Origin of the sequence: Tropicimonas aquimaris (assembly GCF_042676185.1) — a bacterium.
In the GTDB taxonomy this organism is placed as follows: domain Bacteria; phylum Pseudomonadota; class Alphaproteobacteria; order Rhodobacterales; family Rhodobacteraceae; genus Tropicimonas; species Tropicimonas aquimaris.
In genome coordinates this window covers 55221-163462 of sequence record NZ_JBHTJT010000051.1, presented here as the reverse complement: position 1 = coordinate 163462, position 108242 = coordinate 55221, and the positions used below count along the sequence as shown (strand labels likewise).

114 protein-coding genes, 1 pseudogene and 1 riboswitch (2 of these 116 cut by a window edge) are annotated in these 108242 nt (G+C 66.4%); of the genes and pseudogenes, 63 read left to right on the top strand and 52 right to left on the bottom strand.

From position 1 onward, the window contains the following. Both ACFQ2S_RS21905 and ACFQ2S_RS21900 read left to right on the top strand, forming a co-directional pair. On the top strand, nt 1–109 hold the end of the coding sequence (locus ACFQ2S_RS21905; RefSeq protein ID WP_386078036.1) for an EVE domain-containing protein. It extends 311 nt beyond the left edge of the window; 109 of the gene's 420 nt are visible here — the last part of the coding sequence; the start codon falls outside the window, past its left edge; its stop codon occupies nt 107–109. Nucleotides 110–124: 15 nt separating this feature from the next. Next, nucleotides 125–508: a DUF1761 domain-containing protein gene (locus ACFQ2S_RS21900; protein ID WP_386078034.1), complete on the top strand. Its 384-nt coding sequence runs from the start codon at nt 125–127 to the stop codon at nt 506–508. A gap of 412 nt (nt 509–920) precedes the next feature. On the opposite strand, the gene ACFQ2S_RS21895 is transcribed toward ACFQ2S_RS21900, so the two are convergent. Continuing rightward, nucleotides 921–1262, bottom strand: a complete 342-nt coding sequence (locus tag ACFQ2S_RS21895) for a DUF2853 family protein (protein WP_386078031.1) — start codon at nt 1260–1262, stop codon at nt 921–923. A gap of 107 nt (nt 1263–1369) precedes the next feature. After that, nucleotides 1370–1837, bottom strand: coding sequence for a MarR family winged helix-turn-helix transcriptional regulator (locus tag ACFQ2S_RS21890; protein ID WP_386078028.1), 468 nt, complete (start codon nt 1835–1837; stop codon nt 1370–1372). Nucleotides 1838–1949: 112 nt separating this feature from the next. Here ACFQ2S_RS21890 and ACFQ2S_RS21885 point away from each other — a divergent pair, with 112 nt between their 5' ends. After that, a complete protein-coding gene (locus ACFQ2S_RS21885; RefSeq protein ID WP_386078026.1) occupies nt 1950–2375 on the top strand; it encodes an organic hydroperoxide resistance protein in 426 nt (141 codons plus the stop codon). A gap of 57 nt (nt 2376–2432) precedes the next feature. Here the strand turns inward: ACFQ2S_RS21885 and lysM are convergent, their stop codons facing one another. Both lysM and ahcY read right to left on the bottom strand, forming a co-directional pair. Next, nucleotides 2433–2858 (bottom strand): peptidoglycan-binding protein LysM, encoded by a 426-nt coding sequence (gene lysM / locus ACFQ2S_RS21880; RefSeq protein ID WP_386078024.1) that lies wholly within the window; start codon nt 2856–2858, stop codon nt 2433–2435. A 206-nt stretch (nt 2859–3064) separates the two neighbouring features. Then, nucleotides 3065–4459 (bottom strand): adenosylhomocysteinase, encoded by a 1395-nt coding sequence (ahcY, locus tag ACFQ2S_RS21875; protein WP_386078021.1) that lies wholly within the window; start codon nt 4457–4459, stop codon nt 3065–3067. A gap of 143 nt (nt 4460–4602) precedes the next feature. Between ahcY and ACFQ2S_RS21870 the strand changes: the two genes are divergently transcribed. After that, entirely contained in the window at nt 4603–5166 is a 564-nt protein-coding gene (locus tag ACFQ2S_RS21870; RefSeq protein WP_386078369.1) for an HD domain-containing protein, read from the top strand. A gap of 30 nt (nt 5167–5196) precedes the next feature. On the opposite strand, the gene ACFQ2S_RS21865 is transcribed toward ACFQ2S_RS21870, so the two are convergent. From ACFQ2S_RS21865 to ACFQ2S_RS21850, 4 genes are all read right to left on the bottom strand, one after another. Continuing rightward, nucleotides 5197–5538: a hypothetical protein gene (locus tag ACFQ2S_RS21865; RefSeq protein WP_386078019.1), complete on the bottom strand. Its 342-nt coding sequence runs from the start codon at nt 5536–5538 to the stop codon at nt 5197–5199. 198 nt (nt 5539–5736) lie between these two features. Continuing rightward, on the bottom strand, nt 5737–6138 hold the full coding sequence (locus tag ACFQ2S_RS21860; protein WP_386078016.1) for a hypothetical protein: 402 nt from the start codon (nt 6136–6138) through the stop codon (nt 5737–5739). Between the two features lie 5 nt (nt 6139–6143). After that, nucleotides 6144–6698: an ActR/PrrA/RegA family redox response regulator transcription factor gene (locus tag ACFQ2S_RS21855; protein ID WP_386078013.1), complete on the bottom strand. Its 555-nt coding sequence runs from the start codon at nt 6696–6698 to the stop codon at nt 6144–6146. Nucleotides 6699–6803: 105 nt separating this feature from the next. After that, nucleotides 6804–7433: an SCO family protein gene (locus tag ACFQ2S_RS21850; RefSeq protein WP_386078010.1), complete on the bottom strand. Its 630-nt coding sequence runs from the start codon at nt 7431–7433 to the stop codon at nt 6804–6806. Nucleotides 7434–7526: 93 nt separating this feature from the next. Here ACFQ2S_RS21850 and regB point away from each other — a divergent pair, with 93 nt between their 5' ends. From regB to hslV, 9 genes are all read left to right on the top strand, one after another. Further along, a complete protein-coding gene (regB, locus tag ACFQ2S_RS21845) occupies nt 7527–8927 on the top strand; it encodes a sensor histidine kinase RegB (protein WP_386078007.1) in 1401 nt (466 codons plus the stop codon). Between the two features lie 81 nt (nt 8928–9008). Next, a complete protein-coding gene (locus ACFQ2S_RS21840) occupies nt 9009–10601 on the top strand; it encodes a PAS-domain containing protein (protein ID WP_386078005.1) in 1593 nt (530 codons plus the stop codon). 54 nt (nt 10602–10655) lie between these two features. Then, nucleotides 10656–11171, top strand: coding sequence for a tRNA (adenosine(37)-N6)-threonylcarbamoyltransferase complex ATPase subunit type 1 TsaE (gene tsaE / locus ACFQ2S_RS21835; RefSeq protein WP_386078002.1), 516 nt, complete (start codon nt 10656–10658; stop codon nt 11169–11171). Next, nucleotides 11168–12190 (top strand): aminoglycoside phosphotransferase family protein, encoded by a 1023-nt coding sequence (locus ACFQ2S_RS21830; RefSeq protein ID WP_386077999.1) that lies wholly within the window; start codon nt 11168–11170, stop codon nt 12188–12190. The genes tsaE and ACFQ2S_RS21830 overlap by 4 nt, the downstream gene beginning before the upstream one ends. Then, nucleotides 12166–12864, top strand: a complete 699-nt coding sequence (locus tag ACFQ2S_RS21825; RefSeq protein ID WP_386077996.1) for a nucleotidyltransferase family protein — start codon at nt 12166–12168, stop codon at nt 12862–12864. The genes ACFQ2S_RS21830 and ACFQ2S_RS21825 overlap by 25 nt, the downstream gene beginning before the upstream one ends. Next, complete coding sequence (gene addB, locus ACFQ2S_RS21820; RefSeq protein WP_386077993.1) at nt 12857–15841, top strand: double-strand break repair protein AddB; 2985 nt, start codon at nt 12857–12859, stop codon at nt 15839–15841. The genes ACFQ2S_RS21825 and addB overlap by 8 nt, the downstream gene beginning before the upstream one ends. Beyond that, nucleotides 15838–19236 carry a double-strand break repair helicase AddA gene (addA, locus tag ACFQ2S_RS21815; RefSeq protein WP_386077990.1) on the top strand — a complete coding sequence of 1133 codons (3399 nt, stop codon included), beginning with the start codon at nt 15838–15840 and terminating at the stop codon, nt 19234–19236. Before addB ends, addA begins: the two co-directional genes overlap by 4 nt. Before the next feature lie 59 nt (nt 19237–19295). Continuing rightward, nucleotides 19296–19616 (top strand): thioredoxin, encoded by a 321-nt coding sequence (gene trxA / locus ACFQ2S_RS21810; protein ID WP_386077988.1) that lies wholly within the window; start codon nt 19296–19298, stop codon nt 19614–19616. Between the two features lie 160 nt (nt 19617–19776). Further along, nucleotides 19777–20334, top strand: a complete 558-nt coding sequence (gene hslV, locus ACFQ2S_RS21805) for an ATP-dependent protease subunit HslV (RefSeq protein ID WP_386077985.1) — start codon at nt 19777–19779, stop codon at nt 20332–20334. A gap of 13 nt (nt 20335–20347) precedes the next feature. Here hslV and ACFQ2S_RS21800 read toward each other — a convergent pair. Continuing rightward, a pseudogene (locus ACFQ2S_RS21800) lies at nt 20348–21244 on the bottom strand (LysR family transcriptional regulator). A gap of 115 nt (nt 21245–21359) precedes the next feature. Between ACFQ2S_RS21800 and ACFQ2S_RS21795 the strand changes: the two are divergent. The 4 genes from ACFQ2S_RS21795 to ACFQ2S_RS21780 all read left to right on the top strand — a co-directional run bounded on the left by ACFQ2S_RS21795 (nt 21360) and on the right by ACFQ2S_RS21780 (nt 23480). After that, nucleotides 21360–21860, top strand: coding sequence for a lactoylglutathione lyase family protein (locus ACFQ2S_RS21795; protein WP_386077982.1), 501 nt, complete (start codon nt 21360–21362; stop codon nt 21858–21860). Nucleotides 21861–21984: 124 nt separating this feature from the next. Continuing rightward, a complete protein-coding gene (locus ACFQ2S_RS21790; protein ID WP_089234609.1) occupies nt 21985–22155 on the top strand; it encodes a DUF1328 domain-containing protein in 171 nt (56 codons plus the stop codon). Between the two features lie 114 nt (nt 22156–22269). Next, a complete protein-coding gene (locus ACFQ2S_RS21785; RefSeq protein WP_386077979.1) occupies nt 22270–22767 on the top strand; it encodes a Dps family protein in 498 nt (165 codons plus the stop codon). Between the two features lie 173 nt (nt 22768–22940). Continuing rightward, nucleotides 22941–23480: an NADPH-dependent FMN reductase gene (locus tag ACFQ2S_RS21780; RefSeq protein ID WP_386077977.1), complete on the top strand. Its 540-nt coding sequence runs from the start codon at nt 22941–22943 to the stop codon at nt 23478–23480. A gap of 56 nt (nt 23481–23536) precedes the next feature. Here ACFQ2S_RS21780 and ACFQ2S_RS21775 read toward each other — a convergent pair whose 3' ends face one another. Beyond that, the gene (locus ACFQ2S_RS21775; protein ID WP_386078366.1) at nt 23537–24319 is read right to left on the bottom strand and encodes a response regulator; all 783 of its coding nucleotides are present in this window, start codon (nt 24317–24319) and stop codon (nt 23537–23539) included. Nucleotides 24320–24461: 142 nt separating this feature from the next. Here ACFQ2S_RS21775 and ACFQ2S_RS21770 point away from each other — a divergent pair, with 142 nt between their 5' ends. The 3 genes from ACFQ2S_RS21770 to ACFQ2S_RS21760 are packed head-to-tail and all read left to right on the top strand — an operon-like array spanning nt 24462 to nt 26988. After that, nucleotides 24462–24659 (top strand): NepR family anti-sigma factor, encoded by a 198-nt coding sequence (locus ACFQ2S_RS21770; RefSeq protein WP_386077974.1) that lies wholly within the window; start codon nt 24462–24464, stop codon nt 24657–24659. Next, nucleotides 24656–25213 (top strand): RNA polymerase sigma factor, encoded by a 558-nt coding sequence (locus tag ACFQ2S_RS21765; protein ID WP_386077972.1) that lies wholly within the window; start codon nt 24656–24658, stop codon nt 25211–25213. The genes ACFQ2S_RS21770 and ACFQ2S_RS21765 overlap by 4 nt, the downstream gene beginning before the upstream one ends. Then, nucleotides 25210–26988, top strand: a complete 1779-nt coding sequence (locus ACFQ2S_RS21760) for a sensor histidine kinase (RefSeq protein ID WP_386077970.1) — start codon at nt 25210–25212, stop codon at nt 26986–26988. Before ACFQ2S_RS21765 ends, ACFQ2S_RS21760 begins: the two co-directional genes overlap by 4 nt. A gap of 24 nt (nt 26989–27012) precedes the next feature. On the opposite strand, the gene ACFQ2S_RS21755 is transcribed toward ACFQ2S_RS21760, so the two are convergent. Beyond that, the gene (locus tag ACFQ2S_RS21755) at nt 27013–28092 is read right to left on the bottom strand and encodes an AI-2E family transporter (protein ID WP_386077967.1); all 1080 of its coding nucleotides are present in this window, start codon (nt 28090–28092) and stop codon (nt 27013–27015) included. On the opposite strand from ACFQ2S_RS21755, the gene ACFQ2S_RS21750 reads away from it, so the two are divergent. Both ACFQ2S_RS21750 and ACFQ2S_RS21745 read left to right on the top strand, forming a co-directional pair. Then, the gene (locus ACFQ2S_RS21750; protein ID WP_386077964.1) at nt 28044–29312 is read left to right on the top strand and encodes an amidoligase family protein; all 1269 of its coding nucleotides are present in this window, start codon (nt 28044–28046) and stop codon (nt 29310–29312) included. The two genes, ACFQ2S_RS21755 and ACFQ2S_RS21750, sit on opposite strands and share 49 nt — an antisense overlap. Further along, nucleotides 29312–30055, top strand: coding sequence for a gamma-glutamyl-gamma-aminobutyrate hydrolase family protein (locus ACFQ2S_RS21745; protein ID WP_386077961.1), 744 nt, complete (start codon nt 29312–29314; stop codon nt 30053–30055). The genes ACFQ2S_RS21750 and ACFQ2S_RS21745 overlap by 1 nt, the downstream gene beginning before the upstream one ends. 126 nt (nt 30056–30181) lie before the next feature. Here ACFQ2S_RS21745 and ACFQ2S_RS21740 read toward each other — a convergent pair whose 3' ends face one another. The 9 genes from ACFQ2S_RS21740 to ACFQ2S_RS21700 all read right to left on the bottom strand — a co-directional run bounded on the left by ACFQ2S_RS21740 (nt 30182) and on the right by ACFQ2S_RS21700 (nt 38769). Beyond that, nucleotides 30182–31405, bottom strand: a complete 1224-nt coding sequence (locus tag ACFQ2S_RS21740; protein ID WP_386077959.1) for a DUF3500 domain-containing protein — start codon at nt 31403–31405, stop codon at nt 30182–30184. Nucleotides 31406–31498: 93 nt separating this feature from the next. Beyond that, on the bottom strand, nt 31499–32425 hold the full coding sequence (locus ACFQ2S_RS21735) for a PRC-barrel domain-containing protein (RefSeq protein WP_386077956.1): 927 nt from the start codon (nt 32423–32425) through the stop codon (nt 31499–31501). A 144-nt stretch (nt 32426–32569) separates the two neighbouring features. Continuing rightward, complete coding sequence (locus tag ACFQ2S_RS21730; protein WP_386077954.1) at nt 32570–33796, bottom strand: DUF2254 domain-containing protein; 1227 nt, start codon at nt 33794–33796, stop codon at nt 32570–32572. Between the two features lie 219 nt (nt 33797–34015). Next, nucleotides 34016–34183 carry a hypothetical protein gene (locus ACFQ2S_RS21725; protein ID WP_386077952.1) on the bottom strand — a complete coding sequence of 56 codons (168 nt, stop codon included), beginning with the start codon at nt 34181–34183 and terminating at the stop codon, nt 34016–34018. Then, entirely contained in the window at nt 34180–34635 is a 456-nt protein-coding gene (locus ACFQ2S_RS21720) for a hypothetical protein (protein WP_386077950.1), read from the bottom strand. Before ACFQ2S_RS21720 ends, ACFQ2S_RS21725 begins: the two co-directional genes overlap by 4 nt. After that, nucleotides 34625–35869 carry an agmatinase family protein gene (locus ACFQ2S_RS21715; protein ID WP_217898338.1) on the bottom strand — a complete coding sequence of 415 codons (1245 nt, stop codon included), beginning with the start codon at nt 35867–35869 and terminating at the stop codon, nt 34625–34627. Before ACFQ2S_RS21715 ends, ACFQ2S_RS21720 begins: the two co-directional genes overlap by 11 nt. After that, nucleotides 35850–36617, bottom strand: a complete 768-nt coding sequence (locus ACFQ2S_RS21710) for an ABC transporter ATP-binding protein (protein WP_386077947.1) — start codon at nt 36615–36617, stop codon at nt 35850–35852. Before ACFQ2S_RS21710 ends, ACFQ2S_RS21715 begins: the two co-directional genes overlap by 20 nt. 220 nt (nt 36618–36837) lie before the next feature. Continuing rightward, on the bottom strand, nt 36838–37650 hold the full coding sequence (locus ACFQ2S_RS21705) for an ABC transporter permease (RefSeq protein ID WP_386077944.1): 813 nt from the start codon (nt 37648–37650) through the stop codon (nt 36838–36840). A gap of 63 nt (nt 37651–37713) precedes the next feature. Further along, nucleotides 37714–38769 carry a putative urea ABC transporter substrate-binding protein gene (locus ACFQ2S_RS21700; RefSeq protein ID WP_386077941.1) on the bottom strand — a complete coding sequence of 352 codons (1056 nt, stop codon included), beginning with the start codon at nt 38767–38769 and terminating at the stop codon, nt 37714–37716. Between the two features lie 89 nt (nt 38770–38858). Further along, nucleotides 38859–38972: riboswitch (guanidine-I (ykkC/yxkD leader) on the bottom strand. 265 nt (nt 38973–39237) lie between these two features. Between ACFQ2S_RS21700 and ACFQ2S_RS21695 the strand changes: the two genes are divergently transcribed. The 4 genes from ACFQ2S_RS21695 (at nt 39238) to ggpS (ending at nt 43137) form a co-directional block, all read left to right on the top strand. Continuing rightward, nucleotides 39238–39429 (top strand): PLD nuclease N-terminal domain-containing protein, encoded by a 192-nt coding sequence (locus tag ACFQ2S_RS21695; protein WP_386077939.1) that lies wholly within the window; start codon nt 39238–39240, stop codon nt 39427–39429. A 146-nt stretch (nt 39430–39575) separates the two neighbouring features. Next, nucleotides 39576–40682 (top strand): NAD(P)H-dependent glycerol-3-phosphate dehydrogenase, encoded by a 1107-nt coding sequence (locus ACFQ2S_RS21690; protein WP_386077936.1) that lies wholly within the window; start codon nt 39576–39578, stop codon nt 40680–40682. 52 nt (nt 40683–40734) lie between these two features. Next, entirely contained in the window at nt 40735–41544 is an 810-nt protein-coding gene (locus ACFQ2S_RS21685; protein ID WP_386077933.1) for an HAD family hydrolase, read from the top strand. A gap of 48 nt (nt 41545–41592) precedes the next feature. After that, on the top strand, nt 41593–43137 hold the full coding sequence (gene ggpS / locus ACFQ2S_RS21680) for a glucosylglycerol-phosphate synthase (protein WP_386077930.1): 1545 nt from the start codon (nt 41593–41595) through the stop codon (nt 43135–43137). Between the two features lie 154 nt (nt 43138–43291). On the opposite strand, the gene ACFQ2S_RS21675 is transcribed toward ggpS, so the two are convergent. The 5 genes from ACFQ2S_RS21675 to ACFQ2S_RS21655 form a co-directional block, all read right to left on the bottom strand. Continuing rightward, nucleotides 43292–44671: a mechanosensitive ion channel domain-containing protein gene (locus ACFQ2S_RS21675; RefSeq protein WP_386077927.1), complete on the bottom strand. Its 1380-nt coding sequence runs from the start codon at nt 44669–44671 to the stop codon at nt 43292–43294. After that, the gene (locus tag ACFQ2S_RS21670) at nt 44671–44982 is read right to left on the bottom strand and encodes a DUF883 family protein (protein ID WP_386077925.1); all 312 of its coding nucleotides are present in this window, start codon (nt 44980–44982) and stop codon (nt 44671–44673) included. The genes ACFQ2S_RS21675 and ACFQ2S_RS21670 overlap by 1 nt, the downstream gene beginning before the upstream one ends. 62 nt (nt 44983–45044) lie before the next feature. Next, on the bottom strand, nt 45045–45824 hold the full coding sequence (locus tag ACFQ2S_RS21665; protein WP_386077923.1) for a hypothetical protein: 780 nt from the start codon (nt 45822–45824) through the stop codon (nt 45045–45047). Next, complete coding sequence (locus ACFQ2S_RS21660) at nt 45817–46215, bottom strand: phage holin family protein (RefSeq protein ID WP_089234632.1); 399 nt, start codon at nt 46213–46215, stop codon at nt 45817–45819. The genes ACFQ2S_RS21665 and ACFQ2S_RS21660 overlap by 8 nt, the downstream gene beginning before the upstream one ends. Nucleotides 46216–46218: 3 nt before the next feature. Next, nucleotides 46219–46728, bottom strand: a complete 510-nt coding sequence (locus tag ACFQ2S_RS21655) for a hypothetical protein (protein WP_386077921.1) — start codon at nt 46726–46728, stop codon at nt 46219–46221. Between the two features lie 114 nt (nt 46729–46842). Here ACFQ2S_RS21655 and ACFQ2S_RS21650 point away from each other — a divergent pair, with 114 nt between their 5' ends. Then, complete coding sequence (locus ACFQ2S_RS21650) at nt 46843–47832, top strand: YihY/virulence factor BrkB family protein (RefSeq protein WP_386077919.1); 990 nt, start codon at nt 46843–46845, stop codon at nt 47830–47832. An 84-nt stretch (nt 47833–47916) separates the two neighbouring features. Here ACFQ2S_RS21650 and ACFQ2S_RS21645 read toward each other — a convergent pair whose 3' ends face one another. Beyond that, nucleotides 47917–48864: a DNA topoisomerase IB gene (locus ACFQ2S_RS21645; RefSeq protein WP_386077917.1), complete on the bottom strand. Its 948-nt coding sequence runs from the start codon at nt 48862–48864 to the stop codon at nt 47917–47919. 165 nt (nt 48865–49029) lie between these two features. Between ACFQ2S_RS21645 and ACFQ2S_RS21640 the strand changes: the two genes are divergently transcribed. Beyond that, the gene (locus tag ACFQ2S_RS21640) at nt 49030–49545 is read left to right on the top strand and encodes a pyridoxamine 5'-phosphate oxidase family protein (protein WP_386077914.1); all 516 of its coding nucleotides are present in this window, start codon (nt 49030–49032) and stop codon (nt 49543–49545) included. A gap of 95 nt (nt 49546–49640) precedes the next feature. Here the strand turns inward: ACFQ2S_RS21640 and ACFQ2S_RS21635 are convergent, their stop codons facing one another. Both ACFQ2S_RS21635 and ACFQ2S_RS21630 read right to left on the bottom strand, forming a co-directional pair. Further along, on the bottom strand, nt 49641–50528 hold the full coding sequence (locus ACFQ2S_RS21635) for an alpha/beta fold hydrolase (protein WP_386077911.1): 888 nt from the start codon (nt 50526–50528) through the stop codon (nt 49641–49643). Nucleotide 50529: 1 nt separating this feature from the next. Beyond that, entirely contained in the window at nt 50530–50880 is a 351-nt protein-coding gene (locus ACFQ2S_RS21630; protein ID WP_386077908.1) for a DUF3140 domain-containing protein, read from the bottom strand. 422 nt (nt 50881–51302) lie between these two features. On the opposite strand from ACFQ2S_RS21630, the gene ACFQ2S_RS21625 reads away from it, so the two are divergent. Together ACFQ2S_RS21625 and ACFQ2S_RS21620 are read left to right on the top strand one after the other, a co-directional pair. Continuing rightward, on the top strand, nt 51303–53363 hold the full coding sequence (locus tag ACFQ2S_RS21625) for a catalase (protein WP_386077906.1): 2061 nt from the start codon (nt 51303–51305) through the stop codon (nt 53361–53363). 164 nt (nt 53364–53527) lie between these two features. Beyond that, nucleotides 53528–54043 carry a DUF305 domain-containing protein gene (locus ACFQ2S_RS21620; protein ID WP_449369421.1) on the top strand — a complete coding sequence of 172 codons (516 nt, stop codon included), beginning with the start codon at nt 53528–53530 and terminating at the stop codon, nt 54041–54043. Between the two features lie 194 nt (nt 54044–54237). Here ACFQ2S_RS21620 and ACFQ2S_RS21615 read toward each other — a convergent pair whose 3' ends face one another. Then, on the bottom strand, nt 54238–54435 hold the full coding sequence (locus ACFQ2S_RS21615; RefSeq protein WP_386077903.1) for a CsbD family protein: 198 nt from the start codon (nt 54433–54435) through the stop codon (nt 54238–54240). Between the two features lie 206 nt (nt 54436–54641). Here ACFQ2S_RS21615 and ACFQ2S_RS21610 point away from each other — a divergent pair, with 206 nt between their 5' ends. Both ACFQ2S_RS21610 and ACFQ2S_RS21605 read left to right on the top strand, forming a co-directional pair. Further along, entirely contained in the window at nt 54642–55304 is a 663-nt protein-coding gene (locus tag ACFQ2S_RS21610) for a potassium channel family protein (protein WP_386077900.1), read from the top strand. A gap of 31 nt (nt 55305–55335) precedes the next feature. Then, nucleotides 55336–56637, top strand: coding sequence for a TrkH family potassium uptake protein (locus ACFQ2S_RS21605; protein WP_386077898.1), 1302 nt, complete (start codon nt 55336–55338; stop codon nt 56635–56637). Between the two features lie 6 nt (nt 56638–56643). Here ACFQ2S_RS21605 and ACFQ2S_RS21600 read toward each other — a convergent pair whose 3' ends face one another. From ACFQ2S_RS21600 to ACFQ2S_RS21590, 3 genes are all read right to left on the bottom strand, one after another. Then, the gene (locus ACFQ2S_RS21600) at nt 56644–57759 is read right to left on the bottom strand and encodes a THUMP domain-containing class I SAM-dependent RNA methyltransferase (protein WP_386077896.1); all 1116 of its coding nucleotides are present in this window, start codon (nt 57757–57759) and stop codon (nt 56644–56646) included. A 57-nt stretch (nt 57760–57816) separates the two neighbouring features. Continuing rightward, entirely contained in the window at nt 57817–57981 is a 165-nt protein-coding gene (locus tag ACFQ2S_RS21595; protein WP_386077893.1) for a hypothetical protein, read from the bottom strand. Nucleotides 57982–58074: 93 nt separating this feature from the next. Continuing rightward, nucleotides 58075–58872 carry a glycoside hydrolase family 25 protein gene (locus tag ACFQ2S_RS21590; RefSeq protein ID WP_386077890.1) on the bottom strand — a complete coding sequence of 266 codons (798 nt, stop codon included), beginning with the start codon at nt 58870–58872 and terminating at the stop codon, nt 58075–58077. Between the two features lie 190 nt (nt 58873–59062). Here ACFQ2S_RS21590 and hslU point away from each other — a divergent pair, with 190 nt between their 5' ends. After that, on the top strand, nt 59063–60370 hold the full coding sequence (gene hslU, locus ACFQ2S_RS21585; protein ID WP_386077888.1) for an ATP-dependent protease ATPase subunit HslU: 1308 nt from the start codon (nt 59063–59065) through the stop codon (nt 60368–60370). A 120-nt stretch (nt 60371–60490) separates the two neighbouring features. Beyond that, nucleotides 60491–61738, top strand: a complete 1248-nt coding sequence (locus tag ACFQ2S_RS21580) for an MFS transporter (protein ID WP_386077885.1) — start codon at nt 60491–60493, stop codon at nt 61736–61738. On the opposite strand, the gene ACFQ2S_RS21575 is transcribed toward ACFQ2S_RS21580, so the two are convergent. Genes ACFQ2S_RS21575 through ACFQ2S_RS21565 form a run of 3 tightly spaced genes read right to left on the bottom strand, consistent with a single transcriptional unit; the run spans nt 61700 to nt 63970 of the window. Next, nucleotides 61700–62314, bottom strand: a complete 615-nt coding sequence (locus tag ACFQ2S_RS21575; RefSeq protein WP_386077882.1) for a Smr/MutS family protein — start codon at nt 62312–62314, stop codon at nt 61700–61702. The genes ACFQ2S_RS21580 and ACFQ2S_RS21575 overlap by 39 nt on opposite strands. Before the next feature lie 10 nt (nt 62315–62324). Next, a complete protein-coding gene (mltA, locus tag ACFQ2S_RS21570; RefSeq protein WP_386077881.1) occupies nt 62325–63305 on the bottom strand; it encodes a murein transglycosylase A in 981 nt (326 codons plus the stop codon). Continuing rightward, nucleotides 63302–63970, bottom strand: coding sequence for a Tim44/TimA family putative adaptor protein (locus ACFQ2S_RS21565; protein ID WP_386077878.1), 669 nt, complete (start codon nt 63968–63970; stop codon nt 63302–63304). Before ACFQ2S_RS21565 ends, mltA begins: the two co-directional genes overlap by 4 nt. Before the next feature lie 105 nt (nt 63971–64075). Between ACFQ2S_RS21565 and ACFQ2S_RS21560 the strand changes: the two genes are divergently transcribed. Continuing rightward, nucleotides 64076–64561, top strand: a complete 486-nt coding sequence (locus ACFQ2S_RS21560; protein ID WP_386077876.1) for an FxsA family protein — start codon at nt 64076–64078, stop codon at nt 64559–64561. Between the two features lie 62 nt (nt 64562–64623). Then, entirely contained in the window at nt 64624–65148 is a 525-nt protein-coding gene (secB, locus tag ACFQ2S_RS21555; protein WP_386077873.1) for a protein-export chaperone SecB, read from the top strand. Between the two features lie 96 nt (nt 65149–65244). Here the strand turns inward: secB and dnaQ are convergent, their stop codons facing one another. From dnaQ to ACFQ2S_RS21535, 4 genes are read right to left on the bottom strand one after another with little or no spacing between them, the layout of a single operon-like run. Continuing rightward, complete coding sequence (gene dnaQ / locus ACFQ2S_RS21550) at nt 65245–65937, bottom strand: DNA polymerase III subunit epsilon (protein WP_386077871.1); 693 nt, start codon at nt 65935–65937, stop codon at nt 65245–65247. Beyond that, nucleotides 65930–66523 carry a dephospho-CoA kinase gene (gene coaE / locus ACFQ2S_RS21545; RefSeq protein WP_386077869.1) on the bottom strand — a complete coding sequence of 198 codons (594 nt, stop codon included), beginning with the start codon at nt 66521–66523 and terminating at the stop codon, nt 65930–65932. Before coaE ends, dnaQ begins: the two co-directional genes overlap by 8 nt. Further along, nucleotides 66520–67353 (bottom strand): shikimate dehydrogenase, encoded by an 834-nt coding sequence (locus ACFQ2S_RS21540; protein ID WP_386077867.1) that lies wholly within the window; start codon nt 67351–67353, stop codon nt 66520–66522. The genes coaE and ACFQ2S_RS21540 overlap by 4 nt, the downstream gene beginning before the upstream one ends. Continuing rightward, nucleotides 67350–67961, bottom strand: a complete 612-nt coding sequence (locus ACFQ2S_RS21535) for a Maf family protein (RefSeq protein ID WP_386077865.1) — start codon at nt 67959–67961, stop codon at nt 67350–67352. The genes ACFQ2S_RS21540 and ACFQ2S_RS21535 overlap by 4 nt, the downstream gene beginning before the upstream one ends. Nucleotides 67962–68372: 411 nt before the next feature. Between ACFQ2S_RS21535 and hemJ the strand changes: the two genes are divergently transcribed. The 7 genes from hemJ to ACFQ2S_RS21500 all read left to right on the top strand — a co-directional run bounded on the left by hemJ (nt 68373) and on the right by ACFQ2S_RS21500 (nt 75782). Further along, nucleotides 68373–68825: a protoporphyrinogen oxidase HemJ gene (hemJ, locus tag ACFQ2S_RS21530; protein ID WP_386077863.1), complete on the top strand. Its 453-nt coding sequence runs from the start codon at nt 68373–68375 to the stop codon at nt 68823–68825. A 141-nt stretch (nt 68826–68966) separates the two neighbouring features. Continuing rightward, entirely contained in the window at nt 68967–70238 is a 1272-nt protein-coding gene (gene rho / locus ACFQ2S_RS21525) for a transcription termination factor Rho (protein ID WP_386077862.1), read from the top strand. Nucleotides 70239–70263: 25 nt separating this feature from the next. Beyond that, nucleotides 70264–71544 carry a tRNA uridine-5-carboxymethylaminomethyl(34) synthesis GTPase MnmE gene (gene mnmE, locus ACFQ2S_RS21520; RefSeq protein ID WP_386077860.1) on the top strand — a complete coding sequence of 427 codons (1281 nt, stop codon included), beginning with the start codon at nt 70264–70266 and terminating at the stop codon, nt 71542–71544. A 2-nt stretch (nt 71545–71546) separates the two neighbouring features. Continuing rightward, nucleotides 71547–73418, top strand: coding sequence for a tRNA uridine-5-carboxymethylaminomethyl(34) synthesis enzyme MnmG (gene mnmG, locus ACFQ2S_RS21515; protein ID WP_386077858.1), 1872 nt, complete (start codon nt 71547–71549; stop codon nt 73416–73418). Continuing rightward, a complete protein-coding gene (gene rsmG, locus ACFQ2S_RS21510) occupies nt 73411–74043 on the top strand; it encodes a 16S rRNA (guanine(527)-N(7))-methyltransferase RsmG (RefSeq protein ID WP_386077855.1) in 633 nt (210 codons plus the stop codon). Before mnmG ends, rsmG begins: the two co-directional genes overlap by 8 nt. After that, the gene (locus ACFQ2S_RS21505) at nt 74036–74845 is read left to right on the top strand and encodes a ParA family protein (RefSeq protein ID WP_386077852.1); all 810 of its coding nucleotides are present in this window, start codon (nt 74036–74038) and stop codon (nt 74843–74845) included. The genes rsmG and ACFQ2S_RS21505 overlap by 8 nt, the downstream gene beginning before the upstream one ends. A 10-nt stretch (nt 74846–74855) precedes the next feature. Next, nucleotides 74856–75782: a ParB/RepB/Spo0J family partition protein gene (locus tag ACFQ2S_RS21500; RefSeq protein WP_386077849.1), complete on the top strand. Its 927-nt coding sequence runs from the start codon at nt 74856–74858 to the stop codon at nt 75780–75782. On the opposite strand, the gene ACFQ2S_RS21495 is transcribed toward ACFQ2S_RS21500, so the two are convergent. The 4 genes from ACFQ2S_RS21495 to rph are packed head-to-tail and all read right to left on the bottom strand — an operon-like array spanning nt 75751 to nt 78609. Beyond that, a complete protein-coding gene (locus ACFQ2S_RS21495; protein WP_386077846.1) occupies nt 75751–76110 on the bottom strand; it encodes a YbaN family protein in 360 nt (119 codons plus the stop codon). The two genes, ACFQ2S_RS21500 and ACFQ2S_RS21495, sit on opposite strands and share 32 nt — an antisense overlap. 4 nt (nt 76111–76114) lie before the next feature. Next, nucleotides 76115–77284 (bottom strand): radical SAM family heme chaperone HemW, encoded by a 1170-nt coding sequence (hemW, locus tag ACFQ2S_RS21490; protein ID WP_386077844.1) that lies wholly within the window; start codon nt 77282–77284, stop codon nt 76115–76117. Continuing rightward, a complete protein-coding gene (gene rdgB, locus ACFQ2S_RS21485) occupies nt 77281–77892 on the bottom strand; it encodes an RdgB/HAM1 family non-canonical purine NTP pyrophosphatase (protein WP_386077841.1) in 612 nt (203 codons plus the stop codon). Before rdgB ends, hemW begins: the two co-directional genes overlap by 4 nt. A 3-nt stretch (nt 77893–77895) precedes the next feature. Next, nucleotides 77896–78609 (bottom strand): ribonuclease PH, encoded by a 714-nt coding sequence (gene rph / locus ACFQ2S_RS21480; RefSeq protein WP_089234667.1) that lies wholly within the window; start codon nt 78607–78609, stop codon nt 77896–77898. Nucleotides 78610–78741: 132 nt separating this feature from the next. Between rph and hrcA the strand changes: the two genes are divergently transcribed. Both hrcA and ACFQ2S_RS21470 read left to right on the top strand, forming a co-directional pair. Then, entirely contained in the window at nt 78742–79806 is a 1065-nt protein-coding gene (gene hrcA, locus ACFQ2S_RS21475; RefSeq protein ID WP_386077838.1) for a heat-inducible transcriptional repressor HrcA, read from the top strand. 9 nt (nt 79807–79815) lie between these two features. Further along, entirely contained in the window at nt 79816–80394 is a 579-nt protein-coding gene (locus ACFQ2S_RS21470; protein WP_386077835.1) for a nucleotide exchange factor GrpE, read from the top strand. A gap of 63 nt (nt 80395–80457) precedes the next feature. Here ACFQ2S_RS21470 and mutS read toward each other — a convergent pair whose 3' ends face one another. Beyond that, nucleotides 80458–83085 (bottom strand): DNA mismatch repair protein MutS, encoded by a 2628-nt coding sequence (gene mutS / locus ACFQ2S_RS21465; protein ID WP_386078360.1) that lies wholly within the window; start codon nt 83083–83085, stop codon nt 80458–80460. Between the two features lie 185 nt (nt 83086–83270). Between mutS and ACFQ2S_RS21460 the strand changes: the two genes are divergently transcribed. Both ACFQ2S_RS21460 and ACFQ2S_RS21455 read left to right on the top strand, forming a co-directional pair. Beyond that, on the top strand, nt 83271–85526 hold the full coding sequence (locus ACFQ2S_RS21460; RefSeq protein WP_386077832.1) for an NADP-dependent malic enzyme: 2256 nt from the start codon (nt 83271–83273) through the stop codon (nt 85524–85526). Between the two features lie 4 nt (nt 85527–85530). Next, the gene (locus tag ACFQ2S_RS21455) at nt 85531–86424 is read left to right on the top strand and encodes a ribokinase (protein WP_386077830.1); all 894 of its coding nucleotides are present in this window, start codon (nt 85531–85533) and stop codon (nt 86422–86424) included. A gap of 119 nt (nt 86425–86543) precedes the next feature. On the opposite strand, the gene msrA is transcribed toward ACFQ2S_RS21455, so the two are convergent. Continuing rightward, a complete protein-coding gene (gene msrA / locus ACFQ2S_RS21450; protein ID WP_386077827.1) occupies nt 86544–87206 on the bottom strand; it encodes a peptide-methionine (S)-S-oxide reductase MsrA in 663 nt (220 codons plus the stop codon). Between the two features lie 226 nt (nt 87207–87432). On the opposite strand from msrA, the gene ACFQ2S_RS21445 reads away from it, so the two are divergent. Further along, nucleotides 87433–88140, top strand: coding sequence for a sulfotransferase-like domain-containing protein (locus ACFQ2S_RS21445; RefSeq protein WP_386077824.1), 708 nt, complete (start codon nt 87433–87435; stop codon nt 88138–88140). 15 nt (nt 88141–88155) lie between these two features. Here the strand turns inward: ACFQ2S_RS21445 and ACFQ2S_RS21440 are convergent, their stop codons facing one another. After that, entirely contained in the window at nt 88156–88443 is a 288-nt protein-coding gene (locus tag ACFQ2S_RS21440; RefSeq protein WP_386077821.1) for an SCP2 sterol-binding domain-containing protein, read from the bottom strand. A 114-nt stretch (nt 88444–88557) separates the two neighbouring features. Continuing rightward, nucleotides 88558–89781 (bottom strand): argininosuccinate synthase, encoded by a 1224-nt coding sequence (locus tag ACFQ2S_RS21435; protein ID WP_386077818.1) that lies wholly within the window; start codon nt 89779–89781, stop codon nt 88558–88560. Nucleotides 89782–89890: 109 nt separating this feature from the next. Here ACFQ2S_RS21435 and ilvA point away from each other — a divergent pair, with 109 nt between their 5' ends. Then, entirely contained in the window at nt 89891–91135 is a 1245-nt protein-coding gene (gene ilvA / locus ACFQ2S_RS21430) for a threonine ammonia-lyase IlvA (protein ID WP_386077816.1), read from the top strand. 25 nt (nt 91136–91160) lie between these two features. Here ilvA and ACFQ2S_RS21425 read toward each other — a convergent pair whose 3' ends face one another. After that, nucleotides 91161–91493, bottom strand: a complete 333-nt coding sequence (locus tag ACFQ2S_RS21425; RefSeq protein WP_386077814.1) for an Hpt domain-containing protein — start codon at nt 91491–91493, stop codon at nt 91161–91163. A gap of 213 nt (nt 91494–91706) precedes the next feature. Here ACFQ2S_RS21425 and ACFQ2S_RS21420 point away from each other — a divergent pair, with 213 nt between their 5' ends. Continuing rightward, complete coding sequence (locus ACFQ2S_RS21420) at nt 91707–92954, top strand: PP2C family protein-serine/threonine phosphatase (protein ID WP_386077811.1); 1248 nt, start codon at nt 91707–91709, stop codon at nt 92952–92954. A gap of 21 nt (nt 92955–92975) precedes the next feature. Here the strand turns inward: ACFQ2S_RS21420 and ACFQ2S_RS21415 are convergent, their stop codons facing one another. Next, nucleotides 92976–93410 carry an NUDIX hydrolase gene (locus tag ACFQ2S_RS21415; RefSeq protein ID WP_386077809.1) on the bottom strand — a complete coding sequence of 145 codons (435 nt, stop codon included), beginning with the start codon at nt 93408–93410 and terminating at the stop codon, nt 92976–92978. A 77-nt stretch (nt 93411–93487) separates the two neighbouring features. Here ACFQ2S_RS21415 and hslO point away from each other — a divergent pair, with 77 nt between their 5' ends. The 10 genes from hslO (at nt 93488) to ACFQ2S_RS21365 (ending at nt 103851) form a co-directional block, all read left to right on the top strand. After that, nucleotides 93488–94483, top strand: coding sequence for an Hsp33 family molecular chaperone HslO (gene hslO / locus ACFQ2S_RS21410; protein ID WP_386077807.1), 996 nt, complete (start codon nt 93488–93490; stop codon nt 94481–94483). Continuing rightward, a complete protein-coding gene (locus ACFQ2S_RS21405) occupies nt 94470–95075 on the top strand; it encodes a CoA pyrophosphatase (protein WP_386077805.1) in 606 nt (201 codons plus the stop codon). The genes hslO and ACFQ2S_RS21405 overlap by 14 nt, the downstream gene beginning before the upstream one ends. Further along, nucleotides 95075–96223 (top strand): CCA tRNA nucleotidyltransferase, encoded by a 1149-nt coding sequence (locus tag ACFQ2S_RS21400; RefSeq protein WP_386077802.1) that lies wholly within the window; start codon nt 95075–95077, stop codon nt 96221–96223. Before ACFQ2S_RS21405 ends, ACFQ2S_RS21400 begins: the two co-directional genes overlap by 1 nt. Nucleotides 96224–96268: 45 nt before the next feature. After that, nucleotides 96269–96865: a LysE family translocator gene (locus ACFQ2S_RS21395; RefSeq protein ID WP_089234684.1), complete on the top strand. Its 597-nt coding sequence runs from the start codon at nt 96269–96271 to the stop codon at nt 96863–96865. Further along, on the top strand, nt 96858–97451 hold the full coding sequence (locus tag ACFQ2S_RS21390; RefSeq protein WP_386077799.1) for a LysE family translocator: 594 nt from the start codon (nt 96858–96860) through the stop codon (nt 97449–97451). Before ACFQ2S_RS21395 ends, ACFQ2S_RS21390 begins: the two co-directional genes overlap by 8 nt. A gap of 50 nt (nt 97452–97501) precedes the next feature. Beyond that, the gene (locus tag ACFQ2S_RS21385; RefSeq protein WP_386077796.1) at nt 97502–99355 is read left to right on the top strand and encodes an ABC transporter ATP-binding protein; all 1854 of its coding nucleotides are present in this window, start codon (nt 97502–97504) and stop codon (nt 99353–99355) included. Continuing rightward, the gene (locus ACFQ2S_RS21380) at nt 99352–101199 is read left to right on the top strand and encodes an ABC transporter ATP-binding protein (protein ID WP_386077793.1); all 1848 of its coding nucleotides are present in this window, start codon (nt 99352–99354) and stop codon (nt 101197–101199) included. The genes ACFQ2S_RS21385 and ACFQ2S_RS21380 overlap by 4 nt, the downstream gene beginning before the upstream one ends. Continuing rightward, a complete protein-coding gene (locus ACFQ2S_RS21375; protein WP_386077790.1) occupies nt 101196–102425 on the top strand; it encodes a class I SAM-dependent RNA methyltransferase in 1230 nt (409 codons plus the stop codon). The genes ACFQ2S_RS21380 and ACFQ2S_RS21375 overlap by 4 nt, the downstream gene beginning before the upstream one ends. A gap of 27 nt (nt 102426–102452) precedes the next feature. Then, nucleotides 102453–103271 (top strand): ion transporter, encoded by an 819-nt coding sequence (locus tag ACFQ2S_RS21370; protein ID WP_386077788.1) that lies wholly within the window; start codon nt 102453–102455, stop codon nt 103269–103271. Nucleotides 103272–103353: 82 nt separating this feature from the next. Then, on the top strand, nt 103354–103851 hold the full coding sequence (locus ACFQ2S_RS21365) for a L,D-transpeptidase family protein (protein ID WP_386077786.1): 498 nt from the start codon (nt 103354–103356) through the stop codon (nt 103849–103851). Between the two features lie 51 nt (nt 103852–103902). Here ACFQ2S_RS21365 and ACFQ2S_RS21360 read toward each other — a convergent pair whose 3' ends face one another. Next, nucleotides 103903–104397, bottom strand: a complete 495-nt coding sequence (locus ACFQ2S_RS21360) for a CAP domain-containing protein (RefSeq protein ID WP_386077784.1) — start codon at nt 104395–104397, stop codon at nt 103903–103905. Between the two features lie 160 nt (nt 104398–104557). Between ACFQ2S_RS21360 and ACFQ2S_RS21355 the strand changes: the two genes are divergently transcribed. Both ACFQ2S_RS21355 and ACFQ2S_RS21350 read left to right on the top strand, forming a co-directional pair. Beyond that, nucleotides 104558–105154: a L,D-transpeptidase gene (locus ACFQ2S_RS21355; protein ID WP_386077781.1), complete on the top strand. Its 597-nt coding sequence runs from the start codon at nt 104558–104560 to the stop codon at nt 105152–105154. A gap of 141 nt (nt 105155–105295) precedes the next feature. Then, nucleotides 105296–105481, top strand: coding sequence for a hypothetical protein (locus tag ACFQ2S_RS21350; RefSeq protein WP_089234690.1), 186 nt, complete (start codon nt 105296–105298; stop codon nt 105479–105481). 136 nt (nt 105482–105617) lie between these two features. On the opposite strand, the gene hemH is transcribed toward ACFQ2S_RS21350, so the two are convergent. Together hemH and ACFQ2S_RS21340 are read right to left on the bottom strand one after the other, a co-directional pair. After that, nucleotides 105618–106652, bottom strand: coding sequence for a ferrochelatase (hemH, locus tag ACFQ2S_RS21345; protein ID WP_386077778.1), 1035 nt, complete (start codon nt 106650–106652; stop codon nt 105618–105620). A 58-nt stretch (nt 106653–106710) separates the two neighbouring features. Then, complete coding sequence (locus ACFQ2S_RS21340) at nt 106711–107568, bottom strand: methyltransferase domain-containing protein (RefSeq protein WP_386077775.1); 858 nt, start codon at nt 107566–107568, stop codon at nt 106711–106713. On the opposite strand from ACFQ2S_RS21340, the gene ACFQ2S_RS21335 reads away from it, so the two are divergent. After that, nucleotides 107567–108242, top strand: partial view of a ComF family protein gene (locus tag ACFQ2S_RS21335; protein ID WP_386077773.1) — the 5' portion only. The gene runs 92 nt beyond the window's last position; only the first 676 of its 768 coding nucleotides appear in the window; it begins with the start codon at nt 107567–107569; its stop codon lies beyond the right edge, outside the window. The genes ACFQ2S_RS21340 and ACFQ2S_RS21335 overlap by 2 nt on opposite strands.

Sequence of the window (108242 nt, the reverse complement as noted above, 5' to 3'; positions counted from 1 at the left end):
TCCCGAACTGGCCGAGATGGCGTTGGTGAAGAACACGCGCCTTTCCGTGCAGCCGGTGACCGAGGCAGAGTGGAAGATCGTGTGCGACATGGGCGGCACCGCGCCCTGACCTGAGGAGACGACCATGGGAATTCTCGCCGTTCTGATCGCCGCCGCGGTCGCCTGGATCTTTGGTGCGCTGTGGTACAGCGTTATGTCGCAGCGTTGGCTCGATGCCGCCGGGCTGGACGAAGAAAATATAGACCGGGCGAATCCGGTTCCCTATGTTCTTAGCTTCCTCTGCGCGGTTCTGGTGGCGGGCATGACCCGCCATATTCTCGTCAGCTCTGGTGTGACGGGGTTTGGCGGCGGACTGGTGTCCGGTCTCGGGCTGGGGCTCTTCATCGCCTGCCCGTGGATCGCCACGAACTACCTTTTCGCGCAACGTCAACCCGCGCTCATCGTGATTGACGGGATTTACGCGGCCGTCGGCTGTGCGCTCATCGGCGGCGTGCTCGGGCTGTTCTGATCGGAGGGCTGCGCGGGACGCGCGATCAGCCGGAGGCTCTGTGCCGATCTATGGTGTGCCCGGGAACAGGCTCTGCGCCATTCAAGGCCTTGCTCTTCACGCGCCCAATCCAACATTCGAATGCTCCTGCCAATTCCCTTCCATCGCAAGATGGTCTGAGCCCCCTGGTGGCAGCCATTCCAGCAAGATCGGACATTGCGCCGGTGTCCAAAGCAGCACACACTAAAACGTGAATGGAGGGCCCCACCCCGGAACCCTCCATTGCCCCACGTGCCCTAGTCGCACCACACGTGTGTCTGAGAAACTCCGGGGCCTTCCTAGCCCGCAAGCCCATGACTAACCGAGCATCCGATTCCCTGCAAATGCCAAGTACCTGGCATTTGAGGATAATCCGGTAGTTCTCCGGAGAGGGTCAGCCGTAGACGGCTTCCTTCCCGAAATGCCTGGTGAGAAGGTAGTAGACCACGGCGCGATACTTGTTGCGCTCGGACTTTCCGTAGATCTCGACCACCTTGTTGATCCCGTCCATCAGTTCCGGGCCGTCCGCAAGGCCGAGCTTCTTGATCAGGAAGTTCGCCTTCACCGTCTCGAGTTCGCTCTCCTGGCTGCTGGCCACGGTCTCTGCATCGGCGTTGTAGATGGACGGCCCGCAGCCGATGACCACCTTGGTCAGAAGGTCCATGTCGGGTTCGACACCGCATTTTCCACGAAGATCCTCGGCGTATTTCTGGATCAGCTCGTCACGCTTGCTCATTGGCTCTCCCCTGCAACGTGTTGGCGATTGTCCCGCGCCTTGTTGGAATGACGCGAACGTGCGCGTCACGTTACCTCGCATCCCCCGATAAACAAGGAAAAACCTGCCTATTCCGGGTCATCGGATGTGGGCGCAGCCCTGAGCTGGCGGGTCATGTCCCGGATTTTCCGGTTCAACTCCACCACCTCCTCGAGGGAGAGGCCCGTCGCGGCAAAGGCGCAGCGTGTCGCCTCCGCGAGGTCACCACAGGTGCGCCGGCCGTCCGCCGTGAGCGCGATCCTGACCTGGCGCTCATCTTCCGGATCACGCCGGCGCGTCACCAGCCCTGCCGCCTCCATCCGCTTCAACAGCGGGGTGAGCGTTGAGCTTTCGAGGTCGAGCTGGCGTCCGATCTCGCCGACCGACAGGCCATCCTTCTCATTCAGCACCACGAGGACGAGATACTGCGGATAGGTCAGCCCCAGCCTATCCAGATGTGGCTTGTAGGTCCGGTTCATCGCGTGGTTCGCCGAGTAGATTGCGAAGCACAGCAGGTCGGACAGTTCGAGGCTCTGGGTGTCGGTGGCTTGGGTCATGTGTCTTCCAGCGAGAATGTAAGATAATAATTATCGCGCGATCTTTTATCAAGCGATTGACATTCTGCGGCCGGACAATAGCTGTTCGGAAAAAGATCAAAGGAGCCTCCCCATGCCGATCAAGACCCTCTACGAAACGAAAGCCACCGCCACCGGAGGCCGCGACGGCCGCGCGACCTCGTCGGACGGTGAACTCGACGTCGCCCTGACATCTCCGAAGGCGCTCGGCGGCCCGGGCGGTTCGGGCACGAACCCCGAGCAGCTCTTCGCAGCCGGCTATGCCGCCTGCTTCCTGAGCGCCCTGAAATACCAGGCCAACCTGAAAAAGATCGACGTCTCGGATGATGCGTCCATTAAAGCCACCGTCGGCATCGGCCCGGGCGACGGAGAAGGTTTCGCGCTCGAAGTGGCGCTCGAGATCTCCCTGCCGGGGCTCCAGCGCGATGTGGCCGAGGCGCTGGTGCAGAAGGCGCACACCGTCTGCCCCTATTCCAACGCCACCCGCGGCAACATCGACGTTACGCTGTCCATAGCCTGATGGCGGCATCCGGCGCCCCACCACCCGGGCGGGGCGCCATTTCCCTCGGACCCGGAGTCAAGCGGCAGGAATACGCAGCACTTGGCCCGGATAGATCTTGTCGGGGTCGGAGAGCATAGGCCGGTTGGCCTCGAAAATCTCCATATAGCGGCTCCCGCTGCCGAGCGCCTTCTCGGCCACGGCCCAGAGCGTGTCGCCCTCCTCTACTGTGTGGAGGATCGGGTCGTCACCGCCCGTCTGGTCCTCGACGGTCGCAACCCCCTGCACGTTGCCGACGGCGACGATCATCTTTTCCTTCGTTTCCTGGTCCGCGGCTTTGCCGGACAGGGTGACCTTGTCGCCCTCGACCGCGATCTCGACGCCTTTCGCGTCAAGACCAAGATCCTCAACTTCCTTCTTGAGAGCTTCGGCCGGCGGCGCTTCCGAAGCCTCGGCTGCGCCGAGGTTCTTTCCCTTGCCCCTCAAAAAACTGAACAAACCCATTTTGACCTCCGTTTGTTTAAGCGGTACCGAATCTTCCCGCCCCCATCTCGATCAACGACCACCTTATCCTCGGATTCCCGCTGCGAAACATTATTGTCGAGCTGCCTATCGGCGGAGTCCCGCAAACAGGAGGCTCGCAGGCGCTGACATGAAAAGGCCGCCGGGGATCACTCCCCAGCGGCCTGCAGGGCGGGTTTGCCGACGGGTCAGTAGCGGTAATGCTCGGGCTTGAAAGGGCCTTCGACGGTCACGCCGATATACTCGGCCTGCTCCGGCGACAGCTCCGACAGGCGGACGCCGATCCGGTCGAGGTGCAGGCGCGCGACCTTCTCGTCGAGATGCTTGGGCAGGATGTAGACCTCGTTGGCATAGCTATCGCCGTTCTGCCACAGCTCCATCTGCGCCAGCACCTGGTTGGTGAACGACGCAGACATCACGAAGGACGGGTGGCCGGTGGCGTTGCCGAGGTTCAGCAGGCGTCCTTCGCTGAGCAGGATCATCCGGTTGCCATTGGGCATGGTGATCATGTCCACCTGGTCCTTGATGTTCGTCCACTTCATGTTCTTGAGCGCGGCGACCTGGATCTCGTTGTCGAAGTGGCCGATGTTGCCGACGATGGCCATGTCCTTCATCTCGCGCATGTGCTCGAGCCGGATCACGTCCTTGTTGCCGGTGGTGGTGATGAAGATGTCGGCGGTGGCCACCGCGTCTTCCAGGCGGACCACCTCGAAGCCGTCCATCGCGGCCTGAAGCGCGCAGATCGGATCGATCTCGGTCACCTTCACACGGGCGCCGGCGCCGCGCAGGGAGGCGGCCGAGCCCTTGCCCACATCGCCATAGCCACAGACCACGGCGGTCTTGCCGGCCATCATCGTATCGGTGGCGCGGCGGATGCCGTCGACCAGCGATTCCTTGCAGCCATACTTGTTGTCGAACTTCGACTTGGTAACGCTGTCGTTGACATTGATCGCCGGGAAGGGAAGCAGCTCCTTCTTCATCAGCTCATAGAGCCGGTGCACGCCGGTCGTCGTCTCCTCGGAGACGCCGCGGATCATATGGCGCTGACGCACGAACCAGCCCGGGGTCTCGGCGATGCGCTTGCGGATCTGGGCGTAGAGTGCGACCTCCTCGTCCGATTTCGGCACCGCGATCAGGTCTTCCTCGCCTTCCTCGACGCGTGCGCCGAGCAGGATGTAAAGCGTGGCGTCGCCGCCATCGTCGAGGATCAGGTTGGCGCCGCCCTCGGGGAAGTGAAAGATCCGGTCGGTGTAGGACCAGTATTCCTCAAGCGTTTCACCCTTGATGGCAAAAACCGGCGTGCCGCCCGCGGCGATCGCGGCGGCGGCGTGGTCCTGGGTGGAGAAGATATTGCAAGAGGCCCAGCGGACGTCTGCACCGAGCGCCACGAGGGTCTCGATCAGCACCGCCGTCTGGATCGTCATGTGCAGCGAGCCGGCGATCCTTGCGCCCTTCAGCGGCTGCGCTGCGCCGAATTCCTCCCGCAGAGCCATCAGCCCCGGCATTTCCGTTTCGGCAATGTCCAGTTCCTTGCGACCGAAGTCGGCAAGGGCAATGTCCTTTACGATATAGTCCTGCGACACGATCGGCTCCTTCAAAGGTCTTTCAAGAGGTGGATTTCCGTTGCGCGGTGACGTAGCACCGCGGATGCATTCCGGCAAGGACAGGCACTGGAAAAGAATCGGAGGGAAAGCGGGTGGCAAAACCGGTACGCGCCTGGCAACGCATGCTCTCGGGGCGGCGGCTCGACCTGCTCGACCCGACCCCGGTCGACATCGAAATCGAGGATATCGCCCACGGCCTCGCCTTCGTCGCGCGCTGGAATGGCCAGACCAAGGGGGATTTCGCCTATTCCGTCGCCGAGCATTCACTGCTGGTCGAAGAGATCTTCGGGCGGATACAGCCCGGCGCGCCGACGAAATGGCGCCTCGCGGCGCTACTGCACGATGCGCCGGAGTACGTGATCGGCGACATGATTTCTCCCGTGAAGGCGGCGGTCGGCCCAAACTACGGCGCATTGGACGAGCGGCTGACCGCGGCGATCCACCTGCGTTTCGGTCTGCCCGCCCAGATCCCGGCAACGGTGAAGAAACAGATCAAGAAGGCCGACAAGGTGAGCGCCTGGCTGGAGGCCACGCAGATCGCGGGCTTCTCCGTGGCGGAATCCAACCGGTTCTTCGGCAAGCCGAAATCCGAGCTGATCGACGGGCTGACTCTTCACCTGCGCCCCCCGGTCGAGGTGCGCGAGGCCTTCACGCTTCGTCATGCCACGCTGTTACAGGGGCTGTGACAGGAAGGTGCGTCTGGCGCCGCGGCTGCGTCAGCCGCAGGCTTTCGTCACTGCGCTGGCCTGGTTGGGACTGTGGCAGAGGCAGGTAGAGCCTTTCCAGTTGTTGTTGTTTGAACCACCCGATTTGTCTGCTTCACAGCAGGCGATCAGAGTGTTCGCGTAACTAACGATGAGGTTCTTGTCCTCAACGGTCGGCGCGTTGTTCTGGTAGATGCTGTCAAGCCTGTTCAAGGCGTCGAGCGCCGGGTTGTTATAGTTGCAGGCCTTGCGATCCTTGTTGGACGGGAAGGAGTCCGCGCTCTGCGCCGTCACGGGCAGGGCGGCGGCGATCATCCCAGTCAAGGTCAACATCATCAGTGTCGTGCGGGCCATTACAGCCATCATGCGCCTTTCGAATCTAGCGGTCTTCGCCATGCCGGGGTCGCGGCAGGCAGCGGGCTTTCGCACCGCTCCGCGAGGGGTTCAAGCGGAATGCGAGCTCACGCCGGCAATCGTGATCTACGGGCGATTTGCGACTGTTTTCGGGATGCGGTCAGGACAAGACTTGGGCATCGCCGCGGCAGGATCAGGTCAGGCCCCGCAGGTCCGGCCCGAGGATGCGTCGCTGGTCTGCCAGCCGACGAGCGCCGGCAGGTCGTAGGGCTGGGGCGCGAAGAAGAGCGTGGTGCCGTCCGGCCAGCGCGCGGCCCTGAGCCCGGGACAGGCCGGCCCGACGGAGGAGGCACGGCTCCCCATCAGCTTGGCCATCGCGGCAACAGCGCCCGGTTCGGCGCGGCCGAAATCGATCTCTTGCCCCGTGGTGCCGGCGCGGATGCGGTCGGCCGCGAAAACCGGATCAGCGACCTTCACCACCGGGCCGCCGCCCGTCGCGCTGGCGGGAGTATCAGGCCCCTGCGGCGCGCCGCAGGCCGCCAGGACGACACAACCGGCCACGAGGGCCGGCCGGTAGAGGCGGTTGCGCAGGCCCGGCACGGGCGTCAGCGCGGGCTGCGCTTGGCGAGGATGCGCTGGAGCGTCCGGCGGTGCATGTTGAGCCGCCGCGCCGTCTCGGAAACGTTCCGATCGCAGAGCTCATAAACCCGCTGGATGTGTTCCCACCGCACCCGGTCCGCCGACATCGGATTGTCCGGTGGCGGCGGCAGGTTGTCACCATTGGCCAGCAGGGCTGCCGTCACGTCGTTGGCGTCCGCCGGCTTGGAGAGGTAGTCGGTTGCGCCGATCTTGACCGCGGCGACCGCCGTGGCGATGGCGCCATATCCGGTCAGCACAACCACGCGGGCGTCCGGACGCTTCTCGCGGATCGTCTCGACCACGTCGAGGCCGTTGCCGTCCTCGAGCCGCAGATCGACGACCGCATAGGCCGGGGGACGCGCTGTCGCAACGGCCTTGCCGGCCGCCACGGATTGCGCCATTTCGGGCTGGAAGCCACGTTTCTCCATAGCCCGCGCCAGACGGCGCAGGAAGGGCTCGTCGTCATCGACGATCAGAAGCGACCTGTCTTCCCCGATATCCTGCAATTCTCGCTCCGCCACGGGCGTCCTCCGGAAAAATCCACTCGGTTTCGACGGAGCCTAGTGTCACTGCGCCGCAGCGTCAAACGGTTGCGTTGCGGCATTGCCTTCCGCGCAACACCCGGATCAGAGCTTCTCCAGGAAGCACTGCACCTGGTCGGCGAGCTGGTCGCCCGTCAACTCCCGGCGGAAGAAGCTGAGATAGCCGGTTTCGGGCACCACCAGGTAGGTGAAGGTCGAGTGATCGATCAGGTAATACTCGTCCTCGGGGTCACGGATGTTGAAATAGGTCCGGTAGGCCTTGGACGCGGCCCGGATCTGCTCTTCCGAGCCGGTCAGCCCGAGCATGTCGGGGTGCAGGTTCTCGGTAAAATCTGCCATCGTCTGCGCGTCGTCGCGGCCCCAGTCGACGGAGACGAAGACCGGCTGAACGTCGAAGCCGCGCTCCGCGAGGATGTCAACGGCCTCCGCGTTGCGGACCGTGTCGAGCGGGCAGACATCAGGGCAGTAGGTGTAGCCGAAATAGAGCAGCGTCGGCCGGGTGAAGATCTCCTTGTCTGTCACGGTCTCGCCGGTTTCGCTTACCAGCTCGATCGGCCCGCCAATCACGTCCGTGCCACCTGCGACCTGGCCTCCGATGCATTGTGCGAAGCGATCGTCCTGCCCACCCCGCTGACCCAGCATGAGAGCGGCGGCGCCGGCGAGGACGGCAGCGACCACGGCAGTCGCGGCAATGACTTGGGTTCGCTTGTGCATTTATCCAATCCTCCGGTGCAGTGTCGTTTGCCGAGGCTTTGAACCCGGGCTATCAAGGCGGTCGAACTGCCCAGTCCAGATTCAGGAGCGCGCATGGCTGACACTTCATTTCCGGTATTTGACGGAATGTCGAGGAGCCACTGGGTCCGTCTGCACACGATGATCGTGCTACGCTGGGTCGCAGTCAGCGGGCAGATCGCGGCGATCTTCATCGCGTTGTCGGTCTACCGCGTGCAGGTGCCGCTCGGCCCCTGCTTCGCGGCGATCGGGCTCGCGATCATCGCCAACCTGTTGGCAGTATTCGTTTATCCGCAGAACAAGCGGCTTTCCGAGAATGAGACGCTGTTGACGCTGGCGTTCGACCTGACGCTGCTGACCATGCTGCTCTACTTCACCGGCGGGCTCGACAATCCCTTTGCCCTGCTGGTCCTCGCACCGGTCACAATCTCGGCAACGGCCCTGGGGGCGCGCTCGACCCTCATTCTCGGCGGGCTGGCGGTGCTTTTCATCACCATGTTGCTGTTCGTGCACATCCCGCTGCAGACCGACCGCGGCGAGCTGCTGCAGATGCCCGACATCTTTCGCTTCGGCTTCTGGGTGGCGATTGTGATCGGCGTGGCCTTTCTCGCGCTCTACGCCCGCCGGGTCGCCGGCGAGATCAACTCGATGTCCGACGCTCTGGTCGCCACGCAGATGGCGCTGGCCCGGGAACAGAAGCTGACCGACCTCGGCGGCGTCGTGGCCGCGGCCGCGCACGAGCTCGGCACCCCGCTGGCGACGATCAAGCTGGTCAGCTCGGAGCTGATCGAGGAGCTGGAAGACGACGAGGACCTGCGTCTCGATGCAGAACTGATCCGCGATCAGGCCGACCGCTGCCGCGACATCTTGCGCTCGATGGGCCGAGCCGGGAAGGACGACCTGCACATGCGGCACGCGCCGCTCGACACGGTGATCCGGGAAGCCGCCGAGCCGCACGAGGACCGCGGCAAGCAGATCGAATTCGACGTCGCCCCCGGCACGGGCGGGGGCAGCCGGCAACCCTCGATCCGGCGCCGACCGGAGATCATCCACGGCCTGCGCAACCTGGTGCAGAACGCGGTGGATTTCTCGGTCTCGACGGTATGGGTCGATGCCAAGTGGACCGAGGACAAGGTGATTATCCGCATCTCCGACGACGGCCGTGGCTTTCCGCCCAATGCCATCGGCCGGATCGGCGATCCCTTCATGCGCATCCGAAAATCGCAGTCCGACAGGGCCAGCCGGCCGGAATACGACGGCATGGGCCTCGGCCTCTTCATCGCCAAGACGCTGCTCGAACGCTCCGGCGCCCAGCTGACCTTCTCCAACGGCGCGGACCCCTTCCTGACCGAGTCCGAACGCCCCGCCCGCAGCGGCGCCATTGTCGAAGTGGTGTGGCCGAGAAACCTCATCGCCGCAGAAGACGACGAAACCAGCGCCGGATTGGGCGAAAACCTCCAGATTCCCGTCGGTTGAACATCGCACGGTTAACGCCCGCTTAACCATTTGGGTCTCACGCTTCCCGACGCAGTCAGCGTCAAGGGGACCGAGCAGCCCATGCAGACATTCGACCTATCGCTGGGATTGGTCCTCGCAATCTCCTCCATGGGAACGGCGCTTCTGGCACTCGTCGCGATGGGCACGTTCCTCCCGTCCCGCCGCGTGAGTTGGGCGCCGATGGAGCAGATGGGGGACAGGGTGGTCTTCCTCTTCGAGGACACCCAGCTCGTCGATGCCACCGCCGACGCCCGCGCCATGCTGGAAACCGGGCCGACGTTTCTCGAGGACTGGCCGCGCACCGTGGCGGTCCTGAGCGCCCGCTTCCCGGATTTCGCCGCCGAGGTCGGCGACCTTGCCGAACGCCAGCGGATCGAACTCAGCGATCCGGTGTCAGGCAACCGGGTGGAGGCGGAATGGCGCAGCGGGCTGGCCCGGATCGTGTTTCGAGAAGGACACGACAGTTTGCCCGAGACCGGCCCGGTGCCCGACCGCTTCAGCCAGGCCGCGATCGCGGAGGAGCTGGCGACCCTGCGCGGCGTCATCGACGATGCGCCGATGTTGGTCTGGAAGGAAGACGCCACCGGCGCCGTCCGCTGGGCCAATGCCGCCTATGTCAACCTCGTGCGGCGGGTGTCGGAGACGCCCGACACAGTCGGATGGCCCCTGCCCCGGCTGTTTACCCAACGCCCCGTCGGTCCGGACATGGCCGAACCACCGCGGCGGCTGTCGATCACCGTGCCGGACGAGAGCGCGCCGCTCTGGTTCGACAGCTACGACGAAGCACAGGAAGAGGATACGCTGGTCTTTGCGCTGCCCGCCGACAAGCTGGTGCGCGCGGAGGGCTCTCTGCGCGAATTCGTCCAGACCCTCACCAAGACCTTCGCCCACCTGCCCACCGGCCTCGCGATCTTCGACAAGGAGCGCCGGCTCGCGCTGTTCAACCCGGCGATGACGGACCTGTCGGCACTGGAGCCCTCGTTTCTCAGCGCCCAACCGACGCTGTTCGAGTTCCTCGACCAGTTGCGGGAGCACCGGCGAATGCCGGAGCCCAAGAACTATCGGAGCTGGCGCAAGGACATCACCGAGCTGGAAAGCGCCGCCGCCTCGGGCACCTTCCAGGAAACCTGGTCACTGCCCTCCGGCCAGACCTACAGCGTCACTGGCCGGCCGCATCCGAACGGCGCCATCGCGTTCCTGTTCGAGGATATCAGCGCCGAGATCTCGGCCACCCGGCGGTTCCGGGCCGAGCTGGACCTCGGCCGCGCCGTGCTCGACACGCTCGACGATGCGATCGCTGTCTTCAACGCGTCCGGCGCGTTGGTCTATTGCAACCGTAGCTATCGCGAGCTCTGGCAGCACGACCCCGAGTCCAAGCTGGGCGAGACGGCCGTAACCGACGCCACCGGGATCTGGCAGATCCGCTGCCGGCCGACACCGGTCTGGGGCGACCTGCGAGACTTCGTGCACCAGGACGGCGAAAGGGCCGAATGGACGGCCGAAGTGCAGCTGGTGGACGGCCGGTTTCTCGGCTGCCGTTTCTCGCCTCTGTCCGGGCATGCGACGCTCGCCGCTTTCGCGACCAAAGTGAGCGCTGCACCGCACCGCACTCCCACCAAGGTCTGGCCCAAGGTCCCTGCCCGTATCTCGTAGCGCAAGGTGCACTGTTCCGGTTGCGGGCGGTTGCGAGAACGCTAGTGTGCGGGCATGCAGAGCCCCGCCCCTCCCCGTCTGGACCTGTCGCTCGCGCTCGCCGACCCCGAGGCGACGGAGGCGTTAGGCACTGCCCTTGCCGGGGTGCTTGGGCCGGGGTCCGTGGTGCTTCTGTCCGGCCCGATCGGCGCCGGCAAAAGCCACCTCGCCCGCGCGGTGATCCGGGCCCTGCTCGCGGCGCATGAGCGGCCGCAGGAAGACATCCCCTCGCCGACCTACACGCTCGTGCAGACCTACGATCTGGGCGAGGCCGAGGTCTGGCACGCGGACCTTTACCGCCTCGGCGGGCCGGACGACGTGTTCGAGCTTGGCCTCGACGCGGCTTTCGGCACGGCGATCTGCCTCGTGGAATGGCCCGACCGGCTCGGCGAGGCGACGCCGCCAGGCGCGCTGGAGATCGCGCTTTCGGCCGACCCGGCCTCGGACGGACGGATCGCGAAGCTCACCGCAATCGGGCCGCGCTGGACCGCCCTCGCGCGCCGCCTCGCCGACGCAGGGGTGAGCCGGTGAGCCGCGCCGATCGCCGCCAGGCGTTCCTCGACCGCGCCGGCTGGGGCGCGGCCGCCGCGGTTCCGCTTGCGGGTGACGCCTCCACCCGCCGCTACGAGCGGCTCACCCGCGTTGATGGCCGGACCGCCGTGCTGATGGACGCCCCGCCCGAGGCCGGCAACGATGTCGGCCCCTTCCTGCGGATCGGCGCGCATCTGTCCGGTCTGGGCCTCTCCGCTCCCAAGGTGCTAGCGGAAGACCAGGACGCGGGCTTCCTGCTGCTGGAGGATCTGGGCGACGCCCTCTTCGCCCGGCTGATCGATGAAGACCCGAACCGCGAGGCCGGCCTCTACCGCGCCGCGACCGATGCGCTGCTGGAGCTGCACCGCCACCCCGCCCCCGACGGCCTGCCCGCCTTCGGCCCGCCGCAGATGGCGAAGGCCGTCGACCTGGCCCTGACGTGGTACGCCGAGGGCTGCGGCATGCCCCCCGGCCTCGACACGGTCGCCCGCTGCGAGAGGCTGGTGCGCAAGTCGCTGGACGCCATGGCCCCGGCCCGCCCGGTGCTGGCGCTGCGCGATTTCCATGCCGAGAACCTGATCTGGCTGCCGGAGCGCGACGGCGCGGCGCGTGTCGGGTTGCTCGATTTCCAGGACGCCTTCGCCGGCCACCCCGCCTACGACCTCGTCTCGCTGCTCGAGGACGCCCGCCGCGACGTGACCCCCGAGGTGCGCGAGGCGATGGTCGCCCATTACATCGCGGGCAGCGGCACCGACGCCGCCGCCTTCCGCACCGCCTTCGCCACCAGCGGCGCGCAGCGCAACCTGCGCATCCTCGGGGTCTTTGCGCGGCTCTCGATGCATTTCGGCAAGCCGCAGTACGTGGCGCTCATTCCCCGCGTCTGGGCGCATCTGCAAGCCGATCTCGCCGATCCCGCCCTCGCCGACCTGCGCGACTTTCTCGACGGGGTGCTGCCGGCACCCGACACGGACCGACTCGAAAGGATCAGGAGCCTATGCGGGACATGCCCGACGCCGTGATGCTGTTTGCCGCCGGGTTCGGCACCCGGATGGGCGAGCTGACCCGGACCCGCCCCAAGCCGCTGCTGCCAGTCGCCGGGCGCAGCCTGCTCGATCACGCGCTGGACCTGGTGGAGGCCGCCGGCCCGTCGCGCCGGGTGGTCAACACGCATTACCTGGCCGACCAGATCGCCACGCACCTGGCCGACCGGCCCGGTCTCGACATCTCGCACGAGGCGCCGGAGATCCTCGAAACCGGCGGCGGGCTGCGCAAGGCACTGCCGCTGCTCGGCAACGGTCCGGTCTTCACCCTCAACACGGACGCCATCTGGACCGGCGCCAACCCGTTCGACACGCTCCGCGCCGCCTGGCAGCCGGAGCGCATGGACGGGCTGCTGCTGCTGGTCCGGCCCGAGAGCGCCCACGGCCATGCCGGGAAGGGCGATTTCCTGCAGGGCGAGGATGGCCGCATCCGCCGCGGGCCCGGCGCGATCTATACCGGCGCGCAGATCCTGCGGACCGACATGCTGCACGAGATCCCCGAGACGGCGTTCTCGCTCAACCTGCTGTGGGACAGGATGCTCGCGCGCGGCCGCCTGCACGGTGTGTTGCATTCCGGCGCCTGGTGCGACGTGGGCCGGCCCGAGAGCATCGCCACCGCCGAGGCGCTTCTGGCCGAGGCCGCGGATGCCTGAGGCGGCGCAGGCGCGCCTGTTCGGATTGGCACCGGGCGTGGCCCATGCGGAGGCGCTGGTCGAGGGGCTGGCCGAGCGGCTTCCCTCCGACGATCCGCTCGCCTGGGCGCGGGTCACGATCTTTGCCAACAGCGGACGGATGCGACGGCGGATCCGCGAGGTGTTCGACGCCGGCCCACCTCGCCTGCTGCCACGCCTGCGGCTGGTCGGCGATCTGGCGAACGATCCGGGCTTTCCCGAGATCCCGCCGGTCCTGCCGCCGCTCTACCAGAAGCTGGACCTCGCGGAGCTGTTGCTCACCCTGATCGAACGGGATGCGGGCCTCGCCCCGCGCGGCGCGGCGTTCGACCTGGCCGACTCGCTCTCCGCGTTGATCGACGAGATGCACGGCGAGGGAGTCGATGCCGAGGCGCTCGCGGATCTGGACGTCGGCGCCTTTGCCGAACACTGGAAGCGCGGGCGCACCATCGTCGAGGCCGCCTTTGCCCATTTCGGCGCGCGGGCAGAGGCGCTGGCCGGGCCGGAGGCGCGGCAACGGCGGGTGGTGGAGGCGCTGATCGAGCGGTGGCAGACCGAGCCGCCGACCGATCCCATCGTGATCGCCGGCTCCACTGGCTCGCGCGGCCCGACGCGGATGCTGATGGAAGCGGTGGCGCGGCTGCCGCAGGGCTATGTCGTGCTGCCCGGCGTGGATTTCGACCAGCCGGAGAGGGTCTGGGCGGCGCTCGACCGGTCGATGGAGGGCGAGGACCACCCGCAGTACCGGTTCCGCGCGCTGATGCGCGCGCTCGACCTCGCTCCCGGCGACATTCGCCCCTGGACCGAGGCCCCCGCCCCGGCGCCCGAGCGCAACCGGCTGGTCTCGCTCGCCCTGCGCCCCGCGCCGGTCACCGATCAGTGGCGCGCCGAGGGGCGGCACCTCACAGGCATCGAATCAGCCACCGCCCCGATGACCCTGCTGGAGGCGCCGAACCAGCGGATGGAGGCGGCGGCGATTGCCCTGCGCCTGCGGCAGGCGGTAGCGGACGGCCAGGTCGCCGCGCTCATCACCCCCGACCGGATGCTGACCCGTCGGGTCGCGGCCGCGCTGCAACGCTGGGGCATCGAGCCCGACGACAGCGCCGGCGAGCCGTTGCACCAGAGCGCGCCGGGCCGGTTCCTGCGGCTGGTGAACGAGCTGCGCCTCGCCCCGCCCGAACTGCCGCTGCTGCTGTCGCTGCTCAAGCATCCGCTGGCGCATTCCGCCCCGGAGACGCGCGGCCAGCACCTGATCTGGACCCGCGAGCTGGAGATCCGCCTCCGCCGCAGGGCGATTGCCCAGCCCGGGCGCGACGACCTGGCGGAATGGGTGGCGAAGAGCCGTGTCGAGGACGGTCGCGCCGCCTGGGCCGACTGGCTGAGCGCGCTCCTCGACGGGATCTACCGGGGCCAGCCAATGGAGGTGGGCACACACGTCGCGCAGCTCCGAACCCTGGCCGAGGCGCTCGCCGCCGGGCCCGGCGGGGCGGGCAGCGGCCGGCTCTGGCAGGGCAAGGCCGGCGAGCAGGCCCTGGCGGCCGTCGAGGCGCTCGGCGCTGCCGGCGCGCGCGGCGGCACGCTCGCCGCCCGCGATTTCGCCAGCCTGCTCAACAGCCACCTCGGCACCTACACGGTGCAGGACCCGGCGCGTTCCCATCCCGGCGTGATGATCTGGGGCACGCTGGAGGCGCGGGTGCAGAGCGCCGACCTGACGATCCTCGCCGGCCTCAACGACGGCACCTGGCCCGACCTTCCGGGCCCGGACACCTGGCTCAACCGGCAGATGCGGGCCGATGCGGGGCTACTACTGCCCGACCGGCGGATCGGCCTTGCCGCCCATGACTTCCAGATCGCGATTGCCGCCCCCGAGGTCATGCTGACCCGCGCCACCCGCAACGAGGAAGCCGAGACCGTGCCCTCCCGCTGGCTGAACCGGCTGGTGAACCTCCTCGACGGCATCGGGCCGGAGAGCAAGGCTGCGCTGGAGGCGATGCGATCGCGCGGGCGGCACTGGCTGTCACTGGCAGCGGAGGTGGACCGCCCCGCGGACCGGGTCGACCCGGAGCCACGCCCCTCGCCGATGCCGCCGGTGGAGAAGCGTCCGCGCGAGCTGGCCGTGACCTCGATCACGAAGCTGATCCGCGACCCCTACGCCGTCTACGCCAGCCAGATCCTGCGCCTGCGCCCGTTGGCGCCGCTCGCGCCAAGCCCGGACGCACGGCTGCGCGGCACCGCGCTGCACCGGATCATGGAGGCCTTCCTCGCCTGCCGCGCCGAGTGGCAGGACGATGCCGCCGCGGCGCGGGAGCGGCTGTCGGAACTTGCCTGGGCCGAACTCAGACAGGCGACGCCGCTACCCTCGATGCAGGCGCTCTGGCACGCCCGGCTGATGTCGGTGGCGGACCGGATCGTCGAGGGCGAGCTGGAGCGGCTGGCCGCCGGCACGCCGGTTCTGACCGAACGGCAGGGCGCGGTGGAGCTGCCCGGTCTGAACTTCCGGCTCACGGCCCGACCCGACCGGATCGACAAGCTGACCGACGGCCGCTTCACGATCTACGACTACAAGTCCGGCAAGCCGCCCACCGATCCCGAGGTGAAGCACTTCGAGAAGCAGCTGCCGCTGGAAGGCGCGATGCTGGAGCGCGGCGGCTTCGCCGTCGCCGGCCCCGCCGGCCAGGCGCGGCTGGACGGGCTGGGCTATATCGCCATCGGCACCTCGGGCGCGGACAGGATGCTCAAGATGGAGGACGACGACGGTCGCCTGCCCGACACGACTTGGGAGCGGCTGCAGGCGCTGATCGGCCGCTACAACCGCCGCGAGCAGGGCTACACCGCGATCCGCGCCGCGCAGCTCACCAGTTTTGCCGGCGATTACGACCACCTCGCCCGCTATGGCGAATGGGACCTGACCGACGACGCACGGCCCGTGCGTGTCGGCCCGGAGGAGGCCAGCGAATGACGACGTTGCAGTTCGACGAGGCCACCCGCCACCAGATCACCGCCGCAGACCCGCGCGCCTCCACCTGGCTGTCGGCCAACGCCGGCTCCGGCAAGACGCGGGTGCTGACCGACCGGGTGGCTCGCCTGCTGCTCGACGACGTGCCGCCCCAGAACATCCTCTGCCTCACTTACACCAAGGCCGCCGCCTCCGAGATGCAGAACCGGCTGTTCCGGCGCCTCGGCGAGTGGTCGATGCGCGAGGATGACGAACTGCGTGAGGCGCTGGCGCAGCTTGGCGTCGCGCGGGCGCTCGATGCGGACACGCTGGCCCGGGCGCGGCGGCTCTTTGCGCGCGCCATCGAGACGCCGGGCGGGCTGAAGATCCAGACCATCCACTCGTTCTGCGCCGGGCTGCTGCGGCGCTTCCCGCTGGAGGCCGGGGTCAGCCCGGGCTTCACCGAGCTTGACGAGGATGCCACCGCTCGGCTTCAGACCGAGGTGCTGGACACGGTCGCGCTCCGCGCACCGGAGGCCTTCGCCGAGATGGCCGCGCTGATCGGCGATTCAGACCTGACCGGGCTGGCCTCGGAAATCTCCGCCCACCGTACCCTCTTTCCCGCCGCGCCGAGCCGGGACGCGGTGCTCGCGCTCTACGATCTGCCTCCGGGCTTCGACGCGCCGGCCGCCTTCGCCGCGCTGGACGTCACCTGTTCCGGCCTCGCGCTCGACGCCATCGCCGACACGCTCGGCGGCCAGTCGGCCACGATGGTCACCCTCGCCGGCCACCTGCGGCAGGTGATCACCAACGGCATCGACCCTGCGTCCTTCGACACGCTCTGCCGTGCCTGCCTCTATGCCTCGGGCGAGAACATCCACCGGCCGAAGCCCAGTGCGCTGACCAAAAAGGCGCGCGAGGCGCTCGGGGCGCTGGCCGACGATTTCGACACCCTCTCGGAGGAGGTCGCCGAAACGCGTCAGCGCCTCATGGCCATCGAGGCCGGGCGCCGCACCCTCGCCCTGCATCGCTTCGCCGCGGCCTTCCTGCCGGAATACGCCCGGCGCAAGGAGGAGGGCGGCTGGCTCGACTTCGACGACCAGATCGAGCGCGCCGAACGCCTGCTGGCGCAACCCGGCATCGCGGAATGGGTGCTCTACAAGCTCGACGGCGGGATCGACCACGTGCTGGTCGACGAGGCGCAGGACACCAGCCCCCTGCAATGGCGGGTGATCGAGCACCTGACGCGGGAGTTCACCTCCGGCGCGGGTCGGTCCGACGTAGGCGAGCGGTCGATCTTCGTCGTGGGCGACCTCAAGCAGTCGATCTATTCGTTCCAGGGCGCGGACCCGGCGGGGTTCATCCGGATGCGCCAGACCTTCGCCGAACGACTGGACGCGATCGACCTGCGCCTGCAACAGCTGGAGCTTAAGTATTCCTTCCGCTCCTCGGGCGAGATCCTCGGCGCGGTGGATTGCACCTTCGGGCAGGGCGACCTGCGCGGCATGGGCGACGCGGTGAGCCACATCGCCTTCAAGGGGCAGATGCCCGGGCGGGTGGATCTCTGGCCGCTGGTCGAGCCCTCCGAAAAGCCCGAGAGCGGCGACTGGTTCGACCCGGTCGACCGGCGCAGCGACGAGCATCACACGATGCGGCTGGCCCGGCAGGTGGCGGATCAGATCCGCGAGATGGTCGATACGGGCTTTCTCTGGGAGGAGCGGGACAGCGGCTTTGCCGAACGGCCCATCGGCGCCGGCGACGTGCTGGTCCTGGTGCAGAGCCGCGGACCGCTCTTCCACGAGATCATCCGCGCCTGCAAGACCGCCGGGCTTGAGGTCGCCGGGGCGGACGTTCTGAAGCTTGGCGAGGAGCTGGCCGTGCGCGACATCCGCGCCACGCTCAGCTTCCTCGCCACGCCCGAGGACGATCTCTCGCTCGCCGCCGCCCTGCGCTCGCCGCTCTTCGGCTGGACCGAAGCCGATCTCTACGACCTCGCCGCCGGCCGCGCACAGGGCGAGCTCCTCTGGCGTGCGTTGCGGAACCGGGCCGCGCAGTTCCCCGAAACGGTGGCGATGCTCTGGGACCTGCTCGGGCAGCTGGACTACCTGCGCCCCTACGACCTGATCGAACGGCTGCTGATCCGCCACGACGGGCGGCGGCGGCTGGTGGCGCGGCTGGGCGAGGAGGCCTCCGACGGGATCGACTCGCTGCTCGCGCAGGCGCTGGATCTCGAGCAATCCGGCCCGCTTTCGCTGACCGGGTTCCTGGCCCGGATGGAAGGCGCCGAGGTCAAGGTGAAACGCCGCGCCGAGGGGCGCAGTTCCAAGGTCCGGGTGATGACCGTCCACGGCGCCAAGGGCCTGGAATCGCCAATCGTCATCCTGCCCGACACCGGCAACCGCCGAACACCGCGCATGTACAAGGGACGGCTCCTTTCCGGCCCCGAGGGCGTGCCTCTGTGGTCGATGTCGCAGGGTAACGGGCCCGGGACGCTGTCCGAGCTGAAACAGGCGGCCGTCACCCGGCAGCTCGAGGAATCCCAACGCCTGCTGTACGTCGCCATGACCCGGGCCGAGCAATGGCTGATCGTTGCCGCGGCGGGCGACCTCGGGAAGGCCGGCGACAGCTGGTACGAGCAGGTCCAGACCGGGCTGGAGGCGCGCAGAGCGGTTGCCCATGACTTCGCCGAAGGGCCAGGCCTGCGGCTGGAATCGTCGCACTGGTCCGCCGGGAAACGCCCGGCGCCAGAAGCGCAAGCCATAGCCGCTACGCCGTCGCTGCCCGATTGGCTCGAACAGCCCGCCGAAGCCGCGGACCGCCCGCCTGCGACGCTCTCGCCCTCCGATCTGGGCGAGGCCAAGGTGATGCCGGGAGAGCCGAGGGCCGAGGGCGGCGGGCTCGACACCGAGACGGCGATGTTGCGCGGCACGCGCATCCACCTGCTGCTGGAGCACCTCGCCCCCTGCCCGCCCGCCGACCGGCCGGCGCTCGCATCAGCCCTGCTGGGACCGGAGGTGAGCGACCCCGAGCACTCGGAGTTGCTGCGCGAGTCGCTGCGCATCCTGGAAGAACCGGATCTGGAGTTCCTTTTCGCGCCGGGAACGCTGGCCGAGGTGCCGCTGAGCGCCAGCCTGCCCGAACTCGGCGGGCGGCGTATCCACGGCACGATTGACAGACTGGTGATCGGCGCCGGCCACGTGCTCGCCGTGGACTTCAAGACCAACGCGCTGGTGCCCGACGTCGCGGAACAAACGCCGCTCGGGCTCCTGCGCCAGATGGGTTGCTATGCCTTTGGCCTGAAACAGGTTTTCCCGGAGCACGAGATCCGGACAGCGATCCTGTGGACCCGATCCGCGCGGTTGGTGCACCTGCCGGCGGCGCTTGTGCACGAGGCGGTGAGCGGGGTCCCCCTCCCTTGACGCTGGCAGGCCGGCTCCTTACGTTCCGGCACCAACACGCGATGCCAAGGAGACCTCAAATGGCAACCGTCCCCGTGACAGACGACAGCTTCGACGCTGATGTGAAGAACTCCGACATCCCCGTCGTGGTGGATTTCTGGGCCGAATGGTGCGGCCCCTGCAAGCAGATCGGCCCCGCGCTGGAGGAGCTTGCCGTGGAATACGAAGGCAAGGTCAAGATCGCCAAGGTGAACGTGGACGAGAACCCGAACTCGCCGGCCCAGATGGGCGTGCGTGGCATCCCGGCGCTGTTCCTGTTCAAGGACGGCCAGGTGGTGTCCAACAAGATCGGCGCCGCGCCGAAGGCCGCGCTGAAGGCCTGGATCGACGAGTCGATCTGATCCGGTCGGACTTCCGGTCGTTTTGCCCGCGGAAAACGACCACGCGTCCGGCCGCGAAAACGACCGAAACGGAACAGGGCGCTTCGGCGCCCTTTTTCGTGCCCGGTTGTCGCCGGGACGGGTGGAGGCCATATAGGCCGGGACAGAGACGGAGACGGATATGGCCGACAGCGAATTTCCCGGCTGGCACGGGACGACGATCATTGGCGTGCGAAAGGGTGGCGAGGTTGTCGTGGCCGGCGACGGGCAGGTGAGTCTGGGCCAGACGGTGATCAAGGGCACGGCGCGCAAGGTGCGGAGGCTATCGCCCGGCGGCGCGGACGTGGTCTGCGGGTTTGCCGGCTCGACGGCGGATGCCTTCACCTTGCTGGAACGGCTGGAGAAGAAGCTCGAGGCGACGCCGGGACAACTGGCGCGCGCGGCGGTGGAGCTGGCCAAGGACTGGCGCACCGACAAGTACCTGCAGAAGCTGGAGGCGATGCTGATCGTCACCGACGGCACCGAGTTGCTAGTGATCACCGGCGCGGGCGACGTGCTGGAGCCGGAACATGGGATTGCCGCCATCGGCTCGGGCGGCAATTACGCGCTGGCCGCGGCGCGGGCGATGATCGACACCGACCTGGCCGCCGAGGAGATCGCGCGCAAGGCGATGGCGATCGCGGCGGACATCTGCGTCTACACCAACGGCAACCTGACGGTGGAGAAGATCGCGGGCTGAGCCGGCGGGCGGGTCAACCCGGCGAGAGCGTGTCCGCGACCGCGCAGATGACCTGCGACAGCCGCGACAGACGCGCGTTCAGCCGCCGCCCCTTGCGATGGACGAGCCAGAGCGCGTGGTACCGCCGCCGGGGCAGCGCGGCGAGCCAGAGCCGGTCGCGCCCCGAATAGGCATCGACGCCGCTGCGTGGCAGCAGCGTGTAGCCGATACCCGCGGCCACGGCGGCGGGGATCTGGCCGATCTGGTTGACGAAGCCCCGCAGCCGCAGGCGATCCGCGCCGGAGAACGCATCCTCGAAGTTCAGCGCGAACAGATCGTCCGCATAGGCGTAGCCGTCGGGATGCCCGATGAAGCCGCGCGCCTGCAGACCGTCGAAGGTGACGGGCTCGGCGGCGGCCTCGGCGGGGAGCACGAGGCAAAGCTCCTCGGTGCCAATCTGGCGGGCCTCGAGCCGGGGGTGGCGCGGGTCTTCGCCAAGGATGCCGAGATCGAACCGGTCCTCCAGCACGCCGGCGAGCACGCTTCTGCGCGGCGCGGCCTCGAGATGGACCTGCAACCCGGGCGCATCGTGCATCAGCCGGAGCAGGTGCGGATAGAGCAGCGTCGCGAAGCTGCCCGAACAGGCGATATGGGCGGCGCCGACATCGGGATCGTCGGTCTCGACCAGCTCCCGCAGGCGCCGTTCCTCCGCCCGCCGCGCCTGCCCCATCGCAAAGACCGCCTCGCCCGCCGGCGTCAGGGCGAAGCTCTTGCCCTCCTTGTCGACCAGCGGGCGGCCGATCTGGCCTTCCAGCTTGCGCAGGTGCTGCGAAACGCCCGGCTGGGTCATGTTCAGCCGCTCAGCGGCCCGTGTGAAATGCCGGGTCTCGCAAAGGACAGTGAAGGTTTCGAGCTAGGTCGCGTTGAGCATCATGCAGTACATTTTGTTATGATTTTTTATCCGAATGATAATTTCACGAAGCGGCCTGCGTTGTCTACCTTTGAAGCAAGACGGAATGGCCCGCTCCAGAGTGAAAGGACAAGAAATGAAAACCCCCGCCCCCCGCAGCTTTTCCCATATCGGCCTGTCGGTTCCCGATCTCGACGCCGCCGTGAAGTTCTATTCCGAGGTCTTCGGCTTCTACGTCATCATGCAGCCGAGCGAGATCGTGGAGGACGACAGCGCGATCGGGCAGATGTGCACCGACGTGTTCGGGCCGGGCTGGAACAGCCTGCGCATCGCGCACCTGTCCACCGCCGAAGGGATCGGCTTCGAGCTGTTCGAGTTCGACGGCAACCGCGCGCCGGAGGAGAACTTCGACTTCCGCCGCCACGGCACCTTCCACTTCGCGGTGCAGGACCCGGACCTCGAGGGGCTTCTGGCCAAGGTCGTCGCCGCGGGCGGCAAGCAGCGGATGCCGGTGCGGGAGTATTTCCCGGACGAGAAGCCCTATCGCATGGTCTATGTCGAGGACCCGTTCGGGATCATCTTCGAGATCTACAGCCACAGCTACGAGCTGACCTATTCCGCCGGCGCCTATTCCTGACCTGACGCCCGCCTGATCTCCGGCCGCGAAGATTCCCTGGACCTCCGGGGAACCTTTCGCGGCCGTTTCCGTTGATTGCACAGAGCCCGCAAGGGACACCGCAACCGACCGAAGGAGAGATGCCATGCTTGGATGGGCCCTGACCTTTCTCGTGATCGCGCTGATCGCAGCCCTCTTCGGCTTTGGCGGCATCGCCAGTGCCTCGGCCGGGATCGCGCAGATCCTGTTCGTTGTCTTCCTGGTGCTTTTCGTCATCGCCATGGCGATGCGCCTGATGCGCGGCAAGACGCCGTAACGCACCGCCGCATAAGCCAAATTCGAGGCGCAGGACGCTGACCGGCCCACCGGTCGGACGGCGTCCTGCCGCCCGCAAACCTGAGTTTCATTCAATTCCGAAAGGAGACCCGAGATGTCCAAGGTTCTCGATATCAAACCCGCTGCCACCAACGTTGAAACCGGTGTGCGCAACACCGAAGCTATCGCCAAGGGCCTGGCCGACGTGCTGTCGGACACCTATGCGCTGGTGCTCAAGACCCATGGTTATCACTGGAACGTCGAAGGCCCGCTGTTCTTTGCCCTGCACAATCTGACCGAAGAGCAATATGGCGAGCTGTTCGCTGCCACCGACGTGCTGGCCGAACGGATCCGTGCCGTTGGCCATCTGGCCCCGATGAAGATCAACGACATTGTCGGCACCTCGGTCATCAAGGATCTCGACGGCTCGCCCTCGGCCGGTGACATGGCCACCGACCTTGCCTCGGATCACGAACGTATCGCGCACCGTCTGCGCGCGTTGGTCGAGATGTCGGAGTCGAACAACGACCCGGTGACCGGCGACCTCGCCACGGCCCGCGCCGCTTTCCACGAGAAAGCTGCATGGATGCTGCGTTCGATTGCTGCCTCGTAATCGAACTTCAGGGTGCCTGCCCTGTCCCTCCCTCCCCCGCCCTCATCCGGCGGGGGCTTTTTCTTTGGGCCGGGGGTGCGGCTGGACCGCGCCGGGCTGCAGGCTACTTGACCTCTCGCGCCTGCCCGGGCCCGATGGCCCGTGACCGGGGCGAAACCAGCAGGAGTGACCACATGACGACGATACTCGGGATTTCGGGAAGCCTCCGGAAGGCTTCGTTCAACACCGGCCTGCTGCGCGCGGCCGCCGGCATGATGCCGGAGGGCGCGACGCTCGAATTCGGCTCCATCGAGGGTGTGCCACTCTACAACGGGGACGACGAGGCGGCCAACGGCACGCCGGAGGCCGTGGCGCGGCTGCGGACGCAGCTCGAGGCGGCGGACGGGCTGCTGCTCTCGACGCCGGAATACAACAACGGGATTCCGGGCGTGTTCAAGAACGCCATCGACTGGATGGCCAGCGGCAAGGGGGCGGATGCGTTCAAGGGCAAGCCCGTCGCGGTGATCGGCGCTTCGCCCATGGCCTTCGGCACGGTGCTGGCGCAGGACGCCTGGTGGCCGGTGCTGCGGACGCTGGGCACGCGGCCCTGGTACGAGGGGCGGCTGATGGTCGGGAAGGCGCGGGAAAAGTTCGACGAAACCGGCGAGCTGAAGGACGCGGATACGCGGGAACGGCTGGCGAGCTTTGTCGAGGGGTTCGTCGCGGCGATCTGATCCGCCGGGCGGGCAAGCAACAGCGCGCCGGCGGGGCGCCGGCGCGCGTTGTCGTGTCAGGCCTTGAGGGTTTCGGTCGAGGCGAAGAACATCGCCTGGCTGACCGCACTGATCACCTGATCAGGCTCGTAGGGCTTGGCGATCAGGAACGCGGGCTCCGGACGCTCTCCGGTCAGCAGCCGCTCGGGGAAGGCAGTGATGAAGATCACCGGCGCATCGTGATCCGGCAGGATCTGGTTGATCGCGTCGATGCCGCTGGAATTGTCGGCGAGCTGGATATCGGTGAGGATCAGGTCCGGCTTTTGCTCCAGCGCCATCTTCACTGCCGCGTCGCGGGTGCGGGCGATGCCGGTGACCTCGTGGCCCATCATGGTGACGATGCCTTCGAGGTCCATGGCGATGATTGCCTCGTCCTCGATGATCATCACCCGGCCCTGCACCGATTTCTGCATCTCCTTGCGGGCGAGGTCCACCAGCCCCTGCGCCTCGTCGCCGCTGAGCTCCATGATGGCGCCGACATCGTCGAGGCTGAACCCCTCGACGGTGTGAAGAAGCAGCGCCTCGCGAGTGTTGGGCGTCAGTTTGGCCATATGCGCCATGGCGCGGCCCCTGAGCCCGTCGGAGGCTTCCGGCACCGGCGCGCCGGCGCTGGACCAGATCGAGTGGAAAACCTTGAAGAGGCCGGCCTTGCCGCCGAGAGACTGATCGAAACACGTCGGGTCGACGAGGATCGCCTCCAGCGTCGCGGCGGCATGGCGGTCTCCGCTGTCCTGGTTGCCGGTCAGGGCGCGCGCGTAGCGCCGCAGGAACGGCAGATGCGGTCCGATCAGTTCGGACATGGTCGTGGGGCGCGGAAGATCGGTCACTATTTTTTCTCCAATCCGGTCGTTTTTCTCGGAACAAACGCCGGGGTCGTGCGTTTGTTCCGAGAAATCTGGATGATTCACGGTAAAAAAAATGGCGCAGAGGTAAGGCCCGGCAATGAGTCCCGTAGACAAGAACCTGCAGACACAGATCGACGACAACCTGCGACGCATCTTCGAGGAAGATGCACGGGCGGACTTGCCGGATACCCTGCTGACTCTACTTAGCCGGTTGGACGAAGTGGAGATTCCGCAACCTGCGGCAACACGCGGGTCTGGCGGCACACCCGCCGACAAGGATGGAGCCACATCTTGAATCGTCAGGACGCGAAGGCCGAACTGGTCGGCCACATGAAGGTTCTGCGCGCATTCGCAATGAGCCTCACCCGGAATTCCGCCGCTGCCGACGACCTGGTGCAGGACACCGTCCTGAAGGCCTGGTCCAACATGGAGAGCTTCGAGGAAGGCTCCAACATGCGGGCCTGGCTGTTCACGATCCTGCGCAACACCTTCTATTCCTCCCGCCGCAAGGCAGCTCGCGAGTCCGAGGATGTGGACGGCGTGCTGACCAGCAAGCTGGCCGAGAAACCCGCCCATGACGGCCGCCTGCAATATGCCGATTTCCTCAAGGCCTTCGACACCCTGCCGCCGGAACAGCGCGAGGTTCTGACACTGGTGGGCGCGCTGCAGTATTCCTACGAGGAAGCGGCGGAGATGTGCGGCGTCAAGGTGGGCACGGTGAAGAGCCGGCTGAACCGTGGCCGCGAGGCGCTCGCCGCGGCAATGCAGATTTCCGAGAACGAGCCGATGGAGCTGACCGACAACGCGACACGGGCCGTGGTGGCGGCCAATGGCGGAATGATCGGGTGATCGGGGCGTTTCGGTCCCGCCTGACGGGCCGGGGAGACAAGCCGTTCTGGCGGAGCCTGTCGGTCCGTCTGGCCATCCTCCTGTCGGTGGCGCTCCTGCCTTTGGGCATGATCGCCGTCTCGCAGACCTGGCGGCTGGAACGGGAGTTGGGCGAGGTGAACGCGCTCACTCTGATTTCGTTCACCGCGCAGGTCGCGTCGCAGGAGCGCGAGAGGATCGAGGCCGCCTTCGGCGCGGCCAACGGTCTTGCCGCCTCCCTGCCCGAACTTGGCGACGATCCGGAGCGCTGCGAACGCGTGTTCTCGGCCTTTCTCGAAGAGGCCCGCGGCCGGTTCAGCTTTGCCGGCTTCGTGCCGCGCTCCGGTATCGTGAGCTGTTCGTCGGTCGGAGAGGTTGCGGACATCTCCGATTTCGGCACTTTCAAGGAGGTCGTCGAGATCCGCGAGCGCGCCGTGACGCTCGACCAGGTGGGCCGGCTTTCGGGCGAGGCGGTGCTGGTGGTGAGCCTGCCGGTCCATGCCGACGACGGCACTTACGAAGGCTTCGTCGCGATTTCGATCCCGCACAACGACCTCGAATCCCCCTATGCCGAGATTATCGGCGGTCGGGAGATGGACCTGTTCACGATCAACAACGCGGGCGAGGTGCTGACGGCCTCCGGCTCCGTCGAGACGGCTGCCGACCGCCTGCCCGCCGACCGGACGGCAGAGGACCTCCTCGGCGGCGCGAGCCGCTTCTCGGCGCGGAACGGGCTGGGGCAGGACCGGGTGTATTCGGTCGTGCCGATCGTGGAGGGCACCGTCTATGCGGTGGGCGCCTGGCGACCGGAGCATGGGATCCGGTCCGATACCGCCATGCGGTTCCTCTGGTCGCCAGCGCTCTTTCCCATCGTCATGTGGGCCGCGAGCCTGGTGCTGGTGATCATGGCCGTCGAATGGCTGCTGGTGCGCCACGTCCGGGTGATCGCAGACCAGATGCGTCGGTTCGGTCGCAACCGGGCCCTGCCGGCGGCGCTGCCCGAGGGGCGACTGCCCAACGAGCTTCAGGCAATCGAGGAAGAGTTCGTGCTGATGGCGGCCCGCCTGATCCGCGACGAGGCGGAGCTTCTGGACACGATGCACGACAAGGACGTGCTGCTGAAGGAGGTCCACCACCGCGTGAAGAACAACCTGCAACTCATCTCCTCCATAGTGAACATGCAGGCACGGCGCACCTCCAGCAAGCCGACCCGCGCCGCGCTGGAGAGCGTGAACCGGCGGGTGAGCAGCATGGCGACCGTGCACCGCCGGCTGTACCAGGCGGAGAACCTGGGCCAGGTGCGCGCCGACGAGCTGCTGCGCGACGTGGTGGCGCCGCTTACCGATCTGGCCCAGCCGGGCAAGAGCCGTCCGCGGGTGGAGCTGCGGCTCGATCCCGTCGTGCTCTATCCCGACCAGGCGGTGCCGGCGGCGCTGCTGGTGGTGGAGGCCGTGACCAACGCGCTGAAATACCTTGGGCCGGATTCCACGGGCGACACCTGGCTGCGGGTTGGCCTGGAGGATCTGTCCGAGGATCGCGTGCAGCTCTATGTCCAGAGTTCGCAGTCTCCGGAAGCCCCGGATGGGGACGCTGCCGGGGAGCCGGAGATCGCGGGAACGGGCCTCGGCAACCAGCTGATCACCGCGTTCTCCCGCCAGCTGGGCGGCGAGCTCGAGGTGGAGGACGCAGAGGAGGTCTATTCGCTGCGGGTCACCTTCACGGCCGCTTCATTCGAGCCGGAAGGAGCCGCCGCCTGAGTGCGGCGGCGTCCTTCGGTCGGATCACTCGTCGCCTGCCAACGCGGCGGTCTTGTGCGGCGAGCGGGCGGCCAGCGGCGGCATCTCCTCCGGGCCCCAGCCGACACGCCATCCGGTCAGCGACAGCACCCAGAGCAGGGTAGGCAGCGCCACGATGCCGCCGATCGGACCCCAGAGCCACAGCCACGCGGTGAGCGTGACGAAGACGAGCAGCGGATTGATCGACATGCTCCGCCCCACCAGCGCCGGCGTGACGAACTGGCCTTCGGTCATGTTCAGCGCGAGATAGCATGCCGCCGGCACGATGCCGTAGACCCCGTCGAACACGAGGATACCGGCGATGGCCAGCGTGGTCGCGAAGAGCGCCGGGCCGAGGTAGGGCACGAAATTGACCACGAAAGCGAGGACCCCCCAGAGGATCGGGTTGGGCATGCCGATGACCATGAGTGCGGCGGTCACCGCGAGGCCGAGGGCGCCGTTGATCGCCGTGATGGTCAGGAAGTAGCGCGACACGACCCGTTCGGCAGTGAAGAGCCTGCGCACGCTGAGGTGCGGCGCGACACTGGCCAGAAGGGCGTAGACCTCGCCGCGCGACAGCAGGAAGAAGAACAGCGTGCCAATGAAGATCAGCGCCTGGCCAGCCAGCGCCGGGGCGTAGCTGATCGCGGTGGCGACATCCGGGACGGCAGCAGAGGCGCCCCCGCCGTCGGCTTTCTCGCCACCCCCGTCGCCGTCCAGCGCCTTGGCGACGTTGTCAGCCACCTCCTCGATCCCGTTGAGGATCCGCTGCACGTCGGCGATGACGCTCTGTGCCTCGGCCCAGAGGATCGGCCAGCGGCGCACCAGTTCCATCACATGGGGCTGCAGGAACAGCACGAAGAGCAGCGCAAGGACGATCGCCATCAGCAATCCGCCGAGCGCGCAGACGGTGGCGGGCAGGCCGAGCCGGGCGAGCCTGTCCGTGATCGGGGCGAGCACGACGCCCACCACGAGGGCGAAGACGATGGGAGCGAAGAGCCCCGTCGCCAGCTTCAGCGCCGCGACGACCGCGAAGGATGCCAGCAGCACGAGCGGAACGCGGAGCGGGGCAATGTTTTCTGTCATTGGGAACCTCCGGGTCGGGAACGCGGATCACGCAGGTTTGTTCCCTGCGTCAACATAGCCCGATCCGGCCAGTCGCGATATCATGGGATTCAAGGCAGGGCCATGCCGGAACCTTCCGCCATCGCTCGCGTTGTCTGACTATGCAGACGAACAATGCGCGCCCGATATCATCCCGACATGCCCACGAGGCGGCCCTGCCGACCGGCGGTTTTAAGGCCCTGCCCGAAATCTCCTGCCTGGTTCCGAAGGTCCGGTCCCTTGGTCCGGCCCGCCGGCGGCGGGTCGGCGTGGAGATCGAGTTCGGCGGGCTTTCGTCCGAGGCGGCCGCGGCCTGCGTGGCCGACGTGCTGGGCGGCAGGACCGAACGGCTCGGCCCGGGGAACTGGTGGGTGTCCGGCGGACGCCACGGCGACGTGAAGATCTACCTCGACACCGCGTGGCGCCCCAGCGAGGACAGCGCCCTCGCGCGCGCCGGTGTGGAACTGGGACGTTCCGTCGTGCCGGTGGAGATCGTCACCGAGCCGCTGCCGCAATCCGCCCTGCCCGAGGTCGGGGTTCTGATCGCGAGCCTCGACGAGGCCGGCGCGGAGGGCACCGAGGCGGGGTTGCTGCGCTGCTACGGCCTGCATCTGAACATCGAGCTCGTCGATCCCGACGAAGGCGCGGACATGGCGCGGATCGCACTCGCCTATGGCCTGCTCGAAGGCTGGCTGAGGCATCGCGATCCGCTGGACACGGGGCGGCGGATGTTGCCGTTTGTCGATCCTTGGCCCAAGGCTCTGACGGCTGATCTGGCAGAGTGCTGGCCCGACCTCGACCGGCAGAGCCTGCTGGAAGCGTTGCACCGTCATATCTCCAGCCGGAACTACGGGCTCGACCTGCTGCCCGCCTGGGCTTCCGTGGCGCAGGAGGATTTCACGCGCTGGATGCCGGAGGACAGAAGCGTCACCGCCCGGCCTGCCTATCATTATCGCCTGCCCGACTGCCGCATCGGCAGCCCGGGCTGGTCGCTGGCCTATGAATGGAACCGCTGGGTGCTGATCGAGCGGCTGGCGGCGGACAGCCGGCGGCTGACGGAGCTCTGCCATGCCTGGTGGCTGACCCGCGAGGCGCCGCTGGTTCCGGACCGCGGCGAATGGTTCGCTTCGGTCACGCGCATCCTGGGTCCGCTGGCGGACCTCGCGCCGGAGGGCGGGCCCGAGGCATCGGCGGGGGCGTGATGGGACGCGCGACGCGCCCCCGCATCGCCGTGACCACCTCCGCCCGCTCGGGCTGGCGGATCTTTCCGCTGGTGGCGCTGAACCTGTGGCTCACCGGGGGCCGGGGCGAGCGCTGGGGCACCGGGCGGCCGGCCGATCTGGACAAGGTTGATGGGTTGATCATCGGCGGCGGCGACGACATCTCCCCCGTGCTCTACGGCGGCGAGCTGGTGGCCGAGGCGCGGCTGGACCCGGCCCGTGACCGGCTGGAACGCAGGTTGGCCGAAGCGGCGCTGGCGCGCGGCATACCGGTTCTGGGGATCTGCCGCGGGGCCCAGATGCTGAACGTGGCCGCCGGCGGCACGCTGATGGGCGATGCCTTTGCCCGGCATCCCGACTCGCGCCGCTACCGCACCATCCTTCCGCGCCGGGCCGTTCGCTTGCGCCCCGATACCTGGCTCGCCGCGATCGCGCGCAAGAACTGCCTGAAGGTCAATGCGCTGCACAGCCAGGCGGTTGATCGGCTCGGAAAAGGCATGCGCGTTTCTGCCCGCGATGGCGGCGGCATGGTGCAGGCGATCGAGCGGGTGACCGACCCGATGGCGATCGGCGTCCAGTGGCATCCGGAACACCTATTCTATCGCCGGGCGCAGCGTCGGATCTTTGCCGCGCTGGTGGCCGCGGCACGGGCCCACGCCGAGGGCCGGCGCAGCGGCGAAGATCAGGCGCGCGCGGTTGTGGGCGCGCTTGGAAGCCCCGGCTGAGGGGCCGCTCCCACCTCGCCATTTCCGAAAGCAAGGATGGATCAGTGCAGCGCCCCGAGGGACGCAGCACCCACGGGCCATTGATCTGCACGCGCGGCCCGGTGGCGGGCCGCGCAATCAGGCAGATCAATGGTGGGTCGCAAGGTGCTCGGCGAGCCAGTCCTTGCCGTAGTCGTTGCCGTTCGGCGTACGGACGATCGAATGCGCATGGGTGCGCACCGGCACGTCGCGCGGGTAGCCCTCGACATTCGCAAGTGGCTTGTGGGTCTGGTGGTCGAACTCGATCAGCACCACCGGGCTCTGTATGCGGTAGTAGAACACCGCGTCGTCCTCCGTTCCACCGATCCAGGCGAACCAAGTCTCGTCGAGATGGGTCGCGATATGGTCGAGCCAGACCTCCGCGTGGCCTTCCTCCATGTCGTTGGCATAGGCGGCGATTACGCCCATCAAGTCTTCGCGCTGCTCCCCGGTCATCTCGGCGGCGTTCAGGCCGGCATAGGGGATCTTCACGTTGTCGGAGAAGGCCGCGGCGATCATGTCGTCGGTCACCTTGTCCGGGGAGATCACGGCCTGGTCGAGCTGCGCCTCGTCCAGCGACTGGGTAAAGGCGAGGCCGAGGTCCTGCTTGGTCTGCAGGATCGACAGGCCGGCGTCGCTGGTACCTTCGGGGGCGATGGTCGGCTCGGCCCCGAGGAAGGCAGGCGTGATCGAGAGCTGGTCGCCGACCACGAGGAAGTTGATCGCGATGTGGTGCCCGTCGATCTGGAAGCCCCAGGGCGTTTCCGCGTCGGGGGTGCCCATCATGGTGAACCAGTAGAGGTTCTCGTTGAACCGGTCGAGCTCGCCGGTCAGTTCGCCGAGCGTGCGGTTGAGCTGCATGGCGTCGCGCACTTCGGTCATGCCCTGGTCGCTCAGGACGGCGTCCAGCATGGCGAAGGCCGCGGACTTCTGCGCATCCGTCATCTCGTCGAGGCTGACGCCCTCGCGGTCGTAATCGTCGACGTTGCTCCACAGGCGCCATTCCAGCGCATCGACGTCATAGAGCGCCGCGTCGCGCTGCTCATCGGTCAGCGACGCGATGAAGGCGGAGGCGGCGTCCCGCATGGCGTCGGTGGAGAGGCCGGTCACGGTGAGCGGATAGAGGTCGGGAACGACGGTGCCGTCGGTGGTGATGCCGACGAAGGGATCCTCGGCGACCTGCTCCGCGCTCAGCCGCGCGCCGTCGCCACCGGGGGGCGGGCCGGATTGCGCATGAGCGGCGAGGGCGGTGAGGATGAGGACAAGGGCGGTGGAACGGATGATGCGGGCGGGGATGTTCAAGAGCGTCTCCAGTGGCGGGGGGTCTGCCATCAGCGGACCTGTTGGCGGGAATATGCAGCGACCCCCGCCGGAAGGATTCCGGAGGGGGTCGGCGGGGCCGGTGTGCAGCTAGGCGCGGATCGATCAGCCTTCGAATTCGGGGAGCTGTTCGAGCTGCTCGCGGCCGAGGTCGACATGGACGGTCAGGCGGTCGAGATCGTCCGTGGCGATCGACATGCTCTCGTAATCCACGGCGACGGGTTTCTCGCCGATGCCGAGGAAGCCGCCCACGTCGATCACGCCGGTCTCGATCTGGCCATCCTCGGCCAGGACCAGCTCGCCGAGTTCGCCGACATGCTCGTTGTTGCCATCATAGACCGGCGCACCGGTGAGGCGATCGGCAGTCAGGGCGCCGCGGTCCGCGAGGGTGAAACCCCGGGCTTCCATGTCCGGCGCGGGGGCGACGAAGACGCCGTCCTCCTGCCAGGTCTGCGGCAGGTGCTCGGGCGGCTGCTCGGCGCGGGCGGTGTCCTCGGCGGGCATGTCGTCGGCCATGGCCTCACGGGTCGGCTCGGCCGCCTCGTATTCCGGCGCACCCTCGAGCGAGGCGCGGTCGCCGGCGAAGACGACGAACCAGCCGGAGCCGTCCTTCTCGGCCACGATGTCGAGGCCCGGCATGCCCACGGCGACGGTCTTTTCACCGATCCCGAGAAAACCGCCGACATCGACCAGCGCGGCCTCGATGCGGCCGTCGCGGGCGATCAGGATGTCACCGACCTCGCCCACGTCGTCCCAGTTGTCGACGATGTCGACGACGGGCTGATCGACGGGCACTTCCTCGGCGACATAGACGCGGGCGCCGATCAGGTCGGAGGCTTCCAGCGACTGGGCGGAGGGGGCGGCCAGGAACTCGGTGTGCATGGGCACGCCTTCGCCATTCACGGCGGAGGGCATTTCCGTGTGCATGGCGCCGGGCTGCGGTCTGGGGGCGTCGGTTTCCATCTGCGCGGTCGCGACCATCGGCAGAACGATGCTGGTGGCGAAGACGGTACCGAGGAACATCCGTGTCATGAGCGTTTCCTTCTCCTGAGCTGCGGCGTCGCGCCGCTGATTGGAGAAAGAACCGCGCAGAGCGGCGTCAGGTTCCTGAAATTTATCGATTTTTCACCGGAACAATTCACGCCTGCGGGCGTTTGCGCACTCCGGATCGCGCTGTCAGCCGGCGGCGCGCTCCAGCCTTTCGCTCAGGTCATCGAGCGCGCGCCGCTCGTCGTCGTTGCGGGCTTGCGGGCGCAGGCGGGCGATGAGCTGGCTCAGATGTTTCCGGGTCATCGGGTCGTCCGCCACGTAGGGAAGCGCCGCGGCGAAACTGCGGTCCAGCAGCGTCGGGAAGTCCAGCCAGCGCCGGCCGAGCGGCCCGGAGACGCCGTCGGTCAGCCCACCCTCGTGGGTCAGCGCGGCGTCGAGCGCGCCGTACATCCGGTTAAGGCAATCGTGGGCGGTGAAGGGATCGTTGACCCCCGGCGACAGGGCGCGGGCCGCGATTTCGACGAGCTGGTCGGCCACGAAGAGCGGGTTCTGCTCCTCGGTGCAGCTGTCGCCAAGGGCGAAGCAGGCGCGGATCGCGTCGCAGGCCTCCTCGTCGGGCGCGGTGCTGCTCTCGCCGGGGTGAACCTCGACCACCGGCGCGGCGGCGGTGACGAAATCCCCGGGTTGGGCCCGCAGCAGGATGATCCATCCGTTCTCGTCCCGCAGCGTCCTGAGCCGGTCGAGATCCAGCGTCCGGACGTAGCCGGAGGTGCCGAGGCTCGGCTGCGCCAGGGGCGCGCCTTGCGGGTCGGGCACGTTCTCCGGCTCGGCCGGATCGGCGATCTCGTTGCGGATCGCCGCTTCCAGCCGGCGGCCGAGCCCGGCGATGATGTTGCCGACGTTGATCGTCTCCGGCACGTGGTGGATGAAGTAGATCATCACCAGAACCGAGATCATTGTCAGCCCGAAGGCCACCCCGACCGACAGATGCGGCACGAAGATCTCGGCCTCCGGCCCCTTCACCGCGCGCAGAGACTGGAGACAGAAGGCGAAGGTGGCGATCAGGATGCCGAGCGACCATTGATTGCCGCGGTCGCGCATGAAGTTGCCGACCAGCCGCGGCCCGAAATTGCCGGAGGCGAAGGAGACCGCCACCATGGTCAGCGAGAACATCACCCCGGTGACGCCGATGACCGAGCTGGCCATCAGCGACAGCAGCCCCCGCGCGCCGGCGGGCTGGGTGTCCCGCAGGACGGCGGGCAGGAGGGAGAGCGCCAGTTCCGGCTGGGTGCGCTCCAGCCAGAGCAGGCTGAAGGCCAGCACCTGCGAGAGCGCCACGAGGACCAGCGGCAGGAACCAGTAGCTCGCCCGCAGATCGCGCAGCAACGTCAGGATCCAGGCGCGCGACCCCATGTCAGGACGATCTCGCTGCGGCGGCGGGCAGGGTCATGGCGGCTGGGGCCTCCGGCTGGATGCGAATGCGGGCGGGCGTTGCCCCCACCTTGTCGGGGGCGCCGTGGATTTGGAAGCCGGAAACCGCCCCGCTCTGGCGGCACGGCAAAAAGAAACCGGCCGCCACCACGCGGGCGACGGCCGGAAAAGCGCGTTCATTCCGGCCGCGGCCGGGGCCGGTCAGGAGCGGCGCATCCACCAGACAGCGCCGGCGGCCAGGGCGGCGGCGATCACCGTGGCGGCGATGGCCTCGGTCCCGTGCGGGTGGGCATGGGCGATCGGCCCGCCTTCGTGGGCCATCGCGGGCAGCGCGGCGACCAGGGCGGGGAGGATGGCGAGTTTCTTCATCGTGAAAGCTCCGTCTTTCTCAGGGCCAGGAAATCTCTGATATCGGTCGTCACTTTCTCGTCCATGGAGACATAGACGAGCGACATGTTGGTACGGTCCTGCACCATCGAGCCCGGAAAGGGAAGATAGCTCAGTTCCCGCGACCCGAAGGAAGGCGAAGCGGTGCCCACCTGCCATTCGGTCTTCAGCTCCACGTCGACCAGCTTCAGCGCCGTTGCGCCGCCGACCCCCGGTTTTTCGAAGGGCACACCCGCGAGCCGCAGGTAGGCGGACTTGTCGGCGGCGTTCACGAACCCGTCGATGAACTGGGTGGCGAGCACCTGCAGGTCCGCCGCCTCGTCCTCGGCATGCATGTGCGAATGCAGGTGATCGCCGTGGGCGTGGTTGTGGCCCTCGCCATGGGGGACGTGGTCGTGGTGGTGGTGATGATGGTGCGGGTGATCATGTGGCATTGGACCACCTCTTGCCTTCGAACTGGCCGTGCGGGATCGAGACCGGCTTGTCGATATGCGCCTTGTGCTTGCCGAGCGTGCCGTTGGAGACCATCGCGCCCAGCACGTCCACGATCACGCGGGTGCCCATGAGGGCGGTGATCTCAGACGTGTCGTAGGGCGGCGCGACCTCGACCAGCTCCATGCCGCAGATCCCCTCGGCCGCGACCTTGGAGGCCAGCGCCAGCGCCTCGCGCGGCAGGAAGCCGCCCGGTTCGGGCCAGCCGGTGCCGGGGACGAAGCCGCAGTCGATGCTGTCAATGTCGAAGGACATGTAGACCATGTCCACCCCGTCCCAGGCCATCTCCAGCGCCATCTCGGCGGTCTTGTCGACGCCCATCTTTTCCATGTCGGACATGGTGATGATGTTGGTCTCGCGCTCGCGGGCGACCTTCACCGCCTCGCGCGGGACCTGCCAGCCGCCAATGCCGACCTGCACGAGGTTCTTTGCGGGCACGTTGGGCAGGTTGGTGGAGTGGAACCACGGCGTGGTGTGCATCCGCTCGTCGAGATCCTTTTCCTGGATGTCGGCGTGGCGGTCGAAGTGGACGATGCCGATCTTTTTCGACGTGCATTCGGCGATGCCGCGCACGCAGGGAAAGCCGATGGAATGGTCGCCGCCGATCATGATCGGGAGCGAGCCGCTGGAAAAGACGTGGGAGACGGCGCGGGAGATCTGGTCGAAGCTTTTTTCGATATTGGCGGGGATGGTGAAGACGTCGCCCGCGTCGCAGAGCGTCATCTGCTCGCGCAGGTCGACGCCGATCTCGTAGTTGTAGGGCGTGTAGAGCGCGGAGATCTTGCGCACGCCCTGCGGGCCGAAGCGGGTGCCGGCGCGATAGGTGGTGCCGCCGTCGAAGGGGATGCCGAGCACGGTGGCATCGTAATTGGCCACCTCCAGCACGTCCTCGGCATAGGGCGCCTTGAGGAAGGTGTTGATACCGGCGTAATGCGGCAGCTCGCCCCGCGCGAAGGTCGGGATCGACTTGTCCTCGATGCTGTCGGCCCCGGTCAGGCCCATGCGCAGCGCCCAGCGGCGTTCCTCGTCCCAGCGGGTGCCGGGGATCTCGGCCTCGGCCTGCATCGCCTTCCAGCCCAGCAACTTGGTCAGGTCCGGGTGGTGATGGCGCGCATCGACGTGGCGCATCTGCCTCGGGTGGTGGGGCCGCGAACGGTCACGCGGGGATGGGAACATGGGTTTCCTCCGTCAGTCTCTGGAAGGGAATGCCGCCGTCGCGGGCATCGAAATCGTAGGTGATGGTGGCGCCGAAGGCCTCTGGGTCGGTCGGGTCCCAGCGCGGCTTGTCGAAGACGAGCACCCGGTCGCCGAGCTTGAAGCCCTCGGTCAGGTCGTGGGTGACCATGAAGACGGTCATATTGGTCTCGGCGCGCAACTCCATCAGGAAGTCGTGCATCTGAAGCCGCGTGCCGGGGTCGAGCGCGCCGAAGGGTTCGTCCAGCAGCAGGATGCGTGGCTTGGCGGTGAGCGCCTGCCCGATGGCGAGGCGCTGCTGCATGCCGCCCGAGAGCGTCGCCGGGTACTGGTCCGCCACATGCGCAAGCCCGATGCGGGCGAGCACGGTGTCGGCGCGCTCCCGGGCCTCCTTCCGGGCCTTGCCGAAGAAGCGGCCAAGCGGCTGGCCGAGGCTTTCGCCGGCGATGATGTTCTGCCGGATCGTCATGTGGGGGAAGACGGAGTAGCGCTGGAACACCACGCCGCGCTCGGGGTTGGGCTCCACGGCATGCGGGTTTCCGTCGATGGAGATGGTGCCGCGGGTCGGTGTTTCCTGTGCCAGCAGGAGCCGCAGGAAGGTGGATTTGCCGCAGCCCGAAGCGCCGACGATGGAGATGAACTCGCCCTCGTCGACCTCGACGTTGACGCGTTCGAGGATCGGGCGGCGCCCGTAGGACTGGAAGACATCGCGGACGGAGACGAAGCTCATTTGCAGGGCCTCCCCACGGCATGATCGACACGGGCAGCGCCCGACCCCGGCTGGGCGCAAGCGGGGTTCGATCGTCGCGATACGAGGGTGACCTGCGGACCATCGGAGCAGAGCGCAGCGGTGAGGATGCGCCCTCCTTGGTGGAGGGTCGGGCGCTGCCCGGCGTTCCGCCGGGCGTTCAGGTTCGAGCGGTGCGCCCTTTCTAAACAGCGTGTCGGAGTCACAGCCCCTCCTCCATCCACGGGAACAGCCGGACCGACAGCTTCCGCAGCGCCCAGTCGATCACGAAGGCGAGGAAGGTGATCCAGATGACATAGGTCAGGATCACGTCCATCGCGAGGTAGCGGCGGACTAGGAAGATGCGGTAGCCGAGCCCGAGGTCGGAAGCGATGGCCTCGGCGGCGATCAGGAACAGCCAAGCCGGGCCGAGCGACAGCCGCACCGCCTGGATCAGCCGGGGCAGCACCTGGGGCAGCGCCACCCGCAGCGCGATCACGGCCGAGGAAGCGCCGAGCGTCTCGGCCTTCACGATCTGCTCCCGCGGGATCTCGATCACCCGCTGGCTGAGGTCACGGATCAGGAACGGCGTGATGCCGATCACGATCAGCACGACCTTTGACAGCTCGCCCAGCCCGAAGACGATGAAGAGGATCGGCAGCAGCGCCAGCGGCGGCACCATGGAGACCACGGCGATGAACCCCGCGAGCCCCGCCCGCATGTGCGGAAACAGCCCGATCAGCAGCCCCGCGCCGAGCCCGATGGTGGCCGCGATCGCCACCCCGAGGCCAAGCCGTTGCAGGCTCATGGCGGTGTCGTGCCAGAGCAGGATCCGCCCCGAGCGCTTGTCGGGCTCGGTGAACAGGCGCTGGGCGGTCTCGAAGATGGTCGAGGGCGCGGGCAGCAGCTTGTCGGCCGGGTTCGCGGCCAGTCGGATGTCGGAGGCGATCATGTAGGCCACCAGCACCAGCGCGAAGGGCAGGAGCGCGAGGAAGGTGGCCAGAACGGGGCCGGGTTTTCGGTTGATCAGGCGCATGGCAAGCTCCGGGCACACCCTGCCGCGCCACGGCGGCAGGGCGCTGGCCCCGCGAGAGGGGGGTTACAGGCTGCCCTCGGCCGCCATTTTCATGTAGGTCGTGTCATAGCGGAACTTCACATTGTTCGCGTCGCCGGTCACGGAGCCGTCCGGGTAGGCGACCCCCACGAAGTCGGCGGAGGGCGCGCCTTCGCCGAGGATCCCCTTGTCGAACAGGAACTCGGCCACGCTGACCATGGTGTCGGGCAGTTCCGGGCCTTCGGTGAAGGCGACGGCCTCGGCCGGGGTCCAGAACATCTTCGTCGAGTCGAGCTGCGCCTTGTAGCCGGCGAGGTCGGTGCCGGAGGCTTCGGCCATCGCGGTCAGCGCCTCCTCGTCGCCCGATTGCATCAGCGCCATCACCTCGTACCAGGCGCCGACCATCGCCTTGCCGAAGGCCGGGTTGTCGGCCAGCGTCTCGGTGTTGACGACCATCAGGTCGATGATCTCGCCGGGGATGTCGGCACTGTCGAAGAGCTTGTTGGCGCCGGGCTGTTCGAGGATCGTGGAGACCAGCGGGTTCCAGGTCACGACAGCCTCGACGTCATCGGTGGCGAAGGCGGCGATCATGTCGGCGTCGGAGGTGTTGATCACGCCACCGAGGTCGGGCTCCGACAGGCCGACGCTGTCGAGCGCGCGGGCCAGCAGGTAATGCGACACGCTGAGTTCGACGAGGTTCACCGGCTTGCCGGCGAGGCTGGCGAGGTCACCCTCGCCCTTCAGGATCACCGCGTCGTTGCCGTTGGAATAGTCCCCCACGATCAGCGCCGTGGTGTCGACGCCGCCGCCCGAGGGGATCGAGAGCGTGTCCATGTTGGTGGCCGAGACGCCGTCGAAGGCGCCGGCAGTGTATTGGTTGATCGACTCGACGTAATCGTTGATCTGCACGATCTCGACGTCGATGCCGTATTTCTCGGCCCATTTGTCCATGATGCCGGAGGTCTCGAGATACCCCCAGGGCATCCAGCCGACATAGATCGACCAGGCGACCTTGAACTCGGTTTTCTCCTCGGCCATCGCGGCAGGGGCACCAAGTGCGGCGGCGAGGATCGTGGCGGACAGAAGTGAGGTCTTCAGCATCTTTCAGCTCCCTGTCGTTCCGCCGATGTTTCGATTTGCCGGTCCGCTGGCGGAACAAGGAGATAGAGCGCGGGCGAACCGACGCAGTACTCTCCCGGGATTTTGGCCCGCCGTGTACCGGGGCGGAATTTGCCACCCCGGCGGCACTTCTCGGACCAGGCCCCGGCATCGTCGAACCGGGCGGAACCCTAAGTACCCTGCCCCTCCACCTCAGCGTCGGCCGGCCTTTTCGCTCAAGGCCCGCATCTGTCTCACCCATGGTAAATTCTTCTGCGCCTGGAAATTGGGCGCCGGAAAGCGGCGATCGACGCCTTGCTGGGCGGCCCTCGTTTCGGGACGGCCGGCCGGACTGGGGATTCGGGCGTGACCATGCCGAAATGCGGCGATGGGGATTTCTTTGGAACCTTTTCGCACCTGCAGCGTTAGCATGGTGCGTAATCGGATGAACTCTGATAGATGGGACCCACCATGTTTGAACTGAGTGGCTTTTTCGGCCTGATCCTGCTCGTCCTCGATATCTGGGCGATCGTGTCGATCTTCGGATCGCGCGCAGGCACCGGTGCAAAGGTGCTCTGGATCGTCCTCGTGATCGTCCTGCCCCTCGTGGGCTTCCTGATCTGGCTTTTCGCCGGTCCGCGCTCCAAGGCCGGGACGGTCTGACGCGTCATCCCGGCGACTCACGCGAGGCGGCCTGACCGGGCACGCCGCGCCGGATTGCGCCAAAACTCCCCCTCCCCGCTCGCCCGCCCTTTCCCAAAACCACGACAGGTATGACCCGAAACAAACCCCAGCCCGCGCAGCTGACAATGCGCGCCAAACCGTATGAAAAAGTCGCCGTTCTGGGCGCTGGCAGTTGGGGGACGGCACTGGCCGCCCTCGCCCGTCGCGCCGGATGCCGCGTCGCACTCTGGGGCCGGGACGCGGAGGCGCTCGCCCCCATCGCCACCCGGCAGCGCAACCTGCGGCACCTGCCCGACGTGCCGCTGCCGCCCGGGATCGAACCCACCACCGATATTGCCGAAGCTCTGGACGGTGCGACCGCGGTTCTGCTGGTCGTGCCGTCGCGTGCCGTGCGGGGCGTCTGTGCCGCCGCGGCGCCGCATATCGGCACAAATGTGCCGGTCGCGCTTTGCGCCAAGGGGGTCGAGCCCGAGAGCGGGCTGATGATGACGCAAGTGGCGGAAGAGGAGCTGGGCGCTCGCCCCTACGGCGTTCTTTCCGGTCCGACCTTTGCCCGGGAGGCCGCGCTTGGTCATCCGACTGCCGCGACCGTGGCCTTTCCCTTCACGCACGTCGACCGGCTGAACCCCGCGGCTTCTCCCGCCGCGCGGCTTGCCGTCTCGGTCTCCACCGAGAGCTTCCGCGCCTATATCTCCGACGATCCGGTTGGCGTGGAGATCGGCGGCGCGGTGAAGAACGTGATCGCCATTGCCTGCGGGATGATGACCGGCGCGGGCTTTGCCGAAAACACGCGCGCGGCGCTGATCACCCGCGGACTCGACGAGATGAAGGCGCTGGCCGAGGCGCTCGGCGGCCGTCGCGAGACGGTGACGGGCCTTGCCGGGATCGGCGACCTGTCGCTGAGCTGTTCTTCTCCGACCTCGCGGAACATGTCGCTCGGGATGCAGCTCGGCCAGGGCCTGGCGCGGAACGCGTGTTTCGACGGCCGCCCGGTGGTGGTCGAGGGCGAGGGCAACGCGCTTTCCGTCACCGACCTCGCCCATCGCGTGAATGTTCCGATGCCGATCTGCGAGACCGTGCGGGCGATCCTGCACGAGGGCGCCGACCTCGGCACCGCCTTTGCCCGGCTCTGGGCCTCGCCGATCGAGGGCGAGCCGCGGAGCCTCGCGATCCTGCTCGATCACCCGGCAGATGCCGACGCCGTTACCGGCCTCGCCCGCCGCATCGCCTGATCCCACCCATTCCGAGGCGCAACTGCGCCCCAAGCAGACTTTGAAAGCTGAGATGACCCATACCGCTGATTTCACCACGCCGGCCGAGACCGCCGGCTTCGTCTTTCCCAACCCCTACCCTGCCCCGCTCTCCGGCCGCCGCTTCGTGCTTGCGACCGACCTGGACGGCACGTTCCTCGGCGGCACGCCGGGGGATCGCCGGACACTCTATCGCTGGATCGAGGACAACCGCGCCACCGTCGGGCTGATCTTCGTCACCGGACGCGACCCGGCGTTCATCCGCGATCTCTGCGGCTCGGGCGATGTGCCCTGGCCCGATTACGTGATCGGCGATGTCGGCACCACGATCGCCGAGGTCACGCCGGAGGGAGAGATCTCTCCCATCCCTGCGCTCGAGGCCGAGATCACCCGCGCCTGGAACGGCAGCGGCGCCCGCGTGCGCGAGCTGCTGGCCGACGAGCCGGGCCTGACCCTGCAGCCGACCGAGTTCCGCCACCGGGTCAGCTATGACATGGATCCGGCACGCGTCCGGCCGAGCGCCCATGCGCTGGTGAAACGGCTCGGACTGGAGGTGCTGACCTCCGACGACCGCTTCTTCGACGTGCTGCCCGCCGGGGTCTCAAAGGGCCCCTCGCTCAAGCGGCTGATCGCCCATCTCGGGCTGGTCGAAAGCCGCGTGCTCGCCGCCGGCGACACGCTCAACGATGCCTCGATGCTGGCGCTCGGCATTCCCGCGGTCGCCGTGGGCGGCTCCGAACGCCGCCTGCTCGACCAGGTGGGGCATTTGGACCATGTCCACGTCGCCCAAGGCGTCGGCGCGGCCGGCATCGACGAGGCGATCCGGGTGCTCGGCCTGCACTGAGCCCCGCCCCACGCCCCAATTCATCCCTTCATTTCAGGAACCTGCCACATGACACCCAAGACCATCGACACAGCCGACAACAGCCAGACCTCCGACCTCGTGATCGTCTACCACCGCCAGCCCTACGAGGAGGTCGAGGAGGAGGACGGCTCTATCCGGCTGCGCGAGAACACGAGCCCGAACGGCATCGTGCCCACCTTGCGCAGCTTTTTCGCCGATGCCGACCACGGCGCCTGGATCGCCTGGAAGGCCGCCGAGGACACCGCGAACCCCGAGTTCGAGCGCCAGATCGAGATTGAGGATGCCTTCGGCCGCTATACCGTCTCGCGGCTGCCGCTGACGCCCGAGCAGGTGCGCGGCTTCTACCACGTCACCTCCAAGGAGGCGTTCTGGCCGATCCTCCACAGCTTCCGCGAGCGCTACAATTACGACCCGGTGGACTGGCCGAACTTCCGGCAGGTGAACTGGGCCTTCGCCGAGGCCGCCGCCGCGCAGGCCGCGCCGGGTGCCGTGGTCTGGGTGCACGATTACAACCTGTGGCTGGTGCCGGGATACCTGCGCAAGCTGCGCCCGGACGTGAAGATCTCCTTCTTCCATCACACGCCCTTCCCCGCCGCCGACCTGTTCAACGTGCTGCCATGGCGCCGTGAAATCGTCGAGAGCCTGCTGGCCTGCGACGTGGTCGGGTTCCACATCCCCCGCTACGCGGTGAATTTCGTGCAGGTCGCCCGCAGCCTCTTCGACGTCGAGACGACCGGCCGCGTCACGGTGGAGGAGGCGCTCATCAACGAGGGCACCGCGCTGACCGAGCGCAGCATGGTGACGGGCCTGCTGCACGAAGGGCACAAGATCACGGTGGCCGCGACGCCGGTGGGCGTGGACGTGAGCTATATCGACACCTGCGCCCGCAGCATCGAGACCCGAAACCGCATGGCCAGCATCCGCGAGGAGCTGGGCGAGTCGCAGCTCATCCTCTCGGTCGGCCGCACGGACTACACCAAGGGCGGCGCGCAGCAGCTGGAAAGCTACGAGCGCCTGCTGGAGAGCCGCCCGGACCTGCGCGGAAAGGTGCGCCTGATGCATGTTTCGGTTTCCGCCAACCGCAACATGGAGGCCTACGCCGAGATCCAGAGCGAGATCGAACAGGTCGCCGGACGGATCAACGGCCGTTTCGGCAGCTTCGAGTGGCAGCCGGTGGCGCTGATCTCGCGCGCCGTGCCCTTCGCGGAGCTGATCGCCTATTACCGCGCGGCGGACGTCGCCTGGATCACGCCGATCGCCGACGGGATGAACCTCGTCTGCAAAGAATTCGTCGCCTCCCGCGTCGAGGGGGACGGCGTGCTGGTGCTGTCGGAATTCGCCGGCGCGGCGGTGGAGCTCGATGCGGCGATCACCACCAACCCGCTGTCGCACCGCGCCATGGACATGGCCATCGCCCACGCGCTCGAAATGGTGCCGGAGGAACGCGCCGAGCGCATGAAGCGGCTGCGCGCCCGGGTCGAGGCCTACGACATCCGCGCCTGGGGCGAGGCGCAGCGCGCCCTGCTCGACTGGACCAACAAGGGCAAGCGGGTCCCGGCCACGGCGGCCTGACCCGTCCATTGGAGGGCCGCGCCGCCGCGAGGCGGCGCCCGGCCCAACGGGAGGAGGCGCATCTTCGATGCGTCGATGACGGGCGGGAGCCCCACTCTTCTGCGGGCTGTCCGCCCTACCATTAACGAGTGCGGGGGCGGCCCTGCTGCCGCCCCTATTCCGCCCCCCGTCCCTCGCTGAGCAGATCCGTGCCGGCGTCCGACGCCTTGCGCTCGCGGTCCACCGCCTCCTCGGTCGCCTGGTCCGGGATCTCCGGCGTGGCGGCCTGCGGCAGGTCGGCATCCGGCACGGGCCGATTGGCCGAAACCGACGAAGGCACAGCAAGCTCCTCCGGCGCATTCTCGATCCGCAGCCGATAGATCGGCTCCGGCAGGCCGAAGCCTGCGCCTTCCAGCGCGGTCTTGGTGGCCCGGATCGCCTCGCCACGGGCCTTCTGGAAATCGCTGCTCCGCTGATCGACCCATCCCGCGAAGGTCAGGACGACATTGGACTCCCCGACATCCGAGATCCAGGCCGAGACCGGCGGATCGCGCAGCACGAAGGCCAGCCCTTCGAGCGCCGCGACCGAGGTGGAGAGCGCGGCGGCGAGATCCGCATCGGCATCGACACCGAGATCGAAGGTGAAGCGGCGGTTGGAATCGCGGGTGTAGTTCACGATCCGGCCCTTGTAGACGGTCGCATTGGGGATCCGGATGTGGTTGCCGTCCGGCGAGATCAGGATGGTCGCGCGCGAGGTCAGCCGCGCCACGTTGCCCTGATCGCCGTCGATCTCGACGAAGTCGTTCGGACGGAACGGCTGGCGCAGGCTGAGCAGGATCGAGGCGATGAAATTCTCCACCGTGTCACGCACCGCGAACCCCACAGCCAGGCCAACCACGCCGGCCGCGCCCAGCACCGCGCCGATCAAGGCCGTTGCGTTGAGGATGTCGAGGGCGATCACCAGCCCCAGCAAGAGGAACGCGATCCGCGCGACAGCGCGGTAGATGTCGGCGATGAAGCTGTTCGGCGCGAGCCTGCGCCAGAGCGACAACCGGCTGGCCAGCATCCAGCCAAGCCCTGAAATCACGGCAAAGACGCCGAGCGACACAAGAAAGATCGGCGCGTTGACGAGGATCCGCTCGCCGCGTCCCATCACGCGGTCCAGCGCCGGTGCAAGGCGCTCGTTCAGGTCGGCGTTCTGCTGCAACTCGTTCTCGATCGCCACCACGCCCTGCACGCGGCCGATGATGCCGGACAGTTCCTCTTCCGCGGCGCTGTCCATGACGATGCCTTCGAGCGTGACAACACCGGAGGCGACGGACACCTGCACGCGCTCGAATGCCACGAGTTCGGCCAGCACCTGCTGGATCCTGTTCCGTATCTCTGCATCGGAGATGGCGTTCTCGCCCACCTCGATCGCGCCCTCGGGCGCTGTCGGGGCCGTGGTCTGGGCGGCGGCGGCACCGGCGATCAGCGCCAGGACCACGGCCAAAAGAAAGGCCGGCAGGCGGGGGTTTCCCGCCTGCCGGCCCGGCGTTCCGATTGTGGCGCGCATCAGGAGCGGCCGCGCACGCTCAACCCGATGAGTAGGCCGACGCCGAGCGCGCCGGCGAGGGCAAGGCCCGGGTTCTCGCGTACGAAGCGCGCGCCTTCCTCCGTGGCCTGCTGCGCGGTCTCGCCCAGTTGCTGGGCCGTGCCGCCGAGCTGCTCGCGCATCTCGGCGCCGCGCTCCCGGAGCGCCTCGGAATGTTCGGCCAGCCGTTCGCGGACCTGCTCGGCAACGCCGGGGTCGCTTGCAGCGCCGGTCTGGGGCTTGGTCATGTCGTTGGGATCGATGCTTCCGTTGGGGTGATAGGTGCTGGTCATGGATCGTCTCCTTGGATTGGGATGGTCGGGTCTCCGCGCGTCGAAGACCCTGTGGGTCGGCGTCAGGACGGGATCGCGACCGGTCCGAGGTGAGGCACGTCGCGCACCTGCCCCCGGACATCGCGCCCGACGGCCTGCAACGCCTCGAGCTCCCGGCTCAGCGCGGCATGGGCGGCGCGCATCGCCTCGTCCCGGTGACGGCCGAGAAGCGCGTCCTCCTGGCGGGTGCCGGGCAGAAAGGCGGCGAGCAGAACCCCGACACCGAATGCGGCAGCGCCCGCGACGACAGGCTGCTGTTCGATCAGCGCCTCGGACTTGCGAGTCACGCGGCGGGCGCGTCGCTCGACGGCTTCCTGGGCGCGGATCGCGGCGATCCGGGCGTCGATCACCCGCTGGCGCGCAGCCGGCGGCAGCCGGTTGAGCCCAGACCCGAGGGCCGCCCGCATCCGTTCGGCGCGTGGCACCTCGTCGGATCGTCCGGTCATCTCGGCCCGCATCTCGCGGTCCGCGGCGGCGACGCGGGCGTCGAATCCGGCCATCGCCTGGGCCGGGGGAACCGCCTGCGCCGGATCTTCGGCGGCAGCAGCGTCGGATCGTCGGGAGGCGTTGCCGAGGAGCAGCGCCAGCCCTGCGCCGAGCATGGCGAAGGCCGCCGGGTTCTCGCGCGTCGCGTCCCAGAGCTGGCCGCCGATGTCGCGGCCGTAGCGGTCGAGCGTCTGCCGCGCCTCGGCCTTCAACCGTTCCGGCGCCAGGGTGTCGCTCAGCTGGTCGAGCGTGTCGGCCAAGGCGGCCCGGTCACGGGCCACACGCTGTTCTATGTCGGTCATGGATCCGTCAGGCATGGGTCGCCTCCTTGATGGTTTCGATATCCGCCCGGATGTTGCGAGCGGTGCGCTCCGGTGCGAGGGCCTCCGCGCTGAGGCGGGACTTGCCGTAGAGCGCCAGGACGATGGCGAGCAGCAGCGCGCCGCCCCCCACGATCACCGCGGCCCAGCCGGCCTCAATACCGCTTGCCGCGATCCAGGCCACCAGCGCCGCCGCAAGCACGTCCAGCGCGGTCAGGGCAACGATGGCGGCCACGCCGATCAAGGCGAGGCCGGTGCCGGCCCGGGTCGCGCTGCGCCGTGCCTCGGCCTTGGCCAGCTCGATCTCGTCCTGCAGCAAAGTGCTGAAGTGCCGGAAGGCCGACACCAGCAGGTTCGGGGTTTCCTTGAGTTCAGCAGGGCGCGCCATGACTTATACCGCCCCGCGCGACGTCGGATCGGCGCTCACATGGTTGCCGCCAACGATGGTCGGCGCGCTGTTCGGCGGAACCGTATCGCGCGCCCAGGGGTCATCGCTCGGGTGTGCATAGCGCGGCTCGGGATCGCGCGCCTTGAGGAAGCGGGTGGCGGCGAAGCCGGCCAGCGTCGCACCGGCGACGAAGAGCAGCGGGTTGCGCCGCGCGGCATCGCTCAGGCTGTGGGCAAGGCGGTCGATGTCGGTGTTGCGGATCTGGCTGGCCAGGTCGTCGATCCGAGCCGCGACCTGTTCGATCGCCTGGGCCTGCATCGAGTTCGGGTCGAACTCGGCCGCGGCGGCATCGGCGGCGCTGGCGTGGCGATGCATCTGATCGGCCACGCTGTCGCGGGCGGCTTCGGCTTCGCCCTTGATGCGGGCCTCGACCTTTTCACGGGTGTCGTCGGCGACAGTCTGGGCGTGATGCTTGACTTGTTCGGTAACAGTTTTCTCGGTGACGTCGGCCATCTCAGCCTCCTTTCGCGATGTGTTTCCTTGAGCAGCCAACGCCGCGTCTCACCGATATGTTCCCGGAACCTTGTCGCGCCGCATCGCGTTGAACGCCCAAAGAGGAGCATGACCATGAGCCGCGGACGCGATGCGAGACGACCGACCGAAATGACCCTTCCCGGATGGCGCGACACGGCGGCACGCGTGGGGCAACGGTTCGGATCGCTGCATCTGCCGTTGATCGCCGCGGGTGTCGCGTTTTATGGATTGCTGGCAATTTTTCCAGCGATTTCAGCGGGTGTTGCCATTCTGGGCTTGGTGCTGGACCCGAGCACGCTGGTCTCTCAATCCCAGTGGCTCTTCGAGCAACTGCCGAGTTCCGCAGCGTCGATCATTTCCGACCAGGTACGGGAGGTGGCCGGAGCGGCGTCCAACTCGCTCGGCGTCGCGGCGCTTCTCTCGCTTGCCATCGCCCTGTGGTCGGCCTCCAACGCTACCGGCAGCCTGATCCAGGGGATCGGGCTGATCTGGGAGGAAGAGGATGAACGTGGTTTCGTGAAAACCCGGTTGCTGACCATCGGCATGACGCTGGCGCTGATCGCCGGACTCGGGCTGTTCATCGGCGTCGTGGCGGCGATCCCCGGGTTCCTCGCGATCGTCGGGGCGGGTCAGGGGCTGGTTGATGCCGTGATGATCGCGCGCTGGCCCATCGGCGCGGTGATCGGCATCGCGATGATCGCGATGCTCTATCGATGGGGACCGGACCGCCGGTCCGCGAAGTGGCGCTGGCTCACGCCGGGGTCGGTGCTGGCCTGCATCCTATGGATCGCGGGCACCATCGGGTTCAGCCATTACGTGCAGAGCTTCGCCAGCTACAACGAGACCTTCGGCACGATTGCCGGGGTGATCATCCTGCTCACCTGGATGTGGCTCTCTGCGCTGATCGTTCTGTCGGGGGCGCTGATCGATGCCGAGCTCGAAGCGCAGACCGCGCGGGATACGACCGTAGGTCCGGATCGCCCGATGGGATCGCGTGGTGCGGTGAAGGCGGACACGTTAGGCAAGGGCGGCGACGGCCGCGGCGGCGAGAGCGACCGGCCCGGTGCGCTGGCTGCCGGCTGAACACCGCCCTGTCCTGCCTGTCCGCATCGGGTCGGCGGCAAGAACTGCGCCGCACTATCCGATGTCGGCTCCCTCGGACAGCGGTCAACCGTTCAGGAGGCGAAGCAACTCCGGCTCACCGACCCGCCATCCATCCCCCGGAGCGGGATCAGGTTCCGGCAACGCCGCATCGGCCCCAGCAAGCGCGATCACCTTCGGGTGGACGTAACTGGTGCGTGCTACGGCCGGAGTGTTGTGCAGCCGCTCTGCTGCGGCATTGGCCAGATCGGAGATCTGCGCGGCCCCGTCATGCGCCGCACAGTATGCGGCATGGGTGCCGTTCCAGGTGCGGAAGGTCTTGGGGGTCAGATCCTCGCCGGCGAGATCGCTCATCACCTCCCGCAGGTGTTCGGACCGGACCGGCGCGCCGCTTTCCGCAAAGGTGACAAGTTCCGCACCTGGCAGGTCCTGACAGGATTCCAGTACCTTGGCGAGCCGCGTGCCGGTCAACTGGGTCCGAATCTTGCGTCCGCCCTTGCCGGCGAAGTGGAGCATGATCCGGCCTTCGGAGATCGTCACGTGCCGGGGCTGCAGGGTGGTTGCGCCGAAGCTCTCGTTCTCGGCCGCGTAGGCCGGATCGCCCACCCGGATCGAGGCACGGTCGAGGAGCGCCAGCACCGCCGCGACGGCGGTGTCGCGGTCGGACGGATCGCCCCGCAGGCGGCTGGCGACCCAACGCCGGAGGCGCGGCAAGGCGGCGCCGAAGGCCGGCAGTTGCGCGAACTTCAGCTCCGCCCGGCGCGCCACCCAGTCCGGGTGATAGATGTACTGCTTCCGCCCGCGGGCATCGCGGCCGGATGCCTGCAGGTGGCCTTTGGGATCGGGACAGTACCAGACCTCGGTATAGGCCGGCGGCACCGCGAGCGCCTTGAGGCGCGCCCGTGTCTCGGCCTTTGCCAGACGGCGGCCATCGGTGTCGAGATAGGTGAAGCCGCGCCCGCAGCGGCGGCGCCGATAACCGGGGTCGGTGTCGCTCACATAGCTCAGGGCCATCCTGCACGCTCCTTTCCCGTGACGTGGATGGCGGGAGAACGCGCGAGAGAACGCCCGGGTTCCATGGAACCAATCCCGCCCGTCGCCGGTTCTCCCAACAAGGACAGATCGCGCGCCTTGCCAGACGCGGGGCGCGCACAAATCGCAAACGGAAAGGATGACCTCATGGCCAGGAAAGTGGAAACCGACGAAGGCGCACGGGAGCAGCTCTGGGCGCAACTCGACAAGGGCCGGGTGTCGATGCTCTGGCTCAAGGACAGCGCGCAGCATCCGCAGCCGATGACCCATTTCACCGACGAGGGGGACGGCGTGCTATGGTACATCACGTCGTCCGACACCGACCTGGCGCAGGGGATCGATGCGGGCCGGGACGCCGCGCTGACCTATGTGTCGAGCAACCAGGACTACCACGCCAGCGTCACCGGCCGGCTGGAGATCGTGCAGGATGCCGCGAAGCTGGACGAGCTCTGGAGCACGCCCGTCGCGGCCTGGTTCGAAGGCGGTCGGGACGATCCCAAGGTCTGCCTGCTGCGGTTCACGCCGGATGAAGCCGCGATCTGGGCGTCGGAAGCCAACATGGTTCTGGTCGGGCTCAAGCTGTTGCGCGCGGGCCTGTCGGAGGGTGGCGGCTATCCCGACATCGGCGTGCACCGCGTCATCAAGCTCGCCGACGCGGCGTGACTGTCCGGGGCCGTTGCCGCCCAGCGCTTCGGAACATCTGAAAATGGGAAAGGGGCCGCACGGCCCCTATCTCGTGGGTTCGTCAGTTCACCCGGTCAGGCGATGCGGCCGCAATGCTGCAGCCAGCCGCGCAGCGCGGTGGCGACGTCGCCCGGGCTTTCGGCAAAGAGCAGGTGACCGCCGTCGATCAGCATCGCCTGCGCCTTCGGTGCCTTGCGGATGAGTTCGAGCTGGTGATGCGGCGGCACCACGATGTCCCTTGTACCGATCAGCGACAGGACCGGCGCGTCCACGCGTTCGAGCAGGTGCCCGATATCGGCGGTCAGCACCCATTCGACGCAGGCGCTCACCGCGTCCGGGTCGCAGCCCAGAAGGGCGCGGCGCATGTCCTCGGCCCAGGGCGCGTCAAGCGCCATCCCGGCGGCAGCGTCCAGTCCACGGCGGAAACGGGCGGGCGTGCGCAACCAGGCGGACCAGAACAGGCGCGCCAGTGGACGGCCTATGCCGGGCAGCATCATCGCCCGGGCGCAGGGGTCAAACCGGCGGCCGCGGTGGCCGGAGGTCAGCGCGCCCACGAGGAACAGGCCGGAGACCAGTTCCGGGCGGCGCGCGGCCAGCGCGAGGGCCAGAAGGCCGCCGGTCGAATGACCCACCAGCACGACGCCCTTATTGCCGTGCCGCTGTTCGATCGACCGGGCGGCCGCGTCGAGCCAGGTGTCGATCCGGAGCTTCGGCCGGAGCCGCTCGCGCCGATCCGCCGCCCCGTGACCGGGAAGGTCGAGGCAGAGCGGATCCGCGAGGTCGAGCCGGTGGATGATGTCCGCCCAGACATGCGGGGTTTCGAACAAACCGGGCAGGAAGACCGGTTCGGGGCGCTCCGTCGCCACGAGTTGTTGCAACGGCGGGGAGAGGTGCCCGATGGGCGCCGGATCGGGAAGCGAGCGCATATGCGGCTCGGCGGAGTGGAATTGACTGCCATCCATCTCAAGAACACCCGTCGGAGCGCAGCGGATCGTGGCCCCAGTTCATCAGCGAATACCGCCAGGCGCTGTCCTCGACGCCGTCGTCCGGGCCGCCCTGGGCGCAATGGCGTTTGATGTAACCGACGACCTTGGCCATGTGGTTCCACTGGCCATCCGACAGCTCGTCCCTCCGGCTACGCTTGATCTCGACAATTCGGCGGCCGGAGTCCCGCCCCGTGGAGCCTGCGTCGCCGGTGTCGCCCACCGACTTGCTCTGTTCCGTCTTCAGCCAGTCCTCGATCTCGGCCGGGCTCATGTTCACCAGATCCCTCCACTCGCTCCAGATCTGATCGCGGGATTTCGATGAACTCATGACGTGTGTTTCTCCAGGTCGTGACAGACGCGCCGCACAGCCGCCGGCGAACGGTAAACGCGCGAGGTGGGGTGCAGGTTCCCGTGTGCGGGCCAACCACACCGGGTTTTTCGGGTTTTCGGAGCCCGCATGGGAACCGAGGGCGCTTTCCGGCGTTTGACGTCCCGTGAGGCATTGCAGGCTGCGGCCATGACCAACCTCAACCCGACGATCCTCGCCTCCAAGGGCTGGTGACTGTGTCTCCGGCGCCCTTTCTCGTGGCGTTTATATATCTGATTTACATACGTTTTTTATCGAAACCTTGAGGAACCAATCCCGGACTGACCCGTTAACCGGGTACATCGGGGCCAGACGGCCGGGCTTTCCGCCAGCCGCCAAAGTCCCCTGCCCGACACTGGCACATCAAGACGGAGATTATCCCCATGGCCCGAGAGACATCCCGGCGCGGCAGCGCAGGAGAGCTCCACCAGACATCCGGCAATGACGTTCCCCGCCTGACAACTCAGCAGGGCACGCCCGTTTCCGACGACCAGAACACGCTGCGGCAGGGCCCACGCGGCCCGGCGTTGATGGAGGATTTCCATTTCCGGGAGAAACTCTTTCACTTCGAACACGAACGTATTCCCGAGCGCGTGGTCCACGCTCGCGGTTATGGCGCGCACGGTTACTTCGAAACCTACGACCCGATCCCGGAGTTGACCCGCGCCGATCTGTTCCAGCGCAAGGGCGAGAAGACGCCGGCCTTTGTCCGCTTCTCCACCGTGGCGGGCAACAAGGGCTCGGCCGACCTCGCCCGCGACGTGCGCGGTTTCGCCGTGCGGCTCTATACCAAGGAGGGCAACTGGGACATCGTCGGCAACAACATCCCGGTGTTCTTCATCCAGGACGCGATCAAGTTCCCCGACCTGATCCACGCCGCCAAACAGGCCCCGGACCGCGCCTTCCCGCAGGCGCAGACGGCGCATGACAACTTCTGGGACTTCATCTCGCTGATGCCCGAAGCGATGAACATGGTCATGTGGACCATGTCCGACCGGGCAATCCCCCGCTCCTTCCGCTTCATGGAAGGTTTCGGCGTGCACACCTTCCGGATGGTCAACGCCGAAGGAAAATCGCATTTCGTCAAGTTCCACTGGAAGCCGAAGCAGGGCGTGCAATCCGTCACCTGGCCGGAGGCGCTGCGGATCAACGGCGCGGACCCCGATTTCCACCGCCGCGACCTGTGGGACGCGATCCAGAGCGGCGACTATCCCGAGTGGGAGCTGGGGCTGCAGGTATTTGACGACGACTTCGCCGACAGCTTCGATTTCGACGTGCTCGACGCCACCAAGCTGATCCCCGAGGAACTGGTGCCGGTGCGCAAGGTCGGCCGGTTGGTGCTCGACCGGATGGTCGACAACTTCTTTGCAGAGACCGAGCAGGTCGCCTTTCAGACCGGCAACATCGTCCCCGGCATCGACTTCACCAATGACCCGCTTCTGCAAGGGCGCAACTTTTCCTATCTCGACACGCAGCTGAAGCGGTTGGGCAGTCCCAATTTCGCGCACCTGCCGATCAACGCGCCGAAATGCCCGTTCCACCACTTCCAGCAGGACGGCCACATGGCGATGCACAACCCCACAGGCCGCGCCAATTACGAGCCGAATTCCTGGGGTGGCGCGGAAGGTGGCCCGCGGGAGAGCCCGGAAGACGGGTTCCAGTCGCTGCCGGAGGAGAACCCCGGCCCGAAGGTGCGCGCACGGTCGGAAACCTTTGCCGACCACTACAGCCAGGCGCGGCAGTTCTACATCAGCCAGACCGAGGTGGAGCAGCGCCACATCGTCGATGCGCTGGTGTTCGAGCTCAGCAAGGTCGAGACACCGGCGATCCGCACCCGGATGCTCTCGCACCTGCTGAACATCCACACCGATCTGGCCGAGGCGACCGCCGAAGGGCTCGGCATGGAGCTTCCCGAGCCGGCCGAACCCGCCCTGCCGGTGAACGAGAGCCTGCCCGCCTCCCCTGCCCTGTCGATCCTGAAGAACGCCCCGGAGAGCCTCGCCGGGCGGAAGCTCGGCATCCTGATCTCGGATGGCGCCGACGCCGAGGCGCTGGCCTCGCTCACAGAGGCCGCAAAGGAAGCGGGCGTCACTCCGGTGCTCGTCGGACCGCGGGTCGGTAGCGTCACGCTGTCGGACGGGAGCACGACGGAGGCTGACGAAAAGATCGACGGCGGCCCCTCGGTCCTGTTCGACGTGGCGGCAATCCTCGTGGACGGCGACGGCGCCAAGGCCCTCGGGGCGATGCATGCCGCCCGGACCTGGGTGGCCGACGCCTGGGCGCATGGCAAGTTCATCGCCCACAGCACGGACGCCGAGGCGCTGATGACGAGGGCCGGCATGCCGGAGGACCCCGGCGAAGGGGTGATGTGCCTCGATCACACCTCGGCCGCCGACTTCCTGATCGCCGCTACCGCGCTTCGCATCTGGGACCGGGCTCCCTGACCCAACGAACCGCCCGGTGCCGACGCGCCGGGCGGATACTTTCCCGACGGGTGGCGGAACTCCGATCTCCGCCACCCGTTTCCATTTCTGACAGCGCCGAATGGCACGCGGAACGGAGCGCTCCCCTGCCCCGGACACGGCGCAAGAAATCGACGGAGGACTTCATGGACAGCTCACACAACGGCTCGGGCGGAATGCGTTACGGGCGGTTTTTCGCGATGATCGGTACGTCGACGCTCGTGATGTACGGCCTGATGTATCTAAACACCTATGCGCTTGGGCATGTGTTCTTCTCCCAGACGCGGGCGTGGATGGCGCTCTACATGGGCGGCGCGATGGCCGTCATCATGTTGGCCTTCATGCTTGGGATGTATGCCAATCGGCGGGTCAACATGGCGATCTTCTTCGGCGCAGCGCTCGCCTTCGCGCTTGGCGTCACGATGGTGCGATCGCAGGCGACGGTGGGCGACGTGGCCTGGATGAAGGCGATGATCCCGCACCATTCCATCGCCATCATGACCAGCGAACGCGCGAACTTGTCCGACCCCCGCGTCAAGGCTCTGGCGGTCCAGATCGCCGACACTCAGCGACGCGAGATCGCAGAGATGACGGCCTATATCGCCGACATCGAGGCCAACGGAGATGCGCCAGACGGCACCGAAAGGTCTACGGAGCCGTGAAACCGCCCTGCCCCGTAAACTCCAGCGGCGCCCGATTGCCGGGCATCGATCGGACAAAAGAATACCCCCCACGCGTGTCCGGCCGGTCGCATGGGGGGAATTTACTCGTGGGGCGGCGTCCGCCGATCAACCGGATAATGGTCCTTCGGTGATCAGGTCAGACCGCGTCTCTCCCTTGGGAGAGCGGTACGCTGTCAGACGTCGGCCAGCCAGCGATCAACGGCTTCGCGGGCCTCTTCCTTGCTCTTGCCATACTTCTGCTGAAGCAGGCCCTCGAACTGCTCGCGATCGCCTTGCGCCTCGGTCAGCTCGTCCTCGGTGAGCTTCCCCCAGGTCTCGATGGCCTTGCCCTTCATCTCTTTCCAGTTACCCTGAATCTGGTCCCAGTTCATGGCGTTTCCCTTCCTCGAAAACCGGCGCTCGCACCATGCGGCGCCTTCGGAAAGAGAACGGAATCCGCGCGGGATTGTTCCGGCACGGTGACACGATATCGGCGTTGGTGAGCGGCCCGGCGCCCAGGCACGCCCCGCCTCGACGCAGTTGAAACCGCCGGGATTTCGGCAATAGTGGAGCCGTTGTCCCAGCACGCAGGTTTGCCATGTCTCCCCCTCCCCGCAGTTTCGCCGTTATCGGCCTCGGCACGTTCGGTTCCACCGTCGCCAAGGAACTGGCGCGGTTCGGCAACTATGTCATCGGTATCGACATCAACGAGCGCGCCGTCTCGGCGCTGGCTGACCTGATCTCCTATGCGGTGATCGCCGACGCCCGCGACGAGGCGGCCCTGCGCGAGGCCGGCGTTGGCGATTGCGACGTCGCACTGATCGCCATCGGCGAGGATCTGGAGGCGAACGTCCTTTCCACGATCAACGCCAAGATGGTCGGCGCCGAGACGATCTGGGCCAAGGCGATCAACCGCACGCACCACCGAATCCTCAGCAAGCTCGGCGCAGAGCGGGTGATCCTGCCCGAAGAGGAGGTCGGGCTGCACGTCGCGCAGGTACTGCACAACCCGCGAATGCGAAACTACCTGAGCATGGGCAACGGCTTTCACGTCGTGAACTTCCTCGTACCGGAAGAAATCGGGGGCAAACGGCTGGCCGACCTGAAGCTGAAGGAGAGGTTTCGGGTGCGCAGCCTTGGCGTGATGCGCGGCACCGATTTCCTCGGGAGCGAGGCCGAGAACCCGCTGCTGAAAGTCGAGGACAAGCTGATGCTGCTCGGCCGGCGCAACGATCTTCGCGATTTCGCGGCGAGCCTCTGACATGGGTCGCAGGCGGGGTCGCAGGCACCGGATGCCGGCGCCGCCGGTCTTGCTGGCGGGTCTCTACCTCGCGCTGACCCTGATCGGCGCCGCGCTGCTGTCGCTACCGTTTGCCGCGACTCAGGACATCTCGGTCGGCGACGCCATCTTCACCGCCACATCCGCGGTCACGGTCACCGGGCTTTCGGTGGTCGACGTTGGCGCCAGCCTGACGCTGTTCGGGCAGGTGGTGCTGCTGGTGCTGATCCAGATCGGCGGGGTTGGGCTGATGACCTTTGCGGTGCTGCTGCTCTCCTCGCTGGGGTTGCAGATCAACACCCATTCGCGCCACGTCCTGCGCGAAGACCTCAACCAGAGTTCCACGCACGACCTGATGGGTCTTGTGCGCTCGGTGATCCGGATCTCGCTGGCCGTCGAGGCCGCAGGCGTGGTGGTTCTGGCGCTGGTCTTCGTGCCGGAGCTGGGGTTCAGGCAGGGGCTCTGGTATGCGCTTTTTCACTCGGTTTCGGCCTTCAACAACGCCGGCTTCGGGCTCCGGGCGGACAGCCTGATACAGTGGGTCTCCGACCCGATCATCAACCTCGCGGTGCCGGCGCTCTTCATCATCGGCGGCATCGGATTCGTGGTGATCGGCGACATCATGGAGAAGCGGCGTTGGCGGCTTCTGAGCATGCACACCAAGCTGATGCTGGTGGGAACGGTGGCGCTGACCGTCTATGGCATGGCCGGCTTCGCGGTGCTGGAGTGGACCAACGAGGACACGCTCGGCAGGCTGGAAACCGTGGGGGCGAAGCTGGCGGCGAGCTGGTTCCAGTCGGTGACGACGCGCACCGCCGGGTTCAACACCGTAGACCTCTCGCAAATCCACGACAGCACCGCGCTGATGATGATCGCCCTGATGCTGGTCGGCGGCGGCAGCGCCTCCACCGCGGGCGGGATCAAGGTGACGACGCTGATGGTGGCGTTGATGGCGACGGTCGCCTTCTTCAAGCAACGCTCGCCCCGTGCCTTCGGTCGCCGGATCGGACCGGACCAGGTGCTCAAGGTGATGGCGCTGACCACGATCGCGATGCTGACGATGTTGACCGGGCTGTTCCTTGTGTCGATCTCGCACGATGGCGATTTTCTCGATCTTGCGTTCGAGGTGGCCTCCGCCTTCGGCACCACCGGGCTGAGCCGCGGCTCGACCGGGGAACTCGACACGCTCGGACGGACCGTGATGATCGTCCTGATGTTCCTCGGGCGGGTCGGGCCGCTGACGATCGGCTACCTTCTGGCCACGCGCAAGGTCTCGCGGGTGAAATTCCCGGAGGGGCGTGTCTACCTCGGCTGAGACCGGTCAGGGCAGGGGATCTGTGCGGAAGAGATACACTTTGAGCGAGCCGTGGGCGATCGGCGCTCCGGACGGCAGGAAGGGCAGGCCGGTGGACCTGGCGAGACCCGCGTCAGAGGTGACGATGCCGACGCGCCAGCCTGAGAACCTCTCCTTCAGGGTGCGGCCAAGCGCATCATGCACCGCAAAGAGCGGCTTTCGGTTGCCGATGCGGGCACCGTAGGGCGGGTTGACGATCACAAGGCCCGGGGGGCCATCGGGGCGTTGAAGATCGCTGACGGAGCGGGTGGCGAACTCCGTCCAATCGGCGATACCGGCGCGCTCGGCATTGGCCTGACTCATCCGTATGGCCCCGGCATCACGGTCCGAGCCGTAGAACTTATGTTTTGATATCAATGACTTGCCGGATTCGCGCAGCGCCTCCCATGCGGCGGGATCGAAGCTCGCCAGCTGTTCGAAGGCGAAGCTGCGGCTGCGACCCGGGGCGAGTCCGGCGGCGATCTCGGCGGCCTCGATGACGAAGGTGCCGGAGCCGCACATCGGGTCCAGCACTGGCTCCGTTCCGGTATAGCCACAACTGCGCAGGAGGAGCGCGGCCATGGTCTCGCGCATCGGCGCCTTGCCGACGGCCTCCTTGTGGCCGCGCTTGTGCAGGGACTCGCCGGAGGTGTCGACGGAGATGGTGCAGAGATCGTCGTCGATCCTGAGCTTGATCTGAACCGGCGCGTCCTCGGCAATCGGTGCGCCGAGCGTTTCCGTGATGGCGCGTGCGACCCGCTGGGCGGCGGCGGCCTTGTGATAGATCTTGGACCGGTGGCAGGAAGCCTCCACCCGCACCGGAACATCGGGGCGCAGCACCTCGGCCCAGGGAAACTTGCGGGCGCGCTTGTCGAGCTGGGCGAGGTGAAATGCACGGAAGGCGCCGATGCGGGCCAGCACCCGGGTCGCGCCGCGCAGTTCAAGATTGGCGCGCCAGACCTCCGGCCAGCCACCGCGAAACTCGACTCCGCCGGGGATCGCCTTGGCGCCCGCGAAACCGCGCTCGAGGGTTTCGGACAGCAGCGCGTCTTCGAGGCCGGGGGTGGCAACAAGGAAGATATCGAGATCGGGTGACCTGTTCATGCGCCTCTATACGGGTCCGCCCGGCAGAAGAGCAACACGGCGTGAGACAGATCGCGATCAGATCGCCCGAAGCACCAGGAACAGGGCGGCGAGAATGGCGCCGGCGATCAGCAGCTTCGTCGGATCTTGTCCGACGGACATCACAAGATCGGCTGCGCGGGAGCCGTTGAAGCTGCTTCCGCCACCCGTCACGCCGCCTGCGGCTATTCCGTATTCGACCATGGTTTCGGCCCTCGACGCTTGGACCCCCAGTGGAGAGCCTAACAGAAAAAGCCGGGAAAATCATGTTGAGAGCACTTCGTGGGGCGCGCGCCGTCACCGAGCCCAGGTCTTCCAGGCCTCCTGCGAACCGGCGAAGACGTTGATATCCACCGGACCCGGAATGCCGGGGATGCTGCCGGTGCCGGTGTATTGCCAAAAGGTCCAGCGCGCGCCGGGATAGGTCTCGCGCGGGTGATCGGCGACGGAGCGGAGCCAGAAATCGGTGCGCGGCAGACGGCCGATTTCGGTCTGTTCCCAAAAATCCACGGTGGTGTAAACCACCGGGCGGCGGCCGTAATGCCGTTCGAGGATGTCGAGGAAACGGCCGGCTTCTGCCCGCACGGTCGCGCCATCGGGACGCTTGCGGCAGGTCGGCGAGCGATGGTTCCACTCCATGTCGAGCACATGGGGCAGGTTGCTCATGCTCCGCGGGACATTGGCGATGAACCATCGGGCCTGATCCTCGGCCGGAGCGCAAAAATAAAAGAAATGGTAGGCGGCATGGGGAACGCCCGCTCGGGCGGCGCCGCGGCGGTGCATCTCGAAGGAGGGGTCCAGTTCCTCCACGCCTTCGGTCGCCTTGATGAAGGCGAAGGAGACGCCTGCGGCGCGGGCGCGGGGCCAGTCGATCTCGTCCTGCCAGCGCGAGACGTCGATGCCATGGACGGGGTAGGCAGTCGGTTGCCGCCCGGCCCAATCGTGCGGATCGTGGTCGGCGAAGACAGGGTGCGAGACGGTGACGTGGTTCGGCGGCACGAGGCGCGCGGTGGACGTCTGCCGACGATCGGCCGGGCTGCCGCACCCCGCGAGCACAAGGGCCGCGAGAAGGCAGGCAAGGGCAGGCAGTCGCATCGGCAGGCTCCCGGCAAACCGGCGGGCGGGCTGCCCGCGTCCTGCAATTTGCGCAAGCACTGGCCGGGCTGGCAAGGGGCAGCGCGAGGTCCGGCGGAGGATTGCCGGGAGACGGAAACCGCGCCGAATGCCTTGCGTTGGCGGCCCACATGATTACCTAGGCCGGGACGCCGCCAGACGAGGCAAGGAAATGACAGACCTGACCCCCCGCGAGATCGTGAGCGAACTCGACCGTTTCATCATCGGCCAGAAGGACGCCAAGCGCGCGGTGGCCGTTGCGCTGCGCAACCGCTGGCGGCGTAAGCAGCTGGCCGACGACCTGCGCGAGGAAGTCTATCCCAAGAACATCCTGATGATCGGCCCGACCGGTGTCGGCAAGACCGAGATCTCGCGACGGCTGGCCAAGCTGGCGCGCGCGCCGTTCATCAAGGTCGAGGCGACGAAGTTCACCGAGGTCGGCTATGTGGGCCGGGACGTGGAACAGATCGTGCGCGACCTTGTGGATGCCGCGATCCAGCAGACTCGCGAATTCATGCGCGAGGAGGTCAAGGCCAAGGCCCATGCGAACGCCGAGGAGCGGGTTCTTGAAGCGATCGCCGGATCCGATGCGCGGGAGCAGACGCGGGACATGTTCCGCGGCAAGCTCAAGCGCGGCGAGCTCGACGACACGGTGATCGAGCTGGAGGTGGCGGAGAGTGCGCCGTCGATGCCGATGTTCGAGATCCCCGGCCAGCCGGGGGGCGGAATGGGGCCGATGGACCTTGGCTCGATTTTCGGCAAGGCGTTTGGCGGGCGCAAGGTGAAGCGAAAGCTGACCGTGGCCGACAGCTACGAGGTGCTGATCTCGGAAGAGGCGGACAAGCTCCTGGACGACGAGGCGGTGACCAAGGTGGCGCTCGAGTCGGTGCAGGAGAACGGGATCGTCTTCATCGACGAGATCGACAAGGTCTGTGCCCGGCAGGAAACCCGCGGCGGCGACGTCAGCCGCGAAGGCGTGCAGCGCGACCTGCTTCCGCTGATCGAGGGCACGACGGTTTCAACCAAGCATGGTCCGGTCAAGACGGACCACATCCTGTTCATCGCGAGCGGGGCGTTCCACATCGCCAAGCCCTCGGATTTGCTGCCGGAATTGCAGGGCCGTCTGCCGATCCGCGTCGAGCTGCGGGCGCTGACCGAGAGCGATTTCGTGCGTATCCTGACCGAGACCGACAACGCGCTGACCCGCCAGTACACGGCGCTGATGGCGACCGAGGAGGTCGGCGTGAGCTTTACCGACGACGGGATCGCGGCGCTGGCCCGGATCGCGGCGGAGGTGAACCAGTCGGTGGAGAACATCGGCGCGCGGCGGCTCTACACGGTCATGGAGCGGGTTTTCGAGGAACTCAGCTTTGCCGCGCCGGACCGGGCCGGACAGGCCGTGACGGTGGATGCCGATTTCGTGGAAAAGAACCTGGGCGAGCTGTCCCGGTCGGCCGATCTGAGCCGCTACGTCCTCTGATCTGGCGGAAAGCGTGGCGCGGGCGGCGCAATGGCGCTAGTGCTGCGCCATGCTTTCCTTTTTCAATTTCACGGACTCTGACCCGAACCTGCCCCGGCCCTCCGAAAGGCGAGCGTGACGATGACTTCCACGCTGACTTTTTTGCGTGAGAACACCGCCTGGCTCGCTGCGGGTTTCCTGCTGACGCTGACCTCCAGCTTCGGGCAGACCTTCTTCATCTCGATCTTCGCCGGCGAGATCCGCGGCGCCTTCGGGTTGAGTCATGGGGATTGGGGCGCGATCTATTCGGCTGGCACGCTTGTCTCTGGGATCACCATGATCTGGGCCGGCACCCTGACGGACCGGTTCCGGGTGCGGGAGCTGATCCAGGTGGTGCTGCCGTTCTTTGCGCTCGCCTGTCTCGCGATGGCGGTGGCGCCGGGTGCGTGGGCGCTGCCATTCGTGATCTTCGCCTTGCGGCTCGCGGGGCAGGGAATGACCACCCATATCGCGATCGTCGCGATGGGGCGCTGGTTCGTCGCAACGCGGGGCCGCGCGCTTTCGGTGGCAAGCCTCGGGATCACCCTGGGCGAGTCGCTGATGCCTTTGAGCTTCGTCGCGCTGCTCGGTGTCGCCGGATGGCGGAGCCTCTGGCTGCTGGCGGCGTTGCTGATCCTCTGCGTGGTGCCGGTGCTGCTGTCCCTGCTGCGACTGGAGCGGACGCCGCAGGCCGATCTCGACGCCAGCCCATCTGTCGGAATGGAGGGCCGCGCCTGGCAGCGGGGCGAGGTGCTTCGGCACTGGCTGTTCTGGCTGATCCTGCCGCTGGTCCTGGCGCCTCCGTTTTTTGTTACCTCTCTGTTTTTCCAGCAGGTTCTTCTGGCGGAGATCAAGGGCATCGCCCATCTCTCGCTGGTCGCGCTGTTCCCGGTTTTCACCGTCTGCGCGGTGACGACAATGATGGTGAGCGGCGTCGCGCTAGACCGGCTGGGGACGTTTCGCCTGCTGACATTCCTGCTGTTGCCGATGGCTTGCGGGTTGCTGACCTTGTCGCTGGCCCATTCGCTGCCGGGCATGGCGCTCGGAATGGCGCTGGTCGGCATGACCAGCGGCGCGAACGCGACCCTGCCCAACGCGTTCTGGGCCGAAGCCTACGGAACCCGGTATCTCGGCTCGATCAAAGCGATGGCGACCTCGGCGATGGTCTTCGGTTCCGCCATCGGGCCGGTGGTGACCGGCGTCGCGGTGGACGCCGGGATCGGCTTCGAGACGCAGCTCCAGATGATGGCGGGCTATTGCCTGATAGCGATGCTGTTGGCGGCCATCGGGTTGCGGCGAGCAGGGCGGCTGCTAGCGCCGGCGGGAGAGGTAGACGTAGTAGGCGCCTGATCCGCCGTGGCTCGCGTGGGCCTGCGAGACGTGCAGGACCAACGCACCGAGCGGCGCCATGCGGAGCCATTGCGGCACTTGCGTGCGCAGGATTCCCCGCGGGGTCGGGATCGGCCCGTCGTCCTCACGCCGCTGGGTGTTGCCCTTGCCGGTTACCACCAGAACCAGTCGGCAGCCATCGGCCTGGGCCGATATGATGAAACGGCTGAGCGCCGGGTGCGCCCGGGCGAGCGTCATGCCGTGCAGGTCGATCTTGCGCTCGGGCCGCAACTTGCCTCGCTTCATCCGGTTGAAGGTCTTGTGGTCCATGCGCAGCGGCTCAGCGGCCAGACGGGCACTCAGCGTCGGCGTCAGGTTATGACCCTTGGAATGATCGTAGCGCGCGGCCTCGCCGATGCGGAATTCCGGAATGGCGGGGGAACGGGGCAGGGGCTCCGGCTGGGCCGGTTCGGGTCTCGCGCCCTCGGGCGTGACAGCCTTCGCGCGCGGATGCATCGGCGTGGCGCTGCGCGCGACGTTGCGCCAGATGGCGATGTCGTCCTCGCTGAGGCGACGGGGGGGCCGTTTGCTCGACATCCGCGCGACCTCAATCCTTCACCGGCAGGGGCATGAGCACCACCATGCGTCCCGGATCGCGCAGCGCGCCCGCTGTGATGCCCGCCTGATCGCCGCTGCCGCAGAAGATGTCGGCCCGTTGCGGACCCTTTATCGCCGAGCCGGTGTCCTGCGCGATCATTAACCGGCGGATCGAATCCGGCCCATCGGTCTCGATCCAGACCGGCGCGCCGAGCGGGGTAAACTCTGGGTCGACGGCAATACTCCGTCCCGGCGTGACCGGGCGCCCCATCGTGCCCAGCGGGCCCTTGTCGGCAGGCACGTTCGTCAGGGCGCGGAAGAACACGTAGGAGGCGTTGTGGTGGAGCAGGCTCCGGCACTCGGAGGGATTGCGGCGGAGCCAGTCCTTGATGGCGGTGGCTGTGATTTCCTCCGGGGTAAAGAACCCGCGGCGGATCATCTCTTGCCCGATCGAGCGGTAGGGGTGGCCGTTGCGGCCGTCATAGCTTACGCGGAGGATCCCGCCGTCCGGAAGCCGGATCCGGCCAGAACCTTGAACCTGAAGGAAAAACGCCTCTACGGGATCTTCCAGCCAGGCGATCTCGAGCCCGCGTCCCTCGAGCAACCCGCCCGCCTCGATCTCGGCCCGGGTCGCCCAGGGCTCGGTCTCGGGCAGATCATCAGGCCTGGCGTAGATCGGATGGCAGAAGCGCGCGCTCCTGCTCAGCGCGCCGGGCAGTTCGGGTTCGTAATATCCGGTGAAGAGCGCCGGCCCGTCGCCGACCAAGACGGGGCGAAAAAACCGCTCGAAGAAGGCGCGCGGGTCGGGCTTGGCGCGGGCGGCATCGCGGATCTGCCGCCATTCGGGGCCTTCGAGGAGATCGCAGGTTTCCAGAAAGGCCGCGAGCGCGGCCTCGTGGTCGTCCTCTCTCCAACCGACGAGATCGTCGAAGGCGAGGCTGCTTTGGCGCCAAAGGGGAGGTGCGGCCCGAACCGGCCGCGACGGTGTCATTCGCCCGTGGCGACCAGCTGCCAGTTGGGATCGCCGGTGCCCATCTTGCGGGCAAAGGTCCAGACGTCGCGCTGGCGCTTAATTTCGGTTTCGCTGCCTTCGAGCACCTTGCCCTCGGCATCGCGGACGATGTGGGTCATCTCGCCGACGAAACGCACGGTGATCTCGGCGGTGTCGGTGCCGGCGTCGAATTCCGCGCCGGTCAGCGACAGCTCGCGGACACCCACGAAATTGGAGCTTACGGTCAGGCCCTGGGCCTCGCGCTGCGCGATGACCTCTGCAAAGGCCTCCCGCACGTCGTTGTCAAGGAAGGGCTCGATCCGTTCGAGCTCACCATGCTCAAACGCCATGAGGATCATCTCGTACGCGCCGCGGGCGCCTTGCAGAAACTCATGGACGCTGAACGAGGGCTCGGCGCGCTTCATCTGGGCCAGTGCCAGAGCGGCGGAACTGCCTTCGGGAACGTTGTCGATGATGTCGCGGTCAGGACCGCCGTCGATCACTTCGAGGTCGGGACCATCGCCGCGCCCGAGACTGCTGCGCTCGCTAGGCGGGAGCTGCGGTTTCTCGAAACCTTCCCTCGTCCCGAGCACAGACCGAAGCCGCAGGATCAGGAAAATTGCGATCCCGGCCAAAACCAGGAGCTGGATCACGGCAGCGCTCATCGACGTCCTCTTTTTCGTGGCGGGTTGGTAAGTCTTGCCCACCGCACTTATGTAAGCGACCAAGGATGACAAGTCCACAAACGCAAACCCGGTTGGAGGACACCGATGCCGTTCTTGCTGCTCTTCATCGCGATCCCGTTGATCGAGATCGCATTGTTTATTCAGGTCGGCTCCCTTCTGGGGTTGGGTTGGACGCTTTTGATCGTGGTTTTGACCGCGGTTCTGGGCACCTCGCTGCTTCGGCGGCAGGGGCGGGGCGTGCTGATGCAATTGCAACGCAGCCTGGGCGAATTGAACGACCCGACGGAGCCTTTGGCCCATGGTGCGATGATCATTCTGGCAGGTGCGCTGCTTCTTACGCCGGGGTTTTTCACGGATGCGGTCGGGTTTTTGCTGATGGTCCCGAAAGTGCGCGAGGCCGCGTTCCAGCAAATCCGCAAGCGAATGGTGGTGGCCTCCTCGGCCACGTTCCAAAGCGCATCTTACCGGCGCCCGACTGGCGACAGGGGGTCAGTGATCGACGGTGACTACGAGGAAATCAAGCCCGAACCGCGACGTACCCAGGGTCCATCGGGTTGGACACGGGATTGAGACCTCGGCGGCGGTTTGATAGAGCCACATCAAGCAGAATTGATCCATTTCGGGAGAGAACCATGTCGGACCAACCCAACGAAACCGGCGCGCCGGCAGCCGGCGAAGGCCAGACGCAGCCGCAACCGCCGCAGATGCGCGTGCTCGGGCAGTTCATCCGTGACCTGTCGTTCGAGAACGTCGTGGTGCAGAAGGGCATCAGCGGCGAGCTGCAGCCGGACGTGCAGGTTCAGGTGAACCTCGACGCCAAGAAGCGCAGCGTCGAGAACCAATACGAAGTCATCACCAAGTTCAAGGTGGAGTCCAAGAGCAAGGGTTCTGACTCGGTGCTGTTCCTGCTGGAGCTGGAATACGGCGGGATCTTCCAGATCGAGAATGTTCCGGAAGAGCAGTTGCACCCCTTCCTTCTGATCGAATGCCCGCGGATGCTGTTTCCCTTCGTGCGGCGCATCGTATCGGACGTGACCCGGGACGGTGGCTTCCCGCCGCTGAACCTCGACAACGTTGATTTCGTTGCTCTTTACCGGCAGGAGCTGATCCGCCGTGCGCAGGCCGAGCAGGCCGCGAAAGCCAAGGCCGACGCCTGATCGTCACGGCCGGACGGGGGGCTGTCTGCCCCCCGCGCCCCGATCCGGGGCTCCCCCGAGGATATTTCCAGACAGGTGAAGCGGGCGCGGGCGGCGTCAGCCGGCGAAACTCTTCCAGAGGGCGTCGTCGCCGAGGCTGTCGATGAGCCTTTTATGCGCGTCGAGTTCCTCAGCCGTCAGGCGCGAGGGCAGGGGCGCCGGCCGCGGGCCGGGACGCCAGCTGCTTTGGCCCTGGCTGGTGCTTCCGCCGCTGCTGGTGGAGAGCGCGAAGTCCGGTTGCCGGCCACCGATCAGCTCCAGGTAGACATCGGCAAGGATCTCGGAGTCGAGCAGGGCGCCGTGCAAGGTCCGATTGGAATTGTCGATTCCGAAGCGGCGGCAGAGCGCGTCGAGACTGGCGGGCGAACCGGGGAACCGCTTGCGGGCGATGGCCAGTGTGTCGAGCGACTGGGACATAGGCATCGGCTTGAAACCGGCCCATTCCAGCTCGGCGTTGAGGAATTTCATGTCGAAGGACGCGTTGTGGATCACCAGCAGCGCGTCGCCGACGAAATCCACGAAATCCTGCGCGATGGCTTCGAAAACGGGCTTGTCGGCGAGGAATTGCTCCGAGATGCCGTGCACTTCGAAGGCCTCGGTGGGCATGTCGCGGCGGGGATTGATGTACTGGTGATAGGTGCGCCCGGTCGGCACATGGTTGTCGAGCTCCACTCCGCCGATCTCGACGATGCGGTGGCCATCGTAGGGGTCGAGGCCGGTGGTTTCGGTGTCGAGCACGATTTCACGCATGTTTCTGCCTAAGTTCCTTCATCAGTTTCGCGACCTGAGCGCGCGCACCCTCGATGGTGGTTGTGTCGATGACGACGTCAGCGCGGGCGCGCTTTTCGGCATCGGGCATCTGCCGGGAGAGGATATGCTGGAATTGTTCCGGCGTCATGCCCGGACGGTCGAGCACCCGGCGGCGCTGCTCGGGGGGAGAGACCGAAACGGTGACCGTCAGGTCCATCGCCGCATCGGCGCCGGTTTCAAACAACAGAGGGATATCGAAGAGGGCGAAGCGCGCCTCGGTGGTGTCGATGAAGGACTGGCGATCCGCGGCGACGAGCGGGTGGACGATGGCCTCGATCCGCGACAGGGCGCTGTCGTCCGACGCGATCCACGCCTTAAGGGCATGGCGGCTGACGGACTCGTCCGAGATCGCGGCCGGATGCAGCGCGCGGATCGGCTCGACGGCTGCACCGCCCGGCGCATAGAGGCGATGAACGGCAGCGTCTGCATCCCAGATGGCGACACCCTCGTCGGCAAACATGGCAGCGGTGGTCGATTTTCCCATGCCGATGGATCCGGTGAGGCCGATCAGGAAGGGCCGGCTCATTGTCCGAGCACCGCGTCGCGCAGGGCCTGGTCGACGACCGGACGTTGGCCGAACCAGCGTTCGAACCCGGGCGCGGCCTGGTGGAGAAGCATGCCCAGGCCGTCGACAGTGCGGCAGCCGCGGGCTTCGGCGGCCTGCAGGAATCCGGTGCGCAGGGGTGCATAGACGATGTCGGTCGCGACGGTCTCGGGCTCCAGCCGATCGAGTGAGAGCGTGAACTCGCTCTTGCCCACCATGCCGAGCGAAGTGGTGTTCACCACCGTCGTCGCGCCTGCGAACATCAGGCCGGCCATGCCCCAGTCATGCACCACGAGACGGGGGCCGAACTCGGCGCGCAGCGCGTCTGCGCGGGCACGGGTGCGGTTGGCGATGCGGATCTCCGGCGCACCGGCATCCAGCATGGCCGAGATCACTGCACGGGCCGCACCTCCGGCACCGAGGATCGCGGCGGGACCATCGGCCGCCGACCAGCCGGGAGCGTTCTGGCGCATGTTGGCGATGAACCCGTAGCCATCGGTACAATCGGCGTGGATCCGGCCATCTTCGTTGAAGATCAACGTGTTGGCGGCGCCGATCAGGGCGGCGCGGTCGGTCACCAGATCGGCCAGCGCAAGTGCGGCCTCCTTGTGCGGGATGGTGACGTTGACACCGACGAACCCCATGCAGGGCAGGGTGCGCAGGACCTGTTCGAGATCCTCCGGCGCAACGTCCATCGGGATGTAATGGCCCTTGAGCCCATAGGTGGCGAGCCAGTGGCCGTGCAGACGTGGCGAGAGAGAATGGGCCACGGGCGAGCCGATCACACCTGCCAGCGGTATCTTGTCTGTCATGTCGCTATCACTCCCCTGGCGACAAGATGGTCCAGAAGCGGCAGCAAAGGAAGACCGAGAACCGAGAAGAAATCGCCCTCGACTGACGCGAAGAGCCGCACGCCCTCGGCTTCGAGCTGGTAGGCTCCGACGCAATGGCGAATCGTCTCCCAGTTTCGCGCGACATAGGCGTCGATATAGCCGGGCGAGAGCGCGCGCATCGTCATCCGGACGTGGCCGATATGCCGCCAGACCGGGCGGCCTTCGTGAAACAGAACGGCGGCGGAATAGAGGTGGTGAAGCTGGCCGGACATCTCGGCGAGCTGCGCCCGGGCCTCCGCCTCGCTTTCCGGCTTGGCGAGCGCGCGGCCGCGGAATTCCAGGATCTGGTCGCAGCCGAGCACCAGCCGGTCGGGCTGGCGCAGGGCGATCCGGTTGGCCTTGGACTCGGCCAGGTGGTCGGCCATGTCGCGCGGCGAAAGACCGTCGGCTTCCATGCCGGCGCGCAGCGCGTCCTCGTCGACGGAGGCGGCGCGGATCTCGAACGGAACGCCCGCGTTGCGGAGCAACTGGGCGCGGACCTCGGAGCGGGAGGCGAGGAGCAGGGTGGGCACCGGAGGCGAACTCATGTGGGTTTCCCTGTGGACAGATCTCTTGAAAGGGGTGGATGCGTTGTGACCCGATTGGGACAGAATTGCCAGATGGTGGATTTCGGGCTGTTTGCCCCGATCCCGCTCGAGAGTCATCCCCGGCGGAAAACTCGATGCGGCGATTGGCGGACAGAAACACCCATCCACCAGCATTCGGATTTCATCCACAAGTTCATACTTGGGGCGAGTTTCAAATAAGGTATTGAAACATAGTAAAAAATAAGACGTTGCGGTGACAACGAAAAACCTTTCCGACAGCTTTCCCCCGGTGGATCGGACTGTGGACATCTCGATAATCCACATCTCCACAGCCCCTACAACTACCACATCTTTCTTTCTATCTTTCTTTTCTATTTAAGAGAGCGGGGACCATCCGAGGGGAGAAACGCGATGATCACGGACTGGCTGAGCAATATCTATCTCTGGACCAAGTCCCTGCATGTGATCTCCGTGATTGCCTGGATGGCGGGTCTCTTCTACCTGCCGAGGCTCTACGTGCATCACACGGAGCAGACGACACCAGGAACGCAAATGGACGGCGTGTTCCAGATGATGGAGCGGAAGCTTCTGAAGCTGATCATGAACCCTTCCATGATCGCGACGTGGCTCTTCGGCCTCATGCTGGTCCTGACGCCCGGAATCGTCGACTGGACGGCTTTCTGGCCCTATGCCAAAGGCGCATCCGTAATCGCCATGACCTGGTTCCACATGTGGCTTGCAGCGCGGCGCAAGGATTTCGTGGCGGGCGAGTTCCGCCTCTCCGGGCGGACCTACCGGATGATGAACGAGCTTCCGACGGTGCTGATGATCGTGATCGTCTTTGCCGTGATCCTACGCTTCTGAGGCCGCAGGCCAGCAGAGAAAGGGGCGAAGAGATTGACATGGCGGTCCTGAGCCCTTAGATCCCGCGCCAATGGCTGTCCTGCCAGGTCTCTCCTATCTCTAAAGTTGCAACGGCCGGTGCACGGCCAGGAAAGCGCATTCATGGCCGAAGACTCCCTGACACTGTCCGACCTCAAGGCCCAGACTCCGGCCGATCTTCTCGCAATGGCGGAAGAGCTGGACATCGACAACGCATCGACGATGCGCAAGGGCGACATGATGTTCGCAATCCTCAAGGAGCGCGCGGAGGATGGCTGGGAGATCTCGGGCGATGGTGTGCTCGAAGTGATGCAGGATGGTTTCGGATTCCTGCGCTCGCCGGAGGCCAACTACCTGCCCGGCCCGGATGACATCTACGTTTCGCCCGACATGATCCGCCAGTATTCGCTGCGGACCGGTGACACGGTTGATGGCGTGATCCAGGCGCCGCGCGAAAACGAGCGCTACTTCTGCATGACGAAGGTGACGCAGATCAACTTCGAAGAGCCGGAGAAGGCGCGCCACAAGATCAACTTCGACAACCTGACGCCGCTCTACCCCGACGAGCGGCTGAAGATGGAAGTCGACGATCCGACAATCAAGGATCGCTCGGCGCGGATCATCGACCTGGTCGCTCCGATCGGGAAAGGCCAGCGGAGCCTGATCGTGGCCCCACCGCGGACCGGCAAGACGGTGCTGCTGCAGAACATCGCCAACTCGATCGAGAAGAATCACCCGGAGTGCTACCTCATCGTCCTGCTGATCGACGAGCGCCCGGAAGAGGTGACCGACATGCAGCGGAGCGTGAAGGGTGAGGTGATCTCCTCGACCTTCGACGAACCTGCGACGCGTCACGTCGCTGTCTCGGAGATGGTGATCGAGAAAGCCAAACGTCTGGTCGAGCATAAGCGAGATGTTGTTATCCTGCTCGACTCGATCACAAGACTTGGTAGAGCCTTCAACACCGTGGTGCCATCTTCGGGTAAGGTGCTGACCGGTGGTGTGGACGCCAACGCGCTGCAGCGGCCGAAGCGGTTCTTCGGTGCGGCCCGGAACATCGAGGAAGGCGGATCGCTGACGATCATCGCCACCGCGCTGATCGACACGGGCAGCCGGATGGACGAAGTCATCTTCGAAGAATTCAAGGGCACCGGCAACTCCGAAATCGTGCTGGACCGCAAGGTCGCGGACAAGCGCGTCTTCCCGGCGATGGACATCCTGAAATCCGGCACCCGGAAGGAAGACCTGCTGGTCGACAAGGGTGATCTGCAGAAGACCTTTGTGCTGCGTCGGATCCTCAACCCGATGGGTACGACGGATGCAATCGAGTTCCTGATTTCCAAGCTCAAGCAGACGAAATCGAACGCCGACTTCTTCGACTCGATGAACACCTGACCGGCGCCTGATCACGAGGAGAGCGATGGACACGATCTACGCCCTGGCAACGGCGCCCGGCCGTTCCGGGGTAGCAGTGGTTCGAGTGTCCGGTCCGGAGGCCTGGACGGCGTGTCGTCGTCTGTGCGGATCGCTTCCGGAGCCCCGTCGCGCGGCAATCCGTCGTTTGCGAGACGGTGAAGAACCGATCGATGAAGCGCTGGTGCTGGTGTTCGAAGCGGGCGCCAGCTTTACAGGTGAGGCCAGCGTCGAGTTTCAGACCCACGGGAGCCCGGCGGTTGTTGCGCGGCTCCTTGCGGCGCTTTCGGGAATGGATGGCTTGCGCGCGGCCGAGGCTGGGGAATTCACCCGGCGGGCTTTGGAGAACGAACGCCTTGATCTGGCGCAGGTCGAGGGCCTGTCCGATCTCATCGAAGCGGAAACCGAGGCGCAACGACAGCAGGCTTTGCAGGGCTTCACCGGCGCTCTGAGCCGAAAGGCCGAGGACTGGCGAGCGTCGCTGCTCCGCGCAGCTGCGCTTCTTGAAGCGACGATCGACTTCGCCGATGAAGAAGTTCCGCAGGATGTGTATCCTGAGGTGCATGAGATTCTGGCGGATCTGGCGACGGTTTTCCGGATGGAAATCGCTGGTGTCAGCGCGGCCGAACAGATTCGTCATGGCTTCGAGGTCGCTATCATCGGACCACCGAATGCGGGGAAGTCGACGCTGCTCAACCGGCTTTCTGGCCGGGACGCTGCGATCACTTCGGAGATCGCGGGGACGACTCGGGATGTAATCGAGGTTCGGATGGATGTGGGCGGGATACCTGTGACCTTTCTCGATACGGCGGGTATGCGCGAGACTGAGGACGAGATCGAATCCCTGGGGATCGACCGGGCCCGAATGAGGGCGGAAGCGGCGGACCTTCGGATCATCCTGGGCGAGGACGACCTTGGCGTCGACTTGCGTGACGGGGATGTACGGGTGTCGGCGAAGTGCGACCTGGGCCGTGTCGGCTCGGGGCTACCGGTCTCTGGTGCGACGGGGGAGGGTGTGTCGGAACTTCTGTCTCTCGTTTCCGAGGTTCTGTCAAATCGGGTGTCTGGCGCCGGGACAGCTACGCGGTTGCGTCATGCCGAAGCGCTGAATGCGTCCGTGGAGGCTTTGGAGCTGGCGCAGGAATGGCTATATTCCGGCGGTGATGCTGCGGAACTTGCGGCGGAGAATCTTCGGCTGGCGATTCGTGCGCTCGACAGCCTGGTTGGACGGATTGGAGTTGAGGACGTGCTGGGGGAGATCTTCAGTTCGTTCTGCATCGGGAAGTGAGGATGTTTCACGTGAAACACGACTTTGATGTGATCGTTGTTGGCGGCGGCCATGCAGGATGCGATGCGGCGTCCGCTGCCGCTCGCGCCGGTGCGCGTACGGCTCTGGTCACCTTGAAGGCCGACGATCTTGGCGTGATGTCCTGCAACCCTGCCATCGGAGGGCTAGGAAAGGGGCACCTTGTTCGTGAGATCGACGCGCTCGATGGTCTGATGGGCCGCGTAGCGGATCAGGCCGGAATTCAGTTTCGGCTTCTGAACCGAAAAAAGGGTCCGGCCGTTCAAGGGCCTCGAACCCAGGCGGATCGGAAGCTTTATAAGGCGGCCATGCAGCGCGAGATTGGCGCGACCGAGAAACTGACACTCGTCACCGGCGAAGCTTGCGCTCTACAGACCGACGGCGCACGCGTCACTGGTCTTGAACTTGGGGACGGGACCGTGCTCCACGCCGGCGCTGTGGTTCTGACCACTGGCACATTTCTGAATGGTGTGATCCACATCGGGGATGTCTCGCGTCCCGGTGGCCGTATGGGCGACAGACCGTCACAGAAACTGGCCGACCAGATCCGCGACCTTGGTGTTGAGTTCGGACGCCTGAAGACGGGCACACCGCCGCGCCTTGACGGACGGACGATTGATTGGAAGCGGCTGGATAGCCAACCCGGGGACGAAGAACCGTCCATGTTCTCCTTTCTGTCGACGGGCCCGGTGGTGCAGCAGATATCCTGTGGGATCACCCATACCAATGAGCGAACCCACGAGATCATTCGGAACAATCTGAGCCGTTCCGCCATGTATGGTGGGCATATCGCGGGGGTTGGCCCCAGATATTGTCCTTCTATCGAGGACAAGATCGTTCGGTTCGCCGAGAAGACCTCACACCAGATATTCCTCGAGCCCGAAGGACTGGACGATTTCACTGTCTATCCAAACGGGATTTCAACGTCGCTGCCGGAGGATGTTCAGCACGATTACGTGCATTCGATCGCCGGCCTGGAGGCCGCGCGCATTCTCCAGCCGGGCTATGCAATTGAATACGATTACGTGGATCCTCGCAGTCTGGACGCTGGCTTGAGGCTGCGAGGTCATGAGGGTCTGTTCCTTGCCGGGCAGATCAATGGGACCACTGGATACGAGGAGGCAGCGGCGCAAGGACTTGTCGCGGGCCTGAATGCGGCGCGGTTTGTTCTAGCGCAGAACCCTGTGCATTTTCGTCGTGACCAAAGCTACATCGGCGTGATGGTCGACGATCTGATCACTCAGGGTGTGTCGGAACCCTATCGCATGTTCACCTCGCGGGCGGAGTTCCGTCTGTCGCTACGAGCGGACAATGCGGATCAGCGGCTGACGCCCTTGGGTATTGAACTTGGCATGGTGTCTGAGTATCGGCATCGGAGCTTCAACGACAAAATGGAGCAGATATACGGGGCCCGGGAGATCCTCACAGGGATTGAGTTCACCTCCCGCGCACTGCAATCCCTCGGTGTTCGGGTGAACGAGGATGGCCCGCGGCGCACCGCTCTTCAGGCATTGGCGCTCCCGGGCGCAGATGTTGAAGCCTTCGCGAAATCGGCGCCGGAGATGTCGGAGATTTCCCCCGAGGTACTGGAGCAGATCGGGCGGGATGCCCTTTACGCAAATTATATCGATCGGCAGTCGCGGGACGTGGCGGCACTCAGGAAAGATGAATCGTGGGAGATTCCTGCTGATTTCAGTTACGCGGCACTCAAGGGGCTGTCGAATGAGCTGCGCTTGAAGCTCGAAAGGGTACGTCCGGAGACCTTGGCGCAGGCTGGACGCATCGATGGCATGACGCCTGCCGCTCTCACACTCATTCTGGCGCATCTCCGGCGAGCGGAACGTCAACGTGCCTGATATTGTTGATGCTCTGGCTTCGGTCCTCGGTAGAGATGTTTCACGTGAAACACGCGACCGTCTAGAAACGCACCTGTCTCTCCTGACAAAGTGGAACCGGGCGATCAACCTCGTGTCGCCAGGCACGATCGAGACCGCTTGGAGCCGGCATATTCTGGATTCCGCCGAAGTCTTCGCCGCCGCGCCGGCACCTTCCGGGCATTGGCTGGATTTTGGAACGGGGGGCGGCTTTCCCGGTCTCGTTTGCGCAATCCTCGCCTCCGAGCTCGCCCCGGAACTGGAGTTCACCCTCGTCGAGAGCGACAAGCGAAAGTCGGCCTTTTTGATGACAGTGCTGCGAGAAACAAGGGTGAACGCGACAGTCGCCGCCCAGAGGCTTGAGAACATGGCGCCCCAATCGGCCGACCTGATCTCGGCCCGTGCGGTTGCGTCACTCCCGGATCTTCTGTCTTACGCTTATCCTCATCTTGCCAAAGAGGGACATTGTCTGTTTCCAAAGGGAGTGCGGGCAGAAGAGGAAGTCGCGTCAGCATCCGACTCGTGGCGCTTCAAGCTGGAGTGCAGGCCGAGTATAACGGACCCGAATACCGCCATCCTTGTACTTGGAGAAATCGAGCGTGTCTGAGTCGCACCGGGCCCCGGGGCCAAAGATCATTGCCGTCGCCAACCAAAAGGGTGGTGTCGGCAAGACGACGACGGCCATCAACCTTGGCGCCGCGCTCGCAGAAGACGGTCGGAAGGTTCTCGTGATCGATCTCGATCCCCAAGGGAATGCCTCCACGGGATTGGGCATAGACGTTGCGGATCGCGAGAAATCGACCTACGACCTACTTCTGGACGATGTGCCGCTTGGGGACATTGTGCGCCCCACCAACTTCGAAAACCTCTGGATCGCGCCGGCCACGACCGATCTCAGCTCGGCGGACATCGAGCTGGTCACGAATGAACGCCGCAGTTTCCTACTGCATGATGCGTTGCGCCAACCGGCGGTTACCACATATGGCTATGATCACGTGTTGATCGATTGCCCGCCATCACTCAACCTTCTGACGGTCAACGCGATGGTCGCGGCGCACTCCGTGCTGGTTCCGCTGCAGAGCGAGTTCTTTGCGCTAGAGGGCCTCTCGCAACTGATGCTCACGCTCCGGGAGGTCCGCCAGACCGCCAACCCCGGCTTGCGCATCGAAGGCGTGGTGCTGACCATGTACGACGTACGCAATAACCTCTCGCAGCAGGTTGAGGAGGATGCGCGCGACGCGTTGGGAGACCTCGTGTTCCAGACGCGGGTGCCCCGGAACGTGCGGATCTCCGAAGCGCCGAGTTTCTCCCAGACCGTCCTCGAATACGACACCACGTCGAAAGGCAGCGCCGCGTATCGTGCCCTCGCACAGGAAATGCTCGCGCGCGGCGTTGGTGTTACCGTCTAGAAAGGCAACCATGGAAAAGAAGAGTCAGAAAACCCGCGGGCTGGGCAGAGGTCTTTCCGCTCTCATGGCAGACGTGGCCATTGAGCCGGCAAACGCCGCGCCGACGGGTGGGCCGCAGCCCTACGAGCGGCGCCTGCCGATCGAGAAGCTGGAGGCCAATCCGGACCAGCCGCGGAAGGATTTCTCCCAGACCGCGCTGCAGGAACTTTCGGATTCGATCCGCACCAAGGGCGTGCTGCAGCCGCTGATCGTCCGTCCGAGCCCGCGCAATCCGGATCGTTTCGAGATCGTCGCCGGTGAACGTCGCTGGCGTGCCGCGCAAATGGCGCAGCTGCACGAAGTTCCGGTCATCCAGCGCGATCTGAGTGACACCGAAGTGCTCGAGATCGCGATCATCGAGAACATCCAGCGCGCTGATCTGAATTCGGTGGAAGAGGCGCTCGGCTATCGCCAGCTTATTGACCGTTTTGGACACACCCAGGAGCAACTGGCCCAGGCACTGGGCAAGAGCCGGAGTCACATCGCCAACGTCATGCGCCTCCTGCAACTTCCGACCGAGGTTCAGGGGCTGTTGCGGGAGGGCAAGCTTTCCGCAGGCCATGCGCGGGCGCTGATCACCACCGACAACCCTGCCGAACTTGCGCGGCAGGTGGTGGCGCAGGGGCTTTCGGTCCGGGAGACCGAGGCGCTGGTAAAACGAGCGAATGCGCCGGTAAAACCGGGCGGGACGCCGCGAGTTTCCGCCGGCCGTGCGGAGAAGGACGCGGACACGCGCGCTCTGGAGCAGGATCTTTCGGCGAACCTCCGGATGAAGGTTACCATTGATCACATGGACATCGACGGGTCCGGCAAGATGGTGATCCAGTACCGGACTCTCGACCAGCTCGACGCGCTCTGCCGCGTGCTCAGCGAGAGCCCGTTGGACGAGTCCATATAAAGAGGAGGACAGCGCTGAGCACCGTGGCCTGGATGGCAAGCAGGGCAGGGCGCAGTCCGATCACCAGAGACACCGCAAAGACGGCGCCGATCGACACCGAGGCATAGCGCTTGCCGCGCCTCGAGATCGCGCCGCTTTCTCGCCAGTCGCGGATCGGTGGGCCGAAGACCTTGTGTTCGACCAGCCAGTCATGCATTCGGTCCGATGAGCGGGAAAAGCAAAAGGCCGCGAGCAGGACGAAGGGCACGGTCGGCACGAGCGGGAGCACGATCCCGATGGCTCCCAGGCCAAGCGCCACGGCGCCGGCAGCACCCCAGAGAACCCGCATTCGCTTACCCCGCAAGCAATTCGCGCAACACCGCGTTCAGCAGGGCGCGCCCCTGGTGCGTCGTGCGCAGGGTATCGCCCTCACACGCCAACATGCCGGCTTCCACCATCCTGTCCACCCGGTTTGGAAGATCGGTGTCTGCGCCCATCGCAAGCAGACGCGACATGGAAATGCCCTGCGTGACCCGCAGCCCCATCAAGAGATATTCCTCTGCGGCCTCCTGTCCAGACAGGGGAGCGAATTCCTCGAAGGCGTCAGCCTCCTGTTCGGCCTTCTTGAGCCAGGCACCAGGTGCCGATGGGCAGACCGTGGCGTGCCTCTGTCCTTTCAGGGTCAGGCGCCCATGCGCTCCAGCCCCAACACCTGCGTAGTCACCGGCACTCCAATACAACATGTTGTGTTTGCAGATCGCGCCAGACCGGGCGAAGTTCGACACTTCATAGAGTTCGAGGCCCGCCTCGGCGCATCGTTCGACGGTCAGGTCGTACATGTCCGCCGACAGATCCTCGTCCGGCAAGCCGCGCAAACCGCCCCGCGCGGCGCGTGCGCCAAAGGCGGTGCCAGGCTCGATCGTCAACTGGTAGAGCGACAGGTGGTCGATCGCCATTTCGAGCGCCCGGTCCAACTCTTCGCACCAGGCGTCGAGCGACTGGTCCTGCCGGGCATAGATCAGGTCGAAGGACACACGGTCGAATTCCCGCCGCGCGATATCGAAGGCGGCACGCGCCTCTGCCGCGGAGTGGAGCCGACCGAGGCGTCGGAGGTCCCCATCATTCAAGGACTGCACGCCGAGCGAGATCCGGTTCACCCCGGCCTGACGGTAGGCGGCGAAACGGCCCGCCTCGACCGAGGTGGGGTTGGCCTCGAGCGTCACTTCCCAGTCGTTGGCGAGCGGCAAGGTGGCGCGGACGGTATCCAGCACCTGCGCCACCGTCTCCGGCGCCATCAGGCTCGGCGTGCCGCCACCGAAGAACACCGTGTCGAGCTTGCGCCGCCCGGTTAGCGCGCCGGCGCGCTCCACTTCGCGAGACAGTGCATCGGCCCATCGCTTCTGGTCGATATGCTCGGCGACATGGGAATTGAAATCGCAATAGGGGCATTTCGACTGGCAGAACGGCCAGTGGACATAGAGCCCGAACCCGGCGGCCTGCCAGTCTTCGCCGGACGCGCTCACCGCTGGAAGCAACCCGCGACCAGCTTGGCAAAGGCGTCGGCTCGGTGGCTCATCCCGTGCTTCTTGGCCGGGTCCATCTCGCCGAAGGTCTCGGCCTCGCCGTCGGGCTGGAACATCGGGTCGAAACCGAAGCCGTGCGCGCCCCGCATTGGCCAGACCAGCCGACCCTGGACGAACCCGTCGAACACCTCGTCATGCCCGTCGGGCCAGGCGAGGCAGAGCAGGCAGTGGAACCGCGCGATCCGCGGTTCCGGCGCAGAGCGCTGCTCACAGGCTTCCCAGACCTTGCCCATCGCCATTGCGAAGTCGCGGCCTTCCGGCGTTTCGGCCCAGTCGGCGGTGTAGACGCCGGGAGCGCCATCGAGCGCCTCGACGCTGAGGCCGCTGTCGTCCGACAGGGCGGGCAGGCCGCTGGCCTGTGCCGCGGCATGGGCCTTGATGCGGGCATTGCCGACGAAGGTGTCCTCGGTTTCCTCGGGTTCCGGGAGTCCGAGCTCGGCGGCCGATGTGACGGAGACGCCAAAGGGGGCGAGGAGATCGCGGATCTCCTTCACCTTGCCCTTGTTATGCGAGGCAATGACCAGTTCCTTGCCGTCGAACTTCCGCATCGTTCAGCCCCCGACCGCTGCCTTTTGCGCCGCGACCAGCTCGGCGATGCCGCCCTCGGCGAGGTTCATCAGCGTGTCGAGATCGTCGCGACCGAAGGTGGCGCCTTCCGCGGAGGCCTGGATCTCGATCAGACGGCCGGAGCCGGTCATGACGAAGTTCGAATCCGTGCCAGCTTCGCTGTCCTCGGGATAGTCGAGGTCTACAACCGGCTGTCCGCCATAGATCCCGCAGGACACGGCAGCCACGTGGTCGGTGATCGGGTCGCTGATCACGTCGCCTGCCTTCATCAGCTTGTTGACGGCAAGGCGCAGCGCGACCCAGCCACCGGTGATCGAGGCGCAGCGGGTGCCGCCGTCGGCCTGAATCACGTCGCAGTCGATCACGATCTGCCGCTCGCCGAGCGCCACCCGGTCGACGCCGGCGCGCAGCGCACGGCCGATCAGGCGCTGGATCTCCTGCGTCCGGCCGGACTGCCCGCGCTTGGCCTCCCGGTTCATCCGGGTGTGGGTGGCGCGGGGCAGCATGCCGTATTCGGCGGTCACCCAGCCGAGGCCAGTGTTCTTGAGAAAGGGCGGCACGCGCTCGTCAAGGCTGGCGGTGCACAGGACCTGCGTGTCGCCACATTTGATGAGGCAGGAGCCTTCGGCGTGGCGGGTGACGCCGGTCTCGATCACGATCGGGCGCATTTCGTCGGTTTTGCGGCCGGAAGGGCGCATGGTGTTTCTCCCAGGAAAAGGTTGCCCCTCTCTTGGCTTTCAAGGCAGCGTGATGCAACCCCGATTGACCCCGACGGGGTTCCGTACCTAAATCCTGACTTGGCCCTGACCATGCTTTGCAGGTTTGGAGGAATGAACGAGAGCGCACGCATTCTGGAGCAGATGAACAACCGCTCGCGGGAGGTATTCCGCCGGGTGGTCGAAGGTTATCTGACGACCGGGGACCCGGTCGGCTCCCGCACGCTTACCCGGACCATGTCCGAAAAGGTCTCGGCCGCCACGATTCGCAACGTGATGCAGGACCTGGAATACCTGGGGCTGCTGGACTCGCCGCACGTCTCGGCCGGGCGGATTCCGACGCAGCAGGGGTTGCGGATGTTTGTTGACGGGCTGTTGGAGGTCCGGGACCTGGACAGCGAGGACCGTGAGCGGATCGACGCCACGCTCGGCGGCAAGGACAGCGACATCGGGGACCTGATGAGCCGCGTCGGGTCGGCGCTGTCCGGCGCGACGCAATTCGCGAGCCTCGTTCTGGCGCCGAAACACGAGGCGCCGATCCGTCACGTCGAGTTCGTCCAGCTGGCGCCGGACCGGGCGCTTGTGGTGCTCGTCTTTGCCGACGGGCAGGTGGAGAACCGCATCTTCACCCCGCCGCCGGGCCAGACGCCCTCGTCGATGCGGGAGGCCGCGAACTTCCTCAACGCCTTGGCGGACGGCCGGACGGTGACCGAACTGCGCCGCGCCATCGAGCGCGAGATCAAGACGCGCCGGCAGGAGATCGACAGCCTCGCCCGCGATCTCGTCGAGAGCGGCATGGCGATCTGGGCCGACGAGGGGGAATCGACTGAACGCCTGATCGTGCGCGGCAGGGCCAACCTGCTTGAGGCCGGCGCCGAGGCGGCGGACCTCGATAGGATCCGGACCCTGTTCGACGACCTGGAGCGCAAGCGGGATATAGCCGAGTTCCTCGAGCTCACCGACGAGGGCGAGGGTGTGCGAATTTTTATCGGCTCGGAGAACAAGCTTTTCTCACTTTCGGGTTCCTCTCTGGTGGTTTCTCCCTATATGAACGCGGATCGAAAGATCGTGGGTGCGGTTGGCGTGATCGGCCCCACGCGACTGAATTACGGACGCATTGTGCCCATCGTGGATTACACCGCGCAGCTGGTGGGCAGGATGATCTCGGACCGGAGCTAGAGAGTTACGATGGCGGAAGCGAAGAAAGACGAGCAACACGAACCCGGGCTGGACGATATCTCCCTCGACGAACTGGCCGAAGGCGCGGAAGACTTCATGTCCGATCCGCTGACCGAGGATAGCGAGCTGGAGACGCTGCGGGCGGAACGCGACGATTTCCGCGACCGGTTCATGCGCGCCCTGGCCGATGCCGAGAATTCCCGCAAGCGCGGCGAGCGCGACCGGCGCGAGGCGGAGCAATACGGCGGCTCCAAGCTCGCCCGCGACATGCTGCCTGTCTACGACAACCTCAACCGCGCTCTCGAAGCTGCGACCGAGGAGCAGAAGGCCGCGGCGGCCGCTCTGATCGAGGGCGTGGAGTTGACGATGCGCGAGCTGCTGAACGTGTTCGAGAAGCATGGCATTCACCGGCTGAAGCCTGAGGTCGGCGACAAGTTCGATCCGCAGGTCCACCAGGCGATGTTTGAGGCGCCGGTGCCCGGCACCAAGGCCGGCGACATCATCCAGGTGATGGCCGAGGGCTTCCTGCTCCACGAACGGCTGCTGCGCCCCGCACAGGTTGGGGTTTCCTCGACGCCGGCATCGTAAGGGAACCCCGCCGGGGCGGCGTGCCTCCGGCGGGGATATTTTCGGACAGAAGAATTCGGGGCGCTAGTCTCTTGCCGAGGCGAGCGCCTTGAGTTCGTAGACCAGAGCCAGCGCGTCGCGCGGGCTGAGCTCGTCCGGCAGCACCTCGGCCAGCCGCTCGGTCAGCGCCGCGGGCGCTTCCGGTCGGGCCGGTTCGGCGGCGGGAACGGCGGAAAAAAGCGGCAGGTCATCGATCAGCGCCAACTGCCGACGGCCACCTTCCCGATCACCCTTTTCGAGCTGGTCGAGCACGACGCGCGCACGCTCCACAACCGAGGTTGGCAAGCCGGCGAGTCGCGCGACCTGCACCCCGTAGGAGCGATCCGCCGCCCCGTCGCGGACCTCGTGCAGAAAGATCACCTCGCCTTCCCATTCCTTGACTGCCACGGTCGCGTTCTCGACTCCGTCCAGTTTGGCGGCGAGCGTGGTAAGCTCATGATAATGCGTGGCAAATAGCGCGCGGCAGCGGTTGACGCTGTGCAGGTGCTCCAGCGTAGCCCAGGCAATCGACAGGCCGTCGTAGGTGGCCGTGCCGCGGCCGATCTCGTCGAGGATCACGAGGCTGCGGGCGTCGGCCTGGTTCAGGATCGTCGCGGTCTCCACCATCTCTACCATGAAGGTCGAGCGTCCGCGAGCGAGGTCGTCCGACGCGCCGACGCGGCTGAACAGGCTCGACACGCGGCCGATTTTCGCTTTGCGGGCAGGCACATAGCTCCCGGCCTGCGCCAGCAGCGCGATCAGGGCGTTCTGGCGCAGGTAGGTCGACTTACCCGCCATGTTGGGGCCGGTCAGCAGGCGGACATGGGCCGCGTCGCCCTCTGCCGAGAGGGTGCAACCGTTGGCAACGAAGCTTTGCCCGCTGCGTTTCAGCGCGCGTTCGACGACGGGGTGACGGCCTTCGTCGACGATGAAGTCGCGGCTGTCGTCGACGATGGGCCGGCACCAGTCCTCGTTGCGGGCGAGGTCGGCCAGGCTGGTGGCAACGTCGATCTCCGCCAACGCGCGGGCGGCGTCGGCGATGGGCGCGGCGGCGGCAAGGATCTCGGTCCGCAGGTATTCGAAATGCCGTTTCTCGATCTCAAGCGCGTGGTTGCCCGCATTCAGGATGCGCGCCTCCAGGTCCGACAATTCGACCGTGGTGAAACGCACGGCATTGGCCGTGGTCTGGCGATGGATGAAGGTCTCGCTCAGCGGGGCCGCGAGCATCCGGGAGGCATGGGTCGCGGTGGTCTCGACGAAATAGCCCAGGACGTTATTGTGCTTCACCTTGAGCGAGGTGATGCCGGTCTGCTCGGCATATTGGGCCTGGAGCGATGCGATGACACCGCGGCCCTCGTTGCGAAGGGTGCGGGCGTCGTCGAGTTCGGGGTCGAACCCGGTTGCGATGAAGCCGCCGTCGCGGGCGAGCAGGGGCGGCTCGGCGACCAGAGCGTCATCCAGCCGTTCGATCAGCGCGTCGTGCCCGGTCAACCGATCCGCGGCGGCAGACAAGGGCGGCGGGCCGTCGGTTGCAGCGAGCTGGCGGGCGATTTCCTCGGCCTGGGTCAGGCCGGCGCGGATGGCTGCGAGATCGCGCGGGCCCCCGCGTTCAAGCGACAGGCGGGAGAGGGCGCGGTCCATGTCCGGGGCCTTGCGCAGTGCGGCGCGCAGGCCCTCGCAGCGGGCGGCGTCCTCGACAAAGGCCTGAACGGTGTCGAGCCGTTCGAGGATGCGGGCCGTGTCGCAAGACGGGCTGGAGATGCGGGTGGCCAGCAGCCGGCCGCCGCCCGCCGTGACCGTGCGGTCGATCGCCGCCAGAAGCGAGCCCTCGCGACCGCCGGACAGGCTGGCCGTGAGCTCGAGGTTGCGGCGTGTGGCGGCGTCGATCTGCATCGCCGCGCCGCCGGCATCGCGCTGCGGCGGGCGCAGCAGCGGGAGCTTGCCCTTCTGCGTGAGTTCCAGATAGGACACCACGGCGCCGAGCGCGCCAAGCTCGGCGCGGGAGAAACTCCCGAACCCTTCCAGTGCGGTGACACCGAAGATGTCGTGCAGGCGTTTCTCGGCATTGGCGCTGTCGAAGGCGGTGCGGGCGAGCGGGGTAAGCGCGGCGCCGGCTTCCTCCACCAGTTCCGAGAGGTCGGATTCCTCGGCCTCGGCCACCAGCACCTCGCGCGGCGCGAGGCGGGCGAGTTCGGGGGCGAGCCGGACCAGCGGGCAGGGGCCGACGCGAAGCTCGCCGGTCGAGATATCGACCGCCGCCAGCGCCGCCGTGTCGCGCACCCGCGCGAAAGCACAGAGGAAATTGTTGCGTCGGGCTTCGAGCAGGCTGTCCTCGGTCAGGGTCCCGGGGGTGACGAGGCGCACCACGTCACGCCGGACCACGGATTTCGAGCCGCGCTTGCGGGCCTCGGCCGGATCTTCCATCTGTTCGCACACGGCGACGCGGAAGCCCTTGCGGATCAGCGTCAGCAGGTAGCCCTCTGCGGCATGGACCGGCACGCCGCACATCGGGATGTCGGCTCCGTCGTGCTTGCCGCGCTTGGTGAGCGCAATGTCGAGCGCCTCGGCGGCCGCCACGGCGTCGTCAAAGAACATCTCGTAGAAATCGCCCATCCGGTAGAACAGCAGCGCATCGGCATGCGCGGCCTTGATCTCCAGATATTGCGCCATCATCGGTGTGACGGTCACGTTATCCCCCTGCTCGCTTTGCGCGCCACCATAGGCGAGGCGCGCGGCGCGTTGAAGGCCGGTTGCGCGGATTGCCGGCAAGGCGCGGGGGCGCGGCAATCAGCGGTTTCGATTTCGCTTGCAAGGCGGTTTAGACCGGGGAGGAGATAATACCCGGGGAGGGCCGAGCCATGGCAAAGAACAAGATTACGCCCGACGAGGCGCTGCAGTATCATCTCGAACCACAACCCGGGAAATTCGAGGTCGTGGCCACCAAGCCCATGACCACCCAGCGGGACCTCAGTCTCGCCTATTCGCCTGGCGTGGCGGTTCCTGTCGAGGCGATCGCGGAAAATCCGGCGACGGCCTATGATTACACGACCAAGGGGAACACCGTGGCCGTGATCTCGAACGGCACCGCGATCCTCGGGCTCGGCAACCTCGGTGCGCTGGCGTCGAAACCGGTGATGGAGGGCAAGGCGGTCCTGTTCAAGCGGTTCGCCGACGTGAACTCGATCGACATCGAACTCGATACCGAGGACCCGGAGGAGTTCATAAACGCGGTGCGGCTGATGGGGCCCGCGTTTGGCGGGATCAACCTGGAGGACATCAAGGCGCCGGAATGTTTCATCATCGAGCAGCGTCTCAAGGAGGTGATGGATATCCCGGTGTTTCACGACGATCAGCACGGCACGGCGGTGATCTGTGCGGCGGGGCTGATCAATGCGCTGCACCTGACCGGCAAGAAAATCGAGGAATGCCGGATCGTGCTGAACGGCGCCGGCGCCGCGGGGATCGCCTGTATCGAACTGATCAAGGCGATGGGCGCCAAGCATGACAATTGCATCGTCTGCGACACCAAGGGGGTGATCTACCAGGGCCGCACCGAGGGGATGAACCAGTGGAAGTCCGCCCATGCCGCGAAGACCAAGGCCCGGACGCTGGAAGAGGCGATGGAGGGGGCCGACGTGTTCCTCGGCGTGTCGGTCAAGGGGGCGGTGACGCCGGAGATGGTGGCCGCGATGGCGGACGACCCCGTGATCTTTGCCATGGCGAATCCCGATCCGGAGATCACGCCGGAAGAGGCCAAGGAGGTGCGCGGCGATGCCATCGTCGCGACGGGTCGCTCCGATTATCCCAACCAGGTCAACAATGTCCTTGGTTTCCCATATCTGTTTCGCGGAGCGCTGGATATCCAGGCGCGGGCCATCAATGACGACATGAAGATCGCCTGCGCCCAGGCGCTGGCCGATCTGGCGCGGGAGGATGTGCCGGACGAGGTGGCGATGGCCTATGGCCGCAAGCTGAGTTTCGGGCGGGACTACATCATTCCCACGCCCTTCGATCCGCGGCTGATCCATCGGATCCCGCCCGCCGTGGCGCGGGCCGGGATGGACACAGGCGTGGCGCGTCGGCCCATCGTGGACATGGACGCCTACGAGCAACGCCTGCGGGAACGGATGGACCCGACCGCCTCGATCTTGTCGTCGATCTCCGCCCGGGCCAAGGCGGCGCAGGCGCGGATGATCTTTGCAGAGGGTGACGACACGAGCGTGCTGCGCGCGGCGGTTGCCTACCAGCGGCAGGGCTTCGGCAAGGCGCTGGTGGTCGGCCGCGAGAACGAGGTTAAGGAGAAGCTCGAAGCGGTGGGGCTAGGCGATGCCTATCGCGAGCTCACCGTGGTCAACGCCGCCAACACGCGGCACCTCGATGCCTATACGGCGTTTCTTTACAAGAGGTTGCAGCGAAAGGGCTTCGACCGTTCGGATATCTACCGGATGGCGGCGCGCGACCGGCACGTCTTCTCGGCGCTGATGCTGGCGCATGGGCATGGCGACGGGCTGATCACCGGGGTGACGCGGAAAGCGGCGCATGTGCTGCACCAGATGAACCGTGTGTTCCCGGCCTCGGCCGAGGATGGCGCGGTGGGCGTGACCGCGCTCCTGCACAAGGGGCGGGTGGTGCTGGTCGCCGACACGCTGGTGCATGAATGGCCGGACGAGGAGGACCTGGGCGACATCGCGATCGCAGCGGCGCGGGTGGCGCGCGGGCTCGGGCTGGAGCCGCGTGTGGCCTTCGCCAGCTTCTCGACCTTCGGCTACCCGATGTCGGAACGGGCGCACAAGATGCACGTCGCCTCGCAGGTGCTGGACCGGCGCGGCGTCGATTTCGAGTACGACGGGGAGATGACCGTGGATGTGGCGCTCAACCGGGAACAGATGGCGGCCTATCCGTTCTGCAGGCTGTCCGGACCCGCCAATATCCTCGTGGTGCCGGCCCGGCATTCGGCGTCGATTTCGGTGAAGCTGCTGCAGGAGATGTCGGGGGCGACGATCATTGGACCGATCCTCGCCGGTGTCGGTGCGCAGATCCAGATCTGCCACACCGGGGCGACGGTGAACGACATCCTCCACATGGCTGCGATTGCCGCCTGCAAGATCGGGTGAACCCATGGCTGTCTACAATCTCGGCTCGATCCACGCGGACTGGTTCTACAAGGTGCCGCGGTTCCCGGTGAACGGAGAGACCATTCCAGCGGCCAATTGCGTCAGCGGGCTCGGCGGCAAGGGCGCGAATCAGTCGGTGGCGCTGGCCCGCGCCGGGGCCGAGGTGCACCACATCGGTGCTATCGGCGGCGAGGGTGTCTGGGCGGCGGAGCAGATGAAGTCGGTCGGGGTGGACGTGACCCACGTGGCGATAGAGATCGCCGCTCCAACCGGCCATGCGCTGATTTTCGTCACGCCCGACGGCGAAAACCGGATCGTGATCTGCCCCGGAAGCAACCGGATGATCGAGTCCAGCGACATCAAGGCGGCGCTGGCCCGGGCGCAGGCCGGCGACATGCTGGTGATGCAGAACGAGACCAACGGCCAGGTGGAGGCGGCGAAGCGGGCGCGGGCCCGGGGCATGCGGGTGGTCTATTCCGCGGCACCGTTCGATGTGGCCGCGGTGCAGGCGGTGTTGCCGCATGTGGACCTTCTGGCCGTGAACGAGGTGGAGGCCGAGCAGGTCGCCGCGGCGCTCGATGTGCCGATCACCGCGCTGCCCGTCGCGGAATTGCTGGTGACCCACGGGCCCCGCGGGGCGTCGTGGCATGACCTGAAGACTGGGGAGACCCTGACGGTCCCCGCGCCAAAGGTGGTGGCGGTGGACACAACGGGGGCGGGAGACACCTTCGTCGGCTATTTCTGCGCCGGACGCGATGCCGGGCTGCCGGTGGCGGAATGCCTGGAGCTCGCGGTGGCGGCGGCAGCACTCAAGGTGACCCGGGAGGGAACGGCCGACGCGATCCCCAGCCTCGCGGAGGTTCGCAGCTTCCTGGCGGAGACGCCCGGGGTTGAGTGATCCGCAAGGGTCGGGGGGCTCCCGCCGGCCGCGACCGCATCGAAGATGCGGCCTCGCCCGCTGGGCGTGGCCGCGCGCGGGGCGCGCGGCGGGCGTTGCGACAGTCGGTTCTGTTGCGCTCAGCCGCCGACGAAAGGCGCGACATTTCCCCAAAGCTCGCGCACGCGTTCGTCGCGCCCGCATGCGGCGCGATAGAGCTTGTAGGCCTTCTCCTTGGAGCGCGGGCCGAAGCGAGTCAGGATCAGGTCCTGCTTCTTGTAATAATCCTGATGGTAGTCGTCGGCCGGGTAGAACGCGCTGGCGGGCAGAACCGGTGTTACGATCCGCTGCCCAAGCTCGGCCTGAGCCGCGGAGATGGCGGCATTGGCGATCTCGGCTTGGTCGGGGGCCGCGAAGATGGCGGTGCGATAGCTCTCGCCCCGGTCGCAGAACTGGCCGCCGGCATCGGTGGGATCGACCGAGCGGAGGAACAGATGTACCAGCTCGGCATAGGTCACGCGCGCGGGGTCGTAGGTGATCTCGACGGCTTCGTAGTGTCCGGTGCCGCCGTTGACGACCTGCTTGTAGGTCGGGTCCTCGACCATACCGCCGGCAAAGCCGGAGACAACCTCGGTCACGCCGTCGACGCCCTCGAAATCGGCCTCGACGCACCAGAAGCATCCGCCGGCAAACAGGGCCGTCTGCTGCTCGGCGGCTTCGGCCTGGGTGCAGTGAACGGACAGCCCGAGCGCGATCGCTGCGGCGAGAATGACGGGTTTCACCTGGTCCAGAACGGTCTGCATAACGGTCTCCTTTGACGCGCAGGCATATTGCTCCCGGCGTTTCATCAACCGCAACTCACCGGGCCGTGAATCACGCACAGGTGACGGAGGTTTCAAGCTTCCCTTTGGCGCACCCGGCACCTAGTGTCGCCGCAATGGACAGGACAGATGCCCGGACTTCGACCCACTCTGCGGTAGCGCGCGACATGGCGCATTCTCCGCCACCGATGGCGCAGGAGTGCGACGCTTGAGAATTGCAATGTGGTCCGGGCCGCGGAACCTTTCCACGGCCATGATGTATGCCTTCGCCCAGCGGTCCGATTGCGCCGCGATCGACGAGCCGCTCTATGCCGCCTACCTTGCGTCGACCGGCCTTAAGCATCCGATGCGGGAGGAAATCCTCGCCGCGCAGCCGCAGGATCCGGAGAAGGTGATTGCGCAGCTGATGGGACCGATCCCGGACGGCAAACCGCATTTCTACCAGAAGCACATGACGCAGCACATGCTGCCCGAGGTCCCGCGGGACTGGATGGCGGATGTCGTGAACGTGTTCCTGATCCGGCACCCGGCGCGAGTGATCGCAAGTTACGGAGTCAAGCGGGAGAACCCGACGCTGGACGACATCGGTTTCTGGCAGCAGGCCGAACTATTCGCTCAGGTCGGCGGCGTGGTGATCGACAGCCACGATATCCGCGAGAATCCGGAAGGGATGTTGCGGGCCCTCTGCGCGGCAATCGACCTGCCGTTCGATCCGGCCATGCTCAGCTGGCCGACGGGTGGGCAGCCCTGCGATGGCGTCTGGGCGCCGCATTGGTACGAAGCCGTCTGGAAGAGCACCGGCTTCGCCGGGCGGGAAGGCCCCTTGCCCGAAGTGCCGGAGCATCTGCGCGGGGTGATGACGGCGGCTATGCCGTATTACGAGAGCCTTGCCGAACAGGCGCTCAAACCGGCCTGACCGCAGAGCCGGACCTCAGGCCTTCAGCAACTTGCCGAGCCGCATCGCGACGGCCGGGTCGCCGCCAACCCGGATCTTGCCCATCATCACCGCGGTCATCGGATTGAGCTTGCCCCGGACCAGCTTGTCGAGGTTCTCGGCGCTCATGGTCAGGGTGCAGGCGGCCGGGGAATCCTCCATGGAGACCTTGCCATCGGCCAGCGAGATCACGCCGTCCGCTCCACAATCGAATTTCAGACTGTCGGTGAAGTCGCTGCGGTCGAGGCCGGTTCGGATGATCTCGGCGATGGGTTCGAGGGCCATGGCTATCCTCCCTGGGAATTCCAGCAGAGAGCTAGAGAGCCGGCCCGGACCGCGGCAAGTGTTACGCTGCGTTGCAGCGGCACCCGGGATGGTCGGATGCCGCTGCGAAGTCTATCAGCCGTGCTTGCGCTTCCGGTCGGCCAGCAAGCGCAGGCGCAGACCGTTCAGGGCGATGAAGCCCTGCGCGTCGGTCTGGTCGTAAGCGCCCATGTCCTCTTCGAAGGTCACCTGCTTCTCGGAATAGAGCGAATACTCGGACCAGCGCGCCACGGTGCGGGCGAGGCCCTTGTAAAGCTTCATGCGGACCGTGCCGGTGACATACTCCTGGCTCTTGTCGATCAGGGCCTGGAGCATTTCCCGCTCCGGGCTGTACCAGAAGCCGTTGTAGATCAGCTCCGCATAGCGCGGCATCAGCTCGTCCTTCAGGTGGATCGCCATGCGGTCCATCGTGATCGACTCGATGCCGCGGTGCGCGTCGAGCAGGATCGTACCGCCCGGCGTCTCGTAGATGCCGCGGGACTTCATGCCGACGAAGCGCCCCTCGACCAGGTCGAGACGGCCGATGCCATGCTTGCGGCCATATTCGTTGAGCTGAGTCAGGACCGTGGCCGGGCTTAGCCGCTCGCCGTTGATGCCGACGGCATCGCCCTTCTCGAACTCGATCTCGATGTACTCGGGCTCGTCGGGCGCATCCTCCGGATGGACCGTGCGCTGGTACACGTAGTCGGGGGCTTCCTGCGCCGGATCCTCGAGCACCTTGCCCTCGGAGGAGGTGTGCAGAAGGTTCGCGTCGACCGAGAACGGGGCTTCGCCGCGCTTGTCCTTGGCGATCGGGATCTGGTGGGCCTCGGCGAACTCGAGCAGCTTGGTCCGGCTTCCGATATCCCACTCGCGCCAAGGCGCGATCACCTTGATCTCGGGATTCAGCGCATAGGCGCTCAGTTCGAACCGGACCTGGTCATTGCCCTTGCCGGTCGCGCCGTGGGACACGGCGTCGGCCCCGGTTTCGGCGGCGATCTCGACCAGGCGCTTGGAAATCAGCGGACGCGCGATCGAGGTGCCGAGCAGGTAGAGACCCTCGTACTGCGCGTTGGCGCGGAACATCGGGAAGACGAAGTCGCGCACGAATTCCTCGCGCAGATCCTCGATGAAGATGTTCTCGGGCTTGATCCCGAGCATCTCGGCTTTCTTCCGCGCGGGCTCGAGCTCTTCGCCCTGTCCGAGGTCGGCGGTGAAGGTGACAACTTCACACCCATACTGGACCTGAAGCCACTTGAGGATGATCGAGGTGTCGAGCCCCCCGGAATAGGCAAGAACCACTTTCTTCGGCTGGGCCATCTCTCGCTCCGTCTTTGGTCGCACGACGCTGCCGTTTAGACAGGAAATGGTCGCGCTACAAGGAGGATTCCCGTGGCGGAGGCGCTCCAAACTTGCTAACGCGCGCGACATGACCAGCTTTGCCGAAAAAGCCCGCGCCGCCACCGCAGAGCTGCGCGCGCTGTTCCCGCCGACGCCGCTTCAGCGCAACGACCACCTGTCGGCGCGCTTCGGGGCCGAGATCTATCTCAAGCGCGAGGATCTTGCGCCGGTGCGTTCCTACAAGCTGCGTGGCGCGTTCAACGCGATGCGCAAGGTGCTGGCGGAGCGGCCCGAGCAGGGGCTGTTCGTCTGTGCGAGCGCGGGCAACCATGCGCAGGGCGTGGCTTATGTCTGCCGCTATTTCGGTGTTAGGGGCGTCGTGTTCATGCCGGTGACCACGCCGCAGCAGAAGATCCAGAAGACCCGCGTCTTCGGTGGGGACGCGATCGAGATCCGGCTGGTCGGCGACTATTTCGATGACACGCTCGCCGAGGCGCAACGCTGGTGCGCCGAGCAGCATGGCCATTTCCTTGCGCCTTTCGACGATGCGGACGTGATCGAGGGGCAAGCCTCGGTGATGGTCGAGGTTCTCGACGAGATCGAACCGCCCGACATGGTGATCCTTCCCGTGGGCGGCGGTGGGCTGGCCGCGGGCGTGACGCGCTTTCTGAGCGAGATGGCGCCGATGGTCGGGCTGCGCTATGTCGAGCCCGAAGGCGGCGCCAGCCTGACCGCGGCCGTTGCGGCCGGTCAGCCGGTGACGTTGCCGCAAGTGAACAGTTTCGTCGATGGCGCGGCGGTGGCACGGGTCGGCAACCGCCCCTTCGAGGCCCTGACCCACGTCGCGCCGGCCGATGTGCTGCGGGCGCCGGAGGACCGGATCTGCACCACGATCCTCGAGATGCTGAACGTCGAAGGCATCGTTCTGGAGCCCGCCGGCGCGCTGTCGCTCGATGTGCTGCCCGACCTCGCCAACCAGATCCGCGGTCGCCGGATCGTCTGCGTGACTTCGGGCGGAAACTTCGATTTCGAGCGTCTGCCGGAGGTGAAGGAGCGGGCGCTACGGTATTCGGGCGTCAAGAAATACATCATCCTGCGCCTGCCGCAGCGGCCAGGCGCCCTGCGCGATTTTCTCGATCTGCTCGGGCCTGAGGACGACATCGCGCGGTTCGAATACATGAAGAAGTCAGCCCGTAACTTCGGTTCCGTCCTCCTCGGGATCGAGACGACCAATGCCGCGAACTTCACCGCGCTGTTCTCCCGGCTCGACGCGCAGGGCTTCGTCTATACCGACATTACCAGCGACGAGATCCTGGCGCAGTTCGTGATCTAGCGAGGCCGGAGCGCACTCCTCGCCTTCACGCAGCCAGGCCGGCGGCGACCCCGTCGAAGAAGATCACCCGGGATGCATCGAAGCAGGAAAAGATCGGCTCGAGGTCGACCGTATCGGCCTCGCCACGGTGAGCCCTGGTCTCTCCCTGCAGGCACAGGCGGGCGAGGTCGGAGAAGCCCAGGTTGACGGCGCAGCCCTTCAGGAAATGGAGATCCTCCTCGAAGAGCTCCGGTTTCGGCTCGTCCTTCAGCCGCGCGAGCAGCGTCTCCACCTCGTCGAGGAACAGCTCCACGACTTCATCGAATTCTGCGGCGCCGATTTCGGACCTCAGGTCGCTGACCCGCTTCCAGTCGATCATCTTGCATCCTTTCGCACCGTTCGAATCCGGGGATGCCCCGAGCTTACGGTCGGCGGATTAAGAAAGGCTTGAAGCCAAAGATCCGGTCCGGAGGGCACGGACGGTCTCTGATTCATCGCCCATTAATGGCAATGTGTCAGCCATGGGCCGAGCGAACCCTGAGATCGGGCCTGACCTTTGCACATTGCCGGACAAACCTCGGACGCCACGACCATGACCCCGGTGGCGCAGCCACGCCGGGTGCTGATCGTCGACGACAGCCGGTTGCAGCGGCGGATCCTCTCGGCGTCGCTCGGTCGCTGGGGCTACGTGGTGGAGGAGGCGGCATCGGGACCGGAAGCGCTGGAACGCTGCCGTGCGAGCGCCCCTGACATCGTGATAAGCGACTGGGTGATGCCGGAGATGGACGGCCCGGAATTCTGTCGGCAGTTTCGCGCCATGAGACGGGAGAGTTATGGCTACTTGATCCTTCTGACCTCGAAATCGGAGGCTGGGGAGGTGGCGCACGGGCTCGACGCCGGCGCGGATGATTTCCTGACCAAACCGGTCAGCGGCGACGAGCTTCGGGCGCGGCTCAATGCCGGCGAACGGGTCCTGCGGATGGAAGAGGAGCTGGTGGACAAGAACCGGCTGCTAAGCAGCACGCTGGAGGAGCTGCGGACGCTTTACGACTCGCTCGACAGCGACCTGGTGGAGGCGCGGAAGCTCCAGCAATCCCTCGTCAAGGAGCGGTTTCGCGACTTCGGCGGCTCGCAGATCTCGCTCCTGCTGCGTCCGAGCGGGCATGTGGGCGGCGATCTCGTCGGCTTTTTTCCGATCAATGCACACCGGATTGCGGCTTTTGCGATCGACGTGTCTGGCCACGGCGTCGCCTCGGCGCTAATGACCGCACGGCTCGCCGGGTATCTTTCGGGCAGCTCTCCGGAGCAGAACATCGCGCTCTACGAGGGTGAGTTCGGTATCTACGACGCCCATCCTCCCGAAGAGGTCGCCGCGGAACTGAACCGGCTGATGCTTACCGAGATCGAAACGGAGACCTACTTCACGCTCGTTCTCGCCGATATCGACCTGATCAGCGGCGAGGTACGGCTGGTCCAGGCCGGACACCCGCACCCGGCGATCCAGCGTGCGAACGGGCGGGTGGAGTTCATCGGGAGCGGCGGGCTCCCGGTGGGCCTGATCCCGGACGCGGACTACCTGCCGGTCACGGCGCGGCTCGCGCCGGGGGACAGGTTGCTGATCTTTTCCGATGGGGTAACCGAATGCGAGAATGCGGACGGCGGAATGCTAGACGACAGGGGCATGGCGAACCTGCTGTCCGGCAATCGGGAGAAGCGCGGTCCGGATCTGATGGAGGCCATGACCCGGGAGCTGTCCCGCCACTCGGGCGTCAGCGAGTTCACCGACGACATCTCCGCGGTTCTTTTCGAGTTCGATCACCCCAAGCGGAACGCTGATTAGGAGTGCGTCAGCGACCCAGGCTCAAAGAAGGCTGCGCAGGAAATGTCGGTCACCGGCATTCCCGAGCGCGTCTGCAGCCTCGTCGGCAGGCAGCCAGACCGGCAGATGCGCCGGTTCGGTCGGCGGGCTGACGCGACGACCGGGACGGCACAGGTAGACGGTGCAGAGTTTCTCCGCCCAGAGGTCGTATTCCGGCATGTAGGTGAAACGTCGGAAAGCGCCGAGCCGGCGCGAGATCCGCATGGTCCAGCCGGTCTCCTCATAGACTTCCCGATGAAGTGCGGCGACGGGCTGTTCGCCAGGATCGATCCCGCCACCGGGCAGCTGGAGCTCCGGGATCGGCGCCGATTGATGGGTGAGCAGCACCAGTCCGCTGCGTTCCAGAATCGCATAGGCACCGGGCCGAAGGGTGTACTTCCGGCGGTTCTGCACCCGTTCTCCGACCCGTCGGATCATGCCATCCCCCTTTTCACCGCGCATTGCCGCGCCTACATGGCTGCGATATGCCAGTCCAAGGCGTCCAAGGAAACCCCATGACTCTCGGATCCAGAATCGCGTGGGACGATACCGTCCTGCCCTTCCAACTTGACCGCTCCGACATTCGTGGCCGGATTGCCCGCCTCGACGGCGTCCTCGACCGCGTTCTCGAGCAACACGATTACCCACCGGCCATCGAAGCGCTGGTCGCCGAAATGGCGCTGCTGACGGCGCTGATCGGGCAGACCATCAAGCTGCGCTGGAAGCTCTCGCTTCAGGTGCGCGGCGACGGCCCGGCCCGCCTGATCGCCACCGATTACTACGGCCCCACTGCTGATGGCAGGCCGGCGCAGATCCGCGCCTATGCCAGCTACGACAAGGGGCGTCCGCTTGAGGGCCGGCCGTTCGACCTGATCGGAAAAGGCTACTTCGCCATCCTGATCGACCAGGGCAAGGGCACGACCCCTTACCAGGGGATCACGCCGATCGCCGGCGGGAGCCTGGCGCATTGCGCCGAAACCTATTTCGCTCAGTCCGAACAGCTTCCGACCCGCTTTGTACTCGGCTTCGGCCACTCCACCGACGCCAACCATTCCGGCTGGCGCGGGGGCGGGGTGATGCTCCAGTCGATGCCCAAGGCCTCGCCTTTCGTCGCGGCTCAGACAGAAGCGGAAGAACAGCAGTTGCTCAAGGCCGACGACCTCCTCGATGGCGAGGAGGGCGAGAACTGGGAGCGCGCGAACATGTTGCTCGGCACGGTCGAGGATCTCGAACTGGTCGGCCCGCGGGTACAGCCAACCGAGTTGCTGGTGCGGCTGTTCCACGAGGAAGGACCGCGCGTGTTCGATGCGCAGCCGGTGGAGTTCGGCTGCACCTGCTCCCCGGACCGGGTCCGGCAGTCCCTGTCGATCTATTCGGCCAAGGACATTGCCTACATGACCACCGACGAAGGGACCGTGACCGCGGACTGCCAGTTCTGCGGGGCGCATTACGTCTTCGATCCCAAGACGCTCGGCTTCGAGGCCGAGGAGGCGCCGGGTGACGACGCGTGAGGATCTTCGTTCCCGGCTGATCGAAGCGATCGGCGCAACCGGCCGGCCGTCGTCGGACTATGACCTGAACCCCGGCATCAGCCTGCCGGCAGGGCGGAAGCTTCGGGAAGCTGCTGTGCTAGTGCCGGTGTCCTTGGAACCGCGCGGGGCGCGGCTCTACCTGACAAAGCGCTCGTCCCGGCTCAAGCACCATCCGGGGCAGGTGGCCTTTCCCGGCGGCAAGGTTGACGCAGGCGATGCCGATGCCACCGCCGCCGCACTCCGGGAGGCGCAGGAAGAGATCGGGCTCGGGCCGGACAAGGTCGAGGTTCTCGGCGCCCTGCCGCGCCACGAGACGGTGACCGGTTTCGACGTGACTCCGGTCATCGGCCTCTTGCGCGAGACATTCGAGCCGGTGGCCGAGCCGGGCGAGGTCCAGGAGGTCTTCTCGGTGCCGCTCGAGTTGGTGACGACGCCGGCGCGGTTCTCGGTGGAGCGCCGCCGGTGGCGCGGTGAATGGCGCCATTTCTTCACCGTTCCGCATGGCCCCTATTACATCTGGGGCGCGACGGCGCGCATCCTGCGCGCGCTGGCCGACAGGATGCCGGGTTGATGCGAATCTCGGCGCCCTGGCTCGACCGCCCGGAAGTGCAGCATGTCTGCGCCCTGTTGGAGGCGGCGGGTCACAGGGCGCTTTATGTCGGGGGCTGCGTGCGCAACACGCTGCTGGATCACCCGGTCTCCGATCACGACCTCTCCACCGACGCCCACCCCGAGCGCGTGGTGGCGGTGATGGAGGATGCCGGGCTCAAGGTGATCCCGACCGGGATCGAGCATGGCACGGTCACCGTGCTGGCCGATGGCGAGCCGTTCGAGATCACCACCTTCCGCCATGACATCGAGACCGACGGCCGAAGGGCAGTGGTGCATTTCGCCGACACCGTGATCGAAGACGCCCGCCGGCGCGATTTTACCATGAACGCGATCTATTGCGACCGGTATGGCGAGATCGTCGATCCGCTGAACGGGATGCCGGACCTGCGGGCGCGGCGGCTCCGGTTCGTCGGGCGGGCCACGGAGCGGGTGAAGGAGGATTACCTTCGCATCCTGCGCTTTTTCCGCTTCTCGGCCTGGTATGCCGATCCCGAGCAGGGGATCGACCCGGAATCTCTGGCGGCCTGCGCTGCGAATGTCGATGGGCTGGGGCGGATCTCGGCCGAGCGGATCGGGGCGGAGATGACCAAGCTGCTGTCGGCTCCGGACCCGAGCCAGGCTGTCTCGGTGATGCAGACGACCGGCGTGCTCGGCGCGATCCTGCCCGGCAGCGACGTGACGGCCCTGCCGATCCTCGTGCATCTCGAGTTGCAGACCGGGCAGCGCCCCGATCCCGTGTTGCGGCTGGCGGCTCTCGGCGGCGAAGACGTGGCCAATCGCCTGCGCCTGAGCAAGGCGGATGCGCGGCGTCTGGAGGCGATCGGCGCCGCCGCACGGAGCGGACAGCGGGCCGGTGAACTCGGCTATCGGCTCGGCGCGCGGGATGGCGCGGCGGCCGTGCTGCTGCACTCGGCCTTGCTGGGCGTGACGGTGCCAGAGATGGCTTTGGAGGAGGCTGCGGCGGGCGCGGCGGCTGAATTCCCGATCACGGCGCGCGACCTGATGCCCCGGTTCCACGGCCGCACTCTGGGCGACGAGATGAAGGCCCGGGAGCGGCGCTGGATCGACTCCGGCTTCCGTCTCGGAAGAGAGGATCTGCTGGCCTGACGGCCTCGGGCATGGCAGATACGGCCCACAAGACGGAAAGACCCCATGACACCAGAGAATTTCGGCGCGTTGCTCGCCCTCGCCATAGTTGCCGCCTGGACGCCGGGCCCCAACAACGCCCTTGTCGCGAATTCCGGGGCCACCTTCGGGATGCGACGGACCTGGCCGCATGTGCTGGGCATCGGGCTCGGCTTTGCCTTCATGGTGTTTCTGGTGGGGTTTTTCCTCGGCGGGCTGTTCCAGACCTCGGCCTTGCTGCGGGAATCGCTGCGCTGGCTCGGGGCGGCGATCCTGCTCTGGCTGGCGTGGAAGATCGCCACATCGGGCGGGATTTCCTCTCCCGGCAAGGAGCCGCGTCCCTTCACCTTTGTCGAGGCCGCGGCCTTCCAGTGGGTCAACCCCAAGGCCTGGGCCTTTGCGGTCGCCACCACCAGCCAGTTCGTCGACCCGACCGCCCCGCTGGTGACGGCGCTGATCGTCGGCGCGGTCTTTGTCGTGGTGGGGCTGGGCAGCGCCACCTCTTGGGCGGCGCTGGGCAAGGGGATTACCCGCTGGGTCAACACCGAGCACCGCCTGCGCAGGTTCAACATAGTGATGGCCGCGGTGATCGCGGGTTGTGTGGTGCTGCTGTTCCTTGACTGACCTGCCGTTCGACCCGCTCTACGGTTTCGTCTTTGCCGGGCTGTTCTCGCCGGGCCCCAACGTCATCCTGCTCACGACCTCGGGCGCGCGCTTCGGCTTTCGCCCGACCTTGCCGCATGTCCTGGGCGTCGCCGCCGGCGTGGGGGTAACGAGCGGGCTGACGGCGCTCGGTCTGGGCGGGCTGTTGCTGGCGCAGCCGGGGCTGACACTGGTTCTGCGGCTCGCGGCGGCAGCCTGGATCCTGTGGATGGCCTGGAAGCTGCTTCACGCCGCCCGGCGGCAGGTGATCTCCGAGACCGACCGGCCCTTCACCTTTCTCGAGGCCGTGCTGTTCCAGTGGGTCAACCCCAAGGTCTGGGCGATCGCCGTTGCGGCATCGGCAGGGTTCCCCTCTGGATTGCCGCCGATCCACGAGGCGCTGCGCATCGCCTCGGCCTTTGCGGGTATCAATCTTTTCGTCTGCCTTTTCTGGTCTTTCGCCGGCGGACTGCTGACCTTCCTGCTGACCACGCAGCGCGCCTGGCGGGTCTTCAACACTTCGATGGCGGCGGCACTGGCGCTTTCAGCGGCCATGATTTTCCTGTAACAGGAATGCGCTAACCCTCAGCCCGTATTCCCAGGCAAGTCCGGCATCCCGTGTTCCGATACTTCGAAAACCTGGTCGATCCTTATACGCCGTATGAGGATACCGACACACCGCCGCAACGACTGTGGCCCTTTCTCTGGGCCTATTCGCAGCCGTTCAAGCGGTGGTTCCTGGTGGCCGCGGTGCTCTCCATCGTGGTGGCGACGGTCGAGGTCGGGCTGATTCACTACATGGGCCGCGTGGTCGACATCCTCTCGACCGGCGAGCCGGAGCAGGTCTGGCAGGAATACGGCTTGGAGCTGATCGGGATCGCGTTGTTCATCCTGGTGCTACGCCCGCTCTTTCAAGCGCTTGACGTACTGGTGCTCAACAACGGGCTGATGCCGAACTTCGGCACGCTAATCCGCTGGCGGGCGCATCGGCACGTGCTGCGGCAGTCCGTGAGCTGGTTCGAGGACGATTTCGCCGGGCGCATCGCCAACCGGATCATGCAGACCCCGCCGGCCGCCAACGAGGCGATGTTCCAGATCTTCGACGCGATGACCTTTGCGCTGGCCTACCTGGTCGGGGCGGCGGTCTTGCTGGCGGAGGCGGATGCGCGGCTGGTGGTCCCGCTGCTGCTGTGGTTCGGGCTTTATGGTCTGCTGCTTCACTGGACCATCACCCGTGTCGGCCCGGCGTCCAAGGCCGCTTCCGACGCGCGCAGCGAAGTGACCGGGCGGGTGGTGGACAGCTATTCCAACATCCATTCGGTCAAGATGTTCGCCCATCACGACCGGGAGCTCGACTATGCCCGCGAGGCCATCGAGAACACGCGGATCACCTTTCGCAAGGAGATGCGGATCTACACGGTGATGGACATCTCGCTCAACGTGCTGAACGGCTGGCTGATTGTCGGCGTGGTGGGCTGGTGTGTGGCGCTCTGGGTTCAGGGCACGGCCTCGGTCGGGGTGGTGGCGGCGGCGACGGCGCTGACCCTGCGCCTCAACGCGATGACCGGCTGGATCATGTGGGCCGTCTCCTCCTTCTTCCGCAACCTCGGGGTGGTGGCCGAAGGGATGGAGACCATCGCCCAGCCCATCGGCCTGACCGACGCCCCCGGCGCGCCGGATCTGAAGCTGACGGAGGGCCGGATCGCCTTTGAGGAGGTCAGCCATCATTACGGGCGCGGGGCAGGCGGGCTCGACCGGCTGTCGCTCTCCATCGAACCCGGCGAGAAGGTCGGCCTGATCGGGCGGTCGGGCGCGGGCAAGTCGACGCTGGTGAAGCTGCTCCTCCGGTTCTACGACCCCGAAAGCGGGCGCATCCTGATCGACGGGCAGGACGTGACCAGGGTCAGCCAGGAGAGCCTGCGCCGGCAGATCGGCATGGTTCAGCAGGACACCGCACTGCTGCACCGCTCGATTGCGGAAAACATCCTTTACGGCCGCCCCGAGGCGAGCGAGGCCGAGATGATTGCCGCGGCGGAGCGGGCGGCGGCGGATGGGTTCATCGCCGATCTGACCGACCAGGAGGGCAACAGCGGTTATGAAGCCCGGGTCGGCGAGCGGGGCGTGAAGCTCTCCGGCGGGCAACGGCAGCGGATCGCGCTTGCCCGGGTGATCCTGAAGGACGCGCCGATCCTGGTGCTCGACGAGGCCACCTCGGCGCTCGATTCCGAGGTCGAGGCGGCGATCCAGGATACGCTCTACGGCGTGATGGAAGGCAAGACGGTGATCGCAATCGCGCACCGGCTCTCCACCATCGCCCGGATGGACCGGATCCTCGTGCTGGACGAAGGCCATATCGTCGAGCAGGGCAGCCATTCCGATCTGCTTGCCAAGGGTGGGCTCTACGCCAGTTTCTGGAAACGGCAATCGGGTGGCTTCATCGGGCTTTCACCGGAAGGGCAGGCAGCAGAATGAATCCCATCGTCACCCGCCTTGCCGGCCTGATCGACGCCTACCGGCCTGCCGACGGGCCGCCGCCCACGCAGCTGGTGCCCTTCACCCGCTGGGCGCTGGAGGGCGCGGAGCGTGCAATCGGGCTGGCGCTGGTGATCACCGTGCTCACCGGTATCTCGGAAATGGTCGCGGCCTGGTTCACCGGCGTGGTGATCGATGCCGCCGCCACCCACGGCCAGGGCGCGTTCTGGGGGCCCTATACGGTCGTGATCGTGGGCGGGCTGCTGTTCTTTCTCGTGGTTCGGCCGCTGATCCTGCTGGCCGACGCCGGGGTCACGTCGATCCTGCTCGGCCCGCATCTGTTTCCGCTCGTGCTCAGCCGGCTCAATCGCCACGTGCTCGGCCATTCGATGCGCTACTTCGAGAACGATTTCGCCGGCCGGATCAGTCAGAAGGCGATGCAGACCGCGCGGGCGCTGACCGATGTGGTGGTCGAGATCACCGATGTCGTGATCTTTGGGCTGGCGATGTTCATCTCGGCGCTGTTCCTGATGGCAGGGGTGGATGCGCGGCTGCTGCTGGTCTTCGTGGTCTGGTCGGTTGTCTATGCCCTGACGCTGCGCTGGTTCATTCCGCGCATCCGGGAGCGCGCGGCGGCGCGGGCCGGGGCGCGGACCGTGGTCACCGGACAGGTTGTGGACACGCTGACCAACATTGCGACCGTGAAGCTTTTCGGCCATCACGACCACGAGGATCGCGCGACGCTGGACGCGCTGGAGAAGTTCCGTCTGCGCTCGCTGGAGTTCGGCTCCATGACGGCGATGTTCCGTCTTGTGCTGACCACCAACGGCGGGCTCTTGCCGCTCTCGGCGATCCTCGGTTCGCTCTATCTCTACACGATCGGCGAGGCGACGCCGGGCGACATCGCCATGACCGCAATGATCGCGGTGCGTTTGAGCCAGATCACCAACCGGCTCGGGATGGCGGCGGTCTCGATCTTTACCAATATCGGCGAGGTCGAGGACGGCGTCGGCACCCTCACGGCGGATCACGAGATCACCGACCGCCCGCGTGCGACGGCCGAAACCCAAGGCCGGGGCGCGATCCGTTTCGACGACGTGCGTTTCGCCTATGGCGGACCGGTGGCGGCGCTCGACGGGTTCGACCTCGATGTCGCCGCGGGCGAGAAGGTGGCGCTGGTCGGCGCCTCCGGGGCGGGCAAGTCCACCGTCACCGCGCTGCTGCTGCGGCTCTACGACGTGGAGGCGGGGCGGATCCTGCTCGACGGCACGGATATCCGCGACCTGACACAGACCGCGCTGCGCCAGCAGATCGCCATGGTCCGGCAGGAGACGGCGATGTTCAACCGCTCGGCGCTGGACAACATCCGTTATGGCCGCCCCGACGCCACCGACGAGGAGGTGTTCGACGCCGCCCGCAGGGCCTCGGCGCACGAGTTCATCCTCACGTTGCGGGACCATCGCGGCCGCACCGGCTATGCCGCCTATCTCGGCGAGCGGGGCGTGAAGCTCTCCGGCGGCCAGCGCCAGCGGATTGCGCTGGCTCGTGCTATTCTCAAGGATGCGCCGGTGCTGGTGCTGGATGAGGCGACCTCGGCGCTCGATTCCGAGGTCGAGGCCGAGATCCAGGCGGCGCTGGAGCAGGTGATGGAGGGCAAGACGGTGATCGCCATCGCTCACCGCCTGTCGACCATCGCGCGGATGGACCGGATCGTGGTGCTGGATCACGGGCAGATCGCCGAAGAGGGCACCCATGCGGACCTGCTGGCGAAGGATGGCCTCTATGCCCGCTACTGGCAGCGCCAATCTGGCGGGTTCCTGAACATCACGGAGGCGGCAGAGTGATCGAGGTGACCATCGAGCGGCTCGGGCACCGCGGGGACGGGATCGCGCCGGGCCCGCTCTATGCCGCGCGCTGCCTTCCCGGAGAGCTTGTGTCCGGCACGCCCGAGGGCGACCGGCTTGCGGAGCCTCGGATCGTCACGCCCTCGCCGTACCGGGTCTCGCCGCCATGCCGCCATTACAAGGGCTGCGGCGGTTGCGCCGTGCAACATGCCGACGACGCCTTCGTTGCCGAGTGGAAACAGGGAATCGTCCGCGCCGCGCTTGCCGCGCAGGGGCTGGAAGCGCCGTTTCGCCCGATCCAGTCGTCGCCCGCGCGCTCGCGCAGGCGGGCGGTGTTCTCGGGGCGCCGCACCAAGAAGGGCGTTCTGGTCGGCTTCCATGCCCGCGCCTCCGACACCGTGATCGACGTGCCCGACTGCCTGCTGGTGGATCCGGCGCTGTTGCGGGTTCGCCCTGCGCTCGAGGCGATCACCCGGGCCGGGGCCTCTCGCAAGGGCGAGTTGAGCCTGACCGTGACCGTCGCCCCCGAGGGCCCGGACGTGTCCGTGACCGGGGGCAAGCCGCTCAACATGGCCCTGCGGGTGGAGCTGGGTGCGCTGGTGGGCGAGCATGGCCTGTCGCGCCTGACGTGGGAGGACGAAACCGTCGCGCTGCACTCGCCGCCGACCGTCCGTTTTGACGGCATCGCCGTCACGCCGCCGCCCGGCGCCTTCCTGCAGGCCACCGAGGCCGGGGAGGCCGCGCTGCGGCGCGCCGTGGCCGAGGCGGTGGGCGAGGCCGGCCGCATCGTGGATCTCTTTGCCGGCTGCGGGACCTTTTCCCTGCCGCTGGCGCGCGGGGCCGAGGTGCATGCACTCGAAGGGCTCGGCGCGCTCACGGGTGCGCTGACCACCGGCGCGCGCCACGCGCAGGGGCTGCGCGAGGTCACGGCAGAGGTGCGGGACCTGTTCCGCCGACCGCTGCTGCCCGACGAGCTGGACCGGTACGACGCCATTGTGATCGACCCGCCCCGCGCCGGCGCCGAAGCGCAGACGGTGCAGATCGCCGCGTCCAGCGTGCCGGTCGTCGCTTCCGTCTCATGCAACCCCGTCACTTTCGCCCGCGACACCGCGCTTCTGGTGAAGGCCGGATTCCGCCTCGACTGGGTGCAGGTGGTGGACCAGTTCCGCTGGTCGCCGCATGTCGAGGTTGCAGCACGGCTGTCGCGCAGCCATATCGGCGTCTGACGCAGCGAGAGACCCCGAGGACCCACCATGCGCGCTACCCTATCGGCCTGGCTCGAACGGCCAAGCATCCGGAACTTCGTGATCGGCGTGATCGTGTTCAACGCGATCCTGCTCGGGTTGGAGACCTATCCGGCGGTGATGGACCGCGCCGGCGGGCTCATCCTGTTTCTCGATTACCTGTGCCTGTCGATCTTCGTGGCCGAGATCGGGGCCAAGATCATCGCCTACCGGATGAACTTCTTCCGCAGCGGCTGGAACATCTTCGACTTCCTCGTGGTTGGTGTGGCGCTGGTGCCTGGCGGGCATTCGCTCTCGGTGCTGCGGGCGCTGCGGGTCCTGCGGGTTCTGCGGGTGATCTCGGTCATGCCGCGTCTGCGCCGAGTGGTGGAGGGGTTCATCTCCGCACTGCCGGGCATGGGTTCGGTTTTCCTCCTGATGGCACTGGTGTTCTACATCGGCTCGGTGATGGCGACGAAGCTCTACGGCGCCGATTTCCCCGAATGGTTCGGCTCACTTGGGAGCTCCGCCTATTCGCTGTTCCAGATCATGACGCTGGAATCCTGGTCCATGGGCATCGTGCGCCCGGTGATGGAGGTGCATCCCCATGCCTGGATGTTCTTCGTCCCGTTCATCCTTATGACCACCTTCGCGGTGGTGAACCTGCTGGTCGGCCTGATCGTGAACTCAATGCAGGACGCCCACCACGAGGAGGACAATGCCCAGACCGGGGCCTACCGGGACGAGGTCCTGACCCGGCTTGAAGCAATCGACCGAAGGCTCGACGGTCTCGGGGCGCCTCCGGCCTCCATGGCGCCCCCACCTGCGTCGAAAATGGACGCATCCTGAGCCTCCGTTGTCGTTGCTCTCGCTTCCGTAGCGCGTGGAAATCGGCTATATTTCGCCCAAAACGACAACGAGGCATGCAGGTATGAACGTTCCAAGAAGAACGATGCTGGTCGGGGGCGCGGCACTGGCGCTGTCGGCTTGCGGAAGCAAATTCAAGAGATACGAAGGTCCGGAAGTGACGCGTCTCCAGGTGGTGAAGGAGCGGCGCAAGCTCTACGTCTTCCATCACCGCACCCTGCTCGAGAACTACGATGTCCATCTGGGCAACACGGCGGTTGGGCCCAAGCGCTTCCGCGGCGACGGCAAGACGCCGGAAGGCACCTACCTGATCGACCGGCGCAACCCGAACAGCTCCTTCCACCTGTCGCTGGGTATTTCCTATCCCAACGAAGAGGACATCGCCTACGCCCGTGCCTTCGGGCGTGATCCGGGGGGCGACATCTTCATTCACGGCGACCGGCGCAAGACCGATCCGCGCGGCAAGGACTGGACGGCGGGTTGCATCGCGGTGAAGGACCGGGAGATGGAGAACATCTATGCGATGGTTCGCAACGGCACACCGATCGACATCTTTGCCTGAGGTTTGAGGCGATGGGCGTCGGCAAGTGCCGGCGCCCGTTTCAAGGCTGCATCAACCGCCTGTAACCAGCGTCCACCAGATCTTGCCGTTGTTCTCCTGATACCAGGAAAAGCCAAGGTCGCGTGCTTCGGGATCCATGATCACCGGACGGGAGCGGGGATCGTCCATCCAGGCGCCGAGCGTCTCGATCTCGCTCTCGTAGGTTTCCGCAATCACCTCGCCGAGGAACCTGCCGGGATAGCCGGTGCGCGCAACACGAGTCATCGGCGAGGAGCCGTCCGAGCCAAAATCCCAGGGCCGGTTCTGCAGCGACATGTCGCGCGAATGCGTCGCGGCGGCGGCGTTGAGCTGCGGGTTGAGCTGAACCGTCGTCAGGCCGGCGGCGGTGCGCAGGCTGTTGATCGAGTCGAGCGTCCGATACTGGATGTCGGCCGCGTCCCGGTCGGAGATCCTGTAGACCCGGGGGCCGTCGACCGACGATGGCGACGGGCCGCAGGCGGTAAGTGCGAAACCGACAAGCGCGAGAAGAGCGAGGAGACGGGTCATGGATCGGTGTACCAAGCTTGGATTTCCTCCCCTCTAACGGTAACGTTTGTCCAGTTCAAACAGTTCGCATTCGTTTTCCCTCCTCGCTGCACAAAGCGTTGCAGGGAATGAGCCAGCGCCCTACGATTTCACATCTCTCGCCCTGACCGACGAGGAACAGATGACACGAACGACAGCAGACCGACTCAACCGCCGCCACTTCCTCCGCGGCAGCGTGGCCGCGACCCTGGGAGGGATCGCCGCATCGAGCCTGCCGGCCTCCGCCCAGACGTCACGCGACCTCGACCCAACGGTGCGCCGCAATATCAACAGTTTCCGCGCGCGTAAGTGGCAGTCCCATTTCTCGTCCACTGCAGGGGGCGCGATCCTCGTCGATATCGACTCACGCGCGCTGCATTATTGGTCTTCGGACCAGTCGATCTATCTCGTCTATCCCACGAGCGTCCCGGCGTCCGAGGAGTTGACCCGCCGCGGACGCACGAGCGTCATCCGAAAGGTGGAGGGGCCATCGTGGGCGCCAACCCCCTCGATGAAGCAGCGCAACCCGGAATGGCCGGACTTTGTCCCTCCCGGACCGGATAATCCGCTCGGAACGCACGCATTGTATCTTTCGTGGAAATATTATCGGATCCACGGCACGCATGACACGCGAAAGATCGGGCGGCCCTCGTCCAACGGTTGCATAGGGCTTTACAACGAGCACATTGCCGAGCTTTTCTCGCTGGTTCAGCCTGGTGCTCAGGTGTTGCTTATTTGACGACAACGCCGTGAGCGAGGCAGCTCTGCAACAGCCAGCAATTGCCAAATGCAGAACTGTCTGTAAGGAATTGATTACGAGGTACTACTTGGGGCGCGGGCGTCCTCACTAATTGCGTCCGTGCGATAACTGGAGGTTAACATGAAGAAGCTTGCTCTCGCTGCTGCTCTCTCGCTGGCTGCGACCGCCACCTTTGCTGGCGGCTATGAAGAGCCGGTCATCGAGCCGGTCATCATCGAAGAAGACACCGGCACGTCCGGCGGTGGCCTGTGGCTCCCGCTGCTGGTCTTCATCGTGATCGGCGCCGCTGCTGCCAGCGCCAGCTAATAGCGCGCACAGCACGACACATGGGAAAAGGCGAATCTTTCGATTCGCCTTTTTTCGTTTGTGTCGGAGGGCCCCGCCGAAGTTCCGTGGTGCATCGGGCGCAACCCCCTGACGAGTGCTGCCCCGGCGCGTTGGGTCAGTCGATCCAGCCCTTGAGGTTGGTCTCGATCACGCCGCTGAGCGCCGCGATATGCGCCGCGTCGTCGTTGAGGCAGGGGATGTAAGTAAAACTCTCGCCGCCCGCTTCCTCGAAGCTCTCCCGGATCTCCTCGTTAATCTCCTCCAGCGTCTCGATGCAGTCGGCCGAGAAGGCCGGTGCGATGACGGCGATTCGTTTCTTGCCCTCCCGGGCAAGGTCGGCGACGTGATCGACCGTGTAGGGGCGCAGCCAATCCTCCGGGCCGAACTGGCTCTGGAAGGTGGTGGTGATCGCCTCGTCGGCAAAGCCGAGCCGCTCCTTCAGCAGCCGCGTCGTCTTCTGGCACTGGCAGTGATAGGGGTCGCCCTCCATCAGGTAGCGCTTGGGCACACCGTGGTAGGAGCAGACGAGGATGTCGGGTTTCTGCTCCATCGCCGCATAGGCCCGTTCCACCGACTGGGCGAGGGCGTCGACATAGGCCGGCTCCTCGAAATAGGGCGGCACGATCCGGGCGACCGGCTGCCATTTCTCTTCCATCAGCGCGCGGAAGAACTGGTCATTGGCCGTGGCCGAGGTCGCGCCGGCGTAGTGCGGGTAGAGCGGGAAGAACAGGATCTTCCGGCAACCTTGCTCGATCAGCGCCTGGACCTTGGACTTGGTCGAGGGGTTGCCGTAGCGCATGCAGTAATCGACCACCACCTTGTCGCCGTAGCGGGCCTCCATCGCCGCGGCGATCGCGGCGGTCTGGTCCCTGGTGATCGTCATCAGCGGGCTTTCGTTCTTCTCCTCGTTCCAGATCGAACGATAGGCGGCGCCGGAGCTGAACGGTCGTTTGCTGAGGATGATGAGCTGCAACAGCGGCTGCCATTTCCACTTGGGATAGTCGATCACGCGCTGGTCGGAGAGGAACTCGTTCAGGTACCGGCGCATCGACCAGTAATCGGTGCCGTCCGGCGTGCCGAGGTTTGCCACGAGGACACCGATCTTCTCGGGTTTCACCGGGGGATGGTCTGCGGGAAGGTGCTGGGTCATGTCGGGTCCTGGCTTGGGTCGTCGTGTCGTGTGCGAGATAGGGGCGATGCGGGTGCGGTCAATCTGGGTCGTCTGATTCCGGGGAGGCCCGGTCGCCCAGCTTCTGTTCGCTGGTTCCCAGTGCGTCGGCGAGCCGGGCCGAGGCGGAGCCGGGGCGCAGCGGCTGCGGCTGGGACGCGTCGGGCGCCCATCCGGTGAGGAAGATCAGCTCGAAGGTGGCGCTGACCCGCCCGTCTTCTGCCGGGAACCGCGCCGCATAGGTCTCGGCCGCACGCAGGAACAGCCGGCGCGGCACCGGGGCGCGGTGGCGATCGGCCAGGGCGTTGGTCTCTCCCATCGCGCGGAGGTCGCGCATCATGTGCAGCGCGCTCTCGTAGGTCACGGTGAGTGGGATGCTGTCGGCCACCGGCAGAGCGAACCCGGCCCGCTGCATCAAAGCGCCGACATCGCGGATCTCTCCCATCGGCGCGACGCGCGGCGACAGCCCGCCCAGCTCCGCGGTCTCGGCCTCTGCGAGGGCGGCGCGCAGTTCGGCAAGGGTCTCGCCGCCGAAGAGGCAGCCGAGGAACAGCCCGTCGGGGCGCAGCGCGTGGCGGGCCTGTGCAAGCTGGCCAACCGGATCGTCGGACCAGTGCAGCGCGAGCGCGTGGAGGATCAGGTCGCAGGAGCCGGCCTCGAGATCCAGCACCTCGGTATCGGCCACCTGCCGGGCCTGCGGCATCAGGCGCGCCCAGAGTTCGGGGAAACCGGAGATTACCACCGTGTCGGTAAAGCTCCTGTTAACCACTTCCAGTCTCTCCTGCACCTCGTCCGCAAGGGTGCGGTGCAAGAAATCCGCCATGCCGCCGGGCGCCTTGCTGGCGCGGATGCGGGCGCGCTCGAGCGCCGTGCGGTCTGTCAGGCGAGGTGGTTTCATGGGCGATTTCGTCAGCTGTCTGTCGGTTGGGGCGGCAATGCGGGGCGCGTTGCGCACAACGCTGCGCACCATCTACCCTCCGCACTGCCTGTCCTGCAACGAGGTCGTGGGTACCGAGCGCGGCCTGTGTGGCGCCTGCTGGGCCGAGGCGGTCTTCATTAACGGGTTGGTTTGCGAGCTCTGCGGCGTTCCGCTGGCGGGCGAGGAAGGTGGTGGCCCTGCCTGTTGCGACGATTGCCTCGCCATCGCCCGTCCGTGGACAGCCGGCCGGGCGGCGCTGGTCTATGCCGGGACGGGGCGGCGGCTGGTCCTCGGCCTGAAACATGGCGACCGGACCGAGCTTGCGAAGGTCGCGGCCGGCTGGATGGCGCACGCAGGGCGGGACATTCTGGAACCGGATCTCCTGGTTGCGCCGGTGCCGCTGCACTGGTGGCGGCTGTTCCGACGCCGTTACAACCAGTCCGCGCTGCTCTCCGTCGCGCTTGGCAGGCTCACCGGGCTGGAATGCTGCCCGGACCTCCTGGTCCGAACCCGCGCCACCCCGACGCAGGAGGGTCGGGACCGGCACCAGCGGTTTCGCAACGTGTCGGGCGCGATAGCGGTCCACCCCCGCAGGGCAGACGGGATCGCAGGGCGGCGGGTGCTGCTGGTGGACGATGTGCTGACATCGGGGG

Excerpts from the sequence above, each read along its gene's own strand:
- ACFQ2S_RS21560 (WP_386077876.1), top strand. The coding sequence starts at position 64,076 with ATGCCGTTCTTGCTGCTCTTCATCGCGATCCCGTTGATCGAGATCGCA.
- rdgB (WP_386077841.1), bottom strand. The coding sequence starts at position 77,892 with ATGCGGAAGTTCGACGGCAAGGAACTGGTCATTGCCTCGCATAACAAG.
- hslV (WP_386077985.1), top strand. The coding sequence starts at position 19,777 with ATGGCCGACAGCGAATTTCCCGGCTGGCACGGGACGACGATCATTGGC.
- ACFQ2S_RS21745 (WP_386077961.1), top strand. The coding sequence starts at position 29,312 with ATGGGACGCGCGACGCGCCCCCGCATCGCCGTGACCACCTCCGCCCGC.
- ACFQ2S_RS21840 (WP_386078005.1), top strand. The coding sequence starts at position 9,009 with ATGCAGACATTCGACCTATCGCTGGGATTGGTCCTCGCAATCTCCTCC.
- ACFQ2S_RS21665 (WP_386077923.1), bottom strand. The coding sequence starts at position 45,824 with ATGCCTGACGGATCCATGACCGACATAGAACAGCGTGTGGCCCGTGAC.
- mnmG (WP_386077858.1), top strand. The coding sequence starts at position 71,547 with ATGTTTCACGTGAAACACGACTTTGATGTGATCGTTGTTGGCGGCGGC.
- hslO (WP_386077807.1), top strand. The coding sequence starts at position 93,488 with ATGACTCTCGGATCCAGAATCGCGTGGGACGATACCGTCCTGCCCTTC.
- ACFQ2S_RS21790 (WP_089234609.1), top strand. The coding sequence starts at position 21,985 with ATGCTTGGATGGGCCCTGACCTTTCTCGTGATCGCGCTGATCGCAGCC.
- ACFQ2S_RS21540 (WP_386077867.1), bottom strand. The coding sequence starts at position 67,353 with ATGACAGACAAGATACCGCTGGCAGGTGTGATCGGCTCGCCCGTGGCC.
- ggpS (WP_386077930.1), top strand. The coding sequence starts at position 41,593 with ATGACACCCAAGACCATCGACACAGCCGACAACAGCCAGACCTCCGAC.
- ACFQ2S_RS21795 (WP_386077982.1), top strand. The coding sequence starts at position 21,360 with ATGAAAACCCCCGCCCCCCGCAGCTTTTCCCATATCGGCCTGTCGGTT.
- ACFQ2S_RS21780 (WP_386077977.1), top strand. The coding sequence starts at position 22,941 with ATGACGACGATACTCGGGATTTCGGGAAGCCTCCGGAAGGCTTCGTTC.
- ACFQ2S_RS21350 (WP_089234690.1), top strand. The coding sequence starts at position 105,296 with ATGAAGAAGCTTGCTCTCGCTGCTGCTCTCTCGCTGGCTGCGACCGCC.
- ACFQ2S_RS21440 (WP_386077821.1), bottom strand. The coding sequence starts at position 88,443 with ATGGCCCTCGAACCCATCGCCGAGATCATCCGAACCGGCCTCGACCGC.
- ACFQ2S_RS21700 (WP_386077941.1), bottom strand. The coding sequence starts at position 38,769 with ATGCTGAAGACCTCACTTCTGTCCGCCACGATCCTCGCCGCCGCACTT.
- ACFQ2S_RS21355 (WP_386077781.1), top strand. The coding sequence starts at position 104,558 with ATGACACGAACGACAGCAGACCGACTCAACCGCCGCCACTTCCTCCGC.
- ACFQ2S_RS21370 (WP_386077788.1), top strand. The coding sequence starts at position 102,453 with ATGCGCGCTACCCTATCGGCCTGGCTCGAACGGCCAAGCATCCGGAAC.
- ACFQ2S_RS21535 (WP_386077865.1), bottom strand. The coding sequence starts at position 67,961 with ATGAGTTCGCCTCCGGTGCCCACCCTGCTCCTCGCCTCCCGCTCCGAG.
- ACFQ2S_RS21725 (WP_386077952.1), bottom strand. The coding sequence starts at position 34,183 with ATGAAGAAACTCGCCATCCTCCCCGCCCTGGTCGCCGCGCTGCCCGCG.
- ACFQ2S_RS21870 (WP_386078369.1), top strand. The coding sequence starts at position 4,603 with ATGCTCTCGGGGCGGCGGCTCGACCTGCTCGACCCGACCCCGGTCGAC.
- ACFQ2S_RS21630 (WP_386077908.1), bottom strand. The coding sequence starts at position 50,880 with ATGAGTTCATCGAAATCCCGCGATCAGATCTGGAGCGAGTGGAGGGAT.
- ACFQ2S_RS21715 (WP_217898338.1), bottom strand. The coding sequence starts at position 35,869 with ATGTTCCCATCCCCGCGTGACCGTTCGCGGCCCCACCACCCGAGGCAG.
- ACFQ2S_RS21610 (WP_386077900.1), top strand. The coding sequence starts at position 54,642 with ATGTCTCCCCCTCCCCGCAGTTTCGCCGTTATCGGCCTCGGCACGTTC.
- ACFQ2S_RS21775 (WP_386078366.1), bottom strand. The coding sequence starts at position 24,319 with ATGTCCGAACTGATCGGACCGCATCTGCCGTTCCTGCGGCGCTACGCG.
- ACFQ2S_RS21710 (WP_386077947.1), bottom strand. The coding sequence starts at position 36,617 with ATGAGCTTCGTCTCCGTCCGCGATGTCTTCCAGTCCTACGGGCGCCGC.
- ACFQ2S_RS21640 (WP_386077914.1), top strand. The coding sequence starts at position 49,030 with ATGGCCAGGAAAGTGGAAACCGACGAAGGCGCACGGGAGCAGCTCTGG.
- ACFQ2S_RS21470 (WP_386077835.1), top strand. The coding sequence starts at position 79,816 with ATGGCGGAAGCGAAGAAAGACGAGCAACACGAACCCGGGCTGGACGAT.
- coaE (WP_386077869.1), bottom strand. The coding sequence starts at position 66,523 with ATGAGCCGGCCCTTCCTGATCGGCCTCACCGGATCCATCGGCATGGGA.
- ACFQ2S_RS21460 (WP_386077832.1), top strand. The coding sequence starts at position 83,271 with ATGGCAAAGAACAAGATTACGCCCGACGAGGCGCTGCAGTATCATCTC.
- ACFQ2S_RS21685 (WP_386077933.1), top strand. The coding sequence starts at position 40,735 with ATGACCCATACCGCTGATTTCACCACGCCGGCCGAGACCGCCGGCTTC.
- addA (WP_386077990.1), top strand. The coding sequence starts at position 15,838 with ATGACGACGTTGCAGTTCGACGAGGCCACCCGCCACCAGATCACCGCC.
- ACFQ2S_RS21580 (WP_386077885.1), top strand. The coding sequence starts at position 60,491 with ATGACTTCCACGCTGACTTTTTTGCGTGAGAACACCGCCTGGCTCGCT.
- addB (WP_386077993.1), top strand. The coding sequence starts at position 12,857 with ATGCCTGAGGCGGCGCAGGCGCGCCTGTTCGGATTGGCACCGGGCGTG.
- ACFQ2S_RS21750 (WP_386077964.1), top strand. The coding sequence starts at position 28,044 with ATGCCAGCAGCACGAGCGGAACGCGGAGCGGGGCAATGTTTTCTGTCA.
- ACFQ2S_RS21865 (WP_386078019.1), bottom strand. The coding sequence starts at position 5,538 with ATGGCCCGCACGACACTGATGATGTTGACCTTGACTGGGATGATCGCC.
- ACFQ2S_RS21850 (WP_386078010.1), bottom strand. The coding sequence starts at position 7,433 with ATGCACAAGCGAACCCAAGTCATTGCCGCGACTGCCGTGGTCGCTGCC.
- ACFQ2S_RS21755 (WP_386077967.1), bottom strand. The coding sequence starts at position 28,092 with ATGACAGAAAACATTGCCCCGCTCCGCGTTCCGCTCGTGCTGCTGGCA.
- ilvA (WP_386077816.1), top strand. The coding sequence starts at position 89,891 with ATGACCAGCTTTGCCGAAAAAGCCCGCGCCGCCACCGCAGAGCTGCGC.
- ACFQ2S_RS21605 (WP_386077898.1), top strand. The coding sequence starts at position 55,336 with ATGCCGGCGCCGCCGGTCTTGCTGGCGGGTCTCTACCTCGCGCTGACC.
- ACFQ2S_RS21620 (WP_449369421.1), top strand. The coding sequence starts at position 53,528 with ATGGACAGCTCACACAACGGCTCGGGCGGAATGCGTTACGGGCGGTTT.
- ACFQ2S_RS21415 (WP_386077809.1), bottom strand. The coding sequence starts at position 93,410 with ATGATCCGACGGGTCGGAGAACGGGTGCAGAACCGCCGGAAGTACACC.
- ACFQ2S_RS21770 (WP_386077974.1), top strand. The coding sequence starts at position 24,462 with ATGAGTCCCGTAGACAAGAACCTGCAGACACAGATCGACGACAACCTG.
- mltA (WP_386077881.1), bottom strand. The coding sequence starts at position 63,305 with ATGACACCGTCGCGGCCGGTTCGGGCCGCACCTCCCCTTTGGCGCCAA.
- ACFQ2S_RS21655 (WP_386077921.1), bottom strand. The coding sequence starts at position 46,728 with ATGGCCGACGTCACCGAGAAAACTGTTACCGAACAAGTCAAGCATCAC.
- ACFQ2S_RS21695 (WP_386077939.1), top strand. The coding sequence starts at position 39,238 with ATGTTTGAACTGAGTGGCTTTTTCGGCCTGATCCTGCTCGTCCTCGAT.
- rho (WP_386077862.1), top strand. The coding sequence starts at position 68,967 with ATGGCCGAAGACTCCCTGACACTGTCCGACCTCAAGGCCCAGACTCCG.
- ACFQ2S_RS21360 (WP_386077784.1), bottom strand. The coding sequence starts at position 104,397 with ATGACCCGTCTCCTCGCTCTTCTCGCGCTTGTCGGTTTCGCACTTACC.
- ACFQ2S_RS21705 (WP_386077944.1), bottom strand. The coding sequence starts at position 37,650 with ATGCGCCTGATCAACCGAAAACCCGGCCCCGTTCTGGCCACCTTCCTC.
- ACFQ2S_RS21615 (WP_386077903.1), bottom strand. The coding sequence starts at position 54,435 with ATGAACTGGGACCAGATTCAGGGTAACTGGAAAGAGATGAAGGGCAAG.
- ACFQ2S_RS21420 (WP_386077811.1), top strand. The coding sequence starts at position 91,707 with ATGACCCCGGTGGCGCAGCCACGCCGGGTGCTGATCGTCGACGACAGC.
- ACFQ2S_RS21895 (WP_386078031.1), bottom strand. The coding sequence starts at position 1,262 with ATGAGCAAGCGTGACGAGCTGATCCAGAAATACGCCGAGGATCTTCGT.
- hemH (WP_386077778.1), bottom strand. The coding sequence starts at position 106,652 with ATGACCCAGCACCTTCCCGCAGACCATCCCCCGGTGAAACCCGAGAAG.
- lysM (WP_386078024.1), bottom strand. The coding sequence starts at position 2,858 with ATGGGTTTGTTCAGTTTTTTGAGGGGCAAGGGAAAGAACCTCGGCGCA.
- ACFQ2S_RS21740 (WP_386077959.1), bottom strand. The coding sequence starts at position 31,405 with ATGGCAGACCCCCCGCCACTGGAGACGCTCTTGAACATCCCCGCCCGC.
- ACFQ2S_RS21735 (WP_386077956.1), bottom strand. The coding sequence starts at position 32,425 with ATGACACGGATGTTCCTCGGTACCGTCTTCGCCACCAGCATCGTTCTG.
- ACFQ2S_RS21690 (WP_386077936.1), top strand. The coding sequence starts at position 39,576 with ATGCGCGCCAAACCGTATGAAAAAGTCGCCGTTCTGGGCGCTGGCAGT.
- ACFQ2S_RS21675 (WP_386077927.1), bottom strand. The coding sequence starts at position 44,671 with ATGCGCGCCACAATCGGAACGCCGGGCCGGCAGGCGGGAAACCCCCGC.
- mutS (WP_386078360.1), bottom strand. The coding sequence starts at position 83,085 with ATGATGGCGCAATATCTGGAGATCAAGGCCGCGCATGCCGATGCGCTG.
- ACFQ2S_RS21890 (WP_386078028.1), bottom strand. The coding sequence starts at position 1,837 with ATGACCCAAGCCACCGACACCCAGAGCCTCGAACTGTCCGACCTGCTG.
- ACFQ2S_RS21785 (WP_386077979.1), top strand. The coding sequence starts at position 22,270 with ATGTCCAAGGTTCTCGATATCAAACCCGCTGCCACCAACGTTGAAACC.
- mnmE (WP_386077860.1), top strand. The coding sequence starts at position 70,264 with ATGGACACGATCTACGCCCTGGCAACGGCGCCCGGCCGTTCCGGGGTA.
- ACFQ2S_RS21565 (WP_386077878.1), bottom strand. The coding sequence starts at position 63,970 with ATGAGCGCTGCCGTGATCCAGCTCCTGGTTTTGGCCGGGATCGCAATT.
- dnaQ (WP_386077871.1), bottom strand. The coding sequence starts at position 65,937 with ATGCGTGAAATCGTGCTCGACACCGAAACCACCGGCCTCGACCCCTAC.
- hemJ (WP_386077863.1), top strand. The coding sequence starts at position 68,373 with ATGATCACGGACTGGCTGAGCAATATCTATCTCTGGACCAAGTCCCTG.
- secB (WP_386077873.1), top strand. The coding sequence starts at position 64,624 with ATGTCGGACCAACCCAACGAAACCGGCGCGCCGGCAGCCGGCGAAGGC.
- rph (WP_089234667.1), bottom strand. The coding sequence starts at position 78,609 with ATGCGCCCTTCCGGCCGCAAAACCGACGAAATGCGCCCGATCGTGATC.
- ACFQ2S_RS21600 (WP_386077896.1), bottom strand. The coding sequence starts at position 57,759 with ATGAACAGGTCACCCGATCTCGATATCTTCCTTGTTGCCACCCCCGGC.
- ACFQ2S_RS21635 (WP_386077911.1), bottom strand. The coding sequence starts at position 50,528 with ATGGATGGCAGTCAATTCCACTCCGCCGAGCCGCATATGCGCTCGCTT.
- ACFQ2S_RS21395 (WP_089234684.1), top strand. The coding sequence starts at position 96,269 with ATGACACCAGAGAATTTCGGCGCGTTGCTCGCCCTCGCCATAGTTGCC.
- ACFQ2S_RS21575 (WP_386077882.1), bottom strand. The coding sequence starts at position 62,314 with ATGTCGAGCAAACGGCCCCCCCGTCGCCTCAGCGAGGACGACATCGCC.
- ACFQ2S_RS21340 (WP_386077775.1), bottom strand. The coding sequence starts at position 107,568 with ATGAAACCACCTCGCCTGACAGACCGCACGGCGCTCGAGCGCGCCCGC.
- ACFQ2S_RS21650 (WP_386077919.1), top strand. The coding sequence starts at position 46,843 with ATGAGCCGCGGACGCGATGCGAGACGACCGACCGAAATGACCCTTCCC.
- ACFQ2S_RS21730 (WP_386077954.1), bottom strand. The coding sequence starts at position 33,796 with ATGGGGTCGCGCGCCTGGATCCTGACGTTGCTGCGCGATCTGCGGGCG.
- ACFQ2S_RS21825 (WP_386077996.1), top strand. The coding sequence starts at position 12,166 with ATGCGGGACATGCCCGACGCCGTGATGCTGTTTGCCGCCGGGTTCGGC.
- ACFQ2S_RS21595 (WP_386077893.1), bottom strand. The coding sequence starts at position 57,981 with ATGGTCGAATACGGAATAGCCGCAGGCGGCGTGACGGGTGGCGGAAGC.
- ACFQ2S_RS21660 (WP_089234632.1), bottom strand. The coding sequence starts at position 46,215 with ATGGCGCGCCCTGCTGAACTCAAGGAAACCCCGAACCTGCTGGTGTCG.
- ACFQ2S_RS21400 (WP_386077802.1), top strand. The coding sequence starts at position 95,075 with ATGCGAATCTCGGCGCCCTGGCTCGACCGCCCGGAAGTGCAGCATGTC.
- ACFQ2S_RS21900 (WP_386078034.1), top strand. The coding sequence starts at position 125 with ATGGGAATTCTCGCCGTTCTGATCGCCGCCGCGGTCGCCTGGATCTTT.
- ACFQ2S_RS21380 (WP_386077793.1), top strand. The coding sequence starts at position 99,352 with ATGAATCCCATCGTCACCCGCCTTGCCGGCCTGATCGACGCCTACCGG.
- ACFQ2S_RS21625 (WP_386077906.1), top strand. The coding sequence starts at position 51,303 with ATGGCCCGAGAGACATCCCGGCGCGGCAGCGCAGGAGAGCTCCACCAG.
- ACFQ2S_RS21670 (WP_386077925.1), bottom strand. The coding sequence starts at position 44,982 with ATGACCAGCACCTATCACCCCAACGGAAGCATCGATCCCAACGACATG.
- ACFQ2S_RS21720 (WP_386077950.1), bottom strand. The coding sequence starts at position 34,635 with ATGCCACATGATCACCCGCACCATCATCACCACCACCACGACCACGTC.
- trxA (WP_386077988.1), top strand. The coding sequence starts at position 19,296 with ATGGCAACCGTCCCCGTGACAGACGACAGCTTCGACGCTGATGTGAAG.
- regB (WP_386078007.1), top strand. The coding sequence starts at position 7,527 with ATGGCTGACACTTCATTTCCGGTATTTGACGGAATGTCGAGGAGCCAC.
- hslU (WP_386077888.1), top strand. The coding sequence starts at position 59,063 with ATGACAGACCTGACCCCCCGCGAGATCGTGAGCGAACTCGACCGTTTC.
- ACFQ2S_RS21495 (WP_386077846.1), bottom strand. The coding sequence starts at position 76,110 with ATGCGGGTTCTCTGGGGTGCTGCCGGCGCCGTGGCGCTTGGCCTGGGA.
- ACFQ2S_RS21885 (WP_386078026.1), top strand. The coding sequence starts at position 1,950 with ATGCCGATCAAGACCCTCTACGAAACGAAAGCCACCGCCACCGGAGGC.
- ACFQ2S_RS21645 (WP_386077917.1), bottom strand. The coding sequence starts at position 48,864 with ATGGCCCTGAGCTATGTGAGCGACACCGACCCCGGTTATCGGCGCCGC.
- ACFQ2S_RS21455 (WP_386077830.1), top strand. The coding sequence starts at position 85,531 with ATGGCTGTCTACAATCTCGGCTCGATCCACGCGGACTGGTTCTACAAG.
- tsaE (WP_386078002.1), top strand. The coding sequence starts at position 10,656 with ATGCAGAGCCCCGCCCCTCCCCGTCTGGACCTGTCGCTCGCGCTCGCC.
- msrA (WP_386077827.1), bottom strand. The coding sequence starts at position 87,206 with ATGCAGACCGTTCTGGACCAGGTGAAACCCGTCATTCTCGCCGCAGCG.
- ACFQ2S_RS21435 (WP_386077818.1), bottom strand. The coding sequence starts at position 89,781 with ATGGCCCAGCCGAAGAAAGTGGTTCTTGCCTATTCCGGGGGGCTCGAC.
- ACFQ2S_RS21590 (WP_386077890.1), bottom strand. The coding sequence starts at position 58,872 with ATGCGACTGCCTGCCCTTGCCTGCCTTCTCGCGGCCCTTGTGCTCGCG.
- hrcA (WP_386077838.1), top strand. The coding sequence starts at position 78,742 with ATGAACGAGAGCGCACGCATTCTGGAGCAGATGAACAACCGCTCGCGG.
- ACFQ2S_RS21365 (WP_386077786.1), top strand. The coding sequence starts at position 103,354 with ATGAACGTTCCAAGAAGAACGATGCTGGTCGGGGGCGCGGCACTGGCG.
- ACFQ2S_RS21500 (WP_386077849.1), top strand. The coding sequence starts at position 74,856 with ATGGAAAAGAAGAGTCAGAAAACCCGCGGGCTGGGCAGAGGTCTTTCC.
- ACFQ2S_RS21425 (WP_386077814.1), bottom strand. The coding sequence starts at position 91,493 with ATGATCGACTGGAAGCGGGTCAGCGACCTGAGGTCCGAAATCGGCGCC.